Annotated in this window: 110 protein-coding genes (1 of these 110 only partly in view); 54 read left to right on the plus strand and 56 right to left on the minus strand. The window is 66.8% G+C overall.

Going from position 1 to position 111,141, the window contains the following annotated elements:
• Positions 1-605: 605 nt before the first annotated feature.
• From rpsN to rpmB, 3 genes are read right to left on the minus strand one after another with little or no spacing between them, the layout of a single operon-like run.
• The gene (gene rpsN, locus PUN71_RS11195; protein WP_009358853.1) at positions 606-911 is read right to left on the minus strand and encodes a 30S ribosomal protein S14; all 306 of its coding nucleotides are present in this window, start codon (positions 909-911) and stop codon (positions 606-608) included.
• 2 nt (positions 912-913) lie between these two features.
• On the minus strand, positions 914-1,081 hold the full coding sequence (gene rpmG / locus PUN71_RS11200; RefSeq protein ID WP_013602737.1) for a 50S ribosomal protein L33: 168 nt from the start codon (positions 1,079-1,081) through the stop codon (positions 914-916).
• Positions 1,081-1,317 (minus strand): 50S ribosomal protein L28, encoded by a 237-nt coding sequence (rpmB, locus tag PUN71_RS11205; protein ID WP_018763944.1) that lies wholly within the window; start codon positions 1,315-1,317, stop codon positions 1,081-1,083. Before rpmB ends, rpmG begins: the two co-directional genes overlap by 1 nt.
• A 316-nt stretch (positions 1,318-1,633) precedes the next feature.
• Between rpmB and PUN71_RS11210 the strand changes: the two genes are divergently transcribed.
• From PUN71_RS11210 to PUN71_RS11220, 3 genes are read left to right on the plus strand one after another with little or no spacing between them, the layout of a single operon-like run.
• Positions 1,634-3,100 (plus strand): ferredoxin reductase family protein, encoded by a 1,467-nt coding sequence (locus PUN71_RS11210; protein ID WP_277798470.1) that lies wholly within the window; start codon positions 1,634-1,636, stop codon positions 3,098-3,100.
• A complete protein-coding gene (locus PUN71_RS11215) occupies positions 3,097-3,630 on the plus strand; it encodes an FMN-binding protein (protein WP_277798471.1) in 534 nt (177 codons plus the stop codon). Before PUN71_RS11210 ends, PUN71_RS11215 begins: the two co-directional genes overlap by 4 nt.
• Positions 3,614-4,432, plus strand: a complete 819-nt coding sequence (locus tag PUN71_RS11220) for an FAD:protein FMN transferase (protein ID WP_277798472.1) — start codon at positions 3,614-3,616, stop codon at positions 4,430-4,432. The genes PUN71_RS11215 and PUN71_RS11220 overlap by 17 nt, the downstream gene beginning before the upstream one ends.
• Before the next feature lie 22 nt (positions 4,433-4,454).
• Here PUN71_RS11220 and PUN71_RS11225 read toward each other — a convergent pair whose 3' ends face one another.
• Positions 4,455-5,216 (minus strand): SGNH/GDSL hydrolase family protein, encoded by a 762-nt coding sequence (locus PUN71_RS11225; protein ID WP_277798473.1) that lies wholly within the window; start codon positions 5,214-5,216, stop codon positions 4,455-4,457.
• Between the two features lie 44 nt (positions 5,217-5,260).
• Positions 5,261-5,746, minus strand: a complete 486-nt coding sequence (locus PUN71_RS11230; protein WP_043449806.1) for a MarR family winged helix-turn-helix transcriptional regulator — start codon at positions 5,744-5,746, stop codon at positions 5,261-5,263.
• Positions 5,747-5,805: 59 nt separating this feature from the next.
• Here PUN71_RS11230 and PUN71_RS11235 point away from each other — a divergent pair, with 59 nt between their 5' ends.
• On the plus strand, positions 5,806-6,111 hold the full coding sequence (locus tag PUN71_RS11235) for a YciI family protein (RefSeq protein WP_277798474.1): 306 nt from the start codon (positions 5,806-5,808) through the stop codon (positions 6,109-6,111).
• Here PUN71_RS11235 and PUN71_RS11240 read toward each other — a convergent pair.
• The 7 genes from PUN71_RS11240 to PUN71_RS11270 all read right to left on the minus strand — a co-directional run bounded on the left by PUN71_RS11240 (position 6,108) and on the right by PUN71_RS11270 (position 14,575).
• The gene (locus PUN71_RS11240) at positions 6,108-6,953 is read right to left on the minus strand and encodes an SGNH/GDSL hydrolase family protein (protein WP_277798475.1); all 846 of its coding nucleotides are present in this window, start codon (positions 6,951-6,953) and stop codon (positions 6,108-6,110) included. The two genes, PUN71_RS11235 and PUN71_RS11240, sit on opposite strands and share 4 nt — an antisense overlap.
• Before the next feature lie 104 nt (positions 6,954-7,057).
• The gene (locus tag PUN71_RS11245; RefSeq protein WP_277798476.1) at positions 7,058-9,313 is read right to left on the minus strand and encodes a CBM96 family carbohydrate-binding protein; all 2,256 of its coding nucleotides are present in this window, start codon (positions 9,311-9,313) and stop codon (positions 7,058-7,060) included.
• Between the two features lie 129 nt (positions 9,314-9,442).
• The gene (locus PUN71_RS11250) at positions 9,443-10,498 is read right to left on the minus strand and encodes a siderophore-interacting protein (RefSeq protein ID WP_277798477.1); all 1,056 of its coding nucleotides are present in this window, start codon (positions 10,496-10,498) and stop codon (positions 9,443-9,445) included.
• On the minus strand, positions 10,495-11,310 hold the full coding sequence (locus PUN71_RS11255; RefSeq protein WP_277798478.1) for an ABC transporter ATP-binding protein: 816 nt from the start codon (positions 11,308-11,310) through the stop codon (positions 10,495-10,497). Before PUN71_RS11255 ends, PUN71_RS11250 begins: the two co-directional genes overlap by 4 nt.
• Before the next feature lies 1 nt (position 11,311).
• Positions 11,312-12,376 (minus strand): FecCD family ABC transporter permease, encoded by a 1,065-nt coding sequence (locus PUN71_RS11260; protein WP_277798576.1) that lies wholly within the window; start codon positions 12,374-12,376, stop codon positions 11,312-11,314.
• A 20-nt stretch (positions 12,377-12,396) separates the two neighbouring features.
• Entirely contained in the window at positions 12,397-13,479 is a 1,083-nt protein-coding gene (locus PUN71_RS11265; protein WP_277798479.1) for a FecCD family ABC transporter permease, read from the minus strand.
• A gap of 10 nt (positions 13,480-13,489) precedes the next feature.
• Positions 13,490-14,575 (minus strand): iron-siderophore ABC transporter substrate-binding protein, encoded by a 1,086-nt coding sequence (locus tag PUN71_RS11270; RefSeq protein ID WP_277798480.1) that lies wholly within the window; start codon positions 14,573-14,575, stop codon positions 13,490-13,492.
• Positions 14,576-14,931: 356 nt separating this feature from the next.
• On the opposite strand from PUN71_RS11270, the gene PUN71_RS11275 reads away from it, so the two are divergent.
• The gene (locus PUN71_RS11275; protein WP_043449791.1) at positions 14,932-15,426 is read left to right on the plus strand and encodes an FBP domain-containing protein; all 495 of its coding nucleotides are present in this window, start codon (positions 14,932-14,934) and stop codon (positions 15,424-15,426) included.
• A gap of 63 nt (positions 15,427-15,489) precedes the next feature.
• Here PUN71_RS11275 and PUN71_RS11280 read toward each other — a convergent pair whose 3' ends face one another.
• The 3 genes from PUN71_RS11280 to PUN71_RS11290 are packed head-to-tail and all read right to left on the minus strand — an operon-like array spanning position 15,490 to position 21,210.
• On the minus strand, positions 15,490-18,954 hold the full coding sequence (locus PUN71_RS11280) for an ATP-binding protein (protein ID WP_277798481.1): 3,465 nt from the start codon (positions 18,952-18,954) through the stop codon (positions 15,490-15,492).
• Positions 18,951-19,760: a DUF4194 domain-containing protein gene (locus PUN71_RS11285; protein WP_277798482.1), complete on the minus strand. Its 810-nt coding sequence runs from the start codon at positions 19,758-19,760 to the stop codon at positions 18,951-18,953. The genes PUN71_RS11280 and PUN71_RS11285 overlap by 4 nt, the downstream gene beginning before the upstream one ends.
• Positions 19,753-21,210, minus strand: coding sequence for a DUF3375 family protein (locus PUN71_RS11290; RefSeq protein WP_277798483.1), 1,458 nt, complete (start codon positions 21,208-21,210; stop codon positions 19,753-19,755). Before PUN71_RS11290 ends, PUN71_RS11285 begins: the two co-directional genes overlap by 8 nt.
• Before the next feature lie 290 nt (positions 21,211-21,500).
• On the opposite strand from PUN71_RS11290, the gene PUN71_RS11295 reads away from it, so the two are divergent.
• The 3 genes from PUN71_RS11295 to PUN71_RS11305 all read left to right on the plus strand — a co-directional run bounded on the left by PUN71_RS11295 (position 21,501) and on the right by PUN71_RS11305 (position 24,790).
• Positions 21,501-21,803: a hypothetical protein gene (locus PUN71_RS11295; RefSeq protein ID WP_043449782.1), complete on the plus strand. Its 303-nt coding sequence runs from the start codon at positions 21,501-21,503 to the stop codon at positions 21,801-21,803.
• A 61-nt stretch (positions 21,804-21,864) separates the two neighbouring features.
• On the plus strand, positions 21,865-23,865 hold the full coding sequence (locus tag PUN71_RS11300) for an acyl-CoA dehydrogenase family protein (RefSeq protein WP_277798484.1): 2,001 nt from the start codon (positions 21,865-21,867) through the stop codon (positions 23,863-23,865).
• Positions 23,866-23,929: 64 nt separating this feature from the next.
• On the plus strand, positions 23,930-24,790 hold the full coding sequence (locus PUN71_RS11305; RefSeq protein WP_277798485.1) for a TIGR04086 family membrane protein: 861 nt from the start codon (positions 23,930-23,932) through the stop codon (positions 24,788-24,790).
• Here PUN71_RS11305 and PUN71_RS11310 read toward each other — a convergent pair whose 3' ends face one another.
• Positions 24,791-25,159 carry a YchJ family protein gene (locus PUN71_RS11310; protein ID WP_277798577.1) on the minus strand — a complete coding sequence of 123 codons (369 nt, stop codon included), beginning with the start codon at positions 25,157-25,159 and terminating at the stop codon, positions 24,791-24,793.
• 194 nt (positions 25,160-25,353) lie between these two features.
• Here PUN71_RS11310 and PUN71_RS11315 point away from each other — a divergent pair, with 194 nt between their 5' ends.
• The 5 genes from PUN71_RS11315 (at position 25,354) to PUN71_RS11335 (ending at position 29,544) form a co-directional block, all read left to right on the plus strand.
• Positions 25,354-26,004: a hypothetical protein gene (locus PUN71_RS11315; RefSeq protein WP_277798486.1), complete on the plus strand. Its 651-nt coding sequence runs from the start codon at positions 25,354-25,356 to the stop codon at positions 26,002-26,004.
• A gap of 40 nt (positions 26,005-26,044) precedes the next feature.
• Positions 26,045-27,049, plus strand: coding sequence for an aldo/keto reductase family protein (locus PUN71_RS11320; protein ID WP_277798487.1), 1,005 nt, complete (start codon positions 26,045-26,047; stop codon positions 27,047-27,049).
• Positions 27,050-27,910: an SDR family oxidoreductase gene (locus PUN71_RS11325; RefSeq protein WP_277798488.1), complete on the plus strand. Its 861-nt coding sequence runs from the start codon at positions 27,050-27,052 to the stop codon at positions 27,908-27,910.
• 91 nt (positions 27,911-28,001) lie between these two features.
• Positions 28,002-29,126 carry a sulfite oxidase gene (locus PUN71_RS11330; RefSeq protein ID WP_277798489.1) on the plus strand — a complete coding sequence of 375 codons (1,125 nt, stop codon included), beginning with the start codon at positions 28,002-28,004 and terminating at the stop codon, positions 29,124-29,126.
• 34 nt (positions 29,127-29,160) lie between these two features.
• The gene (locus tag PUN71_RS11335; protein ID WP_018771931.1) at positions 29,161-29,544 is read left to right on the plus strand and encodes an RNA-binding S4 domain-containing protein; all 384 of its coding nucleotides are present in this window, start codon (positions 29,161-29,163) and stop codon (positions 29,542-29,544) included.
• A 17-nt stretch (positions 29,545-29,561) separates the two neighbouring features.
• Here the strand turns inward: PUN71_RS11335 and PUN71_RS11340 are convergent, their stop codons facing one another.
• On the minus strand, positions 29,562-30,074 hold the full coding sequence (locus PUN71_RS11340) for a hypothetical protein (protein ID WP_277798490.1): 513 nt from the start codon (positions 30,072-30,074) through the stop codon (positions 29,562-29,564).
• A 235-nt stretch (positions 30,075-30,309) separates the two neighbouring features.
• On the opposite strand from PUN71_RS11340, the gene PUN71_RS11345 reads away from it, so the two are divergent.
• The 9 genes from PUN71_RS11345 to PUN71_RS11385 all read left to right on the plus strand — a co-directional run bounded on the left by PUN71_RS11345 (position 30,310) and on the right by PUN71_RS11385 (position 39,457).
• The gene (locus tag PUN71_RS11345) at positions 30,310-31,566 is read left to right on the plus strand and encodes an HNH endonuclease (RefSeq protein ID WP_277798491.1); all 1,257 of its coding nucleotides are present in this window, start codon (positions 30,310-30,312) and stop codon (positions 31,564-31,566) included.
• The gene (locus PUN71_RS11350) at positions 31,553-32,434 is read left to right on the plus strand and encodes a cytochrome c oxidase assembly protein (protein ID WP_277798492.1); all 882 of its coding nucleotides are present in this window, start codon (positions 31,553-31,555) and stop codon (positions 32,432-32,434) included. The genes PUN71_RS11345 and PUN71_RS11350 overlap by 14 nt, the downstream gene beginning before the upstream one ends.
• 100 nt (positions 32,435-32,534) lie before the next feature.
• Complete coding sequence (locus tag PUN71_RS11355; protein WP_043449763.1) at positions 32,535-33,152, plus strand: uracil-DNA glycosylase family protein; 618 nt, start codon at positions 32,535-32,537, stop codon at positions 33,150-33,152.
• Between the two features lie 81 nt (positions 33,153-33,233).
• Positions 33,234-33,992 carry a phosphatase PAP2 family protein gene (locus PUN71_RS11360; protein WP_277798493.1) on the plus strand — a complete coding sequence of 253 codons (759 nt, stop codon included), beginning with the start codon at positions 33,234-33,236 and terminating at the stop codon, positions 33,990-33,992.
• A gap of 9 nt (positions 33,993-34,001) precedes the next feature.
• A complete protein-coding gene (locus PUN71_RS11365; protein WP_277798494.1) occupies positions 34,002-34,640 on the plus strand; it encodes a DedA family protein in 639 nt (212 codons plus the stop codon).
• A gap of 38 nt (positions 34,641-34,678) precedes the next feature.
• Positions 34,679-35,386 (plus strand): FadR/GntR family transcriptional regulator, encoded by a 708-nt coding sequence (locus tag PUN71_RS11370; protein WP_277798495.1) that lies wholly within the window; start codon positions 34,679-34,681, stop codon positions 35,384-35,386.
• A gap of 31 nt (positions 35,387-35,417) precedes the next feature.
• Positions 35,418-36,467, plus strand: a complete 1,050-nt coding sequence (locus PUN71_RS11375) for an asparaginase (protein ID WP_277798496.1) — start codon at positions 35,418-35,420, stop codon at positions 36,465-36,467.
• Positions 36,468-36,475: 8 nt separating this feature from the next.
• Positions 36,476-37,906 carry an aspartate ammonia-lyase gene (locus PUN71_RS11380; protein WP_277798497.1) on the plus strand — a complete coding sequence of 477 codons (1,431 nt, stop codon included), beginning with the start codon at positions 36,476-36,478 and terminating at the stop codon, positions 37,904-37,906.
• Between the two features lie 36 nt (positions 37,907-37,942).
• Positions 37,943-39,457, plus strand: coding sequence for an amino acid permease (locus PUN71_RS11385; protein ID WP_277798498.1), 1,515 nt, complete (start codon positions 37,943-37,945; stop codon positions 39,455-39,457).
• A gap of 80 nt (positions 39,458-39,537) precedes the next feature.
• On the opposite strand, the gene ggt is transcribed toward PUN71_RS11385, so the two are convergent.
• Positions 39,538-41,370, minus strand: coding sequence for a gamma-glutamyltransferase (gene ggt / locus PUN71_RS11390; RefSeq protein WP_277798499.1), 1,833 nt, complete (start codon positions 41,368-41,370; stop codon positions 39,538-39,540).
• A gap of 90 nt (positions 41,371-41,460) precedes the next feature.
• Here ggt and PUN71_RS11395 point away from each other — a divergent pair, with 90 nt between their 5' ends.
• The 3 genes from PUN71_RS11395 (at position 41,461) to PUN71_RS11405 (ending at position 44,455) form a co-directional block, all read left to right on the plus strand.
• Positions 41,461-42,408, plus strand: a complete 948-nt coding sequence (locus tag PUN71_RS11395) for an L-lactate dehydrogenase (RefSeq protein ID WP_277798500.1) — start codon at positions 41,461-41,463, stop codon at positions 42,406-42,408.
• A 104-nt stretch (positions 42,409-42,512) separates the two neighbouring features.
• Entirely contained in the window at positions 42,513-43,829 is a 1,317-nt protein-coding gene (locus PUN71_RS11400; protein ID WP_277798501.1) for an ATP-binding protein, read from the plus strand.
• Positions 43,830-43,906: 77 nt separating this feature from the next.
• Positions 43,907-44,455 carry a flavodoxin domain-containing protein gene (locus tag PUN71_RS11405; RefSeq protein WP_277798502.1) on the plus strand — a complete coding sequence of 183 codons (549 nt, stop codon included), beginning with the start codon at positions 43,907-43,909 and terminating at the stop codon, positions 44,453-44,455.
• On the opposite strand, the gene PUN71_RS11410 is transcribed toward PUN71_RS11405, so the two are convergent.
• A complete protein-coding gene (locus tag PUN71_RS11410; RefSeq protein WP_277798503.1) occupies positions 44,422-45,045 on the minus strand; it encodes an HD domain-containing protein in 624 nt (207 codons plus the stop codon). The two genes, PUN71_RS11405 and PUN71_RS11410, sit on opposite strands and share 34 nt — an antisense overlap.
• Positions 45,046-45,054: 9 nt before the next feature.
• On the minus strand, positions 45,055-45,954 hold the full coding sequence (gene gluQRS / locus PUN71_RS11415) for a tRNA glutamyl-Q(34) synthetase GluQRS (RefSeq protein ID WP_277798504.1): 900 nt from the start codon (positions 45,952-45,954) through the stop codon (positions 45,055-45,057).
• A gap of 318 nt (positions 45,955-46,272) precedes the next feature.
• Between gluQRS and PUN71_RS11420 the strand changes: the two genes are divergently transcribed.
• From PUN71_RS11420 to PUN71_RS11430, 3 genes are all read left to right on the plus strand, one after another.
• On the plus strand, positions 46,273-46,749 hold the full coding sequence (locus PUN71_RS11420) for an Lrp/AsnC family transcriptional regulator (protein WP_277798505.1): 477 nt from the start codon (positions 46,273-46,275) through the stop codon (positions 46,747-46,749).
• A gap of 85 nt (positions 46,750-46,834) precedes the next feature.
• Positions 46,835-48,325, plus strand: a complete 1,491-nt coding sequence (locus tag PUN71_RS11425; RefSeq protein ID WP_277798506.1) for a WXG100 family type VII secretion target — start codon at positions 46,835-46,837, stop codon at positions 48,323-48,325.
• Positions 48,322-48,984: a hypothetical protein gene (locus PUN71_RS11430; RefSeq protein ID WP_277798507.1), complete on the plus strand. Its 663-nt coding sequence runs from the start codon at positions 48,322-48,324 to the stop codon at positions 48,982-48,984. The genes PUN71_RS11425 and PUN71_RS11430 overlap by 4 nt, the downstream gene beginning before the upstream one ends.
• Positions 48,985-49,000: 16 nt before the next feature.
• Here PUN71_RS11430 and PUN71_RS11435 read toward each other — a convergent pair whose 3' ends face one another.
• Complete coding sequence (locus PUN71_RS11435) at positions 49,001-49,456, minus strand: Lrp/AsnC family transcriptional regulator (protein WP_082006995.1); 456 nt, start codon at positions 49,454-49,456, stop codon at positions 49,001-49,003.
• Positions 49,457-49,562: 106 nt separating this feature from the next.
• On the opposite strand from PUN71_RS11435, the gene PUN71_RS11440 reads away from it, so the two are divergent.
• Positions 49,563-50,204, plus strand: coding sequence for a LysE family translocator (locus PUN71_RS11440; RefSeq protein ID WP_277798508.1), 642 nt, complete (start codon positions 49,563-49,565; stop codon positions 50,202-50,204).
• Between the two features lie 12 nt (positions 50,205-50,216).
• Here the strand turns inward: PUN71_RS11440 and PUN71_RS11445 are convergent, their stop codons facing one another.
• From PUN71_RS11445 to PUN71_RS11470, 6 genes are all read right to left on the minus strand, one after another.
• Positions 50,217-51,194: a hypothetical protein gene (locus tag PUN71_RS11445; protein WP_277798509.1), complete on the minus strand. Its 978-nt coding sequence runs from the start codon at positions 51,192-51,194 to the stop codon at positions 50,217-50,219.
• A gap of 9 nt (positions 51,195-51,203) precedes the next feature.
• Positions 51,204-51,614: a nuclear transport factor 2 family protein gene (locus tag PUN71_RS11450; RefSeq protein ID WP_277798510.1), complete on the minus strand. Its 411-nt coding sequence runs from the start codon at positions 51,612-51,614 to the stop codon at positions 51,204-51,206.
• 40 nt (positions 51,615-51,654) lie between these two features.
• The gene (locus tag PUN71_RS11455) at positions 51,655-52,158 is read right to left on the minus strand and encodes a DUF456 domain-containing protein (protein ID WP_277798511.1); all 504 of its coding nucleotides are present in this window, start codon (positions 52,156-52,158) and stop codon (positions 51,655-51,657) included.
• Positions 52,159-52,265: 107 nt separating this feature from the next.
• On the minus strand, positions 52,266-53,465 hold the full coding sequence (locus PUN71_RS11460; RefSeq protein ID WP_277798512.1) for an NAD(P)-dependent malic enzyme: 1,200 nt from the start codon (positions 53,463-53,465) through the stop codon (positions 52,266-52,268).
• Positions 53,466-53,754: 289 nt separating this feature from the next.
• Entirely contained in the window at positions 53,755-54,363 is a 609-nt protein-coding gene (locus tag PUN71_RS11465) for a TetR/AcrR family transcriptional regulator (RefSeq protein ID WP_277798513.1), read from the minus strand.
• A gap of 138 nt (positions 54,364-54,501) precedes the next feature.
• Complete coding sequence (locus tag PUN71_RS11470) at positions 54,502-55,785, minus strand: MFS transporter (RefSeq protein ID WP_277798514.1); 1,284 nt, start codon at positions 55,783-55,785, stop codon at positions 54,502-54,504.
• 118 nt (positions 55,786-55,903) lie between these two features.
• Here PUN71_RS11470 and rraA point away from each other — a divergent pair, with 118 nt between their 5' ends.
• The 3 genes from rraA to PUN71_RS11485 all read left to right on the plus strand — a co-directional run bounded on the left by rraA (position 55,904) and on the right by PUN71_RS11485 (position 59,847).
• Positions 55,904-56,401, plus strand: coding sequence for a ribonuclease E activity regulator RraA (gene rraA / locus PUN71_RS11475; protein WP_277798515.1), 498 nt, complete (start codon positions 55,904-55,906; stop codon positions 56,399-56,401).
• Positions 56,402-56,527: 126 nt separating this feature from the next.
• Complete coding sequence (locus tag PUN71_RS11480; RefSeq protein ID WP_043450877.1) at positions 56,528-58,192, plus strand: MDR family MFS transporter; 1,665 nt, start codon at positions 56,528-56,530, stop codon at positions 58,190-58,192.
• Between the two features lie 212 nt (positions 58,193-58,404).
• Positions 58,405-59,847 carry a sugar porter family MFS transporter gene (locus PUN71_RS11485; RefSeq protein ID WP_277798516.1) on the plus strand — a complete coding sequence of 481 codons (1,443 nt, stop codon included), beginning with the start codon at positions 58,405-58,407 and terminating at the stop codon, positions 59,845-59,847.
• A gap of 110 nt (positions 59,848-59,957) precedes the next feature.
• Here PUN71_RS11485 and PUN71_RS11490 read toward each other — a convergent pair whose 3' ends face one another.
• From PUN71_RS11490 to PUN71_RS11515, 6 genes are all read right to left on the minus strand, one after another.
• Entirely contained in the window at positions 59,958-61,184 is a 1,227-nt protein-coding gene (locus PUN71_RS11490) for an MFS transporter (protein ID WP_043450874.1), read from the minus strand.
• A gap of 28 nt (positions 61,185-61,212) precedes the next feature.
• A complete protein-coding gene (locus PUN71_RS11495) occupies positions 61,213-61,659 on the minus strand; it encodes a MarR family winged helix-turn-helix transcriptional regulator (protein WP_277798517.1) in 447 nt (148 codons plus the stop codon).
• Positions 61,660-61,710: 51 nt separating this feature from the next.
• Complete coding sequence (locus PUN71_RS11500) at positions 61,711-62,238, minus strand: GNAT family N-acetyltransferase (RefSeq protein WP_277798518.1); 528 nt, start codon at positions 62,236-62,238, stop codon at positions 61,711-61,713.
• 148 nt (positions 62,239-62,386) lie between these two features.
• Complete coding sequence (locus PUN71_RS11505; protein WP_043450872.1) at positions 62,387-63,550, minus strand: mannitol-1-phosphate 5-dehydrogenase; 1,164 nt, start codon at positions 63,548-63,550, stop codon at positions 62,387-62,389.
• Positions 63,550-65,622: a PTS mannitol transporter subunit IICBA gene (locus PUN71_RS11510; RefSeq protein ID WP_043450870.1), complete on the minus strand. Its 2,073-nt coding sequence runs from the start codon at positions 65,620-65,622 to the stop codon at positions 63,550-63,552. The genes PUN71_RS11505 and PUN71_RS11510 overlap by 1 nt, the downstream gene beginning before the upstream one ends.
• Positions 65,623-65,710: 88 nt before the next feature.
• Positions 65,711-66,439, minus strand: a complete 729-nt coding sequence (locus PUN71_RS11515) for a TetR/AcrR family transcriptional regulator (protein ID WP_043450869.1) — start codon at positions 66,437-66,439, stop codon at positions 65,711-65,713.
• A 160-nt stretch (positions 66,440-66,599) separates the two neighbouring features.
• Between PUN71_RS11515 and ptsP the strand changes: the two genes are divergently transcribed.
• The 3 genes from ptsP to PUN71_RS11530 are packed head-to-tail and all read left to right on the plus strand — an operon-like array spanning position 66,600 to position 69,569.
• Positions 66,600-68,285 (plus strand): phosphoenolpyruvate--protein phosphotransferase, encoded by a 1,686-nt coding sequence (ptsP, locus tag PUN71_RS11520; protein ID WP_277798519.1) that lies wholly within the window; start codon positions 66,600-66,602, stop codon positions 68,283-68,285.
• 43 nt (positions 68,286-68,328) lie between these two features.
• Complete coding sequence (locus PUN71_RS11525) at positions 68,329-68,742, plus strand: helix-turn-helix domain-containing protein (protein ID WP_277798520.1); 414 nt, start codon at positions 68,329-68,331, stop codon at positions 68,740-68,742.
• Positions 68,742-69,569 carry an alpha/beta fold hydrolase gene (locus tag PUN71_RS11530; RefSeq protein ID WP_277798521.1) on the plus strand — a complete coding sequence of 276 codons (828 nt, stop codon included), beginning with the start codon at positions 68,742-68,744 and terminating at the stop codon, positions 69,567-69,569. The genes PUN71_RS11525 and PUN71_RS11530 overlap by 1 nt, the downstream gene beginning before the upstream one ends.
• Here PUN71_RS11530 and PUN71_RS11535 read toward each other — a convergent pair.
• Positions 69,566-70,786, minus strand: coding sequence for a PucR family transcriptional regulator (locus PUN71_RS11535; protein ID WP_043450864.1), 1,221 nt, complete (start codon positions 70,784-70,786; stop codon positions 69,566-69,568). The genes PUN71_RS11530 and PUN71_RS11535 overlap by 4 nt on opposite strands.
• 233 nt (positions 70,787-71,019) lie before the next feature.
• Here PUN71_RS11535 and ald point away from each other — a divergent pair, with 233 nt between their 5' ends.
• Positions 71,020-72,138 (plus strand): alanine dehydrogenase, encoded by a 1,119-nt coding sequence (gene ald, locus PUN71_RS11540; RefSeq protein ID WP_043450863.1) that lies wholly within the window; start codon positions 71,020-71,022, stop codon positions 72,136-72,138.
• Positions 72,139-72,228: 90 nt separating this feature from the next.
• Here ald and PUN71_RS11545 read toward each other — a convergent pair whose 3' ends face one another.
• From PUN71_RS11545 to PUN71_RS11570, 6 genes are all read right to left on the minus strand, one after another.
• Positions 72,229-73,302: a Gfo/Idh/MocA family protein gene (locus PUN71_RS11545; RefSeq protein ID WP_277798522.1), complete on the minus strand. Its 1,074-nt coding sequence runs from the start codon at positions 73,300-73,302 to the stop codon at positions 72,229-72,231.
• A gap of 117 nt (positions 73,303-73,419) precedes the next feature.
• Complete coding sequence (locus PUN71_RS11550) at positions 73,420-75,135, minus strand: ABC transporter family substrate-binding protein (RefSeq protein ID WP_277798523.1); 1,716 nt, start codon at positions 75,133-75,135, stop codon at positions 73,420-73,422.
• Positions 75,136-75,187: 52 nt separating this feature from the next.
• A complete protein-coding gene (locus tag PUN71_RS11555; protein ID WP_277798524.1) occupies positions 75,188-77,383 on the minus strand; it encodes a dipeptide ABC transporter ATP-binding protein in 2,196 nt (731 codons plus the stop codon).
• Positions 77,380-78,369 (minus strand): ABC transporter permease, encoded by a 990-nt coding sequence (locus PUN71_RS11560; RefSeq protein WP_277798525.1) that lies wholly within the window; start codon positions 78,367-78,369, stop codon positions 77,380-77,382. The genes PUN71_RS11555 and PUN71_RS11560 overlap by 4 nt, the downstream gene beginning before the upstream one ends.
• Before the next feature lie 2 nt (positions 78,370-78,371).
• Positions 78,372-79,355, minus strand: coding sequence for an ABC transporter permease (locus tag PUN71_RS11565; protein WP_043450858.1), 984 nt, complete (start codon positions 79,353-79,355; stop codon positions 78,372-78,374).
• Positions 79,356-79,712: 357 nt separating this feature from the next.
• Positions 79,713-80,324: a TetR/AcrR family transcriptional regulator gene (locus tag PUN71_RS11570; RefSeq protein WP_277798526.1), complete on the minus strand. Its 612-nt coding sequence runs from the start codon at positions 80,322-80,324 to the stop codon at positions 79,713-79,715.
• 120 nt (positions 80,325-80,444) lie between these two features.
• Here PUN71_RS11570 and PUN71_RS11575 point away from each other — a divergent pair, with 120 nt between their 5' ends.
• The 5 genes from PUN71_RS11575 to PUN71_RS11595 all read left to right on the plus strand — a co-directional run bounded on the left by PUN71_RS11575 (position 80,445) and on the right by PUN71_RS11595 (position 84,286).
• On the plus strand, positions 80,445-81,002 hold the full coding sequence (locus PUN71_RS11575; RefSeq protein ID WP_043450856.1) for an NAD(P)H-dependent oxidoreductase: 558 nt from the start codon (positions 80,445-80,447) through the stop codon (positions 81,000-81,002).
• A 404-nt stretch (positions 81,003-81,406) separates the two neighbouring features.
• Positions 81,407-81,961, plus strand: coding sequence for a GerMN domain-containing protein (locus PUN71_RS11580; RefSeq protein ID WP_277798527.1), 555 nt, complete (start codon positions 81,407-81,409; stop codon positions 81,959-81,961).
• A 47-nt stretch (positions 81,962-82,008) separates the two neighbouring features.
• Positions 82,009-83,301 carry an aminotransferase-like domain-containing protein gene (locus tag PUN71_RS11585; protein ID WP_277798528.1) on the plus strand — a complete coding sequence of 431 codons (1,293 nt, stop codon included), beginning with the start codon at positions 82,009-82,011 and terminating at the stop codon, positions 83,299-83,301.
• Between the two features lie 44 nt (positions 83,302-83,345).
• Entirely contained in the window at positions 83,346-83,774 is a 429-nt protein-coding gene (locus tag PUN71_RS11590; protein ID WP_043450854.1) for a universal stress protein, read from the plus strand.
• Positions 83,775-83,950: 176 nt separating this feature from the next.
• Positions 83,951-84,286: a hypothetical protein gene (locus tag PUN71_RS11595; RefSeq protein ID WP_043450920.1), complete on the plus strand. Its 336-nt coding sequence runs from the start codon at positions 83,951-83,953 to the stop codon at positions 84,284-84,286.
• Between the two features lie 25 nt (positions 84,287-84,311).
• Here PUN71_RS11595 and PUN71_RS11600 read toward each other — a convergent pair whose 3' ends face one another.
• From PUN71_RS11600 to PUN71_RS11620, 5 genes are all read right to left on the minus strand, one after another.
• Positions 84,312-84,929, minus strand: a complete 618-nt coding sequence (locus PUN71_RS11600) for a phosphatase PAP2 family protein (RefSeq protein WP_052259992.1) — start codon at positions 84,927-84,929, stop codon at positions 84,312-84,314.
• A 3-nt stretch (positions 84,930-84,932) separates the two neighbouring features.
• Complete coding sequence (locus PUN71_RS11605; RefSeq protein WP_043450853.1) at positions 84,933-86,408, minus strand: dihydrolipoamide acetyltransferase family protein; 1,476 nt, start codon at positions 86,406-86,408, stop codon at positions 84,933-84,935.
• A gap of 7 nt (positions 86,409-86,415) precedes the next feature.
• Complete coding sequence (locus PUN71_RS11610; RefSeq protein ID WP_043450851.1) at positions 86,416-87,396, minus strand: alpha-ketoacid dehydrogenase subunit beta; 981 nt, start codon at positions 87,394-87,396, stop codon at positions 86,416-86,418.
• Positions 87,396-88,619 carry a pyruvate dehydrogenase (acetyl-transferring) E1 component subunit alpha gene (pdhA, locus tag PUN71_RS11615; protein WP_277798529.1) on the minus strand — a complete coding sequence of 408 codons (1,224 nt, stop codon included), beginning with the start codon at positions 88,617-88,619 and terminating at the stop codon, positions 87,396-87,398. Before pdhA ends, PUN71_RS11610 begins: the two co-directional genes overlap by 1 nt.
• Positions 88,620-88,768: 149 nt before the next feature.
• Entirely contained in the window at positions 88,769-89,887 is a 1,119-nt protein-coding gene (locus tag PUN71_RS11620; protein ID WP_043450848.1) for a histidinol-phosphate transaminase, read from the minus strand.
• A 105-nt stretch (positions 89,888-89,992) separates the two neighbouring features.
• Here PUN71_RS11620 and PUN71_RS11625 point away from each other — a divergent pair, with 105 nt between their 5' ends.
• Both PUN71_RS11625 and PUN71_RS11630 read left to right on the plus strand, forming a co-directional pair.
• Entirely contained in the window at positions 89,993-90,418 is a 426-nt protein-coding gene (locus tag PUN71_RS11625; RefSeq protein ID WP_277798530.1) for a phage holin family protein, read from the plus strand.
• Between the two features lie 208 nt (positions 90,419-90,626).
• A complete protein-coding gene (locus tag PUN71_RS11630; protein WP_277798531.1) occupies positions 90,627-91,532 on the plus strand; it encodes a glycoside hydrolase family 25 domain-containing protein in 906 nt (301 codons plus the stop codon).
• Positions 91,533-91,553: 21 nt separating this feature from the next.
• On the opposite strand, the gene PUN71_RS11635 is transcribed toward PUN71_RS11630, so the two are convergent.
• Both PUN71_RS11635 and PUN71_RS11640 read right to left on the minus strand, forming a co-directional pair.
• Positions 91,554-92,891 carry a hypothetical protein gene (locus PUN71_RS11635; protein ID WP_277798532.1) on the minus strand — a complete coding sequence of 446 codons (1,338 nt, stop codon included), beginning with the start codon at positions 92,889-92,891 and terminating at the stop codon, positions 91,554-91,556.
• Positions 92,891-93,193: a hypothetical protein gene (locus PUN71_RS11640; RefSeq protein WP_277798533.1), complete on the minus strand. Its 303-nt coding sequence runs from the start codon at positions 93,191-93,193 to the stop codon at positions 92,891-92,893. The genes PUN71_RS11635 and PUN71_RS11640 overlap by 1 nt, the downstream gene beginning before the upstream one ends.
• A gap of 166 nt (positions 93,194-93,359) precedes the next feature.
• Between PUN71_RS11640 and purB the strand changes: the two genes are divergently transcribed.
• Both purB and PUN71_RS11650 read left to right on the plus strand, forming a co-directional pair.
• The gene (gene purB, locus PUN71_RS11645) at positions 93,360-94,802 is read left to right on the plus strand and encodes an adenylosuccinate lyase (protein WP_277798534.1); all 1,443 of its coding nucleotides are present in this window, start codon (positions 93,360-93,362) and stop codon (positions 94,800-94,802) included.
• Positions 94,803-94,935: 133 nt separating this feature from the next.
• Positions 94,936-95,613: a histidine phosphatase family protein gene (locus tag PUN71_RS11650; protein ID WP_043450835.1), complete on the plus strand. Its 678-nt coding sequence runs from the start codon at positions 94,936-94,938 to the stop codon at positions 95,611-95,613.
• Here PUN71_RS11650 and PUN71_RS11655 read toward each other — a convergent pair.
• The 3 genes from PUN71_RS11655 to PUN71_RS11665 all read right to left on the minus strand — a co-directional run bounded on the left by PUN71_RS11655 (position 95,610) and on the right by PUN71_RS11665 (position 97,460).
• Positions 95,610-96,560 carry a serine/threonine-protein kinase gene (locus PUN71_RS11655; RefSeq protein WP_277798535.1) on the minus strand — a complete coding sequence of 317 codons (951 nt, stop codon included), beginning with the start codon at positions 96,558-96,560 and terminating at the stop codon, positions 95,610-95,612. The two genes, PUN71_RS11650 and PUN71_RS11655, sit on opposite strands and share 4 nt — an antisense overlap.
• On the minus strand, positions 96,557-96,874 hold the full coding sequence (locus tag PUN71_RS11660; protein ID WP_277798536.1) for a hypothetical protein: 318 nt from the start codon (positions 96,872-96,874) through the stop codon (positions 96,557-96,559). Before PUN71_RS11660 ends, PUN71_RS11655 begins: the two co-directional genes overlap by 4 nt.
• 70 nt (positions 96,875-96,944) lie before the next feature.
• A complete protein-coding gene (locus tag PUN71_RS11665; RefSeq protein WP_277798537.1) occupies positions 96,945-97,460 on the minus strand; it encodes a MarR family winged helix-turn-helix transcriptional regulator in 516 nt (171 codons plus the stop codon).
• A gap of 156 nt (positions 97,461-97,616) precedes the next feature.
• Here PUN71_RS11665 and PUN71_RS11670 point away from each other — a divergent pair, with 156 nt between their 5' ends.
• Together PUN71_RS11670 and PUN71_RS11675 are read left to right on the plus strand one after the other, a co-directional pair.
• Positions 97,617-98,120, plus strand: a complete 504-nt coding sequence (locus tag PUN71_RS11670) for a GNAT family N-acetyltransferase (RefSeq protein WP_043450822.1) — start codon at positions 97,617-97,619, stop codon at positions 98,118-98,120.
• A 56-nt stretch (positions 98,121-98,176) separates the two neighbouring features.
• The gene (locus tag PUN71_RS11675; protein ID WP_082006992.1) at positions 98,177-98,611 is read left to right on the plus strand and encodes an acyl-CoA thioesterase; all 435 of its coding nucleotides are present in this window, start codon (positions 98,177-98,179) and stop codon (positions 98,609-98,611) included.
• A gap of 20 nt (positions 98,612-98,631) precedes the next feature.
• Here the strand turns inward: PUN71_RS11675 and PUN71_RS11680 are convergent, their stop codons facing one another.
• Positions 98,632-99,687 (minus strand): FAD-dependent monooxygenase, encoded by a 1,056-nt coding sequence (locus tag PUN71_RS11680; protein WP_277798538.1) that lies wholly within the window; start codon positions 99,685-99,687, stop codon positions 98,632-98,634.
• A 58-nt stretch (positions 99,688-99,745) separates the two neighbouring features.
• Here PUN71_RS11680 and PUN71_RS11685 point away from each other — a divergent pair, with 58 nt between their 5' ends.
• Positions 99,746-100,285, plus strand: a complete 540-nt coding sequence (locus PUN71_RS11685) for a TetR/AcrR family transcriptional regulator (RefSeq protein ID WP_043450820.1) — start codon at positions 99,746-99,748, stop codon at positions 100,283-100,285.
• Between the two features lie 51 nt (positions 100,286-100,336).
• Here the strand turns inward: PUN71_RS11685 and PUN71_RS11690 are convergent, their stop codons facing one another.
• The 3 genes from PUN71_RS11690 to PUN71_RS11700 all read right to left on the minus strand — a co-directional run bounded on the left by PUN71_RS11690 (position 100,337) and on the right by PUN71_RS11700 (position 103,530).
• A complete protein-coding gene (locus PUN71_RS11690; protein WP_277798539.1) occupies positions 100,337-101,524 on the minus strand; it encodes a 4-hydroxybenzoate 3-monooxygenase in 1,188 nt (395 codons plus the stop codon).
• Positions 101,525-101,637: 113 nt separating this feature from the next.
• On the minus strand, positions 101,638-102,381 hold the full coding sequence (locus tag PUN71_RS11695; protein ID WP_277798540.1) for an IclR family transcriptional regulator: 744 nt from the start codon (positions 102,379-102,381) through the stop codon (positions 101,638-101,640).
• A gap of 84 nt (positions 102,382-102,465) precedes the next feature.
• Positions 102,466-103,530 carry an FUSC family protein gene (locus tag PUN71_RS11700; RefSeq protein WP_043450816.1) on the minus strand — a complete coding sequence of 355 codons (1,065 nt, stop codon included), beginning with the start codon at positions 103,528-103,530 and terminating at the stop codon, positions 102,466-102,468.
• A gap of 153 nt (positions 103,531-103,683) precedes the next feature.
• Here PUN71_RS11700 and PUN71_RS11705 point away from each other — a divergent pair, with 153 nt between their 5' ends.
• Positions 103,684-104,526, plus strand: coding sequence for an ACT domain-containing protein (locus tag PUN71_RS11705; protein ID WP_277798541.1), 843 nt, complete (start codon positions 103,684-103,686; stop codon positions 104,524-104,526).
• On the opposite strand, the gene PUN71_RS11710 is transcribed toward PUN71_RS11705, so the two are convergent.
• Positions 104,435-105,019 (minus strand): HPP family protein, encoded by a 585-nt coding sequence (locus tag PUN71_RS11710; protein WP_277798542.1) that lies wholly within the window; start codon positions 105,017-105,019, stop codon positions 104,435-104,437. The genes PUN71_RS11705 and PUN71_RS11710 overlap by 92 nt on opposite strands.
• A gap of 318 nt (positions 105,020-105,337) precedes the next feature.
• Here PUN71_RS11710 and PUN71_RS11715 point away from each other — a divergent pair, with 318 nt between their 5' ends.
• The 5 genes from PUN71_RS11715 to PUN71_RS11735 all read left to right on the plus strand — a co-directional run bounded on the left by PUN71_RS11715 (position 105,338) and on the right by PUN71_RS11735 (position 110,436).
• Positions 105,338-106,696: an MFS transporter gene (locus PUN71_RS11715; RefSeq protein WP_277798543.1), complete on the plus strand. Its 1,359-nt coding sequence runs from the start codon at positions 105,338-105,340 to the stop codon at positions 106,694-106,696.
• A 79-nt stretch (positions 106,697-106,775) separates the two neighbouring features.
• Positions 106,776-107,459: a GntR family transcriptional regulator gene (locus tag PUN71_RS11720; protein WP_043450809.1), complete on the plus strand. Its 684-nt coding sequence runs from the start codon at positions 106,776-106,778 to the stop codon at positions 107,457-107,459.
• Positions 107,456-108,244: an aspartate/glutamate racemase family protein gene (locus PUN71_RS11725; protein ID WP_043450808.1), complete on the plus strand. Its 789-nt coding sequence runs from the start codon at positions 107,456-107,458 to the stop codon at positions 108,242-108,244. Before PUN71_RS11720 ends, PUN71_RS11725 begins: the two co-directional genes overlap by 4 nt.
• 30 nt (positions 108,245-108,274) lie before the next feature.
• Positions 108,275-109,702, plus strand: a complete 1,428-nt coding sequence (locus PUN71_RS11730) for an amidohydrolase family protein (protein WP_277798544.1) — start codon at positions 108,275-108,277, stop codon at positions 109,700-109,702.
• Between the two features lie 8 nt (positions 109,703-109,710).
• On the plus strand, positions 109,711-110,436 hold the full coding sequence (locus PUN71_RS11735; RefSeq protein ID WP_277798545.1) for a maleate cis-trans isomerase family protein: 726 nt from the start codon (positions 109,711-109,713) through the stop codon (positions 110,434-110,436).
• Positions 110,437-110,472: 36 nt separating this feature from the next.
• Here PUN71_RS11735 and PUN71_RS11740 read toward each other — a convergent pair whose 3' ends face one another.
• Positions 110,473-111,141, minus strand: the 3' portion of a protein-coding gene (locus tag PUN71_RS11740; RefSeq protein WP_043450805.1) for a diacylglycerol/lipid kinase family protein. It continues 252 nt past the right edge of the window; 669 of the gene's 921 nt are visible here — the last part of the coding sequence; its start codon lies beyond the right edge, outside the window; the stop codon is at positions 110,473-110,475.

Here is a 111,141-nt window from a genome sequence, read left to right on the forward strand (position 1 = left end):
ATTTGAAACCAGCTAAAAAAACCATGCACACCACGGGGTGGCGCACACAGCACATTTCAACCAATCACATTACATAATCGGTATCAACAAACTTGGCACACTATTGAGTTCTCAAACAACAGACACACCCGGCACCACCCAAACCAACGTTCAGGATCGCTCCGGAGCAACTTTTCAAACTTACCCGATCCCCCACCCCGAAGCAAATCCATCATCACAGGACCCACTTCGAAGAGAAGACCGCCCCACACCGATTCCCAGCGCCCTAAAGAGCAACCAGAACCTGGCTTTGAATTGGGGGTTTTGGCCACCCGGTGAACAGTTCTTCACTGTCTCCCCCGCGGCGACTCAGAAAACAATACACGCACACCACCCCCACCGCAAACCGGCCCTTCGGAGGCCAAAGATCCGCGGTATTGCGCGGAAGAAGGGGCCAGTCATGCACCTTGGCGGCCATCCGTCGTCGTCATTCTGCCCGTGTGTGCTGCGGCACAGGTGTTTCCTGGCGGGCCCGGGCGCTGAACAAGCAATGGGTTAAACGCAGAAGGGCCGGCAACCCTGAGGTTGCCGGCCCTTCTCAAGCAGCTGGAATCAGCGGTGCTGGATTACCAGGAAGACTTGGTGATGCCCGGGAGTTCGCCCTTGTGTGCCATGTCGCGGAAACGGACACGGGAGATACCGAACTTCTGGAAGGTGCCACGGGGGCGGCCATCGATGATGTCGCGGTTGCGCAGACGGATCGGGGACGCGTTGCGGGGCAGCTTCTGCAGGCCCAGGCGGGCTGCTTCGCGTGCTTCGTCGGTTGCGTTCTCGTCAACCAGGGTCTTCTTCAGTTCGAGGCGCTTTGCAGCGTAACGCTCAACGATGACCTTGCGCTGCTCGTTGCGAGCAATCTTGGACTTCTTAGCCATGTTTAGCGCTCCTCTCGGAATTCGACGTGCTGGCGGATCTTGGGGTCGTACTTCTTCAGGACCATGCGGTCCGGGTCGTTACGACGGTTCTTGCGGGTCACGTAGGTGTAGCCCGTGCCAGCGGTCGACTTGAGCTTGATGATCGGACGTACGTCCTTGTCCTTAGCCACTAGAGCTTCACCCCACGAGCAAGAATGTCGGCGACGACTGCGTCGATGCCGCGCACGTCGATGGTCTTGATGCCACGTGCAGAGACCTGCAGGGTGACGTTACGGCGCAGGGACGGAACCCAGTAGCGCTTCTTCTGGATGTTCGGATCGAACCGGCGCTTGTTGCGGCGGTGCGAGTGCGAAATGCTGTGCCCAAAGCCCGGCTCGGCCCCGGTCACTTGGCAGTGTGCTGCCATGACTTCTCCTCAAGATTTGAAAGTAATGATCCGCATATCTGCTGCTGGACCATGCTGCCAAGTGCGACCCACAGAATGTACGGGCAACGGTTAGTCACGCAACTTGAGCCCCTAACTACCGGCCACCCTGGAGAAATTACCGGGCAACCGGAGCAATTGCGCACGCTCCGCGCACTTAGCGCCTACCAAGTCTACGAGGTGGCGCAATTAAAGACCAATCGGGCGTCAAAGGGTGTATAAGGGCAGGGAAAAGATCACAGCCAGGGCTGGCCCTTTTTCACAGCAGGATCATAGTTTCTCCACGCATCGTGGAGCCATGAACACGCAGCTCCTGCCGGCAACTCCGGCCGCAAGCAGCTCCGGCCGCCCGGAGCTTTCACCAATCAAGAAGCCCACCCACGGCTGGTTTGCCCGCCAGTACCGGCAGCGGATGCTGCGCACTGACCTCCTGACCGTCATCGCCTGGGCCTCCGTTGCGGCGGCTGTCGCCCTGTGGCTTGCCGACGGCGGAGCCACCAGCATCACGTCCCCTGCGGCCGCGTTCACGGCAGCGGGGATAGTGGCGGGGTTGGCGGGCATGGACCTGGTCCTGCTCATGCTGCTTCTGGCCGCGAGGATCCCCTTCATTGACCGCACCATTGGCCACGACCGGGCCCTGGAGTTCCACGGAAAGCTGGGGAAACCCTCCCTCTACCTCCTGCTGGCACACGGCCTCCTGCTGGTTATTGGGTATGGCATGGCCGAGGGACTGGATCCGGTCAGCGAGTCCATCAACCTCTGGGTCCAGGTGCCCGACATGTGGCTGGCTTTCGTCTCCATGGCGTTGTTCATTGCCGTCGTGGTGACGTCCCTGGTAGCTGTCAGGCGCCGCTTTCCCTACGAGTTCTGGTACGTGGTGCATCTGCTGACATACGCAGCCGTGGCCACCTCAATTCCGCACCAGTTCAGTGTGGGCGGCCTCTTTGCAGCCGGCACTTGGCAGCGCTGGTACTGGCTCGCCATCTGCATCTACACCGGCACTGCCCTGGTGTACTTCCGGGTACTGGAGCCGGTGCTGGCAACGGCCCGGCACCAGCTGACCGTGGCCCGGGTGGAGGCCGTGGCGCCGGGCGTGGTGAACATCGTCATGAAGGGCCGGAAGCTTAACCAGCTGGCTGGAACGGGCGGACGCTTCTTCATTTGGCGGTTCCTGGCTCCGGGCATGTGGTGGCACCCGCACCCGTTCAGTCTCTCCGCAGAGCCTGTCTTCAATGGCCCTGACGGGCAGGGGACGCTGCGGGTCACGGTCCGGAACCTTGGCGACGGTTCCGCCCGGCTGCTCCGGCTGCGGAAGGGCACCAAGGTGGCCCTGGAGGGCCCCTACGGAATGCTCAGCACGGCAGCCCGGACGAAGAACAAGGTGGTGATGATCGGCGCCGGCATCGGCATCACTCCCCTGCGCGCGCTGCTGGAGACCACCCCATTTGCTCCTGGCGAGGCCACGGTCCTCCTCCGCGGCCACACTGACAAGGAGCTTTACTTGGGCAACGAAATCCTTGACCTCTGCCAGGCGCGCGGGGTCCGGCTCTTCCACCTCACCGGGCCGCGGGGCCACGGCCGGTCCAGCTGGCTTCCCGAGGAAGCCGTGCGCAACGGCTACAGCCTTACCTCCTATGTGCCGGACATCGCCGATGCGGACGTCTACGTCTGCGGCCCGGCGGCGTGGGCGGCGAACGTCATTGCGGATGCCGGAAAGGCCGGCGTCCCCGAGGAACAGATCCATCACGAAAGGTTTGACTGGTGAAAATTCGCGGAACAGTCGCAGCAGCTTTGGCCTCCGCCGGGATCCTCCTGGCGGGCTGGCAGACAGGCACGCAGGCGGGCGGCATCAGCACCGTGGCATCAAGTACGACGGCGACAGGCACCACGGGTGCCACCGGCACGGGGTCGGCGGGGACAGGTTCGTCAGGGTCGGCTGGGTCCTCCAGCTCGTCGGGCGCCACAGGTTCCTCCGGGTCCGCAAGCTCCGGATCCTTCAGTTCGTCCAGTTCCTCCGCCTCCGGCACCTACAAAGGAAACACTGTCCAGACCCGGTTTGGCCCCGTCCAGGTCCAGATCACGGTGGCCAATGGAAAGATCACCGACGTTACGGCCCTCCAGCTGACCAATACGGACGGCAAGTCGATCCAGATCAGCAACCGCGCCGCACCCCTGCTGCGCAGCAAGGTCCTGGCGGCGCAGTCTGCCAATGTCCAGACCGTCAGCGGCGCCACCATCACCAGCGACGCTTACCTGACCTCACTCCAGGCAGCCATCGATGCAGCGAACCTCTAGCGCCCTGCCAAACACCGGAAGCCTGGCACTGAAGGCGCGCATGTTTGAGTGCATGGGAACCGTCATCGGGCTGACCATGCCCGTCGGCTCTCCCGCGGAAGGGCAAGCGGGGCTCGACGAGCTCGCTGCCGCCACCGTCGTCGTCGAGCGCCTGTTCCGGGACCTGGATGAAACGTTCAGCCTGTACCGTCCCGATTCGGAAGCCAGCAGGCTGGCGCGCGGTGAACTAAAGCTGCCCCACGCCTCGGCGCAGATGCGCGAGCGGTACGCGGAGGCGCATGACTGGCGGCTCCGGACCAGCGGCGCATTCACCCCCGAACGGCCCGACGGTGTGCTGGACCTTTCCGGGATCATCAAGGGCCATGCCATCCGCGAGGCAGGAACGTCGCTGCTTGCCCTCGGCCGGCACGACTGGTGCCTCAACGCAGGAGGCGACGTCCTGGTCAGCGGCTCGCCACGGCCGGGAAGCGCCGAGCTATGGAAGGCAGGTGTTGTGGACCCCGCGGACCGCCGCACGCTGATTACCGGGTACCCGCTGGGCGGCACCGGCCGGCACAGCGCGATCGCAACATCAGGCTCCGCCGAACGCGGCGAGCACATTTGGCGGGTGGGCAGCGCGGCCGGCTTCGTCCAGGTGACCGTTGCGGCCACGGATATCGTGACAGCCGACGTCCTGGCCACCGCGATCGTTGCCGGCGGGACGCGGATGCTGGACCATGCGGCGGACAACTGGGATGTGGCCGTCCTGGCCATCCATGCGGACGGATCGATGCTGGCAACGCCAGGGTTCCACCCCGCCTGACCAGCCGGTGTTGAACAGCGGGCTACAGCCGGATGGGCTCCGGGTACTTGGGCCGCAGATTGTCACCGGACGACTTGCCGGTGACCCTCCGGACCACCCACGGAGCCGCATACTCACGGAACCACTGGGCGTTGGCGCGGATGGCCTCGGCCCGGCCCAGTTCCGGCACGGGGGACATGGGCGGGATATCGATGGAGTGGTCATACTTGAGGACCTCGAGGAAACGCTTGGCCATGTTGGCGTGGCCGGCGGCGGACATATGCATCCGGTCATGGGCCCACATGCCCCAGTCGTAGTACTCGCTGAAGCGCCAGTAGTCCACCAGCAGCGCCCCATGGTCCCCCGCGATTCCACGCACCAGTTCGTTGTAGATGGCGGTGCGGCCGCGCATGGTGCCAAAAACCTTTGACCCGCGGGCGTCGAATCCGGTGAACATCACCACGGTGGCGCCGGTGGCGCTGAGCTTGCCCACGGCGTCGTTGTACTCCACCAGGAGGTCATCGATGTCCACGCGGGGACGCAGGATGTCATTGGCGCCGGCGTAGATGCTCACCAGTGTGGGCTTAAGCTCGACGGCGGCGTCCACCTGTTCCGCGAGGATCTGCCGGAGCTTCCTGCCGCGGATGGCCAGGTTTGCGTAGCCGAATCCAGGGTCGGCGGCGCAGAGCTGTTCGGCAGCGCGGTCAGCCCAGCCCCGGACGCCGTTGGGGCGCGTGGGGTCGTCGTCACCAACGCCTTCGGTAAAGGAATCGCCGAGCGCAACAAACCGGGAAGTGAACTCCATGCGGTTAGTTTGCCATCCGTTGCCGGAAGCAACCAATCAGCCGGTCAGGGCTGGGTCTCGCGCAGAATCCAATGGTCCTTGTCCAGCCGGCCCACCACTTTTTCGCCGATCCGCGCCAGGTCCAGCACATCCTCCTCGGTCAAGGCATCAAGGAACAGCTCACGGACGTCTTCGACGTGGCCCGGGGCGAGCCCAACGATGGTTGCCATGCCTTCCTCGGTGAGGTGGGCGGTGGTCACCCTGGCGTCGCGGGGATGGGGGCGGCGCTCCACCCAGCCGCGCTTCTGCAGCTTCGTCACCACGTGCGAGAGGCGCGACAGGGAAGCGCTGCTGCGGGCAGCGAGTTCGCTCATGGGCAGGAACCGGCCCTCAGCTTCGGACAGCATGGCCAGGACCGTGTAATCGAAGAGGGACAGCTTTCCGGCCGCGTGGAGCCTGGTGTCCAGGGCCGCAGGCAGCAGCGTGTTGATGCTCACCAGCGCCAGCCAGGCGCGGCGTTCGTCAGCGTTGAGCCAGCGGGGTTCGGTCATGGTCCCCATTCTACGATTGATCTTTCAAGTAGCTTGTGCGGCCCCGTAGGCTTGGGTCCATGTATGTTGTCTCCCTCACCTACCGCGTGCCCCAGGAGATTGTCGACTTCCACAACGACGCCCACATCTCCTGGCTGCAGAAAGCGTTCGACGACGGCGTGTTCATCGCCGCCGGGCGCAAGATCCCCCGCACGGGCGGGTTGCTGCTCTCGCAGGCCGAACGGGACACTCTCGACGCGAGCCTGGCGCAGGATCCGTTCTATACCAATGGCGTGGCCGACTTCGAGGTGGTGGAGTTCCACGCCGGCCGGGTAGCGCCGGGGTTTGAAAACCTCCTGGACACCCCGCCGGCGCAACAGGGCTAAGGCGCGCCGCCGCCGTCGGGACCGTCCCTGGCGAGCTTCTTCAGGCCGCCTTTCCGGGGGACCTTCACCGGTTCCGGCCAGCGCGGCCTGAGTGTGTCCCCCAGCGTGACGCCGCGAAGCTTGCGGCCAAAAAGCGGCAGGACCCAGTCGTGGACCCATCGCCGCTGGCGCCGCTCCCATTCCCGCAGGCCCAGCCTGGGCGCCGGCTCCCAGTCCTTGCGTTTGATCTTGTGCGGCACGCCCAGCTGGTCCAGGACCTGCCCGGCCAGGTAATTATGCCCGGCCTTGGACATGTGGAGCCGGTCTGAGTCCCACATGCGGCGGTCATGGAAGGCGTCCAGGCACCAGTAGTCCACGAGCACCGCTCCGTACTTCCGCGCAATTTCCCGGACCCGGCGGTTGTAATAGGCATTGCGTTTCTTGAGCGGCTCCAGCAGCGCGGACACCTTGACGTCGAACCCGGTGAAGAGCACCAGTGTGGCACCCGTGCCGGCAAGCCTGGCAACAAACTGTTCGTAGTCCGCCATCAGCGCGGGCATGTCCGTTTTCAGGTCCAGGATGTCGTTGCCGCCGGCATAGAGCGTGATCAGCGTGGGCTGCATCCGGAGCGCGGGCTCCAGCTGCTCATCGATGATGTGCCGCAGCCGCTTGCTCCTGATGGCCAGGTTGGCGTACTTCCACCCCGGCTGTGCCTTGGCAAGTTTCTCGGCAACCCTGTCGGCCCAGCCCCGCACGCCGTTGGGCAGCCGGTCGTCCCGGTCCCCTACTCCCTCCGTGAAGGAATCGCCAAGGGCAACAAACACCCGGCGCCCGGAGTCAGGAAGCAGGGATTCAGGCACCACCGCCCAACCTAACGGCTCAAGGAGAAGCAAGGACGACGCCGGGATGAACAGTAAGTGGGCGGGTGGGCCCGGCAGCCGGGTTGCCACGGCGGCCCGCCATTCGATCAAGGGGTGCGGGACCCGCTGTCCGTCTGCATGCCGCCGTGCACGGGGCGGAACTCCCAGGTGTAGGAGCCGTCTGCCTTCAGACTCATCCTCAGGTGGCCCCAGGTGTCACTGAATTTCCGCTGGACGTAGGCCGGGTCACTGGTGAACGAGCGGAGGCCGATGCCGCCCGTGGACACCTGGAACTGCTGCATGCCGTCTGGTACGCATTGGTCCGCGTTGTTCACCGGGCAGGTCCGTTCGTAGTTGTGCTGGGAGCCGGACAGCAGCACTTTCACCCGGTTGTTCCAGAACATGTCGATCCAGGGCTTCGCCTGGGTGAAGCGCGTGTGGCTGGACGTGTTGGAGGTGAAATACGGGTCGTGGTAAACGGCTGCCAGATGCTTTCCGGCCGCTTTGGCCGCCTTCAAATCAGCGTCCATTTCCGCGGTCATGGCCTGCGCGCGGGATGCGTTGTACCGCCAGGTTGCGGTGGGCGCCACGAGGATATGCCAGTTTCCCTTGTCGAAGGAATACCACTCCAGTGCATCCTGGAACCGGCCCAGGGTGGTGCTGGTGGCGGACTTGGTGGTGTTCACGCACTGGCCGTCCATGAACCGGTCCACGTCATCATTCACACCCGGTTCCACGTCATGGTTCGGGCCCGCGGTCCAGTAGGTCTTGGCCTTCAACCCGCCCCACACCTGGTTCCACGCGCCAAGCGCAGTGCAGGTTCCCTTGTCGTACTGGAAGTCCCCGATAGCAAGGAAATTATCCAGCGAACCATCGTTGAGGCTGCCGATAATGCTCGCGGCGTTCTTGCCGGCTGCCGAGCTCGTCGACGTGTTTCCTGACGGGTTCATGTCGCCGGCGGCGGCGAACTCGAATGAATCACCCGACGGCGGGGTTGTGGGCGTCGCGGTCGGGGCCGGGCTGGATGTTGGCGCCGGAGTCGTGGTGGACGTCGGAGTGGGTGTGGGGGCCGGGCTCGTTCCGCCTGCCGCCGGGTAGACACGTACCCAGTCCACCCGCATTTCCGCAGCACCGTCAGCGGTGGTATCCGGGAACCAGTCCAGCTGCAGGGTCTGATGCATGCTGCCCGGAGGCTGATGGGTGGGGTCGTTGTCCTCAAACCACTTCACGCCATCCACGTAACCGGTCATCCCGGCGGGGGACCAGTCCACTGCATAGTTGTGGAACTGGGAAACATCCAGCGTCTTGCTGGCCCTGGTCTGGGAGTTCGTGCAGGAGAAGTGCTGGAAGAACTTGATCACGTTCCAGTCGCCCGTTGTTTCCGCGTAATCCACTTCGCCGTCGCAGGGCCAGTTCCCGCTGTCCGGCCAGAGGATCGAGACCATGTGGTATTCATTGTCGCCGGAGCCGGCGGCGCGGACTTCCCAGCGCCCGTACTTCTGGTTGGCAAACCTGGCGGACATGCCGGCGGTGGTCCCGTCGGGTGTTCCGCTCATGACCATAGTGGAGCCGTCCACCTTTACCTGCTCCGGGCTGCGGATGCCGTTGCCGGCATGCCCCGCGCCTTTATACACGCTCCATTTGGTTGCGTCCGGGGCCCCGACGTAGTTGAATTCGTCGCCGGCGACGGGTGCACCCCAGTTCTGCGTGGCAGCAGCCTGGACACCTCCCGGGTCAATGGGCGCGGGGGTGGGGGTTGGAGTTGGGGTGGGTTCGGTCACTACCATGTCAGCCGCGGTGGTGACCACCAGCTTTGGGCGCAGTGCCGCGTCCAGGGCCTGGTTCGATTTGAAGCCGAGCCATTTCTGCGCGCCGGATTCCAGCCTGAAGTTCTGCTCACCGCCGTTGGCGGTAACGCCTTTGGTGACGTCCCATTCCACCCAGGCGCCGCTGGAGAACCCGCCGGTCCGGCCCAGCAGGGTCCCGCGGGCCGGGGCGTTGTTCCAGGTGACGCCCGTTTCGGTCCATGCACCGCCGGTGGTGTAGACATCCACGAACTCCGTCGACGTTGCCGCCGCCTCCGAATAGGCGCGGAGCTTTGCCGAGGTGATGTGTTCCCCGGCGGGGACCTGGACGTTGAACCGCAGCAGGCTGCTCCGCGCGATGCTCGTCCGGCCCTCCGTGGACCAGCGCACGCTCGTCCCAAAGTTCTCCGTGGGCCGGTCGGCCTGGACGTAGGTGTCCGCGGACGGCGCGACTGTCAGTGCTCCCACTGCGTTCGCCCCGCTGCCCACCACGGCAAGTGAAATAAGCATGACCAGGAGTGTCAGGGCAGAGATAACCGACCGACGGATAGTTTTCATGGAATGAGACCTTAATGTTCCAGTTGAAGTATCCGTAGTGTAATGCTTGTCACACCTAATGACACGGCTTTAACCGGTTCGGGCAGTCCTGAAAACGTGTGTTACGGCGCCGGCGGGCAGGGAATGCCGTTAGCCTTCCGCTTTGCCTTGCCGCCAGTACCCCATGAAAGCCACCTGCTTCCGGTCGATGCCAACTTCCCGGACGAGGTACCGGCGGAGATCCTTGATCACGGCCGCTTCTCCGGCAATCCAGGCGTAGAAGGGCATGGCCCCGGCTGGCATGCCCGGGTTCCTGGCACCGCGGAGGTGGGCTGTTTCCATCCGGGCGGGCGTCTCCCACAGGATGTCCACATCCACGTTGACGTCTTCGGGCTCGGGCCCGGCGCCGCCGTCGTCCGCTGTGATGCCAACCCAGCCGGGCACGGGGACGGCCTTGCGCACGGCCTCCTGCAGCAGTTGGCCGTACGGCCGCGAGCGCCCGATGGCCGCGCCCCGGGCCAGCCAGGTGATGGCGATGTCCGCCGGGGAGCTGAGTTCGAGGAAGTCGCCGGCTTCCGGCACCTCAAGGAAGGCGTGCCCGCTCATGTACGGTGGGAGGCTTTCGAGGATGGCGGAGATGGCCGGGACCGCTGTTTCGTCGCCGGCCAGCAGGATGCGCTGGGCCAGCCCGGGCCGCCACTCAATGCCGGAATAGGTCTCCGCGGTGACGCAGTGGGCGGCGCGGTTGTTGGGACCGATGATGGTGAGCGCATCACCCGGCCTGGCGTTCAAGGCCCAGTTGGCGGCGGGCCCGCTGCACCCGGGGTCACCCGTGTGCATGGCGAAGTCGACGTCGATCTCCGGGTACACCGCGTCCAGCCGTGCCTCCCGGACCGTGTAGGTGCGCATCGCACCGCGCACGGCGGGATCCATCGCCAGCCAGTCCCGGTACCAGCCTGCCTGGCCCGTATGGAAGGCGGCAAGCGGCAGCCGGGTCCCGTCCGCCGCCAGCGACGGAATCAGGAGCTTGATGCGCAGGTCCAGCGTGTCGCCGTGGACACCGAAATCACGCAGTGAATAGCCGCCGAACGTGACCCTGCGGAAGGTGGGACTGAGCTGCCGGACCGACGAGACCGTGACCTCGAAGGCAAGGCTCATGGGCTGGGCTGCCGCGTGCTGGGTGGCGGCGGATTCGCGGGTCTTCATGGGACAAGCTCCAGTTCGTTGGCGGTGGCATGGTGGCGGCCGATCGGAATGATGAGTGGCGTGCCGGAGACGGGGTCCGGAATGACGCGGGACTCCAGGCCGAAAACCCCGCGGACCAGTTCTTCGGTCACCACGTCCTGCGGGGAGCCGGCAGCCATCACGGCTCCGGCCTGCATGGCGATGACGTGGTGGGCGTAGCGGGCGGCGAGGTTGAGGTCGTGGAGCACGATGGCCACTGTGGTGCCCCGGCTGCGGTTCAGGTCGGTCACCAGGTCCAGGACTTCCACCTGGTGGGCAAGATCGAGGTAGGTGGTGGGCTCGTCCAGGAGCAGCACGTCGGTTTCCTGGGCCAGGGCCATGGCGATCCACACCCGCTGCCGCTGGCCGCCGGACAGTTCATCCACGTCCCGGCCGGCCAGGTCCAGCGTTCCGGTCGCCTGCAGCGCGCGCTGCACTGCGGCGTCGTCCTGATCGCTCCAGCTGTGGAAGAAGCCCTGGTGCGGGTAGCGGCCCCTGCCCACCAGGTCACGCACCGTGATCCCGTCCGGAGCGGTGGGATGTTGCGGAAGCAGGCCCAGGGTGCGGGCCAGCTCGCGGGCCGGACGGGCGTGGATGTCCTTGCCGTCCAGCGTCACGGCGCCGCCCGAAGGCTTCAGGAGCCGGGACAGGCCGCGGAGCAGCGTGGACTTGCCGCAGGCATTGGCACCCACGATCATGGTCACCTTGCCCTCAGGGATTTGGACACTCAGGCCGTCCACCACGCGGCGCTGGCCGTAGGTGAGCGTCAGGTCCCTGGCTTCGAGAACAGCCACGTCAGGCATCCTTTCGGTTGGCCGTGACCAGGAGCCACAGCAGGAACGGGGCGCCAAGCGCGCCGGTGACGACGCCCACGGGCAGGACGGTGCCGTCCAGCAGCAGCGGGGCAAGGTTGGCGGCGAAGTAGTCGGCCGCCAGGACAATGAGGGCACCCACCAGGGCCGACGCCGGCATGCTGGCTTTCCCGGTAACGCGGCGGGCAATGGGTCCTGCCAGGAACGCGACGAACGAGACGGGCCCGGCAGCGGCCGTCGCCACCGCGGCAAGCGCAACCGCGATGACCACCACGGCCACGCGTGCGGCGTTGACCCGGACCCCCAGTCCTGCCGCGGCGTCATCCCCGAGTTCCAGGACGCGCAGTGGTCCGGCGATGGCCCCCACCGCGGGAACGAGCACCGCAAGCGCCAGGAACAGGATGCCGGCCCGGTCCCAGTTGGCGGAGTTCAGCGAACCGTTGAGCCAGACCAGGACGTCGGCGGCCGTGCGGATATCGGCGCGGGTCATCAGGAAACTGACCACGGCCTGCAGCGCCGCAGCAATCCCTACTCCCGCCAGGACCAGCCGGTTTCCGGCCGCATCGCCCCGGCCCGCTCCACCGCTGGAAATCGCGTAAATGAGGCCGGCCACGGCAAGCGCCCCCGCCAACGCTGCCGCGGAGACGGCGCCGCCGGAGGCACCGAAAACGACGATGGCCACCACCGCGGCGGCACTTGCGCCGGAGCTGATGCCGATGACATCCGGGCTGGCCAGGGGGTTCCGCAGCATGGTCTGGAACAGGGCGCCGGCCAGTCCGAACGCGGTCCCGATCATGGTGCCGATGACCGCCCGGGGCAGCTTGTCCTCCATCACGATGAAGCTGGCGCCGGGGATTTTCGGGCCGCCGGTGAGGTGGTTGGCGACGATGGTGAAGAAGTCCGGGATGGTCACCGTGTAGCTGCCCAGGAGGACGGACGCGAAGAACAGGAGCGCGACGGCGGCGGCCAGCAACGCGGTCCGGCTCACCGGAACCAGCCGCCGTTGCCCTATCACTTTTGGTTCTTTAGGCGGGGTTTTGGCAGCCATATCTGATGGAGCAACACGGGTCACAGGCCGGACCCTTTCCCACGCCGGATGAGCCAGACGAAGGCCGGCGCGCCCACCAGGGCGGTCATGATGCCCGCGGGCACCTCACCGGGAAGCAGCACCACCCGGCCGATGATGTCGGCACCGAGCAGCAGCGCGGGGGCGGCGACCAGGGAGAAGGGCAGGATCCAGCGGTAGTCCGGGCCGGTGAGGAACCGGACGGCGTGCGGGATGACCAGGCCGACGAAGCCGATGGGCCCGGCCAGCGCGGTGGCAGTGCCGCAGAGCAGCACGATCCCCGCGGCGATGAGGGCACGGGACAGGCCCACCCGCTGGCCCAGCCCGCGGGCAATGTCGTCCCCCAGGGCAAGGCTGTTGAGGGTCCGGCCGGCCAGCAGGACCACCAGCGTGCCCGCCGCGAGGAACGGCAAGCCTGGCAGGAGCACTGACCAGTCCCGGCCTGCGACACCGCCCACCTGCCAGAAGCGGAACCTGTCCAGGGTGTCCTGGCTGGAGACCAGGATGACGTTCATCAGCGAGGACAGCCCCGCGCTGAGGGCGGCTCCAGCCAGCGCGAGCTTCACCGGGGTGGCACCTTCCCTGCCCAGCGAGGCGACCAGGTACACCACCACCGCGGCGCCGGCCGCCCCGGCGAAGGCGAACCAGACGTAACCGGAGAACTCCGTGATGCCGAAGACATAGATTCCGGTGACCACCGCCAGGGCAGCTCCGGCGTTGACTCCGATAATGCCGGGATCGGCCAGCGGATTACGGGCAACACCCTGCATCGCGGCACCGGCCAGGCCCAGGGCGCCGCCTGCGAGCAGGCCCAGGACGGTCCGGGGGATGCGCGCCTGCACCACGGCGTGGTCTCCGTTCCCCGGATCGAAGGCGGCCAGGGCCTGCCACACGGTGGCCAGGGGAACGTCGCGGGCGCCCACCGCCAGGGACGTGGCGGCCAGCAGGAGCAGGACGACGACGACGGCGAGCAGCCACGCGGCCTGCTTCCTTCCCTGTGCCCCACCGCGGCGGGGACCACGGGCTGCCCGGTCCGGCGCCCGGGTGCACGGGTCCGCTGCCGGACGTGCCGTCGTCGTACTCATGGAACGGCCTTTACTTCACTGCGTCCGCTGCTTTGGCCAGCTGCGGCAGGAAGGTGTCCACGGACCACGGCAGGCTCAGCGGCGACGATGCCGAGATGGAAAGGGTCAGGGTGTTGTCCGAATCGGCCACCAGGGCGCCGTTCTTGATGGCCGGGATCTGGCCCAGCAGAGGATCGGCCTTGATGGCGTCAGTGGTGGAGGCGTCCGGGACCCAGGTGACGAAGATGTCCGACTGCAGTTCATTGGCCTTCTCGGCCGACCAGGGGATGTAGAACTCCTTGGAACCCTTGGAGTTGTCCGCCACTACCGGGGCGAGGGTCATGCCGATTTCGCTGAGGAAGCGGGGCCGGTTGTCGTTGGCGGTGTAGACGTTCACGCCGTCGCCCTTGGCTGGCTCCAGGTTGCCGTAGATGAAGCTTTTGCCCTGGATCTGCGGGTACTGGGAGACCTTGTCCTTGATGGTGGCTTCGGTGTCGGACACCAGCTTGGCGGCTTCGGCGTCCTTGCCGAGGGCCTTGCCGATGATGGTGGTGGAGTCCTGCCAGGACGTTCCATAGGCCACGTCCGGGTGGGCCACCACGGGTGCGATTTCGCTGAGCTTCCTGTAGTCCTCTTCAGTGAGGCCGGAGTAGGCGGCCAGGATGACGTCCGGGCTGAGCTTGGCGATCTCGGTGAAGTTGACGCCGTCGGCCTCGGAGTACTGCACCGGAGCTTTGGAAGAGCCGAAGCCTGCACCCAGTTTCTCGAGGGCGGCGTCCTTCCAGGGGGTGGAGCCCTTGTCGTTGCCGCCCCACTCATTCTTCGGGACGCCCACCGGGACCACGCCGAGGGCGATGGCGACGTCGTCGTTCACCCAGGAGACCGTTGCCACGCGGGTGGGCTGCTTCTCGATGGTGGTGCTGCCGTAGGCGTGCTTGATGGTGACGGGGAACTGTGCGCTGCTGGAGGCCGTTCCCGCGTCCGAAACGGAGGAGGCGGGACCGGTGCTGCAGGCCGAGAGGGTGAACGCAGCCGCGGCCACCACTGCGGCCTTGCCAGCGCTGGCCAAGAGCGTCCGGCGGGAGGCCACGGGGCCGGGGAAAAGGGGGGACGTCACGGGACTCCTAAGGTCAATCAGATGAAAACTTAAGTAAGGCTAATCTATCTATGAGTGCATTACGCAACGTTTTTGTCACCTAATCGAAGGGATGTGACGAAGGGCACAGGCGGCTCGCGTTCTTGGACAGCGCGCTCCTGATTTGGCAGGATGGCCTTGCCGGTCCGGTGGTACACCGCCGGAGCGCTGGACAGGAACAGGACAACGGGAACAAATGAGCATGCTGAAGGTCATCCAGACCGCCGCTGCCGTGGAAAGCGGGGTGGCCGCTTTGGCCTGCTCCGCGGAGACTGACTGACTCCCCTTGTTACCCGGGCCCGGGTTCGGGCCGCCCTACCCTTCACGAAAGTCCAGCCATGCAATCAGTCACGCCCCAACAAATCCGCTCCTCCTTCGTCAATGCCAGCCGGTCGGAAGCCGCGAAACTGACGTTGCCCAAGGACTTCGACTCACTCGACTGGGACAACCTTGAGTTCCTGGGCTGGCGGGACGAAAAGATGCCGCTCCGCGGCTATCTGGTGGTTCCAGGGCCCACGGGGCTCACCGGGGTCATGCTCCGGGCACCCGAAGGAGGTGCCAGGAAGAACCGCTCGGTGCTGTGCGAACTCTGCCGCGACGTGTTTTCCAAGGAGGACGTCCTCCTGTGGGTCGCCAGGCGTGCCGGCAAGTCCGGACGCGACGGCAACACGGTGGGCACCCTGATCTGCGCCGACTTCCTGTGCTGCGGCAACGTCCGCAAGGAGCCGCCGGCCAATGAGATCAACCCCGACCCGGCCCTTGTGGTGAAACGCCAGATCCAGGGGCTGCAGGACCGTACGGCCCAGTTCCTGGCACGCGTGCAAGCGAAGTAGGGGCCAGGCGCACACCGGCCGGGAGCCCCCTCCACGCTCGTGGAGGGGGCTCCCGCGGTGCGGTCAGCGCAGGATGATGTCCACCGGGTTGGCCTCGGACCGCCAGGTCCCTTCCTCCCCGCGGCGGGGGCGGATCACCGGCGCGGTGAGGACGCCGGAGCGGTTGGTGCGCCGGTCCCGCAGGATCTCTGTCACGGAGCCGAGGTGGCGGGACAGGTCGATCACGTTTTCGGGCGCGGCCAGCAGCAGCTGGAACCCGAATTCGTGCAGCGCCTTGATCCCCGCACCGGCGAACTCCTCGGAGGCCAGGACGAACGCCTCATCCATCATCACGGTGCCGTACGTGGTGAAGCCCTGCTCGGCAATGCCCAGCTGATAGCTCAATGCCGCGGCCATGATGAAGGCGGTGAACCGTTGCCGCTCGCCCCCGGACATGGACCCGGTGTCGGCATGCATGAACACCTCGGTCTTCCTGCCGCCACGCGGACCGGTCACTTCCCGGTGTTCCTTGCACTGGATGAACAGGTGGCCGCGGACGTCCAGTACCTCGGCGCGCCAGCGCCGGTCCTCGGGCGCCTGCGAGCCAAGCCGTTTCACCAGCGTCTCCAGCGACTTGTAGCGGGCGGTGAGCTCGCCGTCGTCGTCCTTCTCCGCAGCGGAACCATCGGCACGCCCCGCATCCGCCTTCGCCGGCCGGGTGTGGCGGGCCTTCAGGGCGTTCTGGATGGCGTCCTTGAACTGCTTTGCGGTGGGCGGCAATGTTTGCTTGATGTCCAGTTCCAGGTAGCTGCCTTCGTGGAAGTTCACCTGGGACAGGATGCCGTTCAGCGGCAGGATCCTGCTGGTAATGGAGCGTCGTTCCTCGTCCAGCAGGTGCAGCAGCGTGCTGAAGGATTCATGCGTGCGCTGGTTGAAGAACTGCCGGAACTCCGCCTCCTGCGCCGGCAGGCCGTCGTTCACGATCGCGTGGTAGCGCGCCTCGAACTCGCTGGCCGCGCCGATGCTGGTTCCGTGGTCCGCCGAGATGGCACTGCCCCACTCCCGCACGAAGCCCTCGAAGATCCGCGTGAGCCGCTCGGCAGTGGCCTGTCCCCGGGACTCCGCGGCGTGCAGTTCGCCCAGCAGGGCGGTCCGGACCCGGTTGGCCAGGTTGTCCAGCTCGTGCATCTCGGTCACGTCGCCGAATTCCGCGAAGTGCGGTTCCAGGGCGGTAACGGTGGCGTCCGACGGCGGCGCCTGGGCCAGGCGCCGGCGAGCGGCTTCCAGCATCGCGTCGGCGCCGGTCAGCTGGCGGTCGAGTGCCTTGTATTCGCTTTGCAGGACGGCTGCCGATTCCGTGCTGGACTGGTGTTTCTGCCGGACCTCCTCAATGGTGGCCCGGAGCGGTTCCAGGTCCGCCTGCGCGGCCAGGGCGTCCTTGAGCCGCTGCTCGATCCGTGCGAGCTCCTCCGCCGCCACCGCAGCAGACACCTGTTCCCAGGGGCGGTCGTCTTCGGCAATCCGCCGCAGCGCATCGAGCTGCCGGCTCATGCCCTGGTGTGAGTCCTCGCGGCTTTGCGCCAGTTCGGCGGCCTTGGCCACTTCCTGCCGGAGGTCCTCCACCTGTCCGGCCACGAGTTCCAGCTTGGCAGCGTTGTCAAAGCCCAGAACGTAGTCCTGGCGGCTGGTGAAGCGGTCATCCTTCTCAACCGTGTGGCGGTTCCGCTTGACCACGCCGCCGAGGCTCAGGCCCTTGTCCAGTGCCGCCAGCTCGTCCGGGTCCTCTACGCAGGGGTAGGCGAAATCCAGGGCAATGCGCTCCCGGACCCATTCACCGGCAACGGCGGCCGCGCCGGAGGCGAGGATGTCCAGCTTGGTCAGCAGGTCGCCGCCGCGCACGTCCTCGACGGCGAGCGCACCGCCGGCGAGCGGTTTGGAGACATCCACCGCCCGCAGCGCGCCGCGGACGTTGTGGCCGTTCAGGTAGCGGGTCACGGCGGCGAAGTGCTCACCCGGGACCAGCAGCGTGGTGGCCAGGCTGCGCAGCGCGCGTTCGGCGGCCGGCCGCCACCGTTCCTCCCCTTCGGCGAGGTCCATGAGTTCGCCGGCGAACGGCATATGGTCCTCGGGAACGCCGGTTGCCGCGGCGATCGCGGCCCGGTTTTCAATGCTCGACGGCGGCAGCAGGGACTTGCGCGTCTTCAGCGACACGAGCTCCTGCTCAGCGGCCGCGAGCTCTCGCTTGCGGGTGGCATGCGCATCGAAGGCCTCAAACCGCAGCTCCTGCAGGGCCTGCGAATCATCCTTCAGCTCGGCCGACCGCGCCGCCGCCTGCTCATGCGCCTGCTCCCACCCGGCCGCGCTCCACTCAAGCTGCAACCCGGCGTCGGACAGTGCCTGCTGGGCCGCCTCCTCCACCTGGCGGCGAAGCTTCAGGCCAACCCGGGCGTTCTCCAGCGACTGCTCGATCGCCGAGATGGCGTTGCCGCCCTGGTTGTTGTAGTCCGCTTCCAGCTGCCGCAGCTCCTTGGCCAGCCCGTCACGGATGCCGCGTTCGGCGCCCAGCTCCTTGGCTTTCGCCTGGGCCAGTTCCTTAAACCGGAGCAGGGTCTTCCGGTGGACCTCGACAGCCAGCTTCTGCTTATAGGCCTCGAACTCCTCCCCCACCAGGTCGCGGAGCCGGTTCGCGTCCAGCAGCGACTGCGCATACTCCCGGTTGAGGCCGGGGACGGGGGCCAGCTGGTCCCGCTGCTGCCGGACGTCCTCCAGCCGCTGGCGGATGGACATCAGGTTGCTGAACTCCTCCACCACGTCATCAGCCGCGGCGAGCGTGGCGGGGGCGTCAAGGACCTGGTCGCGGAAGAAGGTGTTGACGCTGCCGCCGAGGCCCTTGCCGGCCTGGATGACGCGCAGCAGGGGCAGCGCCTGGTCCGAGCTGATGCCCAGCAGCCGCCGGAACCGCTCGGCGAACGCCTTGTGGACGTCGAACACCTGCGCGTGCGGGAAGACCGTCTCCAGCGCGCCCTTGGTGAAGCGCTTGTCCGCGATGCCCTCCACGGCCTCAAGGTCCAGGGGCACGTTGTCGATCAGGTAGAACCGGCCCACGCTGGACTCGGTGCCGTTCTTCGGAAGGTCGAACAGTGCCGAGACCGTCACCCGGGTGCCGGCAGCGTTGTCGAACGTCAGCGCGACGGCGGACCAGGTGGCACCGGGGCGCTGGAACGCACTGGCCGATCCCTCACCCACGGCCTTGTCGCCCACCTTGCCGCGCATGTACGTGAAGGTGGTCCGCTTGTCCTCCACGGCGCCGCCCGAGCGCTGTGCAGCGGCCTCGTTGGACCGTGGCCGGGCATCGAAAACCCGCAGCATCGCGTCGAACAGGGTTGACTTCCCCACGCCGGAGTTGCCCGTGAGCAGGGTTCCGTTCCGGTCCACGTGCATCGTGTGCGCCCCGTGGAACGTGCCCCAGTTGACCACCTGTACCAAGGCAAGGCGCATCTGCCCCGGGTTCGTGACATCACCCAGCGGAAGCATGCTTGCGATCGTCACTTGCCGGCCTCCGCTTCGTCGGTGTCATCGTCGTCTGTGGCCTCAACCACCGGGTTGGCGTCGACGTCGATCAGCGCCTCGGTCCCGGTGGGATCGGTGCTGGCCGCTACCAGGGCCTCGATGTGGGCGGGGATGTCGCCGATGTTTTCGAACGGCAGGGCCAGGGGCAGGGCGTTGGAAATGGTGTAGACGTCGTCCAGGCCGGTGGGGAGGAGGAGCTGCCGGGCCAGGAGCTTGGTGATGGCCCGGGTCACCACGTCCGCGTCGCGGAGGGCGTCCTGCTGGCCGGAGGGCTGGTAATGCGCCACCAGGTCGCTGATCTCCTCCCGGGTGATGGTGGGGTCCGTCTGTGCCGTGACGTGCCTGTCCAGCAGCAGGCGGAGCCGGAGCAGCACGATGGTTTCCACCCGGCTGAGCGCACGCTGCTGGCGCAGGATGCTGGAACGGGTGCTGCCTCCGATCACGTCCGGATCCACGGGGCGCAGCACAGCGATCTTGCGTTCATGGTCCAACTGCAGGGCAAGGAACAGCTCGGAGAGGCGGCTGCGCAGGATCACCTGGTTGTCCAGCAGCACTGTCCACAGTTTCTCGTCCCGGCCGCCGTCGATGTACGGGCCCTTGAGGAGCTTCACCAGCGCCTGGCGGACCTTCATGGGCAGCACGCCGGTGTCGCCCGGGAACAGCGCGGCGCCGTCGACGAACGTGTCACGGGGTGAGACTGCCCCGGTGTACGCGGTGCCCGATGCCGCCGGGGTGTCGGCATGCCCAACCGCCGCTTCCTCCGCCGTCGTGATTTCCTCAGTCATCTGAATCCTTTGCGAGCGTGACCACCGGGAGGTAGGCCTTCCGGGTGGAACCGTCTATCTGTTCGAAGTCCAGGCCATCCCAGGCCCCGCGGTTGAAATCGGCCCCCGTGTGCAGGGCTTCCGAGAGCAGGGCCCGGATGCTGTTGATGTGCTGCTCTTCGGCCGGCAACTGCTGCCAGGCCTCGGCAAGGCTTGCCGCCCCGGCCATGGCCGCCCGGACCACCGCAGGTTTCGCCTTGCCGGTCCTGGGCGAGCGCACCCGGTCCGAGTCGGTGAAGGCGATGGGGTCGGCCAGCCGGGGCGGCGCGGCGAATTCGTCCGGATCGAAGAGCTTGACCATGGACAGCGACTCGAAGCCGGCGTTGTAGAGCACCGGGCCGGGTACCAGTGCCGGGCGTTCCCGCTCATAAGGGAGGGACCGGATGGCCTGCTCCGCTTCCCGCAGGACCTGCCGCAGCCGGACGGACTGGCGGAAGTCGTCGCTCTGGACGTAGGTGTTCAGGCTTTCGCTGAGCTTGCCGTAGATGCGCTGGATCTGGCTGTGCTGCTGGCGGAGCTCGGCCACCAGGTTCTTCAGGGTTTCGCGGTCCTCGGGCGACAGGTCGTCGGCGAACTGGCGGCTCAGGACCTCGCCGATGGCCGACCGGAACCGCACCTGCTGCTGCGGGTCCTCCAGGAACGCGGTGAAGGACCGGAACGTCCTGCCCTCGGGGCTCTGCCGGAGCCGCTTGTCGGCTTCCAGCACCTGGGCCATGGTGGCGCCCTTGGTCAGCGACTCCTCGATGATCTGGTTGCGCAGTTCGCCCACCAGTTCCTCGATCCGGTCGCGCATCTTCTTATAGTCGGCGGGCAGGCTCGCGGCGAGGTCCAGGATGTTGCCGGCGGCCTCCACCGCCTCGTCGTCGTCGAGCAGACCGTCGAACCCGCCGGTACTGATGTCCTGGATCAGCTGCTGCCGTTCCTCGATTTCCTCTTCGAGGGCTTCGAGCCGGGCGCTCTGGTCAGGGTTGGTTTCATTGGCGAGCTTTTCCACGTCCCCCAGCAGGGTGCCCAGGCGGGAACCGTTCAGCGTCGACCGCTCGCTGGACAGGCTATCCAGGAAGGCCAGCACGCGGGCGGCCGGTTCGGTGGCCTCATAGACGATCCTGCCGGACTGGTTTCGGCGGGTCAGGAACTGCCGCCTGGTCCACTCGTCGCCAAAGGCCTTGCCATTGGCCCCGCCGCCCAGCCCGGGGTCCTGCCGCCGAAGCTCCTCAAGGAAGGAGTCGACGTCGGCATGGAATTCCTCCAGCGGCACCTGCGGCCGGGTGCGGGTAAAGGAAGCCTGGAGCACGGCGATCACCCACGGCGCCGATCGGGTCAAGGCCCAGGCCGGGCCCTTGGTCAGGAGTTCGAGGTCCCGGAGCCGGGCGCTGATGGCGTCAGCGGATGACCTGGCGGAGCGGGGCACACACTCTCCTTGGGCTGGTGGGTTGGGGTTTGGCACCCGGCCCGGCGGGGCCCGGACGGGAAAACTGCCAACTACAAGGTTAACGCAGGCCGCCGCGACCGCTTTGTGACCTACCTCCCGGTAGTGTTTCAATCCCGTATCAACAGTCACTTCTGCCCCATGCTGCTCTGGCTGGGCCAGCAGCTGTCCCCCTACTCTTCTGCTACTGGTCTTGGCGAACCGGCCGTTCGCCACCGCAGTCTTTCAGCACAGCAGTCCGTCACCACAGCAACGTTGCAGCAGGGGGATTCATGCAGTTCGATCTAAGCTCAGTGGAAACAGCCACCTTGGTCTTCATCGGGACGCTGGTGTTTGCCGCAATCCTGGCCGCGTTTGTCCTGACGGCGGGGCTCATCGCCCTGGTGCTGCTGGGCGCGGGAAAGCTCACCTGGACGGTGCTGGCCAACACGCTGCTGGCGGTGGTCCACGGCATCAACTACGGGTGGGACAAGCTGGTCCACCGGGCCGCCGCGGTGGACCTTTCGGGCGATTTCCAGGGCCAAACGTCCCCTAGTACCGGAACCTACCCGCGGGTAATCTTGAGGGACAGCTGAAGGGTTCTCCAACCCGGCGGATCCATGGCTACACCGGCCTATCCGGCCAAGGAGATAACCCATGACCTCCGCCACTGACAGCCATCCCAAAGACGCCCCCGCTGACGAAACCCCTGTTCCCGCCGGCAAGATCGGCGCCGGCGCCACCGCCGAAGATGCCCGGGCCGTCGCCGAAGCCGCCCGGGAATCCGGCTGGGACCGGCCCAGCTTCGCCAAGGGCCTCTACCTGGGCAGCTTCGACCTGGACCTGGTCCACCCCTGGCCCGCCGCGGACCCGGCGTCCGTGGAGCGGGGCGAGGCCTTCATGGCCCGCCTCACCGCGTTCGCCAAAACCATGTCCGGGCGGGTGATCGAACGGGATGCGAAGATTCCGGACGAGTACATCAGGGACCTGGCTGACCTGGGTGTCTTTGGCATGAAGATTCCGGAGGAGTACGGCGGGCTGGGCCTGTCGCTGGTGTACTACGGCCGTGCCCTGGCCCTGCTGGGCAGCGTGCACCCCAGCCTGGGTGCGCTTATTTCCGCCCACCAGTCCATTGGCGTCCCGGAGCCTGTCAAGGTTTTTGGCACCCCGGAACAAAAGCGCGAGTACCTGCCGCGCTGCGCTGCCGGGGCTGTCACCGCGTTCCTCCTCACCGAACCTGACGTGGGCAGCGATCCTGCCCGGCTGGGCAGCACGGCAACGCCAACGGCCGACGGCGACGCGTACCTTCTGGACGGCGTGAAACTTTGGACCACCAACGGGGTGATCGCGGAACTGGTGGTGGTCATGGCCGTGGTCCCGGCTCACACCGACGCCGGCGGCACCCTGCATAAGGGCGGCATCAGCGCGTTCGTGGTGGAGATGGATTCGCCCGGCATCACCGTGGAAAACCGCAACGCGTTCATGGGCCTGCGCGGCATCGAAAACGGTGTGACCCGCTTCCACCAGGTCCGGGTGCCGGCCGCCAACCGGCTGGGCCGGGAGGGCCAGGGCCTGAAGATCGCGCTCACCACGCTGAACACCGGGCGCCTCGCCTTGCCGGCGCTGTGCGTGGCGTCCGGCCGGTGGAGCCTGAAAATCGCCCGGGAGTGGTCCAATGCCCGCACCCAGTGGGGCAGGCCGGTGGGCGAGCACGAGGCCGTGGGCAAGAAGATCGCCTTCATCGCCGCGTCCGCGTTTGCCCTGGACGCCGTGTTCGAACTCTCCGCCGAGCTTGCCGACGCCGGGCAGAAGGACGTCCGCATCGAAGCGGCACTGGCCAAGCTGTGGGCCACGGAGATCAGCTGCCGGATCGCTGACGAGCTGGTCCAGATCCGGGGCGGACGCGGCTTCGAGACGGCAGAATCGCTGGCGGCCCGCGGTGAACGCGCAGTGCCCGCGGAGCAGCAGCTGCGGGACCTGCGCATCAACCGGATTTTCGAAGGGTCCTCCGAAATCATGCGGCTGCTGATTGCCCGGGAAGCGGTGGACGCTCACCTGGCCGCCGCGGGCGACCTCGCCTCGCTGGATGCGAGCCTTGCCGATAAGGCCAGGGCCGCCGTCGGGGCTTCCGGCTTTTACGCCAAATGGTTGCCCAAGCTCGTGGCGGGAGCCGGCATGGACCCCCGGTCCTACGGCGAATTCGGCCGGCTGGCCAAGCACCTCCGGTTCGTGGAACGGTCCTCGCGCCGCCTGGCGCGCCAGACCTTCTATGGGATGGGCCGTTGGCAGGCCAAGCTGGAGCGGAAGCAGGCGTTCCTGGGCCGCGTGGTGGACATCGGCGCCGAACTTTTCGCCATGACAGCCTGCTGCTCGCGGGCGGAGATGCTCCTAAAGACCTCCCCGGACAAGGGCGCCGGCGCCTACGAACTCGCCGATGCCTATTGTGAACAGGCCCGGGTGCGGGTGGACGAGTATTTCGACCAGCTGTGGCGGAACACGGACGACGCCGACCACGCGCTGACCCGGAAGGTCCTCGCCGGGGACTACACCTGGCTGGAGGCCGGTATCCTCGATCCCTCCGAAGGGACCGGCCCATGGATCGCGGATGCCACCCCGGGCCCGTCCCGGAAAGAGGACCTGCACCGGAAATACCGGTAAAACCGCAGGTCACAAAATAGTAAGCACGCTTGCTATCACCGTGGACCGGTGGTTGAGTTGAGCCATGAGCAGCTCAACGGACCCAGAAAACCTGCCTCCCCGCCGCGCCCGCGAGGCTGACGCCGCCCGTGACGGAAGCTACCGTGAGGCCGCGGATGATGCCGCCACGCGCTCGTTTGACCGGCCGCCGGCTGACCATACGCCGGTCCGCCCCAGGGAGCGCGGCTATGACAGGGACCGCGACTACGTTGCGCCCTCGGCGGAGCGGGCCTACGAGCCTGCACCTACCACCGCGGCCCCCGTGGTGGAACCTGCGGCAGACCCGACCCTGGCCAACCGCGAGACCGCCATTGCACGCCAGAAGGAGCGCTTTGGCGGCATCAAGGCCGGCTCGGCATTCTTCGGCTGGCTGACCGCCACCGGTATGGCGGTACTGCTGACCGCACTGGTGGCAGCCGCGGGCACCGCAGTGGGACTTGCCAACAACACCGACGTCAATGCCGCCGTGAACCAGGCGGCGCAGAACAGCGGCACCGTGGGACTGGTGGGCATCATCGTGCTGCTGGTGATCCTGTTCCTCTCCTACTACTCCGGCGGCTACGTGGCAGGCAGGATGGCCCGTTTCAACGGCGCCAAGCAGGGTTTCATGGTGTGGATCTGGGCCCTGATTGTGGCCGTCCTGGTGGCCATCCTGGGCATGGTGGCAGGGCAGCAGTTCAACGTCCTGGCCAACCTCAACAGTTTCCCCCGCATCCCCATCAATGAAGGCCAGCTGACCACCACCAGCATCATCGCGGCAGTGGTGGTGGCCGTGGTGGCCCTCGTCGGCGCCGTGCTGGGCGGCCTGGCGGGCATGCGGTTCCACCGCAAGGTTGACCGCGCCGGTTTCACGCCGGACAGCGAGTTTTACGACGACGGCGAATAGTCAGGCGAGGATGTCGCCGTCCACGTACAACCACCGGCCGCCGTCCCGGACGAACCTGCTGTTCTCATGCAGGACACCGCGGTCCCTGCCATGCCGGTAATACGCCTTGAACTCGACCGTCCCTTCCGTATCGAAGGGACCGCCGCCGCCGGTGGACACGATATCCAGCCGGCGCCACTGCATGGCCGGGTCCAGGTCCAGGGCAGCCGGGGCGGTGGACGGGTGGTGCGTACGCAGCAGGTAGTCCTCGTCCAAAAGGACGAACGCGCTGTAGCGGGACCGCATGAGTTGCTCCGCCGTCGCCGCAAACCCGCGGCCGGCATGGAACCTGCCGCAGCACGCGGCGTAGGTCTCCCCGGACAGGCACATGCAGTTCTCGGGCTGAGTCGATTCGGTCACCCGGTGATGCTGTCATATCCGGTAACAGCTTCGCTACAACCTCGGACGCGGCCCGGTCCGCGGCGGCACGGCGGGACAAAAATCCGTATGGTGGAGAAGGAGCTTGCGGCCGGCATCCGGTGACGCGCACCGGCCCGGAAGGCGGGACAGAGAGGAGAGGAAAGATGGAACACCCTGACACTCTCGTCCTCAACCTGACCTTCCTTGGCACCGTGGGCGTGGCCCTGCTGATGTTCGGCGTCCTCTTCCTCCTGGGCGTCATCACCCTGGTCCTCGCGGGCCTGGGCCGGCTGGCCGCCGTCGTCCTGATGGCCCTCTTCGGGCGCGTTCCCGGGCAACGGGACCCGGCCCGTTTTACCGGTCCATCCGCAGAGGCGGCCCCGGCCCGCACACCGTTCCGGGAGCGGGCGGCCGCGCTCAGGCCGGACCGGCTGAAGGAGTCGCTGCGCTCCGCCGTCGTACGCCATCCAAAACTTGCCGCAGCCCGTCCCGAGCCCCCGGTCCTGGCTGAGGACTGGGCGTCCGCTGTTGCGGAAGCCGACAAACGCGCCCAAGCAAGGGCGCGTGCGGCGGCTCCGGACATCAAGTTGTCGGTACGGGACCTTCCGGATCCGGCCGTACCTGCCGACAAGGTCGGCCAGGTGGCTCCGCTGGTGGAATCCGCCCTGCACAACCACCGGCCGCCGCATGAGCTGCCGCGGTCCTTCAAGAAGCCCCAGCCGCCCCATCCCGTGCCACCGCTGGACACGGGCTCACTGGTTTCGCTGGCCGGTCCCGGGCAGGTACTGAAGGACAAGGCTCAGGAGAACGGCTAAGCCCTTACCCTGAGCAACCATCTGGGTTAGCGTGAAACCCATGGAATTCAGATACCTCGGAAACAGCGGTTTCAAAGTCTCGGAAATTACCTTCGGCAACTGGCTCACGCACGGCTCCCAGGTGGAGAACGACGTCGCCGCCCAATGCGTGCGCGCCGCCCTCGACGCCGGCATCAGCACCTTCGACACCGCGGACGTCTACGCCAACACCGCCGCGGAGACCGTCCTCGGCGAAGCGCTGAAGGGCGAGCGCCGCGAATCCCTGGAAATCTTCACCAAGGTCTTTGGCCCCACCGGCCCCAAGGGCAAGAACGATCTGGGCCTCTCCCGCAAGCACATCATGGAATCGATCAACGGTTCGCTGCGCAGGCTGCAGACGGACTACGTGGACCTCTACCAGGCCCACCGCTACGACTTCGAAACGCCGCTGGAGGAAACCATGCAGGCGTTCGCCGACATCGTCCGGCAAGGCAAGGCGCTGTACATCGGCGTGAGCGAGTGGACGGCGGACCAGCTCCGCGAGGGGCACAGGTTGTCCAGGGAACTGGGCTTCCAGCTCATCTCCAACCAGCCGCAGTACTCCATGCTGTGGCGCGTGATCGAAGCCGAGGTGGTTCCGGCGTCGGAAGAGCTGGGCGTCTCCCAGATCGTCTGGTCACCCATGGCCCAGGGCGTCCTGAGCGGGAAATACCAGCCCGGCCAGCCCGCTCCGGAAGGCAGCCGTGCCACGGACGAAAAGGGCGGTGCCAGGATGATCGAGCGCTGGATGCGGGATGACGTGCTGGCAGCCGTGCAGGACCTGAAGCCGATCGCGCAGGACGCCGGCCTGACCATGCCGCAGCTCGCTGTGGCCTGGGTGCTGCAGAACCCCAACGTCGCGTCCGCCATTGTCGGGGCCTCCCGGCCCGAGCAGATCGCAGACAGTGTGGGCGCCGCGGGCGTGAAGCTGGAGGCGGAGGTCCTCAAGAAGATTGACGACGCCGTCGGCAGCCTCGCCGAACGGGACCCTGCGCAGACCAAGTCACCGGCCACCCGGGAGGCGTAGATGCCGGCCCCGTCGGAATTGCCGGACCTCGCGGTCACCGGATCCACCGGCGGCCTGGGCGGAATGCTGGCGCGGCAGCTTGCCGCGTCCGGTTTCGCCCAGCGCCTGCTGGTGCGCGACCCGGCCCGGGCTCCGCAGCTGGACGACGCCCATCCGGTGGTGTGTTCCTATGGCGACGGCGCCGCGTCGCGCCAGGCCCTCGACGGGGCGAAGGTCCTGTTCATGGTGTCCGCCGCGGAAGCCGAGGACCGGCTGCAGCAGCACTACGCGTTCGTGGACGCCGCGGCCGACGCCGGGGTGGAGCACGTGGTGTACACATCCTTTTATGGCGCCGCCCCGGACGCCACGTTCACGCTGGCCCGGGACCACTACGCCACGGAGGAACGGATCAAGGCGTCCGGGATGGCCTACACCTTCCTGCGCGACAACTTCTACCTGGACTTCCTGCCCCTGCTGGCCGGGGACGACGGCGTGATCCGCGGCCCGGCCGGCGACGGGGTGTTTTCAGGGGTTGCGCGGGAGGACGTTGCCCGCTGCGCGCATGCAGTGCTGCGTGACCCGGCCATCCACAAGGGCATGACCTATGACCTGACCGGGCCGGAGGAACTGACCATGGCACAGGCAGCCGGGGTCCTGAGTGCCGGGACCGGGCGGACCATCAGCTACCAGCCGGAAACAGTGGAGGAGGCCTACGCCTCCCGGGCCTCCTACGGCGCTCCCCAGTGGCAGCTGGACGCGTGGGTGAGCACCTACACGGCGATGGCCGCGGGCGAAATGGCAGGGCTCTCGCCGGACGTCCACGGACTGACCGGGCAGGACCCCATCAGCCTTGCCAAATTCCTGACCCGGCCCGTGCTGTAGCAGGATAAATTTCGTTGACGGGGCAGGTGGGCCCGGCGTAGACCTGTTGGCGGGGGCGTCCCGAAAGCCAGCCAAGCAGAATCGCAGCGCCATGAAACACAGCAACCAGCAGTCCACCGGGGAGCGGCCGGCGGAACAGGCACCTGCTGAATCGCCCGGAACCCAGCAGACGTCCGGTCCGCTCACCCGCGAGGAGCTGCAGCTCGCGGCCCGCAACCATTCGATGCCGCTGGAGGCGCTTCGCCGCGACATCACACCGCCGGGGCTCCACTACGTGCTGACGCATTTCGACATCCCGGACCTCGACGCCGCCGGCTGGCACTTGCGGATCGGCGGGGCGGTGGAACGGGCCCTGGAGCTGAGCATGGCTGCCCTCCGCCGGGACCCTGCGATCACCGTGCCCGTGACCCTCGAGTGTGCGGGCAATGGCCGGTCACTGCTGGAACCCCGCCCCCTGAGCCAGCCGTGGATCCTGGAAGCGGTGGGCACTGCCAACTGGACCGGCGTACCGCTGGCCTACCTCCTGGGCAGGGCAGGCGTACTTCCGGATGCGGTGGAAGTGGTGTTCACCGGCGCCGATTCCGGCGTGCAGGGCGGCGTCCCCCAGCACTACGCGCGGAGCCTGCCGATCCGCGAAGCGCTGCGTCCCGACGTCGTCCTGGCCTACACAATGAACGGCGCCGAACTGCCGCCGCAGCACGGCTACCCGCTCCGGCTGGTGGTCCCGGGCTGGTACGGGATGGCGAGCGTGAAGTGGCTGCAGTCCATCGACGTGGTCAGGGCGCCGTTCACCGGCTACCAGCAGCAGACGGCCTACCGCTACCAGGACTCGGCGGACGACGCCGGCCGGCCGGTTTCGCGGATCAGGGTGCGTTCGTTGATGGTTCCGCCAGGTGTGCCGGACTTTTTCACCCGGCAGCGTTTCCTCCCGGCTGGCCCGGTGATGCTGGAAGGCAGGGCCTGGTCAGGCGAAGGTGCGGTGGCCGCCGTCGACGTGGACATCGACGGCACCTGGATGTCCGCCCACCTGGACAAGCCAATTGGCGGCTTCGCGTGGCGGCGGTGGACCCTGCCGTGGGTGGCCGACCCGGGAGAACATGTCCTCGCCTGCCGCGCCACGGACATCACGGGGGCCAGGCAGCCCCTGGAGCAGAACTGGAATTACCAGGGCATGGGAAACAACGTGGTGCAGCGCGTCCGGGTGACGGTGGAGTGACGCGCAGGCACCGGGGCTATACTCGGTGCCAATCATGACCAGCCTTCCTTCCTCCCCCGCCAGTGTCCGCATTGATGCATGGCTGTGGGCGATCCGGGCCTACAAGACCCGGTCCGCAGCCACCGCCGCGTGCCGGGCGGGGCATGTCCGCCTGAACGGCAGCCCGTCCAAAGCCTCCGCAACGCTGGTTACGGGCGACACCGTAACCGTCCGGATGCCGGGGTACGAGCGCATCCTCGAGGTGCGGCGGCTGATTGCCAAACGCGTGGGAGCCGAGGCCGCATCGCACTGCTTCACCGACCACACTCCGCCACGGCCCGTCCTTCCCGCGCTAGGGTTGCCGCAGCGCGACCGGGGCGCCGGGCGGCCCACCAAGAAAGACCGCCGCGAGATGGAGCGGCTGCGGGGTCCTGCCTGAGCAGTTATGCCTCCGTTTCAGGCGCCCGCCCTGGTACGCGCCTGCTTTAGGTTCGCGAATGGCAACCGGCCAAATTCCGCCACGAAAGCAGCGTGGTAACCGGCTTCCGCGCTGTTCAGCTGGGCAGCGGGAAGTTCCTTCCACGCAACAGCCAGTGACCCGGCCTCAGCCAGCTGCCAGATAAGCCGCCCGTCCCAGTGGCCGGGCGGCTTGCCTTGCCCAAAATCGACGAACTCCTGGATCTGGCGCCGCAGCCCGCGGTTTCCCTTGCCTCCGGGTCCTGCCTTCCCCAAGTAGAGGACATCGGCGGCGTCCACCCACTCGTCGGCCAGTGCGGTTGCCGGGAGTGACGGGTCCTTCTTCTTGAAGACCCCCGCGGTGCTTTTGGTGAGGAAGCGCGCCTGGAAATTCTCCGGAGCCACCACCACAAAGAGCCCTGTTCCCTGCGGGATCCGCATTGTTTCGAGGTTTTGGATAGGTCGGAAGCCGGCGAAGCCTTCGGCCTTCAGGCCCTTCCTGGTGAACTGCATAATTCATTGAACACCAAGGCCCGGGCCGCTGCTGCGTTGCGTTTTCCACAGCGGGGTTTGGGCGGCTGTCGTTGTCAGACCCCGGTGGAAGACTGAGGTGATGGAAGCGGTTTTGCGGACGGCAGGAGTACAACGGGCGGTGCGATATGCCGGACTGTCTGCTGTTGGTGCCACGCCATACCCGCCCGCCACACCTTCCATTGATGATGTTCTTGAGCTTTTGGCTCGTGTTCCCATGGCCGGCGATGATGCCGGGAAGATCAACCAGATCCGCGGCCTGGAGGACCTGAAGTGCGTGGCCGGTGCCCGGCAGGCTGAGGCCAGCGTGGCTTTCGATCTGTCCCAGCGGCGGAAGCAGGCCGCGGCCGGGGTGCCTGCGGAGGAGCAGGGAGCCGGCGTCGCAGCGCAGATCGCGTTGGCGCGGCGGGAGTCTCCGAACCGTGGCTCCCGACTGCTGGGACTGGCCAGGGCTTTGACCGGGATGCCGCGCACCTTCGCCGCATTCCGCTCAGGTCTGCTGAATGAGTGGCGGGTGACGCTGATCGTGAAGGACACCATCTGCCTCACTCCCGAAAACCGGGCCGGGGTGGATGAGGAACTCGCCGCCGACACCGGGGCCCTGGACGGCATAGGAGACAAGGCCATCATCGCCGCCGTCCGGGCCGCCGCGTACCGGCGGGACCCCGCCTCCGTCGCGAAACGGGCCGCACGGGCCGTTACGGAGCGGACCGTGAGCCTTCGTCCGGCCCCGGACACCATGACCTACCTGACCGCGCTGCTCCCCGTTGCGCAGGGCGTCGCCGCCTTCGCCGCGTTGTCCCGGGAGGCCGACACGGCCCGGTCGGCCGGGGATGACAGGTCGCGGGGGCAGGTCATGGCCGACACCCTCGTCGAACGGGCCACGGGCATCCCCGGCGGCGTGACCGGGGTGGAGATCCAGCTCGTCATGACCGACCGCGCCCTCCTGCAGGCCGACGGCGAACCCGCCAGGCTCCCGGGCTACGGCACCATCCCGGCAGCCTCCGCCCGGAACCTGGCCCTCAGTCATGCAGCGAGCCACGAACTCAGCCTCTGGGTCCGGCGCCTCTACACCGCCCCCGGCGCCGGGGAGCTGGTGGCGATGGATTCCACAGCCCGGCTCTTCCCGCCCAACCTGAAACGCTTCCTCCAGGTCCGTGACGAAACCTGCCGCACCCCGTACTGCGACGCTCCGATCCGGCACCACGACCACATCCTGGGATGGGCCGGTGGCGGCAAAACCACCGCGGGCAACGGCCAGGGTCTCTGCGAAGCCTGCAACCACGCCAAAGAAGCACCCGGCTGGAACGCCAGACCCGTCCCCGGCCCAGCCCACACGGTTGCGACCACCACACCAACCGGCCACACCTACCACTCCACCGCCCCACCACTCCCCGGGGCCCCGCTTGCGGGAGGCGCACAATCATGCAGCTCCCAGAAACGGCGGCTAACCTTGGCGCGTGCCACCCCTTGAGATCCTGATTTCCTCCTGGCAACTCGACTGGGCCGCCACCGCTTTTGTCGCCGTGACCGGCGTCCTGTACGGGTGGGGTATCCGGTCAGCTGCCCTCGGCGGCCAGCGTTGGCCGGTGTGGCGCGCCGTGGCCTTTTACGTCTTGGGCATGGGCTCGTTTGTTGTCCTGACCTGCGGGTTCACAGGGGTTTACGGGGCGCAGCAGCGGTGGGCCTTCACCATCAAGATATCCCTGCTGCTCTTTGTGGTCCCGCTGCTGATCGGCCTCGGCAAGCCCCTCACCCTGGCACGGGCGGCGCTCCCCGCCAAGGGCACAGCAGCCTTGGACAAGGTCCTGTCCAGCCGGCCGGTCCGGTTCATCAGCAACTCCTTCGGTGCGCCGCTGCTGGGGCTGGCGCTCTTTTCCACCTTCCTCACGCCGGCGTTCTACACGCTGCGCACCGACCCGGTGGCCGGCGCCCTTCTGACCCTCGGGGTCCCGATTCTGGGGTTGCTGATGGCGCTGCCCATCATCGAAGAGTCGGACTTCCAACGGTCCAGTGCATACCTGACCCTGGAATTCATGTTTGTGTTTATCGAGCTGCTGATCGACGCGGTTCCAGGGATTTTGCTGAGCCTCAACGGCCAGGTGCTGGATCATGCGATGTCTGTCCCCAATCCCCAGTGGTGGTTCCGGGACGCCATCCAGGACCAGCAGTTCGCCGGAAACCTGCTGTGGTTTATCTGCGAAGTCCTGGACCTGCCGCTGATCATCCTCATGTTCGTCCGCTTTTCGCACAGCGATAAACGCGAGGCCGGAGCATTCGACGAACTGACGGACGAACAACTCCAGCAGCTCCACGACCAGCACCTCCGGGGCAGGCACTAAGCCGGCTGCCGCAAAATTCGGTATGCCCACCCCTCCCGTGGGAAGCGTAGAGTGACATAGGACGCCTGATTCTGGACGCCTCGCTGCCAAGGGAGAAATCGTGACAATTGATTGGGACGAAAAAAAGGCCCTGCTACAGGAACCGAACATCGCAAAGGTCACCCAGCTGTGCGATGAACTGATGGAGAAGAAGCCCGGTTCCACTGTCCCTTATATCGACCCCATCCACGACGAGGATGAGTGCAGGATCATCAGCCTCCAGGCCAGCCCGGGCAAGGGGACCGAATCCGGATTCGTCTCCCACAACAACGACGACGAGGCCGCCCGGCGGGCCACCCAGATCTACGAACTGGCCGAGCTGGACCCCCGCTATGTCATGCCCTGGAACGCGTATCCCTGGATCCGCGAGAGCGGCAGCCCCTCAGCCCTGAGTGTGCAGGAAAAGACCGACGGCCTGCGCCCGTTCCGGCAGTTCCTCAAAATCAACTCCCGGGTCTCGGCCATCATCGCGCACGGTACGGATGCATCCACGTTCCTGACCTTGTTCGAGAAGACGTACCACTCGTCACTGAAGAACGCCGGCATCAAAATTTACAAGGCCTCCGCCCTCGGCGGCAGGGCCTTTGCTGTTTCTGAGGCCAAGCAGGAAGAACTGCTCGCCAAGAGCGTGGAAACCTATCGGGATGCGATGCAGCGGGCGGGCATTCAGCACCTCTAGGGGGCGTATTCACAGGTTACTTCCAGCGGCACAGGCGCATACTCGTAGGTACCCTGACCGGCGAGAGAACCAGGCTGAACCGTGACGCCCCCTACCAACCGTTCCCCAAAACCAGCATCTCCCGAGGACGATGCGGCTGTGCGCATGGCGGTGCTCCCCCAGCTCCGGCACTGGATAGCGGTTCCCGTGACCGCGGCCATCCTGATCGTGGCCGCCGGCCTTGCCCTGAGGTTCATCCCGCCACTGACGTCGGCTGACATGGCCGTGGATGCCGAGCTGAGCCACGACCACACTGCCCCGCTGACGGGCGTGGCCATGGTCATCAACGTGGTGTTCAGCCCCGCGGGCGGTGTGCTGATGATCGCCGCCCTGTGCCTCTACCTGCTGCTGGTGCGCCGCAGCCCTGTGAACGCCGTGGCCACCGGCCTCGTGGCGGCCGGCGGCTGGGTGAGCAGTGAACTGTTCAAGGTCCTGGTGGCCAGGCACCGGCCGGACTCCACGGCGCTGTACAACCCGCTCATCCCCGAACCGGGCACCGACAGCTTCCCCAGCGGGCACGTGGCCCTTGCCTCCGCACTGGCCATCGCCATCTTCCTGCTGGCCCGCGGCACACGGTGGCAGCGGCCCGCAGCCGTCCTGGGAATCGTCGTGGCGCTGGCCGTCGCTTTCTCGCGCGTCTACCTCGGCGTGCACTATCCAACGGATGTCACGGCCTCCTTCCTCACCGCAGCCACGGGGGCTGCGTTCCTTACCGGGCTGTGGAACAGGTTTGGTCTGTCAGTCCTGGCCAAGGTGCCGTTCCTGGCAAAGCTGGGACCGGTTCCGGTTCCCCAAGGCTGACCCGCCGCCATGACGGGCTTCATTGACGGCCTCCTGAACGTCAGCCCGCTCGTGGCGTACATCGCCGTCTTTTGCCTGGTCTTCGCCGAGGATGCCCTGTTCGTCGGCTTTGTGATTCCGGGGGAAACGGCGGCCGTCCTCGGCGGAGTGGTGGCCAGCCGGGGCGAAGTGCAGCTCGGCGTGATGATGGCCGTGGTGGTGGCTGCCGCCATCATCGGGGACAGCGTTGGCTACGAAGTGGGAAAGCACCTGGGCACCCGCATCATTAAGTCCAGGGCCCTGAGCCGGCACTCGGAGCGGCTTGGGAACGCCCAGGACTTCCTGCGCCGCAAGGGCGGTTCCGCTGTTTTCCTGGGCCGCTTCACAGCCTTCTTCCGCGCCGTCATGCCTGCGCTGGCCGGCACCTCGCGGATGCCCTACGGCCGCTTCCTGGTGTGGAATGCGACGGGCGGCATGGTGTGGGGCACCGGCTTCGTCCTGTTGGGCTTCCTTGCCGGCAACTCCTACGAGGCCGTCTCCCAGGCTGTGGGCCGGGATCTCGCCGTCGTAATCGCTGCGGTGGTGCTTGCAGGACTGGTGGTCTGGCACCTCCGCAGACGCCGGCGGAAGCAGCGGAGACGGGCCGCTGCCGGGCACCAGGACGATTAGGGTTTGACAGCAACTGTGACCAGTGCCATATTTAAAGCGTGAACCTGTCAGACAGCCGGACAGCAGGACAGCCTGCATTCCGTCCCCTCGCCCGGCTGAGCGCTGCCGAGGCGGTGTTCAACGCCATCCGTGAGGACATAGAGTCCGGCGCGATTCCTGTGGGAAGCAAGCTCAGCTCGGAAGCCACCCTGTCCCAGCAGTACGGGGTCAGCCGCTCGGTCATCCGGGAAGCGCTCCGTTCCTGCACCGCCCTGGGGCTCACGGTCACCAGGACCGGCAAAGGTACATTCGTTATTGCCAGCAAGGTGGCCAACGACCTTACCTTGGGGCACTATTCGGCGCGCGACCTCACGGAAGCCCGCCCGCACATCGAGGTTCCCGCCGCCGGCCTGGCTGCCGAACGGCGCACGCTGGAGGAACTGGAGATCCTCCGCGGGATAGTCGCCGCCATGGCCTCGGAAACTGATCCTGAATCCTGGGTTGCCCTGGACTCCAGCTTCCACGCCACGATCGCCCGCGCCAGCGGCAACAAGGTGTTCGCAAGCGTTGTGGCTGACATCCGGGACGCGCTGGCCCACCAGTCCGAGACGTTGAACATGGTGGCAGACCGCCAGCACGCATCCGATGTGGAGCACCAGCAGATCCTCGCCGCCATCGAGGCCGGTTCCGCAGAGAACGCCCGGGCCGCCATGGCCCACCACCTTGAAGCCGTGGGCGCTGCCCTGGACTCCATCCTCAACAACTAGCCAGATCCAAACCAACCCTTCCAAGGACCCCATGCCATCCCCTGTGTCTTCTGCTGCCCACACCGCTGCCCCGGCCCAGCTGGCCCTGCCGCAGCACACGCCCCTGGTGGCCGCCATCCGCGACGGCCTGGTGGAAAGCGTCCACTACGGCTCCGCGGTTGCCCTCTCGGCTGTCGGTTCGGTGGCGGCAACCGCGGGTGATCCCATGGCACCTTTCTATCCCCGTTCTGCCCTCAAGCCCTTCCAGGCCGTGGCCATGGTCCGTGCCGGGCTCGAACTGCCTGCCGACCTCCTGGCCCTGGCCGCCGCGAGCCATTCCGGTGCTGCCGAACACCGGGACGGAGCCCTGCGAATCCTCGAACTGCAGGGGCTTGCCCCCACCGACCTGGAAAACAGCACGGATCTCCCCTACGGCACCGCCGAGCGTGAGGACTGGCTCCGCAACGGGGGCAGCACCAGCCAAATCACCCAGAACTGCTCCGGAAAGCATGCCGCCATGGCGGCCACCTGCGTCATTAACGGCTGGCCCGTGCAGGGATACCTGGAACCGTCCCACCCACTGCAGCAGCTGGTGCGCCAGACCGTCAGCGAGCTCACCGGCGAGGAACCGGCCGCCGTGAGCACCGATGGCTGCGGCACCCCGCTTTTCGCCCTTACCCTGCGCGGTATGGCGCGCGGTTTCGGCCGGATCGCCCGGGCTGCGGCGCTCGACGACGGCAGCCCGGAAGCCGCCGTCGGGCTTGCCATGCAGCAGCACCCGGTCATGGTGGCCGGGGAAGGCCGCGACGTCACCGGCCTGATGCGCCTGCTGCCCGGCGCAGTGGCCAAGGACGGCTTTGAGGGCGTCCAGCTGGTGGGGCTGGCCGACGGCAGCGCCGTGGCCGTCAAGATTTCCGACGGCGGCGACCGCGCCCGGATGCCCGCTACCGTCTACCTGCTGGCTGCCCTGGGCGTGGACACCGAACCGCTCGCCGGCATCGCCACCGCCCCTGTACTTGGCGGCGGCCACCCGGTGGGCCAGCTCCTGGCCACCGATTTCCTGAACACCAACCAGTCCACGCCCGACAACGAAGCCCTGTGAGGACACCCATGACCATCATTGACACAACCGCGGACGCCCCCACGGCGACGACCAGGTCCGAACATGACCTGCTCGGCGACCGGAACGTGCCCGCCGACGCCTACTGGGGCGTACACACGCTCCGCGCGGTGGAGAATTTCCCCATCACCGGCCAGAAGCTGTCCTCCAACATGCACCTGGTCCGCGGACTGGCCGCCGTGAAACTGGCTGCCGCCCGGACCAACCGGGAACTCGGCCTCCTGGACCCCGAACGTGCCAATGCCATCGAGCAGGCCTGCCAGGATGTCATGGCCGGCCGGCTTGCCGACCAGTTCGTGGTGGACGTCGTCCAGGGCGGTGCCGGGACGTCGTCGAACATGAACGCCAATGAGGTCATCGCCAACCGTGCCCTGGAAATCCTGGGCCACCCCAAGGGCGACTACGCGCGGCTGCACCCCAACGACCACGTCAACCTCAGCCAGTCCACCAACGACGTGTACCCCACCGCCGTCAAGCTGGGCACCATCTTCGCCGCCCGGGAACTGCTGGCAGCACTCGAGGAACTCGAGGATGCCTGCGCCGCCAAGGCCATGGAGTTCCGCACCGTGGTGAAAATGGGGCGCACCCAGCTGCAGGACGCCGTGCCGATGACCCTCGGCCAGGAGTTCGGCAGCTACGCCGTCACGATCGGCGAGGACCGGCTGCGACTGGCGGAGGCCGAGCTGCTGATCCACGAGATCAACCTCGGCGCCACGGCCATTGGCACCGGCCTGAACGCTCCTGCCGGCTACGCGGAGGCCGCCTGCCGGCACCTTGCCGGGATCACCGGGCTGCCCCTGGTCACCGCCGTGGACCTGATTGAGGCCACCCAGGACGTGGGCGCCTTCGTGCACCTGTCCGGCGTGCTGAAGCGGGTGGCCGTCAAGCTGTCCAAGATCTGCAACGACCTGCGCCTGCTCTCCTCAGGCCCGCGTGCCGGCTTCGGCGAAATCAACCTGCCTGCCGTGCAGTCCGGATCCTCCATCATGCCCGGCAAGATCAACCCGGTCATCCCGGAAGTGGTCTCCCAGGTGGCGTACGAGGTCATCGGCAACGACGTCACCATCACCATGGCCGCCGAAGCCGGACAACTCCAGCTCAACGCCTTCGAACCCATCATCGTCCACAGCCTCCACAAGAGCATCTCCCACCTCGAGGCAGCCTGCCGCACCCTTACGTCGCGCTGCATCCGTGGAATCACCGCCAACACCGACCACCTTCGCCGGACCGTGGAACAGTCCATCGGGCTGGTCACCGCCTTGAATCCCCACCTCGGCTACGCCACTGCAACTGCCATCGCGCAGGAAGCACTTGCCACCGGCAAGGGTGTGGCCGAGCTCGTCCTCGAGCACGGGCTCCTCACCGATGCCCAGCTCCAGGAACTCCTTAGCCCCGAACGCCTAGCCAACCTCAGCAAGTAGAAGTCCCCAACATCCCCCGTCTGTAAGGACACCCCCATGACTAATACTCCCCTTCCTGACCACGTTATTGATGGTGGTCATGCGCATGCGTCTGAGACCTCCCTGCACGCGGAGGACAAGGGTTACCACAAGAACCTTAAGCCGCGGCAGATCCAGATGATCGCGATCGGCGGTGCGATCGGTACCGGCCTGTTCCTGGGCGCCGGCGGCCGGCTCAACGCCGCGGGCCCGTCCCTGGTCATCGCCTATGCGGTGTGCGGGTTCTTCGCGTTCCTGATCCTGCGCGCGCTGGGCGAACTGGTCCTGCACCGGCCCTCCTCGGGCTCGTTCGTCTCCTACGCCCGTGAATTCTTCGGCGAGAAAGCCGCGTTCGTCTCCGGCTGGTTCTACTGGATCAACTGGGCCACCACCACCATCGTGGACATCACCGCGGCCGCCCTCTACATGCACTTCTTCGGCAACTACATCCCGTGGATGGCCGACGTCCCGCAGTGGGCCTGGGCACTGACCGCCCTCGTCGTGGTCCTGGCCCTGAACCTGGTCTCCGTGAAAGTCTTCGGCGAAATGGAATTCTGGTTCGCCCTGATCAAGGTCGCCGCCCTCGTCGCGTTCCTGATCATCGGCACCTACTTCGTCATCTTCGGCACCCCCGTGGACGGCCAGCAGGTCGGCATCAGCCTCCTGTCCGACAACGGCGGGATCTTCCCCAACGGCCTGCTGCCCATGATCATCCTCATGCAGGGCGTCCTGTTCGCCTACGCCTCCATCGAACTCGTCGGCACCGCCGCCGGCGAAACCGAGAACCCCGAAAAAATCATGCCCAAGGCCATCAACTCCGTGGTGTTCCGGATCGCCGTGTTCTACGTCGGCTCCGTGATCCTGCTGGCCCTGCTGCTGCCCTTCACGTCCTACCAGAAGGGCGTCAGCCCCTTCGTGACGTTCTTCGGCTCCATCGGCGTCCAGGGCGTGGACGTCATCATGAACCTCGTGGTCCTCACCGCAGCCCTGTCCTCGCTGAACGCCGGGCTCTACTCCACCGGCCGGATCCTGCGCTCGATGTCCGTCAACGGCTCGGCCCCCAAGTTCGCCTCCCGGATGAACAAAGCAGGCGTCCCCTACGGCGGCATCGCGATCACTGCCACCGTGTCCCTCCTCGGCGTTCCGCTGAACTACCTCGTCCCCGCCGAAGCCTTCGAAATCGTGCTGAACATCGCCTCCGTGGGCATCATCATGACCTGGGCCACCATCGTGCTCTGCCAGATCCAGCTCAAGCGCTGGGCCGACAAAGGCTGGGTCCAACGCCCCTCCTTCCGCATGTTCGGCGCCCCCTACACCGGCTACCTCTCCCTGCTCTTCCTCATCGGCGTCCTCATCATGGTCTTCATCGACTCACCCCTGACCATGCTCGTCACCGCCATCGCCTCCATCCTCATGGTCGCCGGCTGGTACGCCTGCCGCCACCGCATCCGCGAAATCGCCGAAACCCGCGACGGCTACACCGGAATGTCCCCGGTGGTCGCCAACGCGCCGGCGGAAACGTTCAAGAAGTAACTGCCCTTAACGACGGCGGCACCCACGTTCCGGATTCCCGGAACCTGGGTGCCGCCGTCGGCGTTTAAGTCAGCTGCTGTCTACTTTGACGGTTTGACCACCATGGCCGATCCGCCGCCGCGCCTGACGGGTTCGGCGGCCGCGAGGGTCCGTCCGTCCTGCAGGAATTCGATGGCGGTGGCCGCCCCGATCTCGGAGGCCGACGTGAAGGAGTCGCCCGATGGAGTCAGGGTGTGGCCGAAGCGCGACGTCAGTGCTGCGCCGTACTTGTCAATGAAGGCAGGCTCAGCAGTGACGCTGGCGGTATTCCGCTGGGAGGCGCGGGGCGCCGCGATGGCGTCCGGCGTGCTCATGCCCAGGTCGATGCGGTTGACCAGGGTCTGCAGCACGGTGGTGATGATGGTGGAGCCGCCGGGGGAACCCAGGGCCAGGAACGGTTCACCGTCCTTCAGGAGGATGGTGGGCGACATGGACGACCGTGGCCGCTTGCCCGGCTCGATCCGGTTTGGATCCGTGGCGCTGTAGACGGTGGAGAAATCGGTGAGCTCGTTGTTGAGCAGGAACCCGCGGCCGGGAACAACCATGCCGGATCCGCCGGTCTGTTCAATGGTCAGCGTGTACTCCACCACGTTGCCCCACTTGTCCGAGACGGTCATGTTGGTGGTGGAGATGTTCTCTGTGTCCTTCTCATCGGCGAGCGCCGCTGGTTTGACGGGGCAGGCGCCGTCGTAATTGGTGACATCGCCCGCCGGAACCGGCTTGGTTGCCGCGTGCATGGGATCCAGTTCGCAGGCGCGCTCCTTGCCGAAGACGGGATCGGTCAGCGCCTTGGTGGGCACCTTCACGAAGGCAGGGTCACCAACGTACTTCGCACGGTCCGCGAAGGCGAGGGCGCTGGCCTCGAGGTAGTGGTGCAGGACGGCGGGCTGGTCCTTCTTCAGCGCCGGCAGGTCGAAAACGTCCAGGATGTTCAGGGACTCCCCCACCGTGGTGCCGCCGCTGCTGGAGGGCGCCATGCCGTAGACGTCATAGCCGCGGTAGTTCACGTGGGTTGGGTCCTGGTCCAGGGCCTTGTAGTGCTCAAGGTCCTCCTCGGTCATGCTACCGACGGGAACCGGCAGGGTGGTGTCCTTGGACTTGGGCGGGTTCTGCACGGTCTTGGCGATCTCCTTGGCCAACGGTCCGTTGTAGAACGCATCCATGCCTTTGTCCGCGAGGAGCCGGTAGGTGGCAGCGAGGTCGTGGTTCTTGAAGACAGCCCCCACTTCCGGCAGCTTGCCGCCCTGCAGGTACAGGTCCCTGGTCGAGGTGAAGGCTTCGAAGCGCTTCTGGTTGTCCGCCGTCTGCTGCCGGAACGTGTCATCCACCACGAAACCGCGGTCAGCCACCTTGATGGCCGGCTTCAGCGCATCCCCGAGGCTGAGGGTGCCCCAGCGCTCAAGGGCCCGTTCCCAGGTTGCGGGTGTTCCGGGAACGCCCACCGAAACACCGCTGGTCACCAGTTCCGGCGTGAAGTTGTACGGCTTGCCGGTCTTGGGATCGATGAAGGCATCTTTCTTGATGCCCGCGGGCGCGGTTTCGCGGCCGTCGATCGTGCTGACCTTCCCGGATTTAGCGTCGTAGTACACGAAATAGCCGCCACCGCCGATTCCGGCGCTGTACGGTTCGGTGACGCCCAGGGTGGCTGCCGCGGCGACGGCGGCATCCACGGCGTTTCCGCCCTTGCGGAGGACGTCGATGGCCGCCGCTGATGCTTCCGGGTCCACGGTGCTGACCGCCCCGCCGTAACCGGTTGCGGTGGGGTTTTTGTCCGTTTGCCGGGGATCGGCGGAAGCGGGGCTGAGCGCCCCGGTGGTCACGCTCATGGCCAGCGCTGCAGTAACAGCTGCGAGCCGGCGTCCAAGATGTGGCATGGTGGCTCCTAAGTGGGGGTTTGAGTGATGTGGGCCACGCTACTCTTCGGGTGCGGGACACTCAACGGCTCCGGAAAGGGAGGGTGCACCATGGCAGGATCCAAGCTCGCAGTAGTGGGCGCGGGGAGCGTCGGGACGTCGTTGGCCTATGCCGCGCTGATCCGCGGCTCCGCCAGCAACATCGCGTTGTATGACGTCAACAGCCCCAAAGCGGAGGCCGAAGCCCTGGACCTCGCCCATGGCAGCCAATTCGCCGCGGCGTCGGCCACCGTCACCGGCGGCGGGGATATCGCCGTCACCGAAGGCGCCGACGTCGTGGTGATCACGGCGGGGGCCAAGCAGAACCCGGGCCAAAGCCGGCTGGACCTTGCCGGGACCAACGTGCGCATCCTGGAACAGCTGATGCCACCCCTGCTTGAGCGGGCGCCGGACGCGGTCTATGTCCTGGTGACCAACCCCTGCGACGTCCTGACGGTTGCCGCCCAGCGCATTTCGGGGCTGCCGCCGGAACGCATCTTCTCGTCGGGAACAGTGCTGGACACCTCCCGGCTGCGCTGGCTGCTGGCCCGGCGGGCGGGGGTCTCCGTCACCAGTGTCCACGCCAGCATGGTGGGGGAACACGGGGACACCGAGTTCCCGCTGTGGTCCGGCGCAACGATCGGCCCGGTGCCCATCCGCGACTGGACGGACGGCGGCAGGCGGATCTTCACGTCCGGGTACCTGGATGAGGCTGCCCGGGAGGTGGTCCAGGCCGCGTACAAGGTCATCGCGGGGAAGGGGGCCACGAACTATGCGATTGGCCTGTCCGGCGCCCGGATTGTGGAGGCGCTGCTCCGCGACGACAATGCCGTCCTTCCCGTATCCACCGTCCTGTCGGGGCTCTACGGGATCTCCGGGGTGGCGCTCTCGCTCCCCAGCGTGGTGGGCCGAGGCGGGGTGCACCGCGTCCTGGAAACGCCGATGGACGACGGCGAGCTGGCAGCTTTGCAGCATTCCGCGGACACGCTGCGGACCACCATGGCACAGCTGGGGCTTTGAACCGGCGTCATGCAACGCCGCCGCAACCCTTTCCGGCACCTGGTTCACATATGCTCACCTGAGACATCCACGCTGGCTCAACGCGGAACCAACAGGAGCACCTCATGACCAATTGGCGGATCAGGGATTTCCATTCGGCGGACCTGGACGGGATCCTGCATTTGTGGGAGACCCTGAAGGCGAACAACGTCGAACCCGTTTACGCCCTGTCCGAGGTGCTTGCCTCGTGCGAGAAGGACCACGCCGTGGTGGCGGTGCTGGGCGAACAGGTGGTGGGCGCCGCCGTGGGGCGTGCCGCCCATGACCAGGGCTGGATCGTGTTCCTGGCCACCCTTCCCGAGTACCGCGGCAGGGGCATCGGCACCTCGCTGCTGGCCGCCGTCGAGAACCGCATGGCCCCGCACGGCCTGAACAAGCTGTCGGCCCTGATGCCCGAATCGGAAACCCGGGTGGAGGCATTCCTGGGCCGGGGCTTCGCACTGAAGAAGAACCTGCGCTACTTCGAGCGCACCATCCCTGTCCAGCGCCAGGAACTCGGCGCCCTGGGCCAGCTGGGCGGCCGCGTCCTGGCCCGCGACCTGTGGGAAAACGTGGCGGGCATGCGCAAGGAGAAGGAACTGCTCGAACGCCGCCTGGTGCTTCCCCTGGCCGAGGCCGACCTGGCCGATGAGTTCGGGGTGGTGCCGCCGCGCGCCGTCGTCCTCTTCGGACCTCCCGGCACCGGCAAGACCACCTTCGCCAAGGCCATCGCCTCCCGGCTGGAATGGCCGTTCGTGGAGGTGTTCCCCTCGCGGCTGGCCGGCGATCCGCAGGGCCTGGCCGGCGCACTGCGCGAAACCTTCCTGGAGATCTCGGAACTGGAACACGCCGTGGTGTTCATCGACGAGGTGGAGGAGATCGCCTCGCAGCGCGCCGGGGATCCGCCGTCGCCCCTGCAGGGGGTCACCAACGAGCTGCTGAAGATCATCCCGGCCTTCCGCGAGCAGCCCGGCCGGCTCCTGGTGTGCGCCACGAACTTCATCCGGGCCTTGGACTCCGCCTTCCTGCGCCATGGCCGCTTCGACTACGTCATCCCCATCGGCCTGCCCGACCGGCAGGCGCGCGAGGCCATGTGGCAGCGCTTCATCCCGGCGGCCGTGGTGGACGGCGTGGACGTGGAGCTCCTGGTGGAGCGCACCGAAGGGTTTTCGCCGGCGGACATCGAATACGCGGCCCGCAGCGCCTCACAACGGGCGCTGGAAAAGGCGGTGTACGACGACGGCGGGCTGGCGTCAGGGGGCCAGGCCTCAGTCCGCGAGGCGGTCAGGAAGGGGCCTTCCACCCAGGACTACCTCGACGCCATCGGGGAGACGCGGACCACCGTAAGCCCCGAGGTGCAGGCCGACTTCCTGGAGGACATTGAAGCCCTGGGACGGGTGTAGGCTGCCAGCCTTCCGGCCGGGGCGTGGGGGACCTTTGCCTCTTTGCCCGGCTGCTGCGCACCGCCAAAGTGGTGCCCATGGCAAAGATCCTGATCCCGTACGGAACCTCGGAGGGCCAGACGGCCCGCATCGCCGACTACATCTCGGACGTGCTGCAGGCCCACGGCCACCAGGCCGACACACTGGACCTCAAGCACGCAGACCACGACCTCCCGGACGGCTATGACGCAGTCATTGTGGGCGCCTCGGTCCATGCCGGAAAACACGAAGGCTACGTGGCCGATTTTGTCCGCAGGAACCTGCCCGCCCTGCAGAACCTGCCGGCCGCCCTGTTCTCGGTCAGCCTCTCAGCCCACGGCGACCCGGAGGACGCGGAAAAGTACGTCGCGGAGTTCGAGAACAGCACTGGCTGGCGGCCGGACAAGGTGGCGATGTTCGGCGGTGCACTCCTGTACACGCAGTACGGGTTCCTGAAGCGCATGATGATGAAAAAGATCGTCAGCAGCCAGGGCAGCCCGGATACCGATACCGGACGGGACTACATCTATACCGAATGGGACGGCGTCCGCCGGTTCGCGGAGGAGTTCCTGGTCTACATCAAGCCCGGTCCGGGTCCGGTGTCGTAGCGGAGGTTCTCGTAGTCAGTGTCGTCCGCCTCGTCCAGCTGCGCATCGAATTCCTCCAGCAGCCAGGGATTGACCCGCGCCAGGATCTTCCGGACCTCGTCCACCTCCACGGCGGCATAGAGCACGGGCCGGGCATCCCGGTACTTGGTCACCGGAGGCTTGTCCGGCCACTTCGCCGCCAGCGCCTCGACACGCTCAGGCAGCGAGTTATGCGCGTTGTCGGCGATCTTGACCAAGGCGGCGTCATGGTCCTCGGCGATCTCACGGATGCCGGACTGGTAATCGTCGGGGTTGCGGTGCAACCGGTTGGTGACGCGCTCAATGATGTCCACGGAGCGCTCAGGAACGCCCATCTCCAGCAGGGCCTGCCGTGTCATCGGCGTGTCCTCGGCGATGTCGTGGAGGTAGCCGGCGATACGGATCTCATCGTCGAAGTCGGCCAGGGCATCTCCGACGGCCAGGACGTGGTCCCGGTAGGGCCGCTTCAGCTTGTCCTTTTGCCGGTTGTGGGCCACCTCGGCGAGGACTTTGGCGGTTTCCACCGTGAATGTTGGCGTCCGGCCCTGGGCCGGAATCTGCTCGTCTGACATCCACCAAGCTTAACCAGCCGGCGGACGCTCCATCCCGGGCCACACCCAGGGTTCGCGGGGCAACTGTGCCGGGTCGAGGGCGTGCAGGGCCTGGTCCAGTGTTCCGGCGGTCAACCCCAGGGACTCCAGCAGCAGGTTCCGCACCTCCCGGGCTGTTACGCCGGCTTGGCCAAGGTCCGCCAGCGTGACCGCGCCGTCGCGCTTGGCCAGCCGTGCGCCGTCGCGGTTCACCACCAGGGGCACATGGACATATTCCGGCACGGGAATATTCAGGAGGGAGGCCAGGTAGGCCTGCCGGGGCGTGGACGGGAGCAGGTCGTCGCCGCGGACCACCTGGTCAATGCCCTGCGCGGCATCATCCACCACAACGGCAAGGTTGTAGGCGGTCACGCCGTCGTTCCTGCGCAGCACGAAATCGTCCACGACGCCGGTGAACGTCCCGTGCATGACATCCTCCACCGTGTATTCATGAACGTCTGCGCGCAGCCGGATGGCCGCAGGCCGGGTGGACCGTTTGTAGTCGAGCTCTGCCCGGTCCAGGTTGCGGCAGGTGCCGGGGTAGGCCCCCTGTGGAGCGTGCGGCGCGGACGGCGCCTCCTGGATTTCACGGCGGGTGCAGAAGCATTCGTAGGTCAGCCCCGCCGCTTGAAGCCGGTTGATCGCCTCGGCGTACACGGATCCGCGGCTGGTCTGTCGCACCACCTCCCCGTCCCAGGTGATGCCCACCGCCGCCAGGTCACGCAGCTGCACCGCTTCCGCACCGGCACGGGCACGGTCCAGGTCCTCCACCCGCAGCAGGAACCGGCGGCCGGTGGAGCGGGCGAAAAGCCAGGCGAGGATTGCGGTTCGAAGGTTCCCGACATGGAGTTCACCCGATGGGCTGGGGGCAAAGCGGCCGGCGGAAGTCATGGAACAACCCTAGACGGAAGCACACAAGAGCCCCTCAGCTACCGATGACTTCCGGGAACCGGGCGTCGGTAGCTCAGGGGCTCTTGCCGTGTTTGCAGAATGAGCGTGGTGTGAACAAGCCTCAATCAGCGGCAGCCTCCTTGCGGGAAACGGTGTCCAGGAGCCGGGTGGTGTGCCGGGGAACCTGTAGCCTGCGGGGGACCAGCGGTAGCTTTTGCCCTTGTTGCCACTATTCCAGCAGACACCCTACAGTTGGGACAACCACCAGTACTTCAGTTGGTCAGACTGACCAATCCATGGAGTTCCCAGCGACAGGAAATGATCAGATTGCAGGAACTGGACCCCACCGACCGGCGCATCCTCAGCGCCCTTGACGAGGATCCCCGGGTTCCCATCATGGTGCTCGCGCAACGCCTGGGCCTTGCCCGGGGAACCGTCCAAAGCCGGCTGGAGCGGATGGGGGCATCCGGAGCCCTCCGCCCCAACAGCAGCCGGGTGCTGCCAGCGGCACTGGGCCGCGGCGTGGCCGCCGCCGTGAGCGCTGAACTGGACCAGAGCCACCTCAACGAGGCCATCGCGGCGCTGCGCGACATCCCGGAAGTGCTGGAATGCCATGCCCCTGCCGGGGACACCGACCTGCTGATCCGCGTAGTGGCCAAGAGCCCGGACGATCTGTACCGGGTGTCCGAGGAGATCCGGCTCTGCCCGGGCATTGTCCGTACCTCCACGAGCATGTTCCTTCGCGAGGTCATCCCATACCGGACCACCGGGCTCCTGAAAGGCCGGCCGGAATAGCCGGCGGGCAACAGGGAACCTCTCCCCATCGCCGCCCGCAGGCTGCCCGGCTAGGCTGGCACGGAAGAGCCAACAGGGGGACAACATGGCGGGGAATTTTTACGGCGCGGATGTGGCGCAGCTGCGGCAACTGGCCAAGGAACTGTCAGCCGGCGCCAACCGGCTTAATGCCCTGGGGCAGCAGCTCGGCAGCAGCATCGGCTCCGGCCTTTGGAAAGGGCGCGACGGCGACAGGTTCCGCAGCGAGTGGACGGCATCGCACGCGAAACTGCTGAGGTCGGCCACTTCAGGGCTTGAATCAGCAGCCAGGACGCTCCTGGCCAATGCGGACGAACAAGAGAAGGCAAGCACCAGCGGTCCGGGCGGCGCCGGTGGGTCCGGAGCCGGCGGGGCTGGCGGGACCGGCGGGGCAAGCGCGCAGGACCTGACGGATACCCTCACCGCCATGACGCCTGCCGAGCGGCGCGCCTACCTGCAGAGCGACGAGTTCCGCCGGTGGGCCCAGGCAAACCCGGAAGCCGCCAAAGCCGCCATGGATGCCGCCGCGGACTCAGGCCTGATCAGCAAGAACTCCAAGGGATACCAGGACTTCCTCAACGACTACTGGAACGGGCAGGCGATGCTGGCCATGGGCATCGATCCGGCCGACTGGGACACATCAAAGGGCACGGAATACAACTGGGAGACCATCGCAAAGGTCTACGACTTCTACGGGCGCGCCTACCTCGCCAATCCCGACCTGCAGTGGGCGGGCATGGCCAACATGATCGGTCCGTCCTTTGCCGGCGGCTTCCGGGACATGGCCATGCTGCGGGACCTGGCACGGCAGATCACCGACAACCCCGCCTCTGACATCCCGCTCCCGGTCCTTGACCAGTTGGAACAACTCGCAGGCATGACGGACGGCGAAATCCGTTTCTATGAGACCAGCATGCTGGACATGAACAAGGAAATCTTCCTGGACCAGGGCCGCCAGCACCAGGCGTACATGGACGGCGGCATCGAGGAAATCAACCGCCTTCGCGACTCCGGCGCCATCGACCATGCCACAGCCAACGCGTGGGCACAGATCGATTCGGGTGATCCCGGCCAGGTCCGGGAAGGTAACACCACACTCCTCTACCGCGAACAAAACGAAATCATCGCGGACGACTACGACGCCATGCGCAGCCACCCCGGAGGCGAAGCGGTAACGTACATGGTCACGCTCGCCGGCGAACCATCCATCCCGGGAGCCAGGAGCTACCCCGAGGTGTTCCCCTACACCTTCAGCGTGGAAAGTCCTGGCCCGGAAGACATCCCGTTCACCAACTGGGACAACCCCGCCCAGTTCCGCACCGACTTCACCACCGGCTTCCCGGACGGCAACATCGCCGACGCGGACCAGCGCTGGAACCTCATCAGGCAGGACACCCTTCCCGCCTACCAGCACCTGCTGGCCACGGACCCCGACCGTGCTGCGCAGATCATCGGCTCCGATTTCAACGGAAGGGTGGACCAATACCGGCCCACCAACAACATTGCCGGCATCATGGACCGCTTCCTTGACGGCTTTGAGGCGGAGGTCCACCAGTGACTGCCACCCACCGTGCCGCCGCACCCGGCCGGCGTGCCGCCGTCGCCAGTGCCCTGATGTCCCTCCTTGTCCTGACCGGCTGCCAGGCCGCCGCGCCGGCTCCGGCCGATCCCACCACCGCCACTTCATCCTCTGCAGGGAGCACCGTGAAAACATCTTCGTTCTCCACCCTTGACGCCGCCGGCGTGGAAAGCATCCGCAACAGCCGGACAGCCCGCCTGGACATGAGTTCGGGGCGCCTCGAGAAGGACGCGGTGCGGGTCACCAAGGACAGCTACGGCCCGGAGATCAACACCCGGGACTTAGGCAAGATCAGCCTCAGCATCCTGGCGCCCAGCGGGGAAATCACGGCGGAAACGGACCGGATCCGTTTCAACACCACGGACTCACGCACGGATTTCAGCGAGGTGACATACTTCCTCACCGCCGGCTCACCCGAGGAGTACTTCGAGCTGATCAGGGACGGCGTGCAGCGGTACGGAATAGCAGCGGATGCGGCCGAGGAATGGATCAGCAGCACCCAGGCGGACCCCGGCTCCAAGAGCGACTTCTCCATCACCCCAGGGACCGGCACCGGGCTGGTGGTGAACTACGATCTCCGCTACGACGGCAGCAAAGACACCCAGGTGATCATCGTCCACGTCCTCCCGGCATCCTGACCCACGGGAAGGTTTCCTAGACCGGCGGGCCGGCGTTGGACTTCAGGTTCTTCATGACGAGTGTTGAGGTCAGCCGCTCCACCCCGGGCAGGGACGTGAGTTCTGTGTCGTAAAAGCGCTGGTAGGCCGGCAGGTCCGCGGCGATGACCTTCAGCAGGTAGTCCGGCGACCCGAACAGCCGCTGGGCCTCCACGATGTTCGGGTTGTCCGCCACCCGGTTCTCGAAGATCTCCATGGTTGGCCGGTCCACCTGCCGGAGCGTGACGAAGACGATCGCCTCAAACCCCAGTCCTACGGCGGCGGGGTCAACGTCCGCCTTGTAGCCCCGGATCACTCCGGACTGTTCGAGGTCCCGCAGCCGCCGATGGCAGGGCGCCACGGTCAGGCCCACCTTCGAGGCGAGGGCGGTGGCGGTCATCCGGCCATCCTCCTGAAGGTGGCGCAAAATATTTCTGTCGATGTTGTCCAGCACGCAATAAACATACTGCGTCTGCTGCGGGGCGCGCGAAAAAGGGACAGCACTTTTGGGGCGATTCTTCCTATGGTTGCTCCTGAGAGACGTTCGACAGGAGAAACCGATGAATCCGCAGCTGTTCCTGGCCTTCCTGGTGGTGGCCGCAGCCTTGGCCTGCACGCCGGGAGTGGACTGGGCGTACACCATCGCGGCCGGACTCCGGCAGCGCAGTTTCGTGCCGGCGGTGGCCGGGCTCTGCGGCGGCTACGTCCTGCACACCGTCCTGCTGGTGGCCGGCCTGGCCGCCGTGCTGGCCGGGATGCCCGGCGTCCTTGGCTGGATAACCCTGGCGGGCGCTGGCTACCTGCTGTGGCTTGGCGTGGGAACCCTGCGGTCCTGGCGCGGCGCAAGCTTCAGCGCGGACGCTTCCGGGGGCGCCGGGACGCAGCTGCGCACCTTCCTGCAGGGAATGGGCACCAGCGGGATCAACCCCAAGGGGCTGCTCTTCTACGTGGCCCTCATACCGCAGTTCGTCAGCTCGGACGCCGCCCTGCCGGTGCCGGTGCAGTCCGGCCTGCTGGGCATGACATTCGTGGCGCTGGCCGGGCTGGTCTACACGGTGGTAGCCATGCTGTCCCGCACCCTGCTCCAGAGCAGGCCCGGCGCGGCGCGGGCGGTGACGCTTGCCAGCGGCATCATCATGGTTGCGCTGGGCGCGGTGCTGCTCGGTGAACAACTGGTGCCCTTCCTGGCCGGCCACTCATAGGCAAACAGGGTCCTAATCCCCGCTGAGTTCCTTCCAGTCCTGCTCCCAGATCCGGCGCATTTCCTCGTCCTTGCGGATGGGCGCCGGAGCCTCCAGCTCCCGCTGGGGTTCAGGGTCCCCGCGCCGGCGACCCCAGTCGCGCGGATTCAGCGAGCGGCGGCTCGATTCCAGCACGAGCAGCGCCCGGTCCGTCAAGGCGTCATTCCGCAGCGCAAGGTGGGTCTTGCGGCGGCGCAGGACCTCGGCGATCGCCTGGTGCGCGGCCTCCAGCCGGCCTTCCCGCCGCAGGGCACGGGCGCGGACCAGCAGCAGGGCGGCCGAAAGGTCGTCCGCGTTCAGCAGCCCCTCCGTCCAATCGATGACGGTGCGGCTGCGGCCAAGTGTGAGGGCCAGCGAGCAGCGGGCCAGGGCCATGGGGAGCGACGGCGGCAGTCCGGTCAGGGCGTCAAGGGCGGCTTCGGTACGGCCGGTCTCGCGCAGCGCATGGGACAGGGCCAGGAACACGGACTCCTCGCTGAAGAGCACGGGAATCTCCACGCGCTCGGCCAGTTCCACCCGGGTGACAATCCGGGTGAGGTAGGCCGACGAGTAGCGGTTGGCCTCCTCGTCGTTCCTGGTGCTGAGACCCCGCTGCAGGAGTTCGGACGCGCGCAAGTAGCCGCCGTGCTTGTAGACCAGGAGCCCGCCCATGAGGTAGCAGAGTCCGGCCCACCCGGGATAGGTGCGGGCCAGGGTGATCAGGCGCTCCGGTTCCCGGCTGCTGAAAACCGCTTCGTGGACGGCTTTGGCGGGCCTGGGCAGCAGGCGCTTGAGCCGGGGCACCTCGCCGTCGATGGACAGCAGGGCAGGGTTGCGGCCGCCCAGCACACCGGTCAGCAGGCCACCCACTCCCTCGGCAAGATCGTGGACCGGGGTGCGCAGCTGTGCCTGCCCGAAGGGCGTGAGGTCGCGGCTGTCCCAGTAGATCGGTGCGGTGTCCCCGGCGCTCATCTTTCCATGCTAACCGGGAGGAATGTCCTGCTTCCTGGCCATGAACCATTCGGTAAAGGCGGCGGCCCGGCCGGACCCGTCAAACCTGATGACCCACAGGTTGTCATACGTGGGGCGGCCGCCCGAGTAGGCGGTGACGCCCTGGACAAAAGCGGTGTTGCCGTCGCATCCGAGCAGCTCCCAGCTGAATGTCCAGTCGGCTGGCTCGTCGCGTGCGGAGAGCCAGCCTTCGACGATCCCCTCGTCGCCCCGCCAGGGTTCCGGATCGTGGGGACGGGTTTCATAGACCGCGTCAGAGGTGAACAGGGCGCGGATGTCATCGGCGTCGTTGCTGTTCCAGGCCGCCTGGTACTTTTCCACCCAGGCGTGGACAAGCTCCTCTGCCGACGCACGGCCTTTTGCTGAAGCTGGCTGGGTCATACCTAGGTTGTACCCGCGCCGCAGTGCCGGTGCAATGGCGTCACCCGTTGGCGGCCGCTATCCACACGCCGATCACCCAGGTGCTGGCGGCCAGGCAGGCCAGCCCGAATTCGGCGAGCATACCCACCCCGGTGGCCTTCAGGGCGGCCCAGCTGGACCTCGCCGCCGTCGTAAAATTCCGCGTGCGGAGGAACTCGCTGGCCAGCAGGCCGGCAGCAAAGCCCAGGAAGAGCCCCACCACGGGGATGATGAACATCCCCACGACGCCCGCCGCCAGCGCCACCACGATGCTGCGGCTGGGAATGGCGTGCTGCTTGAGCTTCCGGCCGGTCAGGACGGCACCTGCCGTCATTCCCGCGGCGACGAAAATCATGGCCACCGCAAACACCACCCAGCCCGCCGTCCCGGCACCGCCCCAGATGGCCCATGCCAGCAGACTGACGCCGATCAGGACGCTGCCGGGCAGGACGGGGATGATGGTGCCCGCCACCCCCACCAGGATCGCCAGGCCGCACAGGATGGTCACCACGGTCTCGGAGCTCATGGACCCCAGTCTAGGGGCCGGTATTTAACGCACGACGGCGGTGCCTCCTTGAGCGCAAGGAGGCACCGCCGTCGTGGTTTCCGGAGGTCAGGTCCCCGGGAAGGGCCTTACTCCGCTTCGACCGCTGCGGCGACCGCCGCGGTGACGGCGGGCGCGACGCGGGGGTCCAGCGGGCTGGGCACGATGTAGTCGGCGGAAAGGTCCTCGGCAGCAAGTTCGGCGATGGCACGGGCCGCCGCCAGCTTCATGGCCGGTGTGATGCGGCGGGCACCGGCGTCGAGGGCGCCCCGGAAGATGCCTGGGAAGGCCAGGACGTTGTTGATCTGGTTCGGGAAGTCGCTGCGGCCGGTGGCGACCACGGCGGCGTACTTCACTGCCACCTCGGGCAGGACTTCGGGGTCCGGGTTGGAGAGGGCGAAGACGATGGCGTCCTGGTTCATGGTGGCCAGGTGTGCCTCGTCCAGCTTGGAGGAGGAGACGCCGATGAACACGTCGGCTCCAGCGAGGGCTTCGGCGGGGCCGCCGGTGATGCCGCGGGGGTTGCTGCGGCCGGCGATGTCCGCCTTCTTGCTTCCGGGGCTGGCGGCCAGGTCCTCCCGGGCGCTGTTGATGACGCCCCGGGAGTCCAACAGGACCACGTCGGTGATCCCGGCTGCGAGGAGGATTTCGGCGACGGCGATTCCTGCCGCGCCGGCGCCGGACACCACTACCTTCAGCCCTTCCAGGCCGCGGCCGGTCACCTTGGCTGCGTTGGTGAGCGCGGCAAGGGCAACGACGGCGGTGCCGTGCTGGTCATCATGCATGACCGGGCAGTCGAGGGCTTCGATCAGCTTTTCCTCAAGCTCGAAGCAACGCGGCGCCGAGATGTCTTCAAGGTTGACGGCACCGAAGCTGGGGCGCAGGCGGACCAGCGTTTCCACGATCTCATCCACGTCGGTGGTGTTGAGGACCAGCGGGATGGAGTCAAGGTCGCCAAAGGTCTTGAACAGGGCGGACTTGCCTTCCATGACGGGCAGCGAGGCGCTGGCACCGATGTTGCCCAGGCCCAGGACGGCCGTGCCGTCGCTGACAACGACCACCAGGCGCTCGGCCCAGGTCAGCGTGCGGGCGAGTTCGGGCTTGGCGTGGATGGCGCGGCTGACCTCGGCGACACCCGGGGTGTAGGCGATGGACAGGTCCCGCTTGTTGGACAGCGGAACAGTGCTGGTGACGGACAGCTTGCCGCCCTGGTGGGCGCTGAAGATCTCGTCTTCGGTCAGGGCAGTGGCTGCTGAATCGTCGGTGGCGGTGATTGCGTCAATGGACACGTCGTTGTCTCCTGGTGCTGGCCGTGGGCACACGGCACATCTGGAACCGGGGCCCTGCCGGGCCCGGGCGTGGAAGGTAGTGCGACAGGAAACCCAGGGGTGGCGGGTCCGCGGGAACGCCGGGGATGTTTCCGCCCTGCCGCTCCTGTGCCCCCATGGTAGGCAGCCCGGAAAGTGCCCTGCGCCCGGCCTTGACACGGTTTCGACATGCCAAAACGGTTAATCACGCCTTTTAGTGATCCACGTCACGAGATTATGGCGTATTTAATGCCGTATTGGTCTAGGCCAGTTACGCCGTCCTGCCGACTGTGAAGCCCGTTTCAGCTTCCGGGGAAAGCCGTTCGCAGGCCTTTTTGAGGTCCTCTTCGGCTTCGAAGAGGGAGAGGCGCCGGTTCCTGACGGACTGGACCAGACCAGTGACCGTGAGGAGGAGGACACGGGCCCCCACGGCGTCGCCGCAGGCGCCGGCCACGAGCTTCTCGCTGAGCACGTCGATCTCCCGCAAAAGTTCCGTGGTGTCTTTTCCGGGCTGGTATACGCCGCGGCTCAGGCACTGCTCCACGGCCGGCTGCATGACGCGCATGTGGAAGATCTCCATAAGCAGTCCGGAAAGGGCGCGTCCCCGGAAGCGAGGAGACGAGCCGCGGGCACCTGCCTGCAACTCGTCCAACTGCTGCCGGTAGAGCGCGAGCATCAGGTGGGTGGGGGACGGAAAGTAGCGGTAGAGCGTGCCGAGCGGAACGTCCGCTTTTTCTGCCACCTGCGGGAGCTCCACGGCATCAAGGCCGGTGCGGGCAAACCCGGCGGCGGTATCGAGGATCCTCGTATAGCGGAGGCGCTGGCGGGGAGCGGAAGGTCGGGCGGCCATGGGCGGATGGTCTGAAAATGTCTCGGGCATCAGCATTCCGGGGTTGGATTTGAGGAACTGCGGCCAGGAGCGCCCCCATTTCCATACCGCCCTGCAGTCCGGTTCAACTATACGGCACAGGCACGTGCCCTAATTAGTCAGCGGGCTTACCAACCGGCGCCCCCGGAGTCAGTCAACGCCCTTGATCTTCACCACGAAGACGGCGCCGAGCAGGCCAATCACGGCTGCTGTGAGGAACAGGGTCCGGTAACCGCCCCCGTGGGTGACGGCAAGCAGGGCCAGTCCCGGAGCGACCACCTGCGGCAGCGAGTTGGCCACGTTAATGACCCCCATGTCCTTGCCCCGGTTGACCGCGAAAGGCAGGACCTGGGTCAGCAGGGCAAAGTCAACGGCCAGGTAGGCGCCGAAACCGATTCCCAGCACTGCAGCCCCTGCAAGCGCGCCCGGCCACACCGGAAAGAACGCCATGATGGCCCCGGCCATGGCGATGGTGGCGGACGAAGCGATGACGAACGGCTTACGGCGGCCCACTCTGTCGCTCCAGGGGCCGGCCAGCACGGCGGTGACCATCACCATGACCGCGTAGATCCCGGTCAGGACCAGCACGCCGGAGGCGGGATCCTCATGGTGGATGATGTCCCGCAGGAAGAAGAGCAGATAGACGATGGTGAGCTGGTTGCCCACGTTGACCAGGAAGCGGGTAAGCCACGCCCAGGCAAAGTCGGGGTAAATAAAGGGACTGATGTAGAAGCCGCGGATGAATGTGCGCGGCCTGAAGGCCTCGAGTTCATTCCTGGACAGGGCGGGGTCGTTCGGGTGGAAGAGGTACGGCAGCACGGACAGCAGCAGCGCGGCCGCGCAGAGCCAGTAACCCACCATGAAGTTTCCTGAGACCACGGCTCCGAAGACTGCCCCGGTGAGGATGCCGAGGGTCTGGCCCATTGCGGCCAGCCCGCCCACTCCCCCGCGCTGGATGACGGGCACCCGGTCCGGGACGGCGGCGGTGATGGCAGCGTAGGCGGCGTTGGCGCCCAACTGCACCAGGCACCAGAAGAGCACCATCAGTGCCACGGCGGCCGAAAAGGACATGGCCACCAGCGCTGCAGTGGCCAGGACGGCCCCGGCCAGAACCCACGGCGCCCGCCGGCCGAACCGTGACGTGGTCCGGTCCGACAGGGCGCCAAAGAGGGGGTTGGCCACCAGGGACACGGCCGCGCCGCAGGCCGTGACCAGGGACAGGATGGCTTCCTTGGCGGGCGCGTCGATGCTGATGGCCTGCTGGCCGATGAAGACATTGATGGGGCCGAAGAATGCGGCGTTGATGCCCACGTTGACCAGCACCAGCCCGGTCACCCAGCGGGCGGTGACCTTTTCCACCGGCTCTGCGAGCGCCGGCGTGGTGCCCTCTCCTGCAGAGGCACCGTCCGGGGCAGGCGTGCTGGACAGACTCATGGCATGCTCCCCCTGGTGCGGCCGGTTGGCGGTGGGACCAGACTATCGTGGGCGGTAACGCGCCGCCCTGCGGCAGGCGCGGGATGTGCATAACCCACCACTATGCGAGGAGAGCCACGTGGCAACACCAGCAGGAAACGGATCCGCTCCGGCCGTGAACACCGCCGATCTCTACGATGAGCGCGGCGACGAACTGGCATCGGTGTCCCTGCAGTTCCAGTCCCTGGGTGGACGCTCCCACTTCAGCGGACCGGTCCGGACCATCCGCTGCTTCCAGGACAATGCCCTGGTCAAGGCCACGCTCGGATCGCCGGGCAACGGGGCGGTCCTGGTGGTGGACGGCGGCGGATCGCTGGGGACCGCTTTGATGGGGGACATGATCGCCGAAAGTGCCGTGGCGAACGGCTGGGCCGGCGTCGTGATCAACGGCGCCATCCGCGACCGGGCGGCGATTGCCGGACTGGACCTCGGGGTGAAAGCCCTGGGCAGCAACCCGAAGAAGAGCCTGAAGGCCGGGGCGGGCGAGGTTGACGTGGATGTGGTGATCGACGGCGTGACGTTCCGGCCAGGAGCCACCGTCTGGTGCGATCCGGACGGCATCCTCGTGGAGCAGTAGCGCACGCCCGCGGGCACACTTTGCCGGGCCGGGAAACTTTGCTGGGCGGGGAATAGAAGTGCAGGTAAGATAGTTACTGAAAGCAACTATCGCTGCTTATATCCTTTTCTTCCCCTTGGAGCACCCATGTCCAAAGCCACTGCCGCGTCCGGCGTCGGAGAAACTCTGACGCAACGCCAGATCGTCACAGTAATGGTGGGCCTGATGCTGGGCATGTTCCTGGCATCCCTTGACCAGACCATTGTCTCCACCTCCATCTACACCATCGCCAACGACCTGGATGGGCTCTCCCTGCAGGCGTGGGCCACCACCGCCTACCTGATCACCTCCACCGTCAGCACGCCGCTGTACGGCAAGCTGAGCGACATCTTCGGCCGCCGCCCCCTGTACCTGGCCGCCATCGCCATCTTCCTGGTGGGCTCGCTCTACGCGGGATCGGTGCACTCCATGACCGAACTGGCCATTGCCCGCGGTATCCAGGGCCTGGGTGCCGGCGGCCTGCTGGCCCTGGCGCTGACCATCATCGGCGACATCGTCTCGCTGAAGGACCGGGCCAAGTTCCAGGGCTACTTCATGTCCGTCTTCGGCATCTCCTCGGTCCTGGGCCCGGTGGTGGGCGGCGCGTTCGCAGGTTCGGCAAACATCCTGGGTTTTGACGGCTGGCGCTGGGTCTTCTTCATCAACATCCCCATCGGCCTGGCAGCCCTGACAGTGGTGTTCCTGTTCCTGCACCTGCCCGCCAAGCACCTGAAGCAGAAGATCGACTACTGGGGTGCCGCGGCCATCACCGTGGCCATCGTCCCGCTCCTCCTGGTAGCTGAACAGGGCCGCAGCTGGGGCTGGACCTCAACGAACTCCTTCCTCTGCTACGGCCTGGGCGTGGTGGGCATTGCCTGGTTCCTGCTGGCGGAGAAGCGGGCCGGCGACTACGCCCTGATCCCGCTGCGGCTCTTCCACAACGTCACGTTCGGGCTGTCCTCGCTGCTGAACTTCATCATCGGCATTGGCATGTTCGGTGCCATCGCCATGCTCCCGATGTACCTGCAGCTGGTGAAGGGCCTCACCCCCACCGAGGCAGGCCTGATGATGATCACGTTCACCGTGGGCATCCTCTTCGGGTCCATCACCGCCGGCCGCACCATTTCGGCCTCCGGCACGTTCCGCATCTTCCCCATCATGGGGACCGGCATCCTGACCGCCGCCGCCCTGGTCATGGGCTTTTCCCTCCAGGTGGATACGGCACTCTGGGTTCCGGGCCTGATTGCGGTGTTCTTTGGTGTTGGCCTGGGCTTCTGCATGCAGCCGCTCACCCTGGCCATGCAGACCTCGGTGCCGCCGCGGGACATGGGCGTGGGAACCTCCTCGGCCGCATTCTTCCGCTCCATGGGCGGTGCCGTGGGAACCGCCGTCTTCATCTCCATGCTGTTCAGCCTGGCCGCTGACAAGATTGCCGACGGCATGAAGACAGCAACAGCCGACCCCGCCTACCTCGCTGTCCTGAAGGACCCGGCGGTCGCCGCAGACCCCGCCAACGCGAAGCTGTACGACTTCTTCAAGAACGGCGCCTCCAACGATTCCCTCAACGACACCAGCTGGCTGCACACCGCCAACAGCACCCTGACCCGGCCCATCACCGAAGGTTTCGCCAGCTCCATCGACGCGGTGATGCTGACGGCGGCGGTGCTGACCGGCCTGGCGTTCCTGATCAGTTTCGCCCTGCCACGGAAGAAGCTGACGGACCAGAAGGCGTCCCCGCAGGACAAGGACAACATGCAGATCCCGGCGCACTAGCCCCGAACAACCAAGCGGAGCGCAGGAGGACGACGACGGCGGCACGGCCCGCCGTCGTCGTCCGGCGTTAAGGGGGGGCCGAAGGCGCCAAGTGGAACCTGGGCCGGTGACGTGCCACACTGTTTAGCGCGTGTGCGCCGGCCCTTCCGGCCGGTACCGCAGCCGACGACGTCCGCACCGCAATCCATAAACCCCCAAACCCAGGGAGAACCATGCCCACTGCACAGGAGCAGACCACAACCGGCATTCCACGGCGGGTGATCTGGCTGGCGCTCGCGGGGGCGGTGGGTGGATTCCTTTTCGGCTTTGACTCCTCCGTGGTCAACGGCGCGGTGGACGCCATGAAGGAAGAGTTCGCCCTCTCCGAGGCCGTGACCGGCTTCGCCGTTGCCATCGCCCTGCTGGGCTGCGCCGCCGGTGCCTTCCTGGCCGGCAAGGTGGCAGACCGCTACGGCCGCATCCCCGCCATGAAGCTGGGCGCCCTGCTCTTCCTGGTCAGCGCCGTCGGTACCGGCTTTTGCTTCGGGGTGTGGGACCTGGTCTTCTGGCGCCTGATAGGCGGCCTGGGCATCGGACTCGCTTCCGTGATCGCCCCGGCCTACATCTCCGAAATTTCGCCGCGCAAGGTCCGCGGCCGCCTCGCGTCCCTGCAGCAGCTGGCCATCACCACGGGCATCTTCGCCGCCCTGCTCTCCGACGCGCTCCTGGCCACCACCGCAGGCGGAGCGGACCAGTCCTTCTGGCTCGGCATCGAGGCATGGCGCTGGATGTTCCTTGCCGCCGCCGTTCCCGCCGTCGTCTACGGCTGGGTGGCCTTCACGCTGCCCGAATCGCCGCGGTTCCTGGTGTTCCAGGGCAAAGAGGATGAGGCCCGGAAGGTCTTCGCCTCGATCGCTCCTGCCGAGGACACGGACCGGCACATCCGCGACATCCGCGAAGCCATCGAGGAAGACAAGCTGGCCGGGCAGAAAGGCTCCCTGCGCGGAAAGGCATTCGGGCTGCAGGCTGTGGTCTGGGTGGGCATCATCCTGTCCGTGCTGCAGCAGTTCGTGGGCATCAACGTGATCTTCTACTACTCCACCACCCTGTGGAAGGCTGTCGGCTTCCAGGAGAAGGACTCGCTGGCCATCTCGGTCGCCACCTCCATCACCAACATCCTGGTCACCCTGGTGGCCATCGCCCTGGTGGACCGCATTGGCCGGCGCCCCATCCTTCTCGCCGGCTCCGTGGGAATGGCAGTATCACTGGCCGCCATGGCGCTTGCCTTCTCCTCGGCCACCGGCAGCGGCGAAAACATCACCCTCCCCGGCGCCTGGGGCCCGGTGGCCCTGGTGGCCGCCAATGTGTTCGTGGTCAGCTTCGGGGCGTCCTGGGGCCCGCTGGTGTGGGTCCTGCTGGGCGAGATCTTCCCGTCCAGGATCCGCGCCCGGGCCCTGGGCCTGGCCGCGGCCGCGCAGTGGGTGGCAAACTTCGCCATCACGCTCAGCTTCCCGGTGATGGCCGCCGGATCCCTGCCGCTGACCTACGCCATGTACGCCCTGTTCGCGGCGGCATCCTTCTTCTTCGTGATGTTCAAGGTGCCCGAAACCAACGGCATGTCCCTGGAGCAGGCGGAGACGCTGTTCGTGCCCAAGGGATCCGCCAAGGCGAACTGACCCCCCATCAGCTCCTGCCGCTTTTCCCTCGACGCCCCATCAGCTTTCGGCGGAAAACAAGAAACCCTCCATCACCTGGTGTGATGGAGGGTTTGTTGTTGTGCGGCTGCCTAGACCACGTGCGGTTCGTGGGAGGACAGGTAGCGGCGGCCGCCCACGGCGATCAGGATGGCCACCACCATGGCCGCGGCTCCGGCGAAGAAGGGCACCTGCGGGCCGAAGTGCTCGCCCAGCTGCGCGGCGGCGAACGGTGCCAGCGCGCCGCCCATCCAGCGGACGAAGTTGTAGCCGGAGGAGGCCACGGGGCGGGGTGAGTCGGATACGCCCATGGCCAGTTCGGTGAAGATGGTGTTGTTGATGCCCAGCAGGGCACCGGCCACGATCACCAGGACGACGACGGCCGGCACCGAGTGCCCGGCTGCCAGTCCCAGCCCGGCCAGGTCCAGCATCAGCAGGAACAGGGTCCCGGCCAGCACCTTGACAGCGCCGAAGCGGTTCTGCAGGATCGGGGCGACGAAGACGGAGAACACGGCCACGGCCACGCCCCAGCCGAAGAAGACCCCGCCGATGCCGTACGCGTCCATGCCCAGGATGAACGGGGTGAATGCCAGGATGGTGAAGAAGCCGTAGTTGTAGAACAGGCTGCTGGCCGCCGTCGTGCGCAGTCCCTTGTGGCCGAGTGCCAGCAGGGGATCCCGCAGCCGCACTTTGCGCCCTGGGAGCGGCGTCGCGGGCAGCAGGGCAATCAGTGCGATGAAGGCCGCCGCCATCAGCACGGCGGTGCCGAAGAACGGTGCGCGCCACTGCCAGCCGCCCAGGAGGGCGCCCAGGAGCGGGCCGAGCGAAATGCCCAGGCCCAGTGCTGCCTCGTAGAGGATGATGGCGGTTCCGGCGCCGCCGCTGGCCACGCCGACGATCACGGCGAGCGCGGTGGCAACGAACAGGGCGTTGCCCAGTCCCCAGCCGGCGCGGAAGCCGACGAGTTCAGCCACGCTGCCGGACAGGCCGGACAGTGAGGAGAAGACGACGATGACGGCAAGGCCGATCAGCAGGGTTTTCTTGCCGCCGATCCGGGACGACACAAACCCGGTGATCAGCATGGCCAGTGCGGTGACCAGGAAGTAGCTGGTGAAGAGCAGGGAGACCTGGCTGGGGCTTGCCTCCAGGTTGGTGGCGATGGCCGGGAGGATGGGGTCCACCAAGCCGATGCCCATGAAAGCGAAAACGGCGGCGAGGGCTGTGGCCCACACCGCCTTTGGCTGCTTCAGGAAGGAGGCCTTTTCGGCCTGCAAGGTTGATTCTGGTGCCGGCAGGGTTTCTGCGAGCTGGCCGTCCATGGAGGGTGCTCCTAAGGTCGTGGGGTAATCAGCTGTTCTGGGCTGCATTAATGATCTTGTCGATGACCGGCAGGGCTGCGGCCAGCGCATCCCTGTCCTGGTCGCTGAGGGCGCCGAGGATTTCGGCCATCACCTGGTTCCGCCGGGTGTTGGCGGAGTCGACGGCGGCGCGGCCTTCGGGCGTGAGGATGACCCGGACGGCACGGGAGTCGGCGGGGTCCGGTTCGCGGCGGGCCAGCCCTGCCCGCTCGAGCTTGATGATCTGCTCGGTGGCGCTGGGAACCCTGACGCCGAGATTGCGCGCGATTTCGCCCACCCTCTGGCCGTCCTCGAGCAGCATCTTGAGGGTGCTGAGCTGGGCGGCACTGAGTTCACCGTCGGCATCCAGGCGGCGGACCAGGTACACGCTGTGGCGGAGTGCCTCACGGAATCCGCTGGCGAGTTCCTGCAGCTGGGCTTCTGTCGCATTTATCATTAGGTAGCCTAACATTTAGGCACCCTAACGGTCAAGGCTCGGTGTAATGCTTCACCCTTCGAGCGGCAGTTTCATTCCCACGTGGCTGGCTTCGAAGCCCAGGCGTTCGTAGAACCGGTGGGCTGCCGTGCGGCTGGTGTGGGTAGTGAGCTGCATAAGGGTGCAGCCGCGGCGCCGCGACTCGGCGATGGCCCACTCCACCATCAGCTTCCCAATCCCCTGGCTCCGAAGGGAGGATGCCACCCGCACGCCTTCAAGCTGGGAGCGCCAGGCCCCCTGGCGGGACAGGCCCGGCAGGAAGCTCAGCTGGAACGTGGCAATGACGGGACCGCGCTCCCCGCCGGGCGGCACCAGTTCGCCGGCCAGCAGCAGGTGGGACGGGTCGGCATCGATTGCGTCGAGGGCGCTCTCGTACGGCCCCATGTCCGCGGCTGCTTCGCGGCCGGCGCCCAGGGCGTCATCGGCCAGCAGCTGCACCAGGGCCGGGAGGTCATTCCGGGCGGCGTGCCGGAGTCTGAACGTTCCGCCGTCGACGTCGGCGGTAAACAGGGCAGGAACGGCATCTTCGGCAGGGGTCACCTGCCCAGCTTTGCACAGGAACCGAACGACGCCGGCACTTGGGTAAGTGCCGGCGTCGTTGTGATGGGGCGTTGCCGGAATTCCTGCAGGATCTGATGGCGCGTTGCGTTAAAAGGCGCAGGAAGTGATGGCGGGTGCCGGGTAGTGGTCAGGCGGGGGTGCCGGCCATTTCCGCCTGCCGCTCCTCCACCAGGGTGGCAACGGCGTTGAACAGCGGATGGTCCTTCTCGAGCCCGGTGATCCTCGCCGTGGCATCGGCCGGGCTGTCCGATCCGAGGATGGCCGCCAGCTCGGTGGCCTCGGCGTCGGCCGGATCGTTGAAGCGGAGGGCAGCCGCGATGGCGCCCAGCAGGGCTTCGGGCACTACGCCGCGTTCCGCCAGCTCCGCGGCCGGGCCGATGAAGCGCTCGTGCCGGCTCAGCTTCCGCAGCGGCGCACGGCCCACCCGGGTCACGGTGTCCGGTAGGTACGGGTTGGAGAACCGGACCAGGATCTTCTGGACGTAGGCTTCCTGCTCGTCATTGCTGAAGCCGTGCTTGGCCACCAGGAGCTGCTTGGTCTCCTCGAGCACCGCGCGGACGTCCTCGGCCACATCCTGGTCCGCCATGGCGTCCGAGATCTTCTCCAGCCCCGCCTCAAAACCGAAGTAGGCGGCCGAGGCATGCCCGGTATTCACGGTGAACAGCTTCCGCTCGATGTACGGCGAGAGGTCATCAACGAAGGTGGCCCCGGGGATCACGGGAGCAGCATCCCCGAAGGCGGTCCGGTCGATAACCCACTCGTAGAAGGTTTCCACGGTGACGTCCAGGCCCTGCCCGGCCTCCTGGTTGGGCACGATCCGGTCCACGGCGGTGTTGGCGAACACCGCCTTTCCGTCGAGAACAGCGGCCGTGACACCGGGCTGGGCTGCCACTTCCTTGGCCAGGATGTCGGTGGCGTTGATCGCGTTCTCACAGGCCATGACCTGCAGGGGCGCCAGGCCGGGTTCCCTGGCAACGATGCCCTTGGCGATCACGGGCGCCACGAACTTCAGGATATGCGGGCCCACCGCGGTGGTGACGATGTCCGCCGTCGCGATTTCCCCGACCAGCTCGGCTTCCTGGGCATTGGAGTTCAGCGCGCGGAAGTTGTCCACGGTGCGCACGGCAGGGTTCTCGCCCACCTCGTGCACCGCGTAGTTGTCAGCGGCGGAAAGCCGGGTGATCAGTTCCTCGGCCACATCCGCGAACACCACCTCGTAGCCGGCGTCATGCAGCAGCAGCCCCACGAAACCCCGGCCGATGTTGCCGGCCCCAAAATGCACTGCCTTCACTATGCGTTGACCTTTCCGAAAAGCTCCAGGACTTCATCCTCGGACGTCGCAGCCTCGAGCCGGGCAACCTGTTCCTTGTTGGTGAAGACCTTGGCGATGGAGGACAGGATGTGCAGGTGCTCGTTGTTGATGCCTGCCACGCCCACCACGAACTTCACCTGCTTGCCGTTCCAGTCAATGCCTTCCGGGTAGCGGATGACCGACACCGCCGACTTGCGGATGTGGTCCTTGGCGGCGTTGGTGCCGTGCGGGATGGCCAGGAAGCTGCCCATGTAGGTGGACACCGACTCCTCGCGCTCGTGCATGGCGGCGATGTAGCCCTCGTCCACGGCGCCCCGGGCCAGCAGGAGCCGGCCTGCCTCGTCGATGGCGGCGTCGCGGGTGGTGGCCGAGCCGTTCAGGACCACGCTTTCGCGGGCCAGGATCTCTGGGCTTCCGGCTGCGGAGGTTCCGGCCGCCGCTGCACCTGCAGCTGTTCCCGCGGCGGCAGGCGTTGCGTCCACCGGGGCGTCGGCGGCGTGGGCACCATGGGTGGTGCCGGCGTCGGCCGTTCCACCTTCGGTGTTGCTTTCCTTGACCAGTTCCACGATCTCGTCATAGCGCGGGCTGTTCATGAAGTTGTCCACCGAGTAGTGGACCGCGCTGGAGGTGGCTGGCTTGGCACGCTCGGTGAGGTCCTGGTGCGTGACCACGACGTCGTAGGTGTCGCTGAGGTTGGCGATCGAGGCGTTGGTGACCTTGACGTCCGGGAAGCCGGCCGCCTTGATCTTGTTCCGCAGCACCGAGGCGCCCATGGCACTGGAGCCCATGCCGGCGTCGCACGCAAACACGATGTTCCGGACCGGGCCGGCCAGCACGCCAACGCCGCCGCGCCCGGCAGCCGTGGTGCCTGCGGCGGTACCTGCACCGGCGCCGGTCAGGGTGGAGGCAACGGAGCTCTTCTTGCCCTTCATGGCCTCCATGCGGGAGGTGGCATCACCCAGGTCCGCCTCATCGCTGTGCTTCGTGGTGCGCAGGATCAGGGAGGAGACGAGGAAGGACACCGTCGCGGCGAGCACCACGGACAGGATCACGCCGAAGTAGCTGTCCCGCGAGGTCTGTGCGAGGACGGCAAAGATGGAACCAGGCGCCGCGGGGGCCACCAGGCCGGAATTCGTCAGGGCCAGGGTGGCGATGCCGGTCATGCCGCCGGCGATCGTGCCCAGGATCAGCAGCGGGCGCATCAGGACGTACGGGAAGTAGATCTCGTGGATGCCGCCGAGGAACTGGATGATTGCTGCGCCGGGGGCCGATGCCTTGGCAGCGCCGCGGCCGAAGAACATGTACGCGAGCAGCAGGCCCAGGCCCGGGCCCGGGTTGGCTTCGAGCAGGAACAGGATGGACTTGCCCTGCTCCAGGGACTGCTGCACGCCCAGCGGGGTGAGGACGCCGTGGTTGATGGCGTTGTTGAGGAACAGGACCTTGGCAGGTTCGATGAAGATGCTGGTCAGCGGCAGCAGGCCGTTCTGGACCAGGAACTGCACGAAGTTGCCCGCGGCCGTGCTGAAGGCGGTCACCAGGGGCGAGATGCCGTAGAAGCCCAACAGGGCCAGGAGGGCACCCCAGATGCCGGCCGAGAAGTTGTTGACCAGCATCTCGAAGCCGGGGCGGATCTTGCCGTCCCAGATCGAGTCGATCTTCTTCATGGTCCAGCCGCCCAGCGGGCCCATGATCATGGCGCCGATGAACATCGGAATGCCGGCGCCGACGATCACGCCCATGGTGCCGATGGCCCCCACCACGCCGCCGCGGACGTCATAGACCATCTTGCCGCCGGTGTAGCCGATCAGCAGCGGCAGGAGGTAGGTGATCATCGGACCAACAAGGCCGATGTTCGGCTTTCCGCCCGTTTCGCCGAAACCACCCAGCTGCGGCACGGGCAGCCAGCCCTTCTCGATGAAGAGGGCGGTGATGATGCCCCAGGCGATGAACGCCCCGATGTTGGGCATGATCATGCCGGACAGGAATGTCCCGAACTTTTGGACGTGCACGCGCGCGCTGGTGCGGGGTTTCGCAACTGTCTCTGTTGCCATGGTGATTTCCTAACCGTCATTCCTGCTGCTCCGCAGGATTGGTTTGATGATGACGACGACGTAGTGCTGGGTGGTGCGGGTTGCTGGCTTAACCGGCGGGGCTGGTGGAGATCCGGTGCAGCCATTCGAGGAAAAGCTTGAGTTCCGAGCTGGAAAGCTGGTCAGAGTGCGAGGCCTGAAGTGCGGCGTTCAGGGCGATCGCTGCCACCACCACCGAGGACTTCCCGGTGCCGCCCGGGGCCGGGCCGCTGGCCGGCTCGGCAGACACCGCGAAGATCATGGCGTCCCGGGTCATGGTGGACAGTTCGAGGTTCCGTTCGGAGGCGGGTTCCGCAATCAGCATCAGCGTCACGCCCACGTTGGCCGCCAGGATGGACCTGGCCGCTTCCCGGGGCTGGACGTTCAGCTGGCCCGCCGCCGCTGCCTTGTTCAGCATTTCCTCCATCAGCGCCTCGGCGTCGGCCACAATGGCCGGCCGGCTTTCCGGGCGGATGTTGCCGAACATCACCAAGTACAGCTCAGGCTGGTTCAGTCCGAACTGGACGTGGTTGTCCCACATTCTCCGGATGTCCTCAAGGGGCTGGCCGGAGGGGGCGAAATCCCTTTCGCCCGCGACATATTCTTCAAACCCTGCGGCGACGACAGCGTCGAACAGACCTTCCTTGTCACCGAAGTGGTGGTACAGCGTGGGAGCCGAAACCCCCGCCAGCTGGGTGATCTGGCGGGTGGAGACCGGAGCTCCCGCGGATTTTGCCAGCAGTTCCGCGGCAGCACGGAGCAGCCGCATTTTGGGGGGAAGCTGGCCATCCAAACTCATAACCGCTACCCTAGCACCTATAGCGTTGCTATATGAACTGAATCACATACAATTTTTTCAGGCACGTTTCCCGCCCCGGACGTAGCAGTCCTCCGGCGGACCCGGCATGGCGCCGGAGAACTTGGCGGGCCTGTCTACCGGCAGAGAATGAGGACCTTCAGTGCAGAACTTCCCAGGAGTAGGCGTCAGTCCAGGCCGTGTCATCGGCACCATCCGCCAGATGCCCAAACCGATCAGCGAGCCTCCCGCCGGCGAACAGCTGGCCCCTGGCACCACCGCCGAGGAAGCCACCGCAGCCCTGAAGGCCGCCGCGCAGGCCGTGCACGACGAGCTGAAGGACCGCGCCGCCCATGCCACGGGCGACGGCAAGGCCGTCCTTGAAGCCACGGCACTGATGGCCAAGGACACCATGCTGATCAAGGGGGCGGCCAAACTGGTGGCCCGGGGAACCTCTGCCGAACGCGCCATCTGGGAGTCCGGTTCGTCCGTGTCCGAGATGCTGCACAACCTGGGCGGCTACATGGCCGAGCGCGCCACCGATGTCCTGGACGTCCGGGCCCGGATCGTGGCCGAACTCCGCGGCGTCCCCGCCCCCGGCATCCCCGCCTCCAGCACGCCATTCGTCCTGGTGGCGGAGGACCTGGCGCCCGCTGACACGGCAACGCTGGACCCCAACAAAGTCCTGGCGCTGGTCACCGCCGGCGGCGGCCCGCAGTCCCACACAGCCATCATTGCAAGGTCCCTCGGCCTGCCCGCCGTGGTTGCCGCGGTGGGCGTCGATGACCTCCCGGACGGCACCGAAGTGTACGTGGACGGCGCGGCCGGCCTCATCACGGCCGCTCCCGATGACTCCCTCCGGGCAACAGCGGAGGCCTGGGCTGCCACGGCGTCGCTGCTGGCCGAGTTCAACGGCACGGGCACGACGGCGGACGGCCACGAAGTGCCCCTGCTCGCCAACGTGGGCGGCGGCAAGGACGCCGAAGCGGCAGCGAAGCTGGGCGCCCAGGGCGTGGGCCTCTTCCGCACCGAGTTCTGCTTCCTGGAGCGGGACACCGAGCCCTCCGTGGAGGAGCAGGCTGCTGCCTACAAGAGCGTGTTCGATGCCTTCCCCGGCAAGAAGGTGGTCCTCCGGACGCTGGATGCGGGCGCGGACAAGCCCCTGCCCTTCCTGACGGACTCCACCGAGCCGAATCCGGCCCTTGGTGTCCGCGGCTACCGCACCGACTTCACCACGCCCGGCGTCCTGGACCGGCAGCTGGAAGCCATCGCCCTGGCCCAGCAGCAGTCCGAGGCTGACGTCTGGGTGATGGCCCCCATGATCTCCACTGCCGAGGAGGCCTCCCGCTTCGCGTCGATGTGCGCGGACGCCGGCATCAAGACCCCCGGTGTGATGGTGGAGGTCCCGTCCGCGGCCCTCACCGCCGAAGCCATCCTGCGCGAGGTCAGCTTCGCCAGCCTGGGCACCAACGACCTCACCCAGTACGCCATGGCCGCGGACCGCCAGCTCGGCCCGCTCGCCAACCTGAACACCCCTTGGCAGCCGGCCGTCCTGCGGCTCGTCGGGCTGACGGTGGAAGGATCCCGAGCGGAAGGCCACAACAAGCCGGTGGGCGTCTGCGGCGAGGCAGCGGCAGACCCTGCCCTCGCCGTCGTCCTGACCGGCCTTGGCGTCAGCACGCTGTCCATGACGGCGCGTTCCCTCGCTGCCGTGGCGGCAGTACTCAAGACGGTGACCCTCTCGGAGGCGCAGGAACTGGCCAAACTGGCCCTGTCCGCTCCGAGCGCCACCGAGGCCCGGGCCTGGGTGCGGGAGAAGCTGCCGGTCCTGGACGAACTGGGCCTCTGACGCCTTGCCGGGCAGGCCGGCGCGGGCGGGATAGGCTACCTCCATGGCATTGGTAGCACCCCGCGTTACGGCCGGCCTGCCCGAGGACGAGGCCCTCAGCCTCGCGCGTGCCCTCACCGGCGGCACGGACATCACCGTCTTCGTGGACGGCACCGTCCACCGCCTGCCCACCCAGGCGAGGGACGCCGTCGTGGATCTCCTGGCCCGTCTTAGCCGAGGCGAAACCGTGACGGTCAGCAGCGTGGAAGAGATGCTCACCACCTCCCAGGCCGCCGAGCTCGCCGGGATCTCGCACACCTACCTGCGCAACATGACGGACCGCGGCGAGATCCCCGTGGAGTACCGGGGGTCGCACCGACGGATCCGCCAGGCCGCCATCATGGCCTGGCTTGAGACACAGAAGCAGAAACGCGCCGCGGAGGCCGCCGGCAACGGCGACGCCGGCGCGGGAGCCTAGTGCGGATCGGACCCGGGCGGTCCCGGAAAGAGCCGCACCTTCAGGCCGCCGCCGTGGACGCCAACGGGCTGACCGGCCGGATCCTCTGGACCGGCGGGACACCCCCGCCGGGCAGCAGCACGGGGGCAATGGACGAGGCACCCGCCTTTATCCTGATCCACGGCATCGGCGTGTCGCACCGCTACCTGGCGCGGCTGCACCATGACCTCGCCCGCACCGCCCACGTCTATTCCCTCGACCTGCCCGGTTTCGCAGGGACGCCACGGCCCGGGCGGCAGCTGTCGGTCGAGGACTACGGCGCGTTCATCGCCCAGGCCCTGAAGGCCAGCGGCATCCGCTCCTACATCCTGGTGGGGCACTCCATGGGCGTTCAGTTCGCCATCGAAGCCGCGCTCTATGCGCAGGCCCGGGTGCAGAAACTGGTCCTCATGGGCCCGGTGGTGGATGCCCGGCACCGCAACGTTCCGCGGCAGGCCCTGGCCCTGTTCCTCGACGCCCTCCTGAGGGAAAACGCCAGTTCCAACTGGATCGTGTTCTCGGACTACTTCCGGTGCGGGCCGCGCTGGTACTTCACGGAACTGCCCGTGATGATGGCCTACCCCACCGAAAAGAGGCTGCCCGGCGTCGACGTTCCCGTACTGGTCCTGCGCGGCAGCCACGACTCCGTGGCAGGGCGGGAGTGGTCGCTGGGACTCTCCCGGGCCGCATCGAAGGGGACCTTGATGGAAATCCCGGGCGCCGGACATGTGGCCCAGCACCTGCGCCCCGGCGCGGTGGCGGATGCCATCAGGTCCTTCGCCGCCGCGGACCCGTCCGCCGGGCCCTAGATCCGCGGCCTGCCTGCCCAACGGCGCATCTTGAGCGCCGCGTGCAGTTCCAGGCGGGGCATCCCCTTTAGCGGGTCCACGCCCAACAGCTGCCGGATCCTGCCCAGCCGGTTGTAGATGCTGCTGCGGTGCAGGTGGAGCTTGCCGGCCACGTCCTGGACCGATCCGTCGTTGTCGTACAGCAGTTCCAGGACCGGGATCAGTTCGCCGTTGCGGTCATGGTCCTCAAGCTTGCGGAAGTACACCGATCCCGAATCGGCCCAGGCCCCCACCCCTCCCCCGGCCGAGGCGAGCAGCTGGTACACGCCCGTGGCCCGGCAGTCCACCAGCTCGCCGAGCTGCGGGTCCACCGCGGCCGCCTGCGCCGCCACCCTTGACTGGCGGTAGGCCTCGGAGAGCTGGCGGGTCTTGGCGAAGCCTTCGCTGATGCCAAGGATGATCCGCTGCACGGGCCGGCCGGAGCGCTTGGCCAACTCAAGCTGATAGTGCACCAGGAGCTGGGCATGGTTGGCCCTTCCGGTGGAATCCCGGAACAGCACCACCGAGTGGGTTTCGGTCCCGGCGCTGAACAGTGCAGCGTCCATGCCCACCGTTGCCTGCAGTGCCGTTGACCGGTGGATCAGGGTGGAGGCGATGGGGTCCGGCCCGCCTGCCCAGCCGTCCGCGTCCAGCACCGTGACCATCTGCCACGGCCCCCTGCCCTGGACTTCCTTCCAGCCCGCGACGGCCGCCACGGCGTTGGGTTCACCCGCGCAGGCCGAAAGGAACTCGCGCTCCCGGCTCCGCCGGAACTCGGATTCGGCCGTGTTGGAGTCGAGCAGGAGCCCGGAGAGCAGCTCGAGCTCGTGGCTGACGGCCGGCAGCTGGGTGAGGATCGCCGTCGGGCTTTCCTCCGCCGAGTCCTGCTGCACCCAGAGGTACCCCACCCGGAAGCCCCGCACCATCAACGGAACACATACCCGGCCCAGCATGCCCAGGTCCGGGTTGGCGGGCACCACCACCGGCCGCACGGCGGTGGCAATCCCATGCGAGAGCTGCCACGCGCTCACATCCGCCGGAACCTTCTTGCTCAACAGGAAATTCACCCGCACCCGGTCGGCGTGGGACTGGTTGGAGCTGTAGGCCAGCAGCAGGCCGTCCAGATCCTCCAGCGAGAGGCCGCGCCCCAGCTTCTGCGCCACCTGCTCGACGAGCTCTTCCACACCCTGCTGCTGCATGCGCCCACACTACTGCCTGGGCGCAGCGCGGGACGAACGGACACGAGGCGACACCTGACGCCTCAGGACTCGACACCTGTCGAGGTAGCGGTCTGAAAATCCGCGTGATTCCGGGGCTTACATGGAGGGACGAACGCCGACTCATGTCGGCTGGCTCACAACCGGATTTATCGTTGAAACACGAAATTCCTTCCCCTTTTCCGGCCTACCGGCCCCCTACATTGGAGCAGACGATGATCATCGGCGTCCCCAAAGAGATCAAGAACAACGAGTTCCGCGTGGCCATCACCGCCGCCGGCGTCCACGAGTTCCTCACCCACGGGCACACCGTCCTGGTGGAGCGCGGGGCCGGGCTGGGATCAGGTATTACCGACGAGGAATACTCGATCGCAGGCGCTGAAATCGTCAATGAAGCCGACGACGTCTGGGCCCGTGCCGACATGGTCATGAAGGTCAAGGAGCCCATCAAGTCCGAGTACCACCGCTTCCGCAAGGGCCTGATCCTCTTCACCTACCTGCACCTTGCCGCCGAGCCGGAACTGACCAAGGAGCTCATCAACTCCGGCGTCACCGCCATCGCCTACGAAACCGTGCAGGAGGGCCGGTCCCTGCCGCTGCTGGCCCCGATGTCCGAGGTCGCGGGGCGCCTGTCCGTCCAGGTGGGTGCCACCTCGCTGATGGCGCCGGCCGGCGGCAAGGGCGTCCTGCTGGGCGGCGTGCCCGGTGTCCGCCCCGCCAAGGTGGTTGTCCTGGGCGCCGGTGTTGCCGGCACGAACGCCGCAGCCATGGCCCTGGGCCTCGGCGCCGACGTCACCATCATGGACATCAACATCAACCGCCTGCGCGAACTGGACGCCCAATACCAGGGCCGGCTGAAGACGGTCGCTTCCAACAAGTACGAAATCGAAAAGTCCGTGGTGGACGCCGACCTGGTGATCGGTTCCGTCCTGATCCCGGGCGCCAAGGCCCCCAAGCTGGTCACCAACGATCTCGTGGCCCGGATGAAGCCCGGCTCGGTCCTGGTGGACATCGCGGTGGACCAGGGCGGCTGCTTCGAGGACACCCACCCCACCACGCACCAGGAGCCCACCTACAAGGTGCACAACACCATCTTCTACTGCGTTGCCAACATGCCCGGCGCCGTACCCAACACCTCCACCTACGCGCTGACCAACGTCACCCTGCGCTACGCGGTGTCCCTGGCCAACCTGGGCGTCAAGGCCGCCTTCGACCGCGACCCCGCCCTCGCTGCCGGGCTCAACATCGCCGCCGGCCACGTGGCACACCACTCCGTGTCCGAAGCCCACGGCCTGCCCCTCGTCGCGGACTGGCACGAACTGGTTTCGGCCTAGGCCCTGTTGCCGCCTGAACGGCAGTCATCCAACGCGTGCTGCTCCTTCGTCGCTTTGACGCACGCTTTCTGGATGGCTGCCGTTCCGGCTTTAAGGCCCTAACGTGGCCTTTTCCCTTGCACTCTCAATGATTCTCAGGACCTCGACCGCGTCCCCGGGATCTACGGGGAGGGGCAGCGACGACTCTGCTCCGCCGTCGAGGATCTTGGCTGCCAGCATGCGGTAGAACTCCGGGTAGCTGCCACGTTCGGTGGGGAGCCTGTCCAGGTGGCCGTCGCGGCCCAGGAGGCCGGCCCATTCGGGCGCCTCGACACCGTACTCGCCGTCCAGGGGGCTGCCGCCGGCCGCGAGGTACGGCTCCTGCGGGTCCACGCCGTTCTTGGTGAATCCGCCGATGGAGCCCAGCACCCGGAATCGGGGTGCCTGCTGCGGGCAGAGCACGTTCGTGGCCAGGTGGCTGATCACTCCGGACTTGTGCCGCAGCGCCAGGAAGACGTCATCGTCAGCGCGTTCGTCGGACCGGTGAGCCGCCAGTTCGGCGTGCATCACGGTGGCCGGACCGAACAACTGCAAAGCCTGGTCGATCAGGTGGCTGCCAAGATCGAACAGGACGCCGCCCCCGTCGGCGGCCGTGGCCCGCGCCTTCCATGCCTTGCTGATGGCCGGGGACCAGCGCTCAAAGCGTGATTCGAACCTCGTGACGCTGCCCAGCGCCTGGGCCGCCAGCAGCTTGCGCAGCGTCAGGAAGTCCCCGTCCCACCGCCGGTTATGGAACACGGTGAGTACCCGGCCCAGCTGCCGCGCCAGGTCCACCAGCTCCCACCCTTCCGCGCTGGTGACCGTAAACGGCTTGTCCACCACCACATCCAGTCCTGCCTCCAGCGCAGCCTTGGCCAGCCGATAATGCGTGGCCGGCGGCGTGGCCAGGACCACCAGGTCAAGGTCCGTTGCCCGCCCGAGGACTGCGGCGCCGTCGCGCACCACCTCCGCCCCCGGAAGGCGGGATGAGGCAGCCGCCTGCCGCCCGGCGTCGGACGTCGCAACCATGTCCACGGAGTAGTTGGGGTTGGCTGCCAGCAGCGGTGCGTGGAAGACGCTGCCCGCCAGCCCGTAGCCCACGACGGCGGTGCGGATGGTCCGGGGGTCCTGTTCAGTTCCGGTCATGGAAGCTACGCTACCCCCGGCTCAACACGGTCCGGAAAGGACCGGAAGAAACGAAAACCGGCATCCCTGATGGCCAGGGATGCCGGTTTCGTGGCGGTCAGGCCGCTGGTGGTGGTGTTACTTCTTTTCCCAGCCGATGGTGGTCCAGTCCGGAACCTGCGAGGTGCTCTTGAACAGGGACGGGCCGTAGTTGGCAAGGCCGGTGCGGACGAAGGAAATCTGCGGTCCGTTGAAGACCACGCCCATGGAGTAGTACTTGGCCATGTGCTCCTTCTCCACGTCCATGGCTGCCTTGTTGCGGGCAGCGTTGTCCTCGATGGAAGCGAGGTCGGCGATCTTCTTGTCCAGCTCGGCGTCGCCCAGCTTGTTCTCGTTGACCTTGGAGTCGTAGTACTGCTTGACGGCATCGGTGGCGTCGGGGCCAACGGTGTAGCCGGAGATGCTCAGGTCGAACTCGCGGCTGCCCAGGACCTTACCGAAGTCGGCGGAGGCGCGCTGGTCGATTCCCACATCCATGCCGCCGGCCTGGAGCTGCTTCTGCAGGGTCTGGGCCACGGCCAGGGTGGTGGGATCGTCACCGAAGTTGCTGATCTTGAAGGCGGCGGGCTTGCCGTCCTTCTCCATGATGCCGTTGGCGTTGGCCGTGTAGCCGGCGTCGGTGAGGACCTTCTTGGCGGCGTCGGGACCGGTTTCCTTGACCGGGTAGTTGTCCTGGTAGTAGTCCGAGAACGGCAGGAGCATCATGGAGCCGGAGCTCGGCTCTTCCCAGTTCAGTCCGTTGAAGCGGACCTTGCGAAGGGCTTCACGGTCGACGGCGGCGAAAATGGCCTTGCGGACGTTGACGTCGGTGATGCGCTGGGCGTTCAGGTTCAGGCCGCCGGCGAAGAGGCGCTGGCCGCGGCGGACCTCGGAGTCCTTGGTGCCGTCCAGCTGCTTGTAGAGAGAGATGGTGTTGGCGGACATGGCATCGATCTCGCCGTTCTTGAACGCGGCGATCTGGGCGCTGGTTTCAAGCTGGCGGAAGGTCACGTTGGCCAGGACCGGCTTCTGGCCCCACCACTTGTCGTTCGGCACCATGGTGACGGTCTTGGCTGCGGTGTCGTACTGGTCCAGCTTGAAGGGACCGGCCATCCACTCGGGGTGCAGGTTGCCGTTGAAGCCCTCGTTGAAGATCTCGGGGGTGTTGACGGCGGGGTGGATGAGTCCAAAGAAGAGGGAATCAACCGGGAAGACCGGGCGGGAAGTCTTGACGATGACTTCCTTGTCGCTGCTGCCGGCCTCAACGGAGTCAACGAATTCGTAGGCTCCCGAGCTCACGATGTCGTACCCGGCGTCGGCGCTCTTGAGGATGTTCCACGTGTTCTGGAAGGCCTTGACGTCAATGGGGGTGCCGTCGTTGTAGGTGGCCTTGGGGTTCACCTTGATGGTGATGGTCTGCTTGCCGTCCTTGACCACGCTGTCCACCGACTCGCAGAAGTCCGTGTTGGGCGTGACCTTGCCCTTGAAGTCAACCTTCCAGCAGCCGCCGATGCCGCCGCTGTTCATGGCGACAGGGTTCATGGGGATCTGCAGGGCGGAGTTGTCCGCACTGTTGCCGTTGTTGGAGAACCCATTGAAGTCCGGGCCGATGTTGCCGAGCGGAAGGGTGACTTTGCCGCCCTGCTGCAGATCGGCGGCGGGCTTCTCGTTGATGCTGATCAGCTTGGACAGGTCGCTTCCCGATTCCTGTCCCTTGGCTGTTTCGGGGCCACTGGCACCGCCACCGCCGCAGGCCGTCAGCGCCAGGGCAGCAGCGATGGCTGCAGCTCCGCCGATCCTGTTCAGTTTCCTCATGGTTTTCCCTTCATTGTGATGCGAGTGGTGGTGCTTGTGGGGTCGAAAAGTCCTAGGGGGCATGGTCCGCCGTTTCGTGGACCACCAGCATGTCCTCATCCAGTTCCCCGTCCGGGTAGAAGCAGGCGAACTGCTGGTCCGTGGCGGATACCGCGGCTTCCAGCGGCGGTTCCAGGGTGAGGCACTTCTCCTGCCTGGTCGGCGGCAGCGCCGCGAAGACAGGACACCGCGTGGCGAAATTGCAGCCCTTGGGCGCCTGCAGCGGCGAGGGCAGGTCACCTTGGAGGATGATGCGTTCGCGGGTGCGTTCCAGGTGCGGGTCGGGTACCGGAATGGCGGAGAGCAGGGCCCGGGTGTAGGGGTGGCGGGGGTTGTCGAAGACCCTGTCAACCTCACCGATTTCCACGATCTTGCCCAGGTACATGACCGCAACGCGGTTGGAGATGTGGCGAACCACGGAAAGGTCATGGGCCACCAGCAGGTAGCTCAGGCCCAGTTCGGCGCGCAGGTGGTCCAGGAGGTTGATGACACCGGCCTGGACCGACACGTCGAGGGCGGAGACCGGCTCGTCCAGGACCACCAGTTTGGGGTTGACGGCCAGGGCGCGGGCAATGCCGATGCGCTGCCGCTGGCCGCCGGAGAACTGGTTGGGGAAGCGGTTGACGTGGTCCGGCTGGAGGCCCACGAGCTTCATCAGCTCCATGATCCGCTTCTTGATCGCCGCCTTGTCCATGCCCGCGTTTTGCAGGGGTTCGGCGAGGACTTCGTACACCGTGAACCGGGGGTCCAGCGCGCCGGTGGGGTCCTGGAACACCATTTGGAGTTCCCGGCGCATCCTGCCCTTGGTCTTTGCATCGGCGGCCTGCTTGTTGCTGAGCCCGCCGATCACCACCTCGCCGTCCTGGTCGGGATGGAACTCCATGATTTCCAGGAGCGTGGTGGTCTTGCCCGATCCAGACTCGCCAACGATGGAGAAGCACTCCCCCTCGCGGATGTCGAAGCTCAGGCCGTCGACGGCCTTGACGGTGCCGATCCGGCGCTTGATGAGGGCGCCGCGGGTCAGCGGGAAATGCTTCCGCACGTTGTTGAGCTGCAGCACCGTGGTCCGCTCGGCGCGGGGAATCGCGTCGAATCTTGACACCGGGACCGGCGGGGCGGCGAACACGTCGTGGACATCGACTGTTCCGCCGAGGGATTCGGATTTGATGCAGGCGGCCCGGTGGCCTGCGCCGCCGTCCACCGGTGCCAGGGCCGGCTCACCGTCCAGGCAGGCGTCCGAGGCCAGGGGGCAGCGGGGGGCGAAGGAGCAGCCGGTGGGGGCGGTGAGCAGGTTGGGCGGCATGCCCTCGATGGGCACGAGCGAGGACTTCTCCGCGGCATCCACGCGCGGCACGGCGCCAAGCAGGCCCATGGTGTACGGCATCCGCGGGTTGTAGTAGATGTCGTCCACTGCCCCTGTTTCCACCGGCTTGCCGGCGTACATGACCATGATGTCGTCCGCCATGCCGGCCACGACGCCCAGGTCGTGCGTGATCATGACGACGGCGGCACCGGTTTCCTCCTGCGCCGTGTGCAGCACCTCGAGCACCTGTGCCTGGATGGTGACGTCCAGGGCCGTGGTGGGTTCATCGGCGATCAGGACGCGCGGGTTGTTGGCGATGGCGATGGCGATCATGACGCGCTGGCGCATGCCGCCGGAGAATTCATGCGGGAAGGCCTTCAGCCGTTCCCTGGGGCTGGGGATCCCCACCATCGCCAGGAGTTCGACGGCGCGGGCTTCTTTGGCCCTTTTGCTCATGGCGGGATTGTGGATGGTCAGCGCTTCGATGATCTGGGTGCCGACGGTAAACACGGGAGTCAGGGAGGAGAGCGGGTCCTGGAACACCATCGCGAGGTCGTTTCCGCGGTAGCCGCACATGGCCTTGTCACTGAGTCCCAGCAGTTCCTGCCCCTTGAGCCGGACGGAACCGGAGACCTGCGCCGTGGGCGGCAGGAGCCCCATGATGGCCAGGGACGTAACGGATTTGCCGGACCCGGACTCTCCCACGATGCCCAGGGTCTTCCCGGGCATGAGGTCGAAGTCCACGCCCCGGACGGCGTGCACCACGCCGTTTTCGGAGTTGAAGCGGACATTCAGGTCCCTGACGGACAGGACGGCGTCAGCCGGCGCGTGCAGGCCTGCCACGTGCAGGCGCTCCACATCGGTCCGTGCGGGCCCGGTGGCTCCGGTGGTGGTTTCGCTGCTCATGCCGTCTTCTTTTCCGCGCGGAGTGTCCGGGCTTTGGTCTTCCTGGCTTTGCCGGTGGAGCTGGACGTGGGGTCGAAGGCGTCCCGCAGGCCGTCGTTCATCATGGCCAGGGATCCGGTCAGCAGGAACATGACGGCCAGGGGAACCCAGAACATCCAGGGGAAGGTTGAGACCTGGGAGGTGGCCTGGCCGATCAGCACGCCCAGGCTCACATCGGGCACCTTGATGCCGATGCCGATGAAGGAGAAGGCCACCTCGGCGAGGATGGCGGCAGTGACGCCGCGGGTGATGTCCAGGATCAGCAGCGAGCCGATGTTGGGCACCAGGTGGCGCCAGACGATCCGGCGCGGAGGAACGCCCATGTATTGGGCGGCCTTGACGAAGTCGCGCTGCATGAGGGACATGGACATGGAGCGGATCAGGCGGGCCGTGCCCATCCAGCTGAAGACCAGCAGCACGATGATGAGCAGCAGCCAGGAAGGAAGGTCGCGTTTCAGTCCGGCGCCTCCGCCACTGGTGGCGACGGCCACCACCAGGAGGGCGGGCATCATGATCAGCGCCTCCAGGACGAACAGCATGACCTTGTCCACCTTGCCGCCGAAGTACGCCATGGTGCAGCCGTAGACGGCGGCGATCAGGACGGACACGAGGCCCACCACCAGGCCGATCAGGATGGAGATCCGGGTGCCCTCCACCGTCATCGCATAGAGGTCGATTCCCGCCTGGGAGGTGCCGAGGTAGTGCTCGGCGGACGGTGGCATTCCGATGTTGAAGGGGTCGATGGTTTCCTTGTCCCACTGGGTGAAGAATCCGCCAATGAAGGAAAAGAGGGTCAGGGCCAGGAAGATGGCCAGGCCGGCCACTGCGGTCCTGTTGCGCAGGAAGCGGCGGAAGATGATGGTGGTCTTGCCGATGACGACGTCGGCGCTTTCCAGGTGCGCGTCCTGCGCCACTGCTGCCGGGTCGACGGCGTTCAGGTCGGTCATTGCTACTGCACCCGCACTCTCGGGTCGACAAGCGTGGTGGCGAAGTCCGCCAGGATGGCGCCCAGGGCGAAGATCACGGAGCCGTAGGCCAGGGTGGCGGTGGCGGCGTTGACGTCCTGCAGCGAGATGGCGTCGATGCTCCAGGAGCCGACGCCGGGCCACGCGAAGATCTTTTCGGCGAAGAAACCGCCGGCGAAGATGGCGGGGATGGTGAACGCGATGCTCTGGGCCACCGGAATGAAGGAGACACGAAGCGCGTGCCGGGCAATGGCCTGGTTCCGGCTCAGTCCCTTGGCCCTGGCGGTGCGGACAAAGTCGGCGTTCACGTTGTCGAGCAGGTACTGCCGCTGGGCTATCTGGTAGGCACCCCAGCCCACGAGCGTGATGGCGACGGTGGGGACCGCGTAGTGCGCCAGCAGGTCGGCAAACTGGGGCCATCCGGCGGCGACGCCGGGGGTGGAGATGCCGGTGACGAAGAAGATCCGGTCCCCGACGGACTCGTTGATGTTGATGGCCGCCAGCTGCACCAGGAAGTACGCAATCGGTGCCGGCACGATGTACGCCAGGTAGCTGTAGGACGTGATCACGCGGTCCTGGAACTTGTACTGCCGGGCTGCCGAGTAGACGCCCAGTGCCACGCCGATGACGAGGGTGAGGATGATGGACGCCAGGAAGAGCCGGGTGGAGATCCACACACGGTCCCCGAACTCGGCGTTGATGTAGGCGCCGTTGGGGCTCCGGCCCCAGTCCCAGCGGGTGACGATGCCGGTGAGCCAGTCAACGTAGCGTTCCCATGGGCTGAGGTCGGGGTCCAGTCCCTTCAGGCGCATGGAGTTGGCAACCTGTTCGGGGGTGGGGCGGGGAATGCGTTCCTGTTCCAGCAAAGCCGGCTTCAGCGAGCTGACCGCCAGGAAGTAGCCTGCAGATGTGGTCAGGAAAATCATCACCAGGTAAGTAATGCCGCGCTTGGCGAGGTACTTGAGCATGGAGGCTAATTCTTCGGCAGTGCCGCCGGGAGGTGGGCGGGAGAACACGCCGGTGTCCACTGGTGCACCATGCTGCCGGCCATATCAACCATCACTGCTGGATCCTTCCGTCTGCCCCGGCCAAGCACGGATTGTGCCGCCCCACCGGGGTCCTGCACCAGCGGGTAGCTGGCCTCCCGCGGCCCGAAGGGCAGGTCCTGGTGGACTATGTCGCGGGTCACATTCCAGAGGAAACTATCACAAGCCCCCGCGCGAAAAGGGCGTGAACAGACCGAAAACCGGCGCGCCGTATCAGATCGTTATGAATAGTTCTGTGAAGTTGGCTTGACTGGACGGAGGCCGCTTGAACCGCGTAATCTACGCCGCTCCGGCCACGCGTGTGACAAGTTCACGCCATGAATCGGCCAGGCGAAGGGGGGTGACGCCGTGCTCCCGGATGAGGTGCAGCAGGCGCTCGGGGTCCAGGGTGGCGGTCAGGGAGCCGGCCAGGAGCCATGGCTCCGAGGACTCGGAACCGGCCGCACGCAGCAGCATCTCCACGTGCCGGGTCCAGAGCGCCGCAGCGGGTACTTCAAACCTGCTCCGGGAGGCATGCCCGGCGGCGAGGACCAGGTCCCCGTACTCCACCACGTAGGCAATCCGCTCGGTTCCGAAGGCGACCAGCCGGTCCAGCGGCGGGGCGCCGGGTCCCAGCGGCGGGGGGCCGGAGAGGAAGCGGGCCTGGAACGCCGCCTCCGAGTCGTTAAGGAGGGTCAGCATCAGGCCGGCCCGGCTGCCGAAGCGGCGGAAGACAGTGCCTTTGCCCACCCCGGCGTGCCCGGCCAGCCGGTCCATGGTCAGGGCGGCAGCCCCGCCCTGCTCAATCAGTTCGCGGGCAGCCACCAGGAGGCGTTCCCGGTTCCGGGCGGCGTCGCGGCGCTCGGCGGCCGTCACGGGGCTCGCCTCCGGCCGCACTGGGATGGAACTCACAGAGACAGTCTAGCCACGGGGAATAGAACCGGACTGCGGTCCGTTTAGTCTGGTGAAGGCTTGATGAGCCTGATGTCTGACCGAACGCGGCCCCCGCCGCGCCCCTAGCCAGGAGTTTCCATGACCAAGAGCACCGTCCTTACCCTCGTCGGCAGCCTTCGCGCCGAATCCACCAACCAGAAGCTGGCCGAAGCCATCCAGCTCAACGCCCCCGAGCAGGTGGACGTGGTAATCCACGAGAGCCTGGGCAACATCCCGTTCTATAACGAGGACATCGACGTCGAAGGCCAGGTCCCGGCCGCGGCTGCAGCCCTCCGCGCGGCCGCCGAACAGGCTGACGCCCTCCTGCTGGTCACGCCCGAACACAACGGCACCGTTCCCGCCGCCCTGAAGAATGCCATTGACTGGCTGTCCCGTCCGTTCGGCGCGGGCGCGCTGGCAGGCAAGCCCACCGCCGTCGTCGGCACCGCCTTCGGCCAGTACGGTGGCGTCTGGGCCCAGGATGAGGCCCGCAAGGCAGCCGGCATCGCGGGCGCCCAGGTCCTGGAGGACGTCAAGCTCGCCGTTCCCGGTTCCATGGTGCGGTTCGCTGACGTGCACCCGAAGGATGACGCCGAGGTTGTGGCGCAGATCAAGGGCGTCTTCGACTCCCTGGCGGCAGCAGCACCGGCCGCCTAGCCTGACGGCAACGCGGCGCCCGGCACGTTCCCGACGTGCCGGGCGCTGCCGGCTTAAGGCCACTGAAAGGCCGTGACCAAGTCTTGTCCCAAACGGTACCGGGCGGACATCTTTTCCGGCAGGAACGGCCGTAGCGTTAATCCACTGGAGCGACCGGATCGGATTTGCGGTGCCGCATGGCAGACATATGGAGCTGGATCAGGCCTGGACGCGGCACTGCGGCAGCCGCGGGATGCATTGTGTTGCTGCTTACGGGCTGCAGCCCGGCGCCGCCTCCGGGCCAGCTGCCCGTCACCCGCGCAACCGGGGAAGCCGGCACGCCCGCGCCCGCGGCGCCGATAGCTGTTCCCACCCCGAATCCCGGCGCAGAGCCCGGTACAGCCCCGGGACGGATGCCCCGAAGCGTGGAAAGCCAGCAGCGTTCAGCAACGCCCCCGGGCCCCGCAGGCGGCCCGGATGCGGCGGAATCTACCGGCAGCCCCCGGCTGTCCTCCACCAACGCGGAACCGCCGGGCCCGGCCGGTACGGCGGTAGCCCTGGGCACCACGGTAACGGCCTACTTCGTACTGCTGGACGACGGCGGCAGGCACGGGGTCCGCTTTGGCTGCAACGACAGCCTGGTCGGCTCCCCGCAAGGGAGCGCGGCGGGGGATGAGCCGCTCAAGACGGCCATCAGCGCCCTCCTCAGGCCCGGGCAGAAGGCGGGGAACCTGTACAACGCCCTGGGCACGTCGCGGCTGCGGTTCCTTTCCGGCAGCTTCGATGGCACCACCGTCAGGGTCTACCTCGCGGGAACCCTGGATCCAGGCGGAGCGTGCGACCTTCCCAGGGTCGAAGCCCAGCTCACCCAGACGGCCCTTGAAGCCTCGGGGGCCATCCGGGCGAACATCTACCTGAACGGCGAGTTGCTGGACGACTACCTGGACCATGCCCGGGTGGAACCCACCGGTAATCGTTGATAAACAGATGTTGCTTTTCAGGCAACACATGGCTGTATCCTGACCTTGTGACCCACGAAACACTTGATGCCGCTGCGGGGACGTTGCCCGCCGAAGCCATTGATGCGATTGAGCGTGCCGCCACCTCTGCCCACCGGCACGAGGAACTGTTCTCGGAACGCGCGGCGAACATCCGCCAGTCGGCGGTCAGGGACGTCTTCGACATCTCGATGCGCCCCGGGCTGGTCTCCCTGGCCGGCGGGAGCCCGTATCTCCAGTCACTTCCCCTGGACCGCCTGGCCGCGACCGCCGCCAGGATCATTGCGGAGGACGGACTGACCGCCCTTCAGTACGGGGCGGGCCAGGGCACGGAGGAACTCCGCGCGCAGATCTGCGATGTCATGGCCGCCGAAGGCATCCTTGATGCCAAGCCGCAGAACGTGGTGATCACTGCCGGTTCCCAGTCCGCCCAGGACATTGCCACCAAACTTTTCTGCAACCCGGGTGACGTGGTGCTGGTGGAGGATCCCACCTATGTTGGGGCCCTTAACACCTTCGAGGCCTACCAGGTCCAGGTGGAGACGGTGGAGATGGACCAGTACGGCCTGGTGCCGGAACTGCTGGAGGCCCGGATCGCGGCGCTCCAGCTCGCAGGCAGGAGCATCAAGTTCCTCTACACCATTCCCAACTTCAACAACCCGTCCGGGATCACCCTGGCAAGGGAACGCCGGCAGCAGGTGGTCGATATCTGCCGGCGGGCGAACATCCTCATCTTGGAGGACAACCCGTATGGCCTGCTCCGCTTCGAGGGGGAGGCGCTGGCCCCCCTGCGGGCCGCGAACCCGGACGACGTCATCTACCTGGGGTCGTTTTCCAAGATTTTCGCACCCGGCCTGCGGATCGGCTGGGCCCTGGTGCCCGAACATCTCCAGCGCCGCTACTATCTTGCCGCGGAGTCGGTGACGCTCTGCCCCCCTGCCCTGAACCAGATGCTCGTTTCTGCCTACCTGCGCGAATACGACTGGAAGGGCCAGATCGAAACCTACCGCGGACTGTACGCGGAACGCTGCCGGGCCATGCTGGCAGCCCTGCACGAACACATGCCGGCCGGGACCACCTGGACCAGCCCGCAGGGCGGCTTCTTCGTCTGGGTGACCGTGCCCGAGGGCGTTGACACCTACCCGCTGCTGCACAAGGCGATCGATGCCGGAGTCGTGTTTATCCCCGGCGCCGCCTTCGCGCCGTCGGACGAGCCGTCCAACAAGCTGCGTCTCGCCTTCAGCGCAGTGCCTCCGGACGCCATCGCCGAGGGCGTGCGCCGACTGGCCGGGGTACTGCAGGAAGCCATCCCGGGCCTGTAGCGTAAGCCCCACGAGTGCCGAAAACCGAGCAAAGGAGCATGCACATGGGTGGAATCATCGTTGTAGGGGTGGACGGCAGCGAAACCGCGAAGAAGGCGGCCGAGTCGGCCCGGGACCTGGCGGCGGCACTGGACGCTTCGCTGCATGTCGTATCGGCCTTCGACAGTGACCGGACCGAAGTCTTCGGCAGCGGCAGCGACCGCTGGATCGTGTCGGACGCGGACGCCGCGGAGCAGGTGGCACGCACCGTTGCCGAGTCCCTGGGCCGCGACATTAAGGTCACCTACTCGGCTGCCCGCGGCCGGCCCGCGGACGCCCTGATCAAGGAAGCCCTGCGGATGGAGGCACGCATCATCGTGGTGGGCAACCGGCGCATGCAGGGGATCGGCCGCGTCCTTGGAAGCGTGGCCAACAGCGTGGCCCACAACGCTCCGTGCGATGTCTACATCGCGAACACCTACGACGCCGACTAAGCCCTTGCTGCCGGCGGGAGCGTAACCCCGGACACTCCCCGTGGTGGCGGATATCGCTGCGGGGGGTGTCCGTTCTCACCGCCATATCACCGTTTCAGCTGCTGGCGCAAAGATAAAATTGTAGCGGCCCCAAAGGCGTGGACATCGACGATTCCACCTCCAGCGAAGGGCTCCCCTTGATTACTCTCCAGCGCCGCCAGCTCGTAGGCCACGACATCCTCCTGGCCCGCCACGGCAACCACATCAGCTCCATGCGCGTGGACCGCAGCAACGGCCGGGTTGTGGCACTCCTTGATGACGGCAGCCTGGACAGCGCACCGAACCTCATCGCTCCGGACCTGCAGCTCCCGCAGACGGTGCGGAGCGTCCTGCGCGAAGACTGGAAGCTGCTGGGTGCCTGGGCGGGAATGGCTGCCCTGATGGGTGGGCTCATGACGGCAGCAGCGGTGGTCCTTGGAACCACGGCTGACCCCGCAATCCTCGACGCCCTCACTGCCTACAACGCCTACTAGGTCCAACGGACCGGTGCCGGAGCGGTCAGCCGACCAGCAAGCCCTCCAGCACCCACCAGATCCCGGCCATCACCACACCGCCGAAAAGCGAACCCGCCACGACCTGCGCCGGGGAATGGGCCCGCAGCACCACGCGTGACCAGCTGACCGCCGGGACCAGGAGCAGCAGCGGAGCCCAGGCGGCACCGAGCATCAGCACGGAGACGACGGCGGCGCAGGAGATGGCAGCGGCATGGCCGCTCATCTTCCAGAACGGGCTGACACCGGCCAGCACGGCCACCCCGCCCACCACCGCGAGGACCATGGTTATTACGCTCCTGGGGGCGTCCACCGCGCCGAGCACCAGCAGCCCCACAGCGATGCAGCCCAGGGCCATCAGCAGCACCGGCGCACGCTGCTTCCGGTCGCTCACATGATGGTCTGTGACTTTTCCCAGCCTGACCAGGACCAGCAGCACCGCCAGCGGAAGCACGCAGACGAAGAGGGCCGCCAGCGCCCCGTAGCCCATGGTTCCGGGGAAACCGTCCTCCGCCAGGGGACTGATCAACAGCTGGAGGGTTACCACCACCGGCGGCTGGAAGACTTCGGTCAGCCACTTTGCGGTGCGGTTCTTGATCCGGATTGTTCCGCTGGTTATGGTCACCGGTCAGTCCAGGAGGAGCGCGGGCTCTTCCAGGATGGCCGCGACGTCCGCCATGAACCGCGCGGACAGGTCCCCATCCACCACCCGGTGGTCGAAGGATCCGCCCAGCGTGGTGATCCACCGGGGAATTACCTCACCGTCCAGGACCCACGGCTTCTGCTTGATGGTGCCGAAGGCCACGATGGCCACCTCGCCGGGGTTGATGATCGGGGTGCCCGTATCGATGCCGAGGGCACCGATGTTGGTGATGGTGAGCGTCCCGCCCTGCATTTCCGCCGGCTGCGTCTTCCCGGCACGGGCAGTGGTGGCAAGGTTGTTCAGGGCAAGGGCCAGTTCCTTCAGGGAAAGGTCCTGGGCGTTCTTGATGTTGGGAACCATCAGCCCGCGCGGGGTGGCCGCGGCGATGCCCAGGTTCATGAAGTGCTTGACGTGGATCTCGGCGGTGTCGGAGCCTTCGCTGTCCACCCACGACGCGTTCACGCTGGGGTTCCTCGCGGCGGCCCAGATGACGGCCTTGGCCAGGATGAGCAGCGGGGAGACCTTGATGCCCTCGAAGTCCCTCGAGGCTTTGAGCCGTTTGACGAACTCCATGGTGCGGCTGGCGTCGACGTCCACGAAGATGCTGACGTGCGGGGCTGCGAAGGCGGATTCCACCATGGCCTTGGCGGTGGCTTTGCGGACGCCCTTGACGGGGATCCGTTCAACCCGCTGGTCCTGCGGCTTTCCGGCCTTGCCCCAGAAGCCGTCTGCCTTGTCCAGTTCGGCGTCCCGCTGGGCCTGGTAGCTGACCAGGTCCTCCCGCGTCACCTCACCGCGTGAACCGGTGGCCACGACGTCCGCCAGGTCGATGCCCAGGTCGCGGGCGATCTTGCGGACCGGCGGCTTGGCCAGGACCCGGTTGACCAGGCCCGTGATGGTTCCGCCCAGGGTCGGCCGGTTGTCGACGACGGCGGTTTCGCCAGCGGACACCGCAGCGGGCGTCCGGGGCTGGACAGGCTCAACCTGGGGAGCGTTGGCCGTCACCGCTGCGGCGGGCGCCGTCTTCCGCGGCCGCCGCTTGACGGCGTCCGCCTTGGGTCCGGAACCCACCAGGGGACCGCCGGCCGGGGCACCGCCGCCAGCGCCGCCGTCGGCCGGTTCATCCTCCGGAAGCTTGCCATAGAGCGGCTGCTCCGGCACGTCCGGGGAGTGCGGAGCTTCGGGGGCGCGGACGTCTGCGGGCGTGGGGTCGCCGGATACCTGGTCACTGACGCTGATGATCGGGGTGCCGACATCGACAGTCACGCCCTCATCCACCAGAAGCTCAGTGACGGTCCCGGCAAAGGGGGACGGCAGTTCCACGATGGACTTGGCGGTTTCGATCTCGCACAGGACGTCATTGATGGCGACGGCGTCACCCGGCTTGACCTTCCAGGAGACGATTTCCGCTTCGGTGAGGCCCTCGCCGACGTCGGGCAGGTTGAACTTGTTCAGGGTCATGGTGTCCTCAGTAGGAGAGGGCGCGGTCCAGCGCCTCCAGGATGCGGTCGATGTCCGGAAGGTAGTCTTCCTCCACCTTGGCAACGGGGTACGGCATGTGGAATCCGCCGACGCGGATGACGGGGGCCTCCAGTGAATGGAAGGCGCGTTCGCTGATGCGGGCCGCGATTTCGCCGCCGATTCCGCCGAACGTGGGCGCTTCGTGGGCCACGATCAGGCGGCCGGTTTTCTGGACGGAGGCGGTCACGGTGTCGAAGTCGAGCGGCGAGATGGACCGCAGGTCGATGACCTCGACGCTCCGGCCGTCCTCCTCGGCGGCGTTGGCGGCAGCGAGGGCAACCGGCACCAAGGGGCCGTAGGCCACGATGGTGGCATCGGTGCCTTCGCGGAGCACGTGGGCCTTGAACGGATCCCCTGCCGGGCCGGGGGCCTGGACATCGACGTCTCCCTTGAGCCAATAGCGGCGCTTCGGTTCGAAGATGATGACCGGGTCCTGGCACTCCACCGCCTGCTGGATCATCCAGTAGGCATCGTGGGGGTTGGAGGGAGTGATGATGCGCAGGCCGGCCGTGTGGGCGAACAGGGCCTCCGGGGACTCGGAGTGGTGCTCCACGGAACCGATGCCGCCGCCGTACGGGATGCGGATGACCACGGGAACTGTGAGGTTGCCGTTGCTGCGTGCATGCATCTTGGCCAGCTGGGTGGTGATCTGGTTGAAGCCCGGGAAGACAAACCCGTCGAACTGGATCTCGCAGACGGGGCTGTACCCGCGCAGCGCGAGGCCGATCGCAGTCCCGATGATGCCGGATTCAGCCAGCGGGGTGTCCACCACGCGGTCAGGGCCGAACTCTCCGATCAGGCCGTCTGTCACCCGGTAGACGCCGCCCAGCGGACCGATATCCTCCCCCATCAGCAGGGACTTGGGGTTGGCGGCCAGCGTGGCGCGGAGGCCCTCGTTGATGGCCTTGGCGATGGTCATGGTGGGCATCAGTGGCCTGCCTTTGCTGCGTGTCCGGCGGGCTCTTCGCCGCCCGCGAATCCTGCGCTGTATTCCTCGAACCACGCCAGTTCCTCGGCCACGAGCGGGTGGGCTTCGGCATAGACGTTCGCGAAGGCCTGGCGGATATCCGGGTTTTCAAGGTCGTGGGCAGTGCGCCGGACGTAGGCGGCGAGATCGTCGCCGTCGGCCTTGACCTTGGCGAAGAAGTCGTCGCCGGCAAGGTCCTGCGCACGGAGGTACTTTTCGAGCCTGGCCAGCGGGTCCTTGGCGCGCCAGGCGTCCTCCTCCGCGGACTGGCGGTATTTGGTGGGATCGTCAGCGGTGGTGTGGGCCCCCACCCGGTAGGTGAAGGCCTCGATCAGGACCGGTCCGTTGCCCTGGCGGGCATGTTCCAGGGCCCATTCGGTGACGGCGTGCACGGCGATGACGTCATTGCCGTCCACGCGGATGCCCGGGAAGCCGTAGCCCTTAGCGCGGTTGGAAAGCGGGACGCGGGTTTGGACGTTGGTGGGCACGGAGATGGCCCAGTGGTTGTTCTGGCAGAAGAACACCACGGGCGCCTTGTAGGAGGAGGCGAAGACCATGGATTCGTGCACATCGCCTTCAGAGCTGGCGCCATCACCGAAGTAGGCAATGACGGCCGCCTCCGGCTGCCTGCCTGCGCCGCCGGCGAGCTTCTGGTCCCGCTGGATGCCCATCGCATAGCCCACGGCGTGCAGGGTCTGTGCGGCGAGCACCAAGGTATAGAGGTGGAAGTTGGTGTCCTTGGGGTTCCAGCCGCCGTTGGAAACCCCGCGGAACTGCCGCAGGAGTTCAGCCAGGTCGACGTTCCGGGTCAGGGCAACACCGTGCTCCCGGTAGGTGGGGAAGATGTAGTCCTGCGGCTGGCTTGCCCGTCCGGACCCAATCTGGGCCGCTTCCTGGCCGGTGAGCGGGACCCAGAGCGCCAGCTGGCCCTGGCGCTGGAGCGCGGTTGCTTCGACATCGAACCGGCGGATTGCGGCCATGTCGGCATAGAGCCCCCGCAGGTCCTCGGGTGTGAGCTTGTCTGCGTAGCTGCTGAAGACCGGATCGGCGCCGAGCTTGCCGTCCGGTCCAAGCAGCTGCACCATCTGGGCCGCGGGCTCGCCCATGACGGCTTCAGCATCGGCTTCCCGCTGGTCGTCTACCGCTGTTCCTTCGAACTCGGTGGAAGGCAGATGAGTGCCCATACCGTCTCCTTGCTTGCCGCATCCGGATGCAATGCAATGTCGCTGGGATATATGCCGCTCAAGGAATACATTCCTGGTGCGGCATATACATTGGCTTGTTGATCCTAACTTTATCTTCGGTAAGTAGCGGGAGGGCTACTTGTTAAGTGCTAGGAAGTTGCAGGTGCCTTTGTATAGTCGGCACACAATTCGAGGAAACGGGTGTTGGCCTCGGGCTCCCCGATGCTCACCCTCACACCCTCGCCAGGGAAGGCCCGCACCGAAAGGGCCCGCGCGCCCGCCTGCTCCGCAAAGGCGGCACTTTCACTCCCCAGGGCGAGCCAGACGAAGTTGCCCTGGGCGTCCGGAATGTCCCATCCCAGCCCGCGGAGGCCTGCGGTTACCCGGTCCCGCTCGTCCACGAGTTTTTGTACCCTCTCCACAACCTGGCCGTAATTCCGGAGGGAAACAATTGCTGCCCTTTCGGCGATTTGGGACACCGCGAACGGTGTCGCGGCAACCCGCAGGTACTGGGTCAGTTCCGGGTGGGAGACGCTGTACCCGACGCGGAGCCCGGCCAGGCCGTGCGCCTTGGAAAAGGTCCTGAGCACCACCACGTTGGGGTATTTCCGGTAGAGGTCGATCCCGTCCACGGCGTCCGCCGCCCTGACGAACTCCTGGTAGGCCTCGTCGATGACCACCACCACGTCGGCGGGGACGGACCGGATGAAGGCTTCCGTTTCCGCTGCCGTGAGTGCAGGGCCGGTGGGATTGTTGGGCGTGCAGAGGAGGATGACTTTGGTGCGTGCGCTCACCGCTGCGGCCATGGCGTCGAGGTCATGCCGCCCGTCCGCGGTCACGGGAATGCGGACACTCTCGGCGCCCGACAACCCCACGCTGATGGGATACGCCTCGAATGACCGCCATGCGTAGATGACTTCGTCGGCCTTGCCGTCCTCGTTCCGTCCTGCGAAGGCCGCAAGGATCTGGTTGAGGGCGCCCAGGCTTCCTGCTCCGGTGACGATGTCCTCTGCAGGCACGCCAAGGAACTCCGCGAGCGCGGCCCGGAGTTTGCTGCTCAGCGGATCGGGGTAGCGGTTGAAGTCCGCCTGGTCGGCTATCGCGGCCAGCACGGCGGGAATCGGCGGCAGCGGGTTTTCGTTGGAGGACAGCTTGTAACTGGCCAGCCCCTGGACGGTGGCCGGCGGCTTCCCTGCGGCGTAGCGGGGCAGCAGGTCCAGCACCGGGCGCGGCGCTGGTCCGCCGGCCCTGGTCTCAGAAGAAGTCATGGCTCCTAGCCTACGTCCAAGCTACGGCGGGCATCCGGCAGTCGCCGGCTGAAATTCAGGGCCTGCAATCAGCCTCCCGGCAGGCCCGTATGGAAGCATGGTGGCATGGGTTCATTCATCCTCCGGGTCATCGTCAACGCGGCAGCTCTCTGGGTGGCCAGCTGGATCCTGCCGGGCATGGACATCTCCAGCACCGCCGCCTCCGACGCCGTGGCCAGGACGGGCATTTCACAGGACACCGGAACCATCGGCATTGTTGTGGCCTACCTCTTCATCGGGCTGATCTTCGGCGTGGTGAACGCCTTCGTGCGGCCGCTCGTGCGGCTTCTGGCACTTCCCATCACCATCCTGACCCTTGGCCTGTTTGCCATCGTCATCAATGCTGCGATGTTGTACCTGACGGCCTGGATCAGCAGTTACACGCCGGTCCACCTGACCATCGACTCCTTTTTCTGGACTGCCGTCCTGGCCGCGATCATCATCTCCCTCGTATCACTGGTGGCCGGTTTGCTGCCAGGTGGCCGGCGCTGACGCGCAGGGGCGGAAGTCCGTCCAGCTGAGGCGGCAGCTTAAGTAGGCAGCGCCTTCCAAGCAGGTACCAACAGGTTCCACGCTGCCCCTAAACCCTCCAAAGTCCAGTACCGGCTACCCATGACCTCTGCCTGCCGGCCCTTCTAGGCTGCCAACCGGGCCCCCAAAAGGCCCACGTTGTCAGTTCCGAAAAGACGGTGGCCTACGCATGAAATTCCCCAGAATCCTGGTTGCTGCCTGCCTGCTGTCCGCGTTGCCTGCCGGGCCGGCCCATGCAGGAGCCGATACGGGTCCTGCCCGGGACAACGCTGCCCTTGGCAACGACATCTCCTGGCCCCAGTGCGGAGCTGATCTTCCCGCTCCCCCCGCCTTCGCCATTGTGGGCGTGAACGGCGGCCGGCCGGACACCGTCAATCCATGCCTGGCAGCCCAGCTTGCCTGGGCGGACCGCAGCGCTGAGTCGGCCGCGGGCAAACCCGCAGCGGTGTATGTGAATACGGCGGCGACAGGTCCCGTGGAGTCCCTGTGGTGGCCGGGGGACAACACCTATCGGGGCGCGAACGTCAGCAACCCGTATGGCAGCTGCGACGGCAGCGAATCGCCGGCGTGCGCCTATGTCCACGGGTACGCCATGGCCGGCGATGATGTGGCAATCCTGAAGGATGCCGGTGACCCGGCACGGCGCACGTGGTGGCTGGACGTCGAAACCGGAAACAGCTGGTTGTGGAACAAGGCGATCAATGCTGCGGAACTGGAGGGCATGGCCGCATACCTGCAGGGCATCGGCGTCGAGGTCGGCATTTACTCCACTGCGTACCAGTTCGGTGAAATTGTGGGTGACGTGGGCGCGGGCAGCAATCTTTACCGGCTGGCGAGCTGGCTCGCAGGTGCCGAATCCACTGCATCTGCCCGGGAGTACTGCGGGGCCGCGCCGCTGACTGGCGGAGGGGTGGTCACGACAACCCAGTTCACCGAAGGCGATCTCGACTACAACTACAAGTGCCCCATGGCTGCGCCGGAACCTGCTCCCCAACCGGCGCCGGAGCCCGCCGGGACGCCGGGCAAGACACGTGCCCGGGCCTACGCGGAGCTGCACGCAGCGCAGATCTCCTGACACCGGCGCCTGGCCCCAGTCCTACCGGGCACTCTGTTGGGGACGACCGGAAAAGGGGTCCCTGCGGTCCATGGGAGGAGGCGGCGGGGGTGTCTTCGTCAAGGAAAAGCGGGTGGCGGTGGCGGCTCCCCCGGCCCCCAACACTGCGCCCAGTGCAGCGGTGGAGTGGACCAGCGAAGGATCCTTGCTCGCCGCCACCAGGCGGCCGGCCTCCTCATATCCGCTGAGCCGGTGCCCCGGTCCCAGGCCGGCATCCTCCCCGCCGCGGACATAGAGGTCATTGGTCACGGTAACGGTGACCTGGTTCCTGGTATCCGGATTGGCTGAGCCGTCGCTGCCGGGTACCCAGTCGGTCCGGTGTTCCAGATGCAGGGTGCTGACATCGTCCGGAGGAACGATGCGGGAAATGGGTGAGCCTGCGGTCACAACATATTTCATGTCGTACTCCCGGGAGAAGTCCTTGTCCGTCGCCAGGTTCATGGCATGGATGCCGCCTTGGCTGTACCCCACTGCCACCACGTCCGCGCCCTGTTCCGCGCCGGCGGCGTGCAGGGCCTGGAGGACGGCAGCATTCACCTGGGCCGATTTGTTGCCCATGCCGTCGACGATTCCGCCCAGGTCGAAGGGATTGGTTCCGGCGTCCTCTTCCTTCACCTGCGTCCCGGGAACCACCACCACGTACGCTTTTCCACCCTTGCCGGCCACCTCGATAACTTCGATGAATCCGCTGCCGCGTGCCTCCAGCAGCCTGACCCGCTCCAGCAGTCCGGCAGGCGTGGCATCGAGATTGATGGTCATGCTTTCCTCCTGCTTGGCGTTGACCGACCCTGTGCGCAATGACGCGAACACCTCTTCGACCGCGGGCCTGACCATCGGGAGGATGGTGACGGCGTGTGCCGCCAGCCTTTCGGTGGCGTCACCGTTGAGGAAGCCGGTCCGCCAGAAGTCTGCATGTTTCTGCAGTTCCCTCCGGGGGTCCGACAGCCCGACGATCCGCTTCAGCTGCTCAGCCGCCTCGTAGTCCCGCCGGCAACTGCGCACCTGCCCGCTGGTCCGCTCCAGCTCGAGCCGGACCCGCCGGCAGGCGTCCCTTGCCTCACCCACCGCGATCAGCGCGGCAGTTCCCGTGCTGCGCGGCTGGTTCTGGTATGAGCCAAGTCCTTGCCAGGCGCCGAGAAGCTGCGTCTCGACGGCGGCGATGCGGCCGGCGAGGGTGTCGAGCTTTCCGGCTCCCACGTCCAGTTCCTCCAGCTGGACGGTGATGCCGCCCACGCCCCCGGTAATGGTCAGGATGCCGTCCGGGGGCGGGGGTGAGACACGGATGGGGCCGCCTGATCCGGCCGGTGTTGCGTCAACCATCAGAACCGGCCGTCCGGCGAGCACTCCGACGTCATCGCAGCCCGCGCATGGGCCGCCACTGCCGCAGAGGCCTCCCGGATCCTGTCCAGGGCTTTTCGAACCGCCACCGCCTGCAGGCTCACGGAATTGCGGTAGGCCTGCCCGGCAGGGGACTCCCAGCCCGCCAACTGGATCTCATGGAAGCCCGCCAGGACCTCTTCCATTTGGTCGGAGCACTGTGAAACCTTCCTGCCCAGCTCCTGGACTTCGAGGCTGGCGTGCAGCCCGCCGCCCCAGATGCCATTTCCTGATTCGTTTCCCATGCCAGCTTCCTGTCGTGGCCTCCCCGGCCGGGTGGTGCGCCAAATCCTGCTGTCCCCAACGCTAGGGAGGCAGCGCTGCCCAGCGAAGGGCCGTCGTCGGCTATGTGGACAAGTAACGGAAGAGGGCGGCTTAAGGCCGCGCCGGACTTCATGAAAGAATCAGCACATGCCTGAAACTGCCGCCACAGCTGATACCCGTACGCCCTCAGGACGCCTGGCCCTCGCCGCGTCGCCGGAAAAGATCGCGCTCGGACCCCTGGACGGCCGCTACCAGTCCGCCGTCGCCCCCCTCGTTGACTACCTGTCCGAGGCAGCCCTCAACCGGGACCGCGTGGCCGTGGAGGTTGAATGGCTCATCCACCTGACCAGCAACAACGTGCTTCCCGGCGCGGGACCGCTGGAGAAGGAACAGCAGGAGAAGCTGCGTGCCATCGTCACCGAATTCGATGCTGCTTCCGTGGCCGAGCTCGCCGGGATCGAAGCCGTCACGGTCCACGATGTGAAGGCCGTGGAGTACTACATCGGCCGGCGCCTGCCCGCGATCGGCATCGAAAACCTGACCGCCATGGTCCACTTCGGCTGCACGTCCGAGGACATCAACAACCTTTCGTACGCGCTGGGTGTCAAGGGCGCCGTGGAGGACGTCTGGCTGCCGGCAGCCCGCGCCCTGGTGGCGCAGATCAGCAAAATGGCACAGGAGAACCGCGCCGTTCCGATGCTGTCCCGCACCCACGGCCAGCCGGCCACTCCCACCACGCTCGGCAAGGAACTCGCGGTCATCGCCCACCGGCTGACCCGCCAGCTGGACCGGATCGCCAAGACCGAATACCTGGGCAAGATCAACGGCGCAACCGGCACCTACGCCGCCCACGTGGCCTCCGTCCCCGGCGCCGACTGGCAGCAGGTGTCCCGTTCCTTCGTCGAAGGCCTTGGCCTGACGTGGAACCCGCTCACCACGCAGATCGAAAGCCACGACTGGCAGGCGGAGCTGTACGCCGACGTTGCGCGCTTCAACCGCATCCTGCACAACGTGTGCACCGACATCTGGAGCTACATCTCCATCGGCTACTTCGCGCAGATTCCGGTTGCCGGCGCCACGGGCTCATCCACCATGCCGCACAAGGTGAACCCGATCCGCTTTGAAAACGCCGAAGCCAATCTGGAGATCTCCAATGGTCTGCTGGACACCCTCGGTGCCACCCTGGTCACATCCCGCTGGCAGCGCGACCTGACCGATTCCTCCAGCCAGCGCAACATCGGCGTGGCCTTCGGGCACTCCCTCCTGGCCATCTCCAACGTGGCCAAGGGCCTGGAACGGCTGGATGTTGCCGGGGACGTGCTTGCTGCGGACCTTGACACCAACTGGGAGGTACTCGGCGAGGCGATCCAGATGGTGATGCGTGCCGAGGCGATCGCCGGCGTCGAAGGCATGGAGAACCCCTACGAGCGCCTCAAGGACCTCACCCGCGGCCAGCGGGTGGACGCGGCGCGCATGCAGGAGTTCGTACAGGGTCTGGGCCTTTCCACGGAGGCCGAAGCCCGGCTCCTGGCCCTCACGCCCGCCAAATACACCGGCATCGCCGACACGCTGGTGGACCACCTTAAGTAGTCCGCGCAGCAGGAAGAGACAGTACGACGGCGGCGCCGGGCTCCAAGGGGTCCGGTGCCTTCGCGGCGGCCGGGCCGGGTAACGCCATGTGCACGTGGGCCTCATGCCAGTGTGGGGATGGGAAACTGGGAACATGAAGCTGCTCCTGATCCGACACGGCGAAACCCCCGGCAACGTGCTGGGCCAACTGGACACCGACCACCCCGGTCCGGGACTGACCGAACTGGGCGAACGCCAGGCGGAGGCGATGGCGCGGGCACTGGCCAACGAGCCGATCGCCGCGCTCTATGCCTCCACGCTGATCAGGACACAAATTACCGCGGCGCCGCTGGCACGGCTGCATGCCCTGGATGTTGAAGTGCTGGAGGGGCTGCACGAGATCGAGGCCGGGTCGCTGGAGAAGCTCACGGACCACGAATCCCACAAGCGCTATATGGGCACGGTGATTTCCTGGGCTGCGGGAGAACTGGACCGGCGCATGCCTGCCGGGCCTGACGGCCATGCCTTCTTTGAGCGGTTTGACGCTGCGATTGCGCGCGTTGCCGAGCGGGCCGCCATGGAACAGCACGGGACGGTGGCAGTGGTCAGCCATGGTGCCGCGATCCGCACCTGGGCCGGCCTCCGGGCCGAAGGGGCGGACCACGAATTTGCTGCCCGGCATGTCCTCGCCAACACGGGAATCGTGGCGGTGGAGGGCAACCCGGCCACCGGCTGGAACCTGCTGCATTGGGATGGAAGCCCGGTTGGCGGCCTCGCCTTGGCGGACCCTGCCGCGGAGGACCCGACGGGGCGGGACGTCGCGGGAGCCTAGATCTTTTGGCGGTGGCGCCGCGGAGAGAACACCGGCAGGGACCGGCACAGTGCCGCTGGGATGCGGGCCGCCGGCGCAACCTGGGCGGGTGCGGGAGCGGCGGGGATGAGCCGTGCTGCCATCGCAGCGGCTTCTTCCGCCGTGGGCCGCTCCCCTGGATCCATGGCTGTCAGGGAACGCAGCAGGACGGCCCAGTCGCCCAGGTGGCCGGGAACCTCCGGCGGCCGCAGGGTGCGTGCAACGAGGGATTCGATGGCCGTCCCCGGGAACGCCTTGGCGCCGACCAGGAGCTCAAGCAGGACCAGGCCCATGGAGTACACATCCCAGCAGGGCTGCGCCACCCCGCCGGAGGCTTGCTCGGGACTCATGTAATGGACTGTTCCGGATGACATGCCGGGTTCGGGCGCTGATCCCGCGGGCGCTGCGATCCCAAAGTCTATGATCCTGACGGGACTTCTCCGCAGTCCGCTCAACATCAGGTTGGCTGGTTTGATGTCACGGTGGACAAGACCGTTGGCATGGAGATGCGCCAAGGCATCGAAAAGGCTCCGCGCCCAGAAGGCAACGTCAACGGGCCGTGGCCTCTGCAACCGGATGGTTTCCGCCAAGCTGGTACCCAGGGCCAGTTCCTCCACGAGGAAGGGGCGCCCGGAGTGGGTCCCGTGGTGCGGCATGGCGCCCTGGGAAACAAGCTTCACGATGGAGGGATGGTTCAGCCCCGAAAGGACGGCTGCCTCGTTGTTGATCCGCTGGTGCTGCTTCCGCCCGTCCGCTGCGGCGATCTTCACCGCGACGTCGGGGCCGCCTGCCAGGTCTACGGCGCGGAAGACCTCGGCGGCAGATCCCCGGCCGAGGCGTTCCCGCAGCCCGTAGTGACCGGCCACCAGGGCGTCGGCGTCGCCCAGTCCATGAAGCGGCAGGGCGTGCGCCGCGGTTTCTGTGCTCATGCGGCGAGGGCGGCCGGACGGCGCCCGGAGCGGGACTCCCCGGGCGTCCAGGCGTCGAGCTGGAAGCCGCAGGCGCAGCGCCAGACGGCAGGAAGTTCGATGCCGCCGGCGTCACCCGGGGCAAAGGTGTAGCTGGTGCTGCCGCCGCCAACGGCCGGCGTAACGAGCTGCATGGCGGCACCGCAGTGGACCGCCGGATTTTCCTGCGGCGCTGTGGTGCCGTCCAGGGTGGATCGCAGGTCGCTCGTCAGGACTCCCCCGGCTGTGCCGGGATTTGGCGGTGAAACTTCGGTAAAAGTAACCAACACACTCACGACTCCGTTGGGAAGCAACTTTGGGAACAGTCGTAAGCATACATATAACTAGGTGAACTAGCTAGTCAGCCTAGTGAACTTCTTGCGCTTCCTTTTCGGACACCTGCAGGGCTTCGGTCATGCGCTGCAGGAATTCCACAACCACCCGGGCTTCGTCGGCGGTGAGGCTCTCCGCCACCGTCATCATCCTGCGATGCATGGCACCGAGCGTTTCGCGGACCTCTTTGTCGGATTCAACAGTGGGAACGACCACAACCGAACGCCGGTCCGTGGGGTGCGCCTCGCGCCGGACGTGCCCGCTGGCCACCAGGCGGTCAATCAGCGAGGTGGTGGAGGCGCTAGTAATATTGAGGAATTGACTGAGATCCTTGGGCACAACCTGCTTTCCGGACGCCTGGACCCGCAGCAGGTACCGCAGGGCAAGAATGTCCGTTTCCCCCATGCCCATGGAGTCCCTGGTACTGCGGCGGATCTCGGTTTCGGCCGAGCGGTAGTCCCGGAGCGACTTCAATACTGCCGCGCTGTAGTCCAGCTGCCCATCGGGGCCGTACCAGTAGCCGGATCCCTCGTTGCCCGTAGAAACCATAAAATCATTTTAGACCACCTGATAACTAGGCTGCCAAGTAACATATGGATCCCTAGCCGCCGCACCGTTATCCGGGTGCTAACCGCCGGGAAACACCCGCGTAACTCCCCTCCTTTAGCCTTGTACGGCATACCCCTCCGGCGAATCGAGGCAGATATGCAGACCAATCCCAGGCTGAACATCCGGCAGGTCTCCTGGTCCAATCCCGTTGGCGCGGATCTCCGCCGCGCGCAGCAGGCCGAACTCGACGCCCGCTTTGGCCGGCCTGACCACGAACCCGGCCCGCCGCCGTCGGCCGCCGACTGTGCCGTGTTCCTGGTGGCATACGACAAGGGATCGGGACAGCCCGTTGGCTGCGGGGGCCTGCGGCTCCTCGACTCATCGACCGCCGAAATAAAACGCCTGTATGTGCTGCCCTACACGCGCGGCTCCGGGGTGGCCAGTTCCATCCTTGCAGCGCTGGAAGCAGAGGCATTCCGGCAGGGCATCACCCGCATCAAGGCGGAAGCGGGGTCAGCCCAGCCGGACGGCCGCAACTTCTACGAGAACTCAGGGTTTGAGGCCATCCCGAACTTCGGCCCCTACGCGGGAGTGGAGCATTCCTACTGCTATGCCAAGAGCATCAACGCCCACAGTGCCGCGCAGACCGCCATGGCCTAGCACCGGCCGGCCGTCATACTCCGGCGCCCTGCGTGCGGTCAGGCTAATCTCGCGGTATGGAAACAGCAGACATCACGTTCCGGACCCGCAAATGGGTCCGGCCCGAGGACCTCAACGCCAACGGGACCCTCTTCGGCGGAAGCCTGCTGAAGTGGATCGATGAGGAAGCGGCAATTTACGCCATCCTGCAGCTGGGAAACGGCCGCGCGGTCACCAAGTACATTTCGGAGATCAACTTTGTCAGCTCCGCCGTCCAGGGCGACCTGATCGAGATGGGCCTGACCGCCACCCGGTTTGGCCGCACCTCGTTGACCATGCGCGCCGAGGTCCGCAACATGATCACCCGGCAGAGCATCCTCACCATCGAGGAAATCGTCTTCGTGAACCTCAACCAGGACGGCAAACCCGAGCCGCACGGCTACACCGAAATCACCTATGACCGGGACCGAATCCCCACCCACCACCTGAGCGGCACCACCCCCAAGGACTAACGCAACGGCGAGGCGCGCTGTCAACGCCCCGCGCCGTTGCCGGCGGCCGCCCTTTCGTCCCGGCGCCGGGCCAGGTCAAGCAGGCGGTCGCGCAGGGGCTGGGCTCGTTCGGCCAGCGCCACCCGCATCATCACCGCCGATGCCCGGCTGAGCGCCCGGGTGCGCAGCCGGCGCTGCCGGTTGTAGGCGGCGAGCGCCCGCTCCTGCGGAAGGCTGTTCAACAGGTCCGCCAGGGTCACGGCGTCAACAAGGGATTCACAGGCGCCGCGGCCCAGGTTCGGAGTCATGGCGTGTGCTGCATCGCCCACCAGCACGGCGGCGCCTCTGACGTAGGACCGCAGAGGCGGCGTGGTCCAGATCCGCTGCGCGAGCGAGAGCTCCGGAACCGCTGCGGCGAGCACGTGCCGGATAGCCGGAGCGTGGCCTGCGAAACGCTGCCGCGCCTGCTCCAGGGCCTGTTCAACGTCAATGCCGGTGGGGCCGAGGCCGGAACGCCAGCTGGCGTACCAGTTGGTTCCCCCGGGGGAGGCTGCGATCCCGAAAAGGTCACCCCGCCCCCAGTACTCCCCTACTGCCTCGGGATCGACGGGCGCCGGAATGGTGCCCCGCAGTGCAAGGCAGGACGTTACCGTGGCATCTGCAGCGGCACCCCATACCTGGCGGCGGACTATGCTGTGGACCCCATCAGCGCCCACCACCAGTCCTTGACCGGCCGGCAGTTCCTGCACCTGCGTGGTGACCCGCCGGACCGTTGCCGGGACAGCCGAGTCGAGGAGCCGAAGCAGGTCCACCCGCGACATCCCGATCAGTTCGCCGCCGTTGACGGTGATCCAAGGTTTACCTGCCGCGTTGCGGATGGAACCGCTGCCAAGGACGGGGCTCACCGCCCGCGCCTGCCCGAGGATTCCCATCCGCGCCAGCGCCCGCTGGGCGTTGGGCCACATGGCCAGCACAGTGCCCACCGCCGGCAGTTCGGGACGCTTCTCGTAAACCGTCACCTCGAAGCGGCCGGGCTCCAGGCAGGATGCAAGGGCAAGGCCGGCAATGCCGCCGCCAACGATCGAGATCGTTTCCATGCCCACGATTCTACTACTTTTGTAGTGGATCGGAAGGGAGTACTCGTAGACTGGCACCATGCCCGACCGACGGACCCAGCTGCTCGATGCCGCACTGTCCATCGTCGCGGAGAAGGGGCTGAAGGGCCTCACTCACCGCGCCGTGGATGCAGCCGCAGGGGTTTCCGAAGGGACGACGTCCAACTACTACCGCAACCGGTCAGCACTGGTGGAAGCAGTCCTGGACCGCCTCCTGCAGCTGGACGCGGAACTTCTGCAGCACGTCGGCCCTGCCGGCCCGCCACTGGACGCGGACCAGCTGGCCGCCCAACTGGCCGCGATGGTGCTCGCGCTTGCCCGGCAACATTCTGGCCTCACCCGGGCCCGGCTGGCCCTGTCCCTGGACCGCCCCGAGGCAGTGACCGCGGGGCACCGCCTGCTGGTGGGCGGCCTTGAACAGGCGCTCAGGGCCCTCGGGGTGGCGGACGCAGCGGCACGGGCCCGGGACGTCGCGGACTACTGCGACGGGGTCCTGCTGCACCTGCTCACCGTCCGCCGCGACGAAGACCCGGACGCCGCGGCCACTGCGGCGGCGATCCGGCGGCTGCTGGGCCGCTGAACCTGCAAAAACCCCTGAATCCGCGGGCGGCCACCCGCCGTCGTCCATTGCCTATGAGGCCGCGGGCCAGCCCGTGTATGCCTCAGCCAGGTACGCCATGCCATGCCGGGAGGAAACTACGGAGTTCAGCTCACCGAGCTGGCGGGCACGGGAGAAGTCGTCCGCATCGGCGGGCGTATGCAGCATGGTGGTCATCCAGTAGGAGAACTGCTGGGCCTTCCACACCCGGGCGAGGGCACGGTCGCTGTAGGACTCGAGGAGCAGGTCCGAGCCGGAGTTGTAGTGGCTGTCCAAGCCTTCGAACAGGACCTTGACGTCGTTGATCGCCAGGTTCAGGCCCTTGGCCCCGGTGGGCGGCACCGTGTGCGCGGCGTCGCCGGCCAGGAACAGGTTGCCGTGGCGCATGGGGGCGTGGACGAAGCTGCGGAACGGCAGCACCATCTTTTCCAGGACCGGCCCTTCCTTGAGCTCGAAGCCGTTGCCGTTGACGCGGCTGCGGAATTCGGCCCAGATCCGGTCGTCATCCCATTCCGTCACGTTCTCCTTGGGGTCGCACTGGAAGTACATCCGCTGCACGGTTTCCGTACGCTGGCTGATCAGGGCGAAGCCGTTGGCCGAGTTGGCGTAGATGAGTTCGTCGGAGCTGCGCGGTGCCTCGGCCAGGATGCCGAACCAGGCGAAGGGGTACTCATGGAAGTACCACTTGCGGTGGGCCTCGGGGATCTGGAAGCGGCAGTGGCTGCGGGAACCGTCGGCCCCCACCAGGAAATCGGCCTGGATCTCGAACTCAACGCCGTCGGCATCGGTGAACCAGACCTTGGGCCGGCCTTCGAGATCGTGCACCGAGGTGTCAGTGACGCTGTAGCGGACGTCGCCGCCGTCGTCCTTCCTCCGCGCGGCGAGGTCCAGGAAGACGTCCGTCTGCGGATACAGCCACACCGACTCCCCCACCAGGTCCTTGAAATCGACCCGGTGGCTTTCCCCGTTGAACCGGAGCTCGATGCCGTCGTGCCGGTCCCCGTCGCGCAGCACCCGGTCAGACACCCCGCTGTCCACCAGCAGGTTGACCGTGCCATGTTCCAGGATTCCTGCGCGGACGGTGTGGGCAATCTCCTCATGGCTGCGGATTTCGATCACCGTCGACTCAATCCCGGCTTTGGCCAGCAGGTGGGAAAGCATGAGCCCGGCGGGGCCGGCACCCATGATGGCCACCTGGGTGGTGATGACTTTTCGTGCCATGATCTGTTCTCGCTTCGTTGCGGGTCCCGCCTCGGCGGGACCGGACCGGTTCGTCTGCCCATCAGTGTGGGCTAAACAGCGTGACCGCCGTTACAACAATTCCGTTGAATGGATCAGGCATCGGCCAGTTGCCGGGCGATGCCGCGGGCGGCCGTCTGCAGGGCGGGGACGAGCGCCTGCAGGCGCATCTCCCGAAGGGGGACCACGACGCCGAGTGAGGCCAGGGCGCGCTGCCTGCGGTTGAGGACGGGGACGGCTATGCCCCACGTGTCCGGATCCACCACGCCTTTGAGCTGGGCGAAACCCTGGCGGGAGGTTTCGGCGAGCAATGTCCGGACCCCGCCGGCCGTGAGCTTTCCGTCTGGGTCAGTGAACCCGCGGAGGTATTCTTCCTGCACGTGCCTGTCCTGGTGGGCCATCAGCGCCAGGCCGGCCGACGAAATGTGGATGGGCATCCTGCCTGCCACCTGCGCACGGTTGGCCACCGAACCACGCCTGGACAGCCGCTCCACGAAGAGCGCCTCCCAGCCGTCCAGCACCGCCAGATTCACGTTTTGGTGGAGGACCTGCTGGATGTCTTCCATGAACGGCATGGCCGCCTGGCGCAGGGCCAGCGTGGGCGATGCCCGGTTCACCAGCTCCCACAAACGGAGTCCGGGGCGGACCATGCCTCCCGGCGCCGCCTCCAGCAGGCCATGGGCGGCAAGCTGACCCACCAGCCGGTGCGTTGTGGTCAGCGGCAGGCCGGCCCGCTGCGCAAGTTCATTGAGCTGGAGCGCATTGACGTCCTGCGGAAACGCCGAAATCAGGCGGACGATCCTGTCCACCACCGAGTCCCCGGACTGCGAGTTCGCCACGGCCGCCGCCTTCCATTGAATGGGAAGTCCAGCCTACCGCGTGCGGATGCGGGCAAGGCGCCCGGGCGCCCAAGTGCCGGGCGGTCAGGCCGCCGTCGTCCTCTGCCTGATCCGGCGCCATGCGCCCGGGGCCAGCACCACGGCAATGCCGACGGCGGCGCCGATTACTGTCTCGATGATGCGGTCCCGCAGCAGGATGGACGGCGAGGCCGGCACCACCAGGAGCGTCGACACCAGCGCCAGGGGCGTCACGAAAACCTGCGCCAACAGGTACTGGCGGATGATGAACATCTCGGCACCGAACTGGCACAGCGCCATCACCAGTACGGTCTGCCAGGGCTGCAGGCCCACCAGCAGCACCGCGGCCAGGACGAGCAGGCCCAGGACGGTGCCGATGATTCTTTGGATCCCACGGCGCACCCGGTGCCGGGTGGTGTGGCCCACCAGGGGGACCACGGCAGCCACCATGGCCCAGTAGTTGTGCCCGAATCCCAGGCGCTCCCCCGCCCACGTGGCAAGGGTTCCGGCAAGGCCGGCGGCCACCAGGTAGCCGAGGCCCTCCAGCCATGCTGCACGTTTTTCCGCCGGGGTGCGGCGGATGCGGGGCGGGCGGGCCCAGGGCGTGCGGTGGCTGGGAAGGATGCGCGAAGAGAACCCCACCAGCAGGGCGAACACCGTGGTGAGCACCGCCACCAGCATGCCCTGCCACAGCGGCGGCTGGTTGGGAATGGAGGCGATGGCGGCGAAGGCGAAGATGTGGAAGAGCGAACCGGCAGGGCGCAGCCGGAGCCAGGAAATGGCCACGGAGCACGCGCCGGCCACCAGCGTGGTGGCCAGGACCAGCAGCCAGGTGTGGGTGGCGGCGTCCAGGCCCCATGCCGGACCCATGCGGGCGGCGAGCGCCGCCAGGAGCATGACCAGCAGCATCAGCAGACCGGCCCGCAACTGCAGCACAAAACGGACGGCGTGCGGTTCACCGCGGCCGTAAATTCCGGTGAAGGCTCCAAAGGACGCAAAGATGGCCAGGTCCAGCCGGCCCAGCAGCACCAGCGTGATCAGGGGCACGAAGACGCCCACGGCACACCTGAACGCGGGGTGGTGGTCCTTGTTGCCGGGGCCAATGCTGAACATTTCAGCAAACATCTTCACGGGCAGCGCCTTCCTGGGGTCGATCTTGACGGGCGGCCGCGCTGACGTTCCCGGTAAATCCTACGGGCCGGCCCCCGGAAGGCGCCCGGCGCGTTCCCATGAATGGAATGCAGGGGCAACGCAGCGGAAACAGCGCGGCACGAAGCTTGTCTCATGAAGCCCTCTCCCCACTCCACGCCCGCCGCTGAACTGCGCTGCGAGGTCTGCGGCCTGATGCCGGAGCCGCCCAAGGCCCGGCTGACCCTGGCGAACGTCGCCGTGATGCTGCCCATCGAGTTACTGGTCCACGCCCTGGTGGTGGAGACCCATCTTCCCTATGTGGCCAAGGTGCTGGTGCTGGCCCTGGCCGCGACAGTCCTGGTGATCTGGGTGGCCGAGCCGTCGGCGGCCCGGATCCTGCTGCGCTGGCTGCATGCCCCGGCCCTGCGGCACCGGCGGCAGCTGGCGTCGGCGCCGTCGCTGTGGCGGGCGCGGACGCTGCTCCGCGACCAGCCCGGTTCGCTGCAGCGGATCACAGCGGCGCTGGCGCGGCTGGACACGAACATCCTGGGCATCCACGTCCACCCGGTGGCGGACGGCGTCCTGGACGAGTTTGTCCTCTCGGCGCCCGGGGAGGTGGGCGAGCGGGAGCTACTGGCGGCCCTTCACGACGGCGGCGGCACGGCATCCCACGTCTGGCCCACCACCGCCCTCGCCATGGCTGACGGGCAAACCCGGGCGCTCAGCCTGGCGGCGCGCATCGCTGCCGGCCCGGAGGAACTGCCCCTGGCTGTGGCGGAGCTGCTGCACGCACGGATCGTGCCGCCGTCGGACGGCCGCTTAAAGACGCCCGACGACGGGACGCACCTGAAGATTCCCACGGCATGGCATGGCCCCATCACCTTCGCCCGGCCGGGGGAGCCGTTCACTCCTGCCGAGTCTGCGCGGGCGCACCGGCTGGCTGAGCTGGCTGAGATCCTGTCCCACCGGCAGGCCGGGTCCCCAGGAGCACATTGAGCCCCCACCCGAGGGCCGTTACCAGGACGACGGCGCCGGCCATGGAGGCCAGCTGGACCGGGCTGGACAGGATGCCCAGGCTGACAATCAAGGTCGTTGCGCCTGCCGGCGGGTGGGGCAATCCGAGCCAGGTCAGCACCAGGGTGGTGATCCCCACGGACAGTGCGCCGCTGACCACATACAGCGGGGTCAGGCCGCCCACCGGCGCGGGAGGCTGGTCCTGCAGCCCCAGGGCATAAAGGCACAGGGCGCCGGCAGCCAATCCGACGCCGTGCCCCACCAGGGTGTTCACTGGCCGCGATGCTTTTTGTTCGGGCGATTCGAAGAACAGCATCACCGTTGGCCCCAGGCTTGGGAACAGCCAGGGCAGGTGCATCAGGAGGCCCGCCACGCCGCCGGCGGCGAGGACCACGATCGCCAGGACGGCAGCGTAGAGGGCGGCACCCAACGCATTCATGCGCTTCTTCGCCCGGTCCAGGAGCGAGGGGTTCATTGCGGTTCCTTTCCGGCCCATTAGTGAGTCGACGATCGGTCGTTCCGCCGCCGCTATTTGGCCATTACCCCCCGGACAGCGGTCACAATCGGTCCGAAACCCCTCCGGACGGGTCGATCGGGAAAAGTCCTTGACAGTGGCGCGAGTCACTCCTAACTTTGATTTTGGGATCCCAAGTTGGGATCCCAAAACCCAATCCGTTGGATGCTCCGGACCGTCCAGCGCCTCCCCGGCCGGCAGGGATCGACTCCTGCCTGGCACGCTGCACGCACGTTCCCACCCTCCCCCATCCGCAAACTTCCCCGTGAAGGAGAAGCTGTGTCCATCCCAAACACCGAAACAACGGCCACGTCCGACGAGGCCGCACCCCAGACCACGGAACAATCCGGAAAGGGCGGCACGCAACGGCGCACTGCCGTCCGCTGGAAGCTCTTCCTGCTGCTCCTGGTCCTGGTCTCCGTCAACTACATCGACCGCGGCTCCATTTCCGTCGCGCTGCCCATCATCCAGAAGGAATTCAACCTCGCTCCCGAACTGGTGGGCCTGCTGCTCTCGGCGTTCTTCTGGACCTACGCCCTGATGCAGGTGCCCGTGGGCTGGCTGATCGACAAATTCGGTCCACGCAAGGTCATGACCGCCTCCTGCATCGGCTGGGGCGCCGCCACAGCGGCCTCCGGCATGGCAGGAGGGTTCCTCAGCATGTTCATCGCCCGGCTCGGAATCGGCGTGACCGAGGCCGGCGTGATGCCGGCAGGCGGCAAGCTCAACGCCATCTGGATGCACAAGTCAGAACGCGGCCGCGGCGCCACCATCCTGGACGCCGGCGCACCCCTCGGCGCCGGCCTGGGCGGCATCATCATTGCCGGCCTCATTGCCTCCACCGGCAGCTGGCGCTGGGCCTTCGTCATCGCCGGTGCCGCCACCGTCCTCATGGGCCTGGCCGTCTGGTGGTACGTCCGGGACAATCCCCGCCAGCACCGCGGCGTCAACGACGCCGAAGCCGCCTACATCGAAGCATCGCACGCTGCCGAGGACGCAGAGGCTGCCGTGGATGGCAGCAAGGGTAGGCGCGGCCTGCTTCCCTACCTCAAATTCCGCTCCTTCTGGGCCATGTGCCTGGGCTGGCTGGGCTTCAACGGCGTCTTTTATGGCCTGTTGACCTGGGGCCCGCTGTACCTGGCCCAGGCCAAGGGCTTCGACCTGAAGACCATCGGGTGGTCCACGCTGGTGATCTTCGGTGCCGGGTTCGTCGGCGAAATCATCGGCGGCACCATCGCCGATAAGTGGCGCGCCTCCGGCGCCTCCGCCAACCTGGTCATGCGCACCCTCCTGGGTATCTCCAGCGCCGTGGTCATCGGCGGCCTGGTGGGCGTCACTGTGGTCCCTGATGCCACCACCGCCGTGGTCCTGCTCTCGCTGGTCCTGTTCTTCCTGCGCTGGGTGGGCCTGTTCTGGAGCATCCCGTCCATCCTGGGCGGCCGCACCAACGCCGGCGTCCTGGGCGGGGCCATGAACCTCAGCGGCAACATTTCGGGCTTCGTCACCCCGATCGTGGTCGGCCTGATCGTGGGTGCCACCGGTTCCTACACCTGGGCGCTGCTGTACTTCGTAGGTTCCGCGGTGATCATGGGCGCATCAGTGCTCACCCTGAACTACAACAAGCGGCTTCCTGTCTAAGCTGACCCTCGCAGGGAAACCTGCAACCACTGCCCCTGCAGCCGGGAGCAGTGCCCGCACAAAATCCGAATGGAGCATCATGCTGACTGCAGAAGAGACCCAGGACAAGGACCGCCCCCTCCGCGAGACTGTCCGGGACACCCTCCGCACCCGGATTTTCGAAGGACACTATGCTCCCGGCACGCGGCTGGTGGAACGTGACCTGGCAGCCGAGTTTTCCGTGTCCCGGCTGCCGGTCCGCGAGGCCCTGCGCATGCTCCGCCAGGAGGGCCTGATCAGCGACCGTGGTGCCCGCGGGGCCGAGGTGAGCAGCCTTAGCGCCAAAGACGTCGAGGACCTCTTCGATGTCCGCCAGTCGCTCGAGGTCCTCGCCTGCCGGCTCGCCGCCAGGCGCGCCACCAAGGACGACCTCTCCTACCTCAAGGGCCTGCTGGACAACGCCGAGGCCTTCCTGGCCAAAGGTTCCGTCATGGAGGCCCACCGGGCCAACAGCGAATTCCACGACGCCATCACCGCCATCGCTGACAACAACTTCCTTAAGTCCGCCCTGGAGCCCCTCCAGGGCCGGATGCACTGGCTGTTCCGGCACGTCAGCGACCTGCCGGAACTCATCCAGGAACACCGCGAACTCTACGCCGCCATCGCCAGCGGCGACCCCGACCGGGCCGCTGCCCAGTCCGCATCCCACATCGGAAAGTACCGGGACCAGTTCCCCGAGGACTTCCAGAAGACCGAACCAGAATTCCACCGGAAGAGAAAATGAAACTCCTGGTCATCAACCCCAACATCAGCGCAGATGTCACGGCGCTGATCGAATCCGAGGCAATCCGTTCCGCCTCCCACGGCACCGAACTGCTGGTCCGGACCGCCGGCCACGGCGTGGAATACATCGAAACCCGCTTCGAATCCCTGATCGCCGCCGGCGCGGTGGCCGAGATCATCGCCGAACATACCCAACCGGGAGCTGATCCCGTGGATGCCGTTGTGGTGGCCGCCTTCGGTGATCCCGGCATGCCGGCCCTCAAGGAGCTGGCCGGGGTGCCCGTCATCGGCATCACCGAGGCAGCCCTGTGCGCAGCCGCGCTGCAAGGCCACCGGTTCTCCATCATTGCCATCTCGGACCGGATCAAGCCCTGGTACCGCGACTGCGTCGAGCAGTTCGGCCTGGCTGGCAGGCTTGCCTCCATCCGCTCCATTAAGGACGCCCTCACCGGGATAGCCTCCGTCCAGGAGGACTTCCGGGAAACCCTGCTGGCACTGAGCCGGCAGGCCGTGGCAGAGGACGGCGCCGACGTCGTAATCCTCGCCGGCGCCCCGCTGGCAGGCCTGGCCCGTGAACTCAACGGACAGATCCCCGTGCCCGTGGTTGACGGCATTTCCGCCGGCATCCGCATGGCCGAGGCGGTGGCCGCCCTGCAGTCGGGGCAGCACCGCGCGGGCGCTTTCGCCCCTCCCCCGCCAAAGGACCGCAAGGGCCTGTCCGGCAACCTGGACGCGGCCCTCGCCGCCCGCCAGGAGCACGCCGAAACCCCGCAGCCCGCCGCCTAAACACACTTCACCATTCCAAGGAGGACACCGATGTCCCACCAGCCAGACCTCGTCATAGCCAACGCCACCGTCGTCAACAGCACCGGCCGGCAGGAAGCCCACATTGTGGTGCACGAAGGAAAGATCGCCGCCCTCGTCGACGCCGCCCGTCCGGTCCCCGCGGCGGCCCGCAGCATTGACGCCACCGGAAAGCTCGTGATCCCCGGCGGCGTGGACGGCCACTGCCACGTGGCGCAGGTAACGGGACGCTTCCGGACCCTGGACGATTACCGGACCACCTCCACGGCAGCGCTGTGGGGCGGCACCACCACCATCATCGACTTCGGAATTCCCCGCGACGCCCAGGAAACCCCGCTGGCGGCGGTTCTAAACAAGAAGGAACTCGCCACCGCGTCCCGCTGCGATGTTGCCCTCCACGGTGCCGTGGTCAGCTGGGACGAAACGGTGCCCTGGCAGCTCGAACAGTTGGCCGCAGAAGGCGTCCGCTCGGTGAAGATGTACACCACCAACCGCGGGACCACCATGGCTGACGGCGACACCATCCTGAAGGTCATGCGGGAAATGGTCCGGCTGGACGGCCTCACGTACATCCATGCAGAGCACGACCCCATCATTGCCGACTGCACCGAACAGCACGCACAGGACGGCCGCATCGGCATCGGGCACCTGCACCGGACCCGGCCGGAGCTGGCCGAGGAGATTTCCGTGAAGGAAACCCTGGCGATGGCCGAATACACGGGCGCGCCGGTCTATTTCGTCCACCAATCCACCGCCGGCGCCGTGGACCTGGTGTCGCAGGCCCGGGAGCGCGGGCTTGATGCCTACTCCGAGACCTGCCCGCACTACGTCACCCTGGACGACTCCGTGTACGCCTCCACGTTCCCGGAGTGGTTCGCCTGCTGCCCGCCCATGCGCAGCGCGGAAACCGTGGCCGCCCTCAAGGAGCGGCTGGTGTCCGGCGCCATCCACACCATGTCCTCCGACCACTCCTGCTACGACCTGTCCCAGAAGCGGGAGCGCACCGATGACGTCCGCGCCATGCCACACGGGCTCCCTGGCGTGGAGACGCGCATGCCGGTCACCTTCACGGCGATGATGTCCGCCGGCGCCACCGTTGAGCAGTTCGTCAGCGCCTTCGCCGCCGAACCCGCACGGATCAACGCCGTCCCCGGCAAGGGCCGCATCGCCGAAGGGTTCGACGCCGACCTGGTGGTTTTCGATCCCGCCGAGGAACGCACGGTGAACGGCGCAGCCCTGCACATGGGCACGGACTTCTCACCCTTCGACGGGAAGGCACTCACGGGCTGGCCCGCCGTCGTGGTTTCCAACGGCCGCGTGGTCCTGGACGCGGACGGCTTCCACGACCCCGGCGCCGCCGGCCGCTTCATCCACCGCAACGGCTTCCGGCAGCACCAGACCGTCCCCGAAGCCGCCCACCTGCCCGCCGCCCTCGCCTAGGAGCCCCCATGCCTGCCACTTCACGCCCCCGCAGGATCGGCATGATCGTGCCGTCCTCCAATACCTGCCTGGAACCCCAGACGTACCGCATCCTTGGCAGCCGCACCGACGTCACGGTGCACTTCACCCGGATCCCGGTCACCCGGATCGCACTGGACGACTCCTCTGACCGGCAGTTTGAGCCGGCCGTCATGCGCGCCGCCGCACAGCTGCTGGCGACGGCGGACGTCGACGTCATCGCCTGGAACGGGACATCGGGTTCATGGCTCGGTTCGGCCCATGACCGGGAGCTGGCCGGTGACATCACCGGCGCCACCGGCATCCCCGCCACCACCTCCACCCTTGCCTACCTCGAGGCCTTCCGGACCTTCGGCACCGAGCGGATCGGCCTCTTCACGCCCTACACCGCCGACGTAAACCGGCAAATCATCGAATCGTACGGGCGGGAGGGCATCAAGACGCTGGACCACCGGGCGCTGGGCCTGAGCGACAACGAGTCCTTTGCCCGCGTCACGGACGACGAGATGAGGCCCGGGTCCCTGGAACTGGCCGCCGCGTCCCCCGACGCCCTGGTATACCTGTGCACCAACCTTTACGGCGCAAACATCACCGCTGAGGTTGAGCAGATGTCCGGGGTGCCGGTGCTGGATTCCGTGGCGGTCACCCTCTGGCACGCGCTGAAACTGGCAGGCGCGCCGCTGCTGGAACCGCGGTGGGGCAGGCTCCTGGCGTAGCCGGCCCTTCCCCGGCGGGGCCACCTCCGCAGGACCCTACATCCGCAGGGTGAGGGCTCCGGGCTCCATGGTCATGAGCACGTGCTTGCCCTGGCCCTCGTGGTCGCCGTCCAGCTGGTAGTCGTCCTTGTGCTCCAGGGTGATCTCCACGGTCTTGCCCTGGAAGTACTCCACGGCGGTGTCCTTGCCCCGGCCCCTGCCGATCATGCCCGCCACCACGGAGAGCCAGCCCAGCTTGCCGTGGTGGGGGGCCAGCACGGCAATGTCCAGCAGCCCGTCATCCACCTTGGCGTCGGGGAAGATTTCCAGGCCACCCTGGACCTTGCCGCAGTTGCCCACCATGACGCTGCGGACGCCGCGGTGCACCACGGATTTGCCGTCGATCACCACGGTTGCCTTGACGGGCTTGCCGGGCAGGTTACGGATGCCGGCGTCCACGTAGGCCAGCCAGCCCACCTTGTCCTTCAGGTCCTCGTTGGTGTCGGCCATGATGGTGGCGTCGTAGCCCATGCCGGCCATGACCAGGAACAGCTGCTCCTGGTCCGGGTCGCTGCGCCGGGCCCGGACCACGTCGATCTTCCGCTCGGCGCCGATCAGCGCCCCGGCCATGGCGCCGTCGTAGTCGGTCACGTCCATGCCCAGGTTGCGGGCCAGCAGGTTCCCGGTCCCCAGGGGCAGCAGGCCCATGGGGGTGTCGCCGCCGGC

This window comes from Arthrobacter sp. NQ7 (assembly GCF_029581595.2).
GTDB classification, from domain to species: Bacteria; Actinomycetota; Actinomycetes; order Actinomycetales; family Micrococcaceae; genus Arthrobacter; species Arthrobacter phenanthrenivorans_B.

Excerpts from the sequence above, each read along its gene's own strand:
- PUN71_RS11510 (WP_043450870.1), bottom strand. The coding sequence starts at position 65,622 with ATGGCAACAGAGACAGTTGCGAAACCCCGCACCAGCGCGCGCGTGCAC.
- PUN71_RS11305 (WP_277798485.1), top strand. The coding sequence starts at position 23,930 with ATGAGCAGCTCAACGGACCCAGAAAACCTGCCTCCCCGCCGCGCCCGC.
- PUN71_RS11705 (WP_277798541.1), top strand. The coding sequence starts at position 103,684 with ATGAAGCCCTCTCCCCACTCCACGCCCGCCGCTGAACTGCGCTGCGAG.
- PUN71_RS11625 (WP_277798530.1), top strand. The coding sequence starts at position 89,993 with ATGGGTTCATTCATCCTCCGGGTCATCGTCAACGCGGCAGCTCTCTGG.
- PUN71_RS11725 (WP_043450808.1), top strand. The coding sequence starts at position 107,456 with ATGAAACTCCTGGTCATCAACCCCAACATCAGCGCAGATGTCACGGCG.
- PUN71_RS11210 (WP_277798470.1), top strand. The coding sequence starts at position 1,634 with ATGAACACGCAGCTCCTGCCGGCAACTCCGGCCGCAAGCAGCTCCGGC.
- PUN71_RS11730 (WP_277798544.1), top strand. The coding sequence starts at position 108,275 with ATGTCCCACCAGCCAGACCTCGTCATAGCCAACGCCACCGTCGTCAAC.
- PUN71_RS11470 (WP_277798514.1), bottom strand. The coding sequence starts at position 55,785 with ATGAGTCTGTCCAGCACGCCTGCCCCGGACGGTGCCTCTGCAGGAGAG.
- PUN71_RS11515 (WP_043450869.1), bottom strand. The coding sequence starts at position 66,439 with ATGAGTTTGGATGGCCAGCTTCCCCCCAAAATGCGGCTGCTCCGTGCT.
- PUN71_RS11295 (WP_043449782.1), top strand. The coding sequence starts at position 21,501 with ATGCAGTTCGATCTAAGCTCAGTGGAAACAGCCACCTTGGTCTTCATC.
- PUN71_RS11300 (WP_277798484.1), top strand. The coding sequence starts at position 21,865 with ATGACCTCCGCCACTGACAGCCATCCCAAAGACGCCCCCGCTGACGAA.
- PUN71_RS11405 (WP_277798502.1), top strand. The coding sequence starts at position 43,907 with ATGGCAAAGATCCTGATCCCGTACGGAACCTCGGAGGGCCAGACGGCC.
- PUN71_RS11330 (WP_277798489.1), top strand. The coding sequence starts at position 28,002 with ATGAAACACAGCAACCAGCAGTCCACCGGGGAGCGGCCGGCGGAACAG.
- PUN71_RS11445 (WP_277798509.1), bottom strand. The coding sequence starts at position 51,194 with ATGAGCGCCGGGGACACCGCACCGATCTACTGGGACAGCCGCGACCTC.
- PUN71_RS11535 (WP_043450864.1), bottom strand. The coding sequence starts at position 70,786 with ATGCAGCAGCAGGGTGTGGAAGAGCTCGTCGAGCAGGTGGCGCAGAAG.
- PUN71_RS11385 (WP_277798498.1), top strand. The coding sequence starts at position 37,943 with ATGACTAATACTCCCCTTCCTGACCACGTTATTGATGGTGGTCATGCG.
- PUN71_RS11450 (WP_277798510.1), bottom strand. The coding sequence starts at position 51,614 with ATGACCCAGCCAGCTTCAGCAAAAGGCCGTGCGTCGGCAGAGGAGCTT.
- PUN71_RS11680 (WP_277798538.1), bottom strand. The coding sequence starts at position 99,687 with ATGGAAACGATCTCGATCGTTGGCGGCGGCATTGCCGGCCTTGCCCTT.
- ggt (WP_277798499.1), bottom strand. The coding sequence starts at position 41,370 with ATGCCACATCTTGGACGCCGGCTCGCAGCTGTTACTGCAGCGCTGGCC.
- PUN71_RS11560 (WP_277798525.1), bottom strand. The coding sequence starts at position 78,369 with ATGACCGACCTGAACGCCGTCGACCCGGCAGCAGTGGCGCAGGACGCG.
- PUN71_RS11675 (WP_082006992.1), top strand. The coding sequence starts at position 98,177 with ATGGAAACAGCAGACATCACGTTCCGGACCCGCAAATGGGTCCGGCCC.
- PUN71_RS11380 (WP_277798497.1), top strand. The coding sequence starts at position 36,476 with ATGACCATCATTGACACAACCGCGGACGCCCCCACGGCGACGACCAGG.
- PUN71_RS11465 (WP_277798513.1), bottom strand. The coding sequence starts at position 54,363 with ATGCCCGAGACATTTTCAGACCATCCGCCCATGGCCGCCCGACCTTCC.
- PUN71_RS11640 (WP_277798533.1), bottom strand. The coding sequence starts at position 93,193 with ATGGGAAACGAATCAGGAAATGGCATCTGGGGCGGCGGGCTGCACGCC.
- PUN71_RS11310 (WP_277798577.1), bottom strand. The coding sequence starts at position 25,159 with ATGTGCCTGTCCGGGGAGACCTACGCCGCGTGCTGCGGCAGGTTCCAT.
- PUN71_RS11315 (WP_277798486.1), top strand. The coding sequence starts at position 25,354 with ATGGAACACCCTGACACTCTCGTCCTCAACCTGACCTTCCTTGGCACC.
- PUN71_RS11235 (WP_277798474.1), top strand. The coding sequence starts at position 5,806 with ATGTATGTTGTCTCCCTCACCTACCGCGTGCCCCAGGAGATTGTCGAC.
- PUN71_RS11685 (WP_043450820.1), top strand. The coding sequence starts at position 99,746 with ATGCCCGACCGACGGACCCAGCTGCTCGATGCCGCACTGTCCATCGTC.
- PUN71_RS11635 (WP_277798532.1), bottom strand. The coding sequence starts at position 92,891 with ATGGTTGACGCAACACCGGCCGGATCAGGCGGCCCCATCCGTGTCTCA.
- rpmB (WP_018763944.1), bottom strand. The coding sequence starts at position 1,317 with ATGGCAGCACACTGCCAAGTGACCGGGGCCGAGCCGGGCTTTGGGCAC.
- PUN71_RS11665 (WP_277798537.1), bottom strand. The coding sequence starts at position 97,460 with ATGGTTTCTACGGGCAACGAGGGATCCGGCTACTGGTACGGCCCCGAT.
- PUN71_RS11345 (WP_277798491.1), top strand. The coding sequence starts at position 30,310 with ATGGCCGGCGATGATGCCGGGAAGATCAACCAGATCCGCGGCCTGGAG.
- PUN71_RS11320 (WP_277798487.1), top strand. The coding sequence starts at position 26,045 with ATGGAATTCAGATACCTCGGAAACAGCGGTTTCAAAGTCTCGGAAATT.
- PUN71_RS11375 (WP_277798496.1), top strand. The coding sequence starts at position 35,418 with ATGCCATCCCCTGTGTCTTCTGCTGCCCACACCGCTGCCCCGGCCCAG.
- PUN71_RS11490 (WP_043450874.1), bottom strand. The coding sequence starts at position 61,184 with ATGGACGGCCAGCTCGCAGAAACCCTGCCGGCACCAGAATCAACCTTG.
- PUN71_RS11265 (WP_277798479.1), bottom strand. The coding sequence starts at position 13,479 with ATGAGTACGACGACGGCACGTCCGGCAGCGGACCCGTGCACCCGGGCG.
- PUN71_RS11545 (WP_277798522.1), bottom strand. The coding sequence starts at position 73,302 with ATGACCGGAACTGAACAGGACCCCCGGACCATCCGCACCGCCGTCGTG.
- PUN71_RS11550 (WP_277798523.1), bottom strand. The coding sequence starts at position 75,135 with ATGAGGAAACTGAACAGGATCGGCGGAGCTGCAGCCATCGCTGCTGCC.
- PUN71_RS11710 (WP_277798542.1), bottom strand. The coding sequence starts at position 105,019 with ATGAACCCCTCGCTCCTGGACCGGGCGAAGAAGCGCATGAATGCGTTG.
- PUN71_RS11575 (WP_043450856.1), top strand. The coding sequence starts at position 80,445 with ATGACCAAGAGCACCGTCCTTACCCTCGTCGGCAGCCTTCGCGCCGAA.
- PUN71_RS11670 (WP_043450822.1), top strand. The coding sequence starts at position 97,617 with ATGCAGACCAATCCCAGGCTGAACATCCGGCAGGTCTCCTGGTCCAAT.
- PUN71_RS11410 (WP_277798503.1), bottom strand. The coding sequence starts at position 45,045 with ATGTCAGACGAGCAGATTCCGGCCCAGGGCCGGACGCCAACATTCACG.
- PUN71_RS11720 (WP_043450809.1), top strand. The coding sequence starts at position 106,776 with ATGCTGACTGCAGAAGAGACCCAGGACAAGGACCGCCCCCTCCGCGAG.
- PUN71_RS11480 (WP_043450877.1), top strand. The coding sequence starts at position 56,528 with ATGTCCAAAGCCACTGCCGCGTCCGGCGTCGGAGAAACTCTGACGCAA.
- PUN71_RS11400 (WP_277798501.1), top strand. The coding sequence starts at position 42,513 with ATGACCAATTGGCGGATCAGGGATTTCCATTCGGCGGACCTGGACGGG.
- PUN71_RS11420 (WP_277798505.1), top strand. The coding sequence starts at position 46,273 with ATGATCAGATTGCAGGAACTGGACCCCACCGACCGGCGCATCCTCAGC.
- purB (WP_277798534.1), top strand. The coding sequence starts at position 93,360 with ATGCCTGAAACTGCCGCCACAGCTGATACCCGTACGCCCTCAGGACGC.
- PUN71_RS11555 (WP_277798524.1), bottom strand. The coding sequence starts at position 77,383 with ATGAGCAGCGAAACCACCACCGGAGCCACCGGGCCCGCACGGACCGAT.
- PUN71_RS11495 (WP_277798517.1), bottom strand. The coding sequence starts at position 61,659 with ATGATAAATGCGACAGAAGCCCAGCTGCAGGAACTCGCCAGCGGATTC.
- PUN71_RS11440 (WP_277798508.1), top strand. The coding sequence starts at position 49,563 with ATGAATCCGCAGCTGTTCCTGGCCTTCCTGGTGGTGGCCGCAGCCTTG.
- gluQRS (WP_277798504.1), bottom strand. The coding sequence starts at position 45,954 with ATGACTTCCGCCGGCCGCTTTGCCCCCAGCCCATCGGGTGAACTCCAT.
- PUN71_RS11630 (WP_277798531.1), top strand. The coding sequence starts at position 90,627 with ATGAAATTCCCCAGAATCCTGGTTGCTGCCTGCCTGCTGTCCGCGTTG.
- PUN71_RS11525 (WP_277798520.1), top strand. The coding sequence starts at position 68,329 with ATGGCATTGGTAGCACCCCGCGTTACGGCCGGCCTGCCCGAGGACGAG.
- PUN71_RS11455 (WP_277798511.1), bottom strand. The coding sequence starts at position 52,158 with ATGAGCTCCGAGACCGTGGTGACCATCCTGTGCGGCCTGGCGATCCTG.
- PUN71_RS11365 (WP_277798494.1), top strand. The coding sequence starts at position 34,002 with ATGACGGGCTTCATTGACGGCCTCCTGAACGTCAGCCCGCTCGTGGCG.
- PUN71_RS11230 (WP_043449806.1), bottom strand. The coding sequence starts at position 5,746 with ATGACCGAACCCCGCTGGCTCAACGCTGACGAACGCCGCGCCTGGCTG.
- PUN71_RS11735 (WP_277798545.1), top strand. The coding sequence starts at position 109,711 with ATGCCTGCCACTTCACGCCCCCGCAGGATCGGCATGATCGTGCCGTCC.
- PUN71_RS11485 (WP_277798516.1), top strand. The coding sequence starts at position 58,405 with ATGCCCACTGCACAGGAGCAGACCACAACCGGCATTCCACGGCGGGTG.
- PUN71_RS11225 (WP_277798473.1), bottom strand. The coding sequence starts at position 5,216 with ATGGAGTTCACTTCCCGGTTTGTTGCGCTCGGCGATTCCTTTACCGAA.
- pdhA (WP_277798529.1), bottom strand. The coding sequence starts at position 88,619 with ATGGGCACTCATCTGCCTTCCACCGAGTTCGAAGGAACAGCGGTAGAC.
- PUN71_RS11590 (WP_043450854.1), top strand. The coding sequence starts at position 83,346 with ATGGGTGGAATCATCGTTGTAGGGGTGGACGGCAGCGAAACCGCGAAG.
- PUN71_RS11285 (WP_277798482.1), bottom strand. The coding sequence starts at position 19,760 with ATGACTGAGGAAATCACGACGGCGGAGGAAGCGGCGGTTGGGCATGCC.
- PUN71_RS11325 (WP_277798488.1), top strand. The coding sequence starts at position 27,050 with ATGCCGGCCCCGTCGGAATTGCCGGACCTCGCGGTCACCGGATCCACC.
- PUN71_RS11335 (WP_018771931.1), top strand. The coding sequence starts at position 29,161 with ATGACCAGCCTTCCTTCCTCCCCCGCCAGTGTCCGCATTGATGCATGG.
- PUN71_RS11605 (WP_043450853.1), bottom strand. The coding sequence starts at position 86,408 with ATGACCCTGAACAAGTTCAACCTGCCCGACGTCGGCGAGGGCCTCACC.
- PUN71_RS11655 (WP_277798535.1), bottom strand. The coding sequence starts at position 96,560 with ATGAGCACAGAAACCGCGGCGCACGCCCTGCCGCTTCATGGACTGGGC.
- PUN71_RS11650 (WP_043450835.1), top strand. The coding sequence starts at position 94,936 with ATGAAGCTGCTCCTGATCCGACACGGCGAAACCCCCGGCAACGTGCTG.
- PUN71_RS11250 (WP_277798477.1), bottom strand. The coding sequence starts at position 10,498 with ATGAAGACCCGCGAATCCGCCGCCACCCAGCACGCGGCAGCCCAGCCC.
- PUN71_RS11245 (WP_277798476.1), bottom strand. The coding sequence starts at position 9,313 with ATGAAAACTATCCGTCGGTCGGTTATCTCTGCCCTGACACTCCTGGTC.
- PUN71_RS11275 (WP_043449791.1), top strand. The coding sequence starts at position 14,932 with ATGCAATCAGTCACGCCCCAACAAATCCGCTCCTCCTTCGTCAATGCC.
- PUN71_RS11220 (WP_277798472.1), top strand. The coding sequence starts at position 3,614 with ATGCAGCGAACCTCTAGCGCCCTGCCAAACACCGGAAGCCTGGCACTG.
- PUN71_RS11610 (WP_043450851.1), bottom strand. The coding sequence starts at position 87,396 with ATGCCCACCATGACCATCGCCAAGGCCATCAACGAGGGCCTCCGCGCC.
- PUN71_RS11260 (WP_277798576.1), bottom strand. The coding sequence starts at position 12,376 with ATGGCTGCCAAAACCCCGCCTAAAGAACCAAAAGTGATAGGGCAACGG.
- PUN71_RS11690 (WP_277798539.1), bottom strand. The coding sequence starts at position 101,524 with ATGGCACGAAAAGTCATCACCACCCAGGTGGCCATCATGGGTGCCGGC.
- PUN71_RS11620 (WP_043450848.1), bottom strand. The coding sequence starts at position 89,887 with ATGACTTCTTCTGAGACCAGGGCCGGCGGACCAGCGCCGCGCCCGGTG.
- PUN71_RS11425 (WP_277798506.1), top strand. The coding sequence starts at position 46,835 with ATGGCGGGGAATTTTTACGGCGCGGATGTGGCGCAGCTGCGGCAACTG.
- ald (WP_043450863.1), top strand. The coding sequence starts at position 71,020 with ATGATCATCGGCGTCCCCAAAGAGATCAAGAACAACGAGTTCCGCGTG.
- PUN71_RS11340 (WP_277798490.1), bottom strand. The coding sequence starts at position 30,074 with ATGCAGTTCACCAGGAAGGGCCTGAAGGCCGAAGGCTTCGCCGGCTTC.
- PUN71_RS11565 (WP_043450858.1), bottom strand. The coding sequence starts at position 79,355 with ATGCTCAAGTACCTCGCCAAGCGCGGCATTACTTACCTGGTGATGATT.
- rpsN (WP_009358853.1), bottom strand. The coding sequence starts at position 911 with ATGGCTAAGAAGTCCAAGATTGCTCGCAACGAGCAGCGCAAGGTCATC.
- PUN71_RS11395 (WP_277798500.1), top strand. The coding sequence starts at position 41,461 with ATGGCAGGATCCAAGCTCGCAGTAGTGGGCGCGGGGAGCGTCGGGACG.